Here is a 90,377-nt window from a genome sequence, read left to right as displayed (position 1 = left end):
CAGGCTGTGCAGCACGCCCACCTTGATGGTGTCTGCGGCAAAGGCTTGCGGCACAACGGCAAACGATCCCACCGACAGCGCTGCGGCTGCGGCCAGGGCCTTGAGGTTTCCTCGACGATTCATCATGATCAATTTCCTTTTCAAACAAAAAAGCGTCTACCCGCTAGACGTGGATAGACGCGTTAAAAACCTTGGAGAAAAAACAACGCGGCTTAGAAAGTCACGCGCACACCCATGGCCACAGACTGTTGCGATTGGCCTGCCACCCAACCCGATGACTCGCTAGACAGCGACTGACTGGCGGTGCTGGAGTTTGTGATGCGCGCCACGTTGCCCACAAAGGCCACATCAGGACGCCATGCATAAATGGCCAACAGACGCGTCACCGTGGAGTCGTTGGACAAGGTGGTGTTCTTACGCTTGAGCGAATCCAAAGACACGGTCAACTTGGGGTTCACGGCGTAGTCGATGCCGAGGTTGGTGACGTTGGCTTTGGTCGCAGCAGCGAAGGTACCCACAGACACAAAGGTGCCTGCGGCAATGTCGCTCGATGCATAACCAATGCGCGGCTTGTAGGCACCCATGGTGTAGCTGGCCCCCATGGTGGTCAACTTGTAGGTGGTGTCGGTGGTGCTCTTTTCGTTGAACACGGTGGCCGCTGCATAGATGGGACCGTCGGCATACTTCAAACCGAAGTTGCTCAAAGAGCCCGTGCTGTCAGAGTTCAGGTTCGATGCATACATGGCCGCACCTTGGAAAGCGCCCATGGTGGGTGTGACGTACTTGATGGACTTAGAGTAAATATCGCTGATCGCATCAAACTCCGAGAACTTGAACACCGCACCGGCGTTGTAACCGCCTTTGAACACAGAGCCGACCAACCAGTCGTCGTTCAAGTTCCATTGACGACCCAACGACACGCTGCCAGCCGCACCCTTCAGGCCCACATAGGCGTTGCGAGAGAACAAGGTCGAGGTGTCAGACATCTTGCCATCGGTGGGGTTGAAGCCCGCTTGGAAATTGAAAAATCCAGTGGCACCATCACCAAAATCTTTGTCACCCGAGATGCCCACATTCGAGACACCCAAGATGCTGCTGGCAGCGCCTGAAATGGTTTTGTTCGCTGAGGTACCGGTTTTGTTGGTGGTGACGTAGCCACCATCAATCACGCCGGTGATTTTCATATCGGCCATGGCCGCCGAAGACAAAGAAGCAGCCAAAGCAATGGCGCCGAGTTTGAAAGTGAATTGCATGATTTCCCTTTTTTGGTTTGAAAAAGACTGACACCGCGGCTTTGAAAGCCCAAAGATGTTGTGCACAAAATATGCCAAACCAAAAGCCCAGTGAATGGCTAAAAATCAATAAAACTGAGCATCAAAAATGTGCGAGTGCACTTGTTTAAAGCAAGGTGCGCACTAATCAGGGATGACGCTGTCGGTCTTGAACCAAGACACATCTGGCTTGTGACGTGCCACACCTGCCACGCGCGACATGGCGCGCACAGCTTGCCGCACACCGGCTTGCACACTGTCGATGATGGGCACAGGCAGGGCGTGTTGCAACTCAGCCGCCATGCCCGCCAAACCTGCACCGCCCAAGATCAAACTGTTGACTTGAAATTTTTCAAGGGCTGCCAAACAAGCGTCACGCAAGACAACTTGTGCAGCCACCGGATCAGCTGCCAGTTGCGCACCCGTGGCTTGCACGGTGTAGGTCCCTGCCAAGGTATCGGCATAACCCAAAGCGTGCGCGAGACGCGTCAACATGGCGGGCCAGCGCTCACCACCGGTGACGATGGCAAAAGGCCCTTGCAAAGCAGCCTCCAAGAATGAAGCCGCAGCAAGCCCCGTCACCGGCGCGTCGCTAATTTCTTGCAAGGCACACAAGGCCGGGTCACCAAAGCAGCCAATCAATACCGCGCTCGGTGCTGCGTGGTGGTTGCGGGTGTGTTGCAGGTAGGCATCGAGCGTGGCGTGGCCTGCCACGGCATAGCTGGTTTCATCGGAAATATAGGGCGCACCAAAACGCGCTTGCAGGGTGGTCACGCGCACATCTGCGCCCGCCACCGCCTGCGCATGTTGCGCCAACAAACGCGTCACCGATGGCGTGGTGTTGGGGTTGATGACCAGCAACTCACGCATGGGTCATGCGCGCGAACGCTTGGCGCGTTGGTCAAACCACGCCACCAAACACAGGGTGACGGTCATCACCACCAACGACACCAAGGTGGTCACCGTGGCCAAGGCATAAATGGCTGGGGTGGTGACGGTGGTGGTGAGGCCTTGCAACTCCAAGGGGAGTGTGTTGACGTCGCCAATGGCTTGTGAGGTACGGGCGATTTCGTCCCAACTCAAGGTGAAGCCAAACATGGCAATTCCCACCACAGAAGAAGCAATCATGGGCAGCACCACATGACGAAAGCCTTGCCAGGGGCTGGCACCCAAGTCGCGCGCGGCTTCTTCATACGCCGGGTTGAAACGGTTGAAAACCGCAAACATGATGAGCAGGCCAAAGGGCAGCGTCCAGGTCAGGTGTGCGCCCAAGGCAGAGGTGGACAAGCCCAAAGCACTGCCATAGCCCTCCAACACCTCTTGCATGCCCAGCATGTCAAGACCTCCTTTGATGACGCCATCGATCAATCGAAATTCCAAACCAATGCCCAAGGACACGATGATGGACGGCATGATCAAACTCGCCACCACCACATAAAACAAGGTGTTGGCGAATGGCAGTTTTTTGCGAAAGGCCAAGCCCGCCAACAGCGAGAACACCACCGTCAACACCATCACCGCCGTGCCCAGTCCCAAGGACCGTTTTAGGGCGGCCCCAATGTCCACAACCCCTAAGCCTTCTTGCAGTTTGGCAAACCAATAAGTGGACGTGCCACGCAAAGGAAAGGTCAAGCCGCCTTCAGGGCCTTGAAAACTCAACACCACAATGGTCAACATCGGACCGTACAAAAACAACACAAACGCAGCGAAGAAACATGCGAGCAACCAAAACTCCAAGCTGCGCTTCATGTCACAGCTCCTTGCGGATGTCGACCATGCGCGTCAGCGCCCAAATGATCATCAGCACAATGGCCAACAAGATCACTGCATTGGCCGCAGCCAAAGGAAACTGAAGGTACGAAGTCTGCACCTGGATGATTTTTCCAACCGAGGCGATTTGCTGACCGCCCATCACGCCGATGGTCACAAAGTCGCCCATCACGATGGTGATGATGAAGATCGAGCCAATGATGATGCCGGTCTTGGACAAGGGCACGATCACGTTCCACAAGATTTGCCACGCGCTGGCACCGCTGTCGCTGGCAGCTTCGATCAGGCTGCGGTCGATGCGCATCATGGAGTTGAAGATGGGCACGATCATGAACATGGTGTAGAGATGCACAAAGGCCAACACCACCGAAAAATCTGAAAACAACAACCACTCAATGGGTGAGGCAATCACCCCCGCCTGGACCAAGGCCTGGTTCACCAAGCCATGCCGTCCCAGCAAAGGCACCCACGAAATCATGCGAATGACATTGGAGGTCCAAAAGGGAATGGTGCACAGCACAAACAGCACGGTTTGCACACTCACAGAGGTGACAAAAAAGGCCAAGAAATACGACACGGTGAACCCAATCACCAAGGTCAGCAACCACACCCACGCGCAAAACTTGAAGGTGGACACATAGGTCTTCAAGGTCACGCACCAATCACCTTCTGAGGCACAACCTTCAAAAATCGACAGGTAGTTTTTGAAGGTGAAGTCCGGCAATAACTCGTACTCGTTGAAGTCCCAAAAACTGACCATTACCACCAAGGCCAACGGAATCACAAAGAACACCGCAAACACCAGCGCCAAAGGCGCTGCTTGCCACGCAGCAGCCAACTGCCGCCCCAGCGGGGCAGCAGCGATCGGACCGGTGGATGTCTGGGGGCTGGTCATCGCAGTGGCGGTCCGATCGGTGGGCTAGGCATCAGCCGGTTAGGCCGCTACAAACTCGTTCCATTTCTGGACCATGTAGTTGTTTTCATCCATCACCGCGTTCCAGCACGCAATGCCGCCCATGCGCGCTTCGTAGCTGCCGCCGTCACGCACCGCACCGGCTTTGGCCAACACATCGCCATGCGGGCTCTTGATGTCTTGCGTGGCAGGCTTGCCTTCCATCCAATACGCCCACTCGTAGGCTTCCATTTTGGATTTGGCGGTGTCGAGCACAGCGCTGTAATAGCCTTGGCGGTTCAGGTAGGCACCGGCCCAGCCGTCCAAGAACCAGTTGATGAACTCGTACGCGCCATCGAGCTTTTTGCCGCTCAAGGTGGCAGGCAGACCAAAGCCTGCGGCCCAGGCGCGGTATCCCTCTTTCAAAGGCTGGAAGGTGCAGTCAATGCCCTTGGAGCGCACGGCTGTGACAGCCGGTGACCACATGGACTGAATCACCACCTCGCCCGAGGCCATCAGGTTGACCGACTCGTTGAAGTCTTTCCACAAGCTGCGGAATTGGCCTGCTTTTTTGGCTTCGATCAGGGTTTTGATGGTGAGGTCAATTTCCTTCTTGGTCATGTTGCCCTTGTCGGGGTATTTGTAAATGCCCATGGCTTCCACCACCATGGCCGCGTCCATGATGCCAATGGAGGGAATGTTCAAGATGGCGGCCTTGCCCTTGAACTCGGGGTTGAGCAACTCGGCCCACGAGTTGATGGGGCGCTTGATCAGGTCGGGGCGAATGCCCAGGGTGTCGGCGTTGTAGACCGTGGGGATCAAGGACATGAATTGGGTGGGGCTCTTGGCGAAGACTTTGCTCTTTTCGCCTTCGAGGTAAATCACTTTCTTGGGTGCTGTGCCTTGGTCACCCACCGCTTTGCCCGCGACTTTGCCTGTGGTGAACAAGCTGGTGATCTTGTCGGCGTTTTTGATGCGCTTGGTGTCAATGCCTTTGAGGTTGCCGGTGGGCACGATTTTCTTGAGCGAGAAGTACTCGGTATCGATCAAGTCAAAGGTGTTGGGCGCGGTGACAGCACGCTTGGTCACGTCGTCGGTGGTCACCGCCACGTATTGAATTTCAATGCCAGTGTCTGCTTTGAACTTGTCGCCAATTGCTTTGTCTTGGTTCACCGCCGTGCCCAGGTAACGCAGCACGATTTTTTCTTGCGCATGGATGGCCGGAAACAAGCCCGACGCCAAAATGCCTGCGGTGCCTTTGAGCAAGGCGCGACGCGGCACCGAAGACGACAGGGTTTCAGACGCTGCGTCTTGCAGCGACGATGTGTTTTGAACAACTGGCTCTGACATGGCAAATACTCCTTGAGGATGGTGGGTAAAGAGAAATCAAACCGTTGAAACTGACGCTGACGTGAAGTGATGCGCGGCATCCACAGACCAAGCCACTTGTGCCTGCTGGCCCAACGCGAAAGGCTGCGCCATGAAGCGGTTTTCAGGCACCATCACCGTCAGCTCTGAAAGAGTGGCTTGCGGTGCCGCTGCCTGCGCTTGCAAGCCCACCAAGACATGCGTGCCTTGGTATTCAATGTCTGTGATGCGTGCTGTGAGGCTCTGGCTACCAGGCGCTACGCGGTCTGTCATGGCATGCAACTGCATGTGGTCTGCACGCACCGTGATGAGTGCCCCACACCATGCAAGGACGTTGCGCCCGCCCATGAAGCGCGCCACAAACTCGCTGCGGGGTTGGTTGTAAATCTCGTGCGGTGAGCCCATTTGCTCGATGGTTCCGTGGTTCATCACCACCATGGTGTCGGCCAAGGCCATGGCCTCTTCTTGCGAGTGGGTCACGTGGATGAAGGTCAGCTTGAGCTCTTTTTGCCAACGCCTCAACTCGGCGCGCATTTGAATGCGCAAAAAAGGGTCCAGGGCCGACAGCGGCTCATCCAGCAACAACACCTTGGGTTCGGTGATCAATGCACGCGCCAAGGCCACGCGCTGCTGCTGCCCACCCGACAACTCGCCCGGCTTGCGCTGCGCCAAATGCGACATGGACACGCGCTCTAACAGTTGCCCGGCAGCTTGGTGTCGGGTGGCGGTGTCCACCCCTTTCATCTTCAAGCTGAAGGCCACGTTGTCCAAGGCCGACATGTGCGGAAACAGGGCAAAGCTTTGAAACATCATGGCAGTGCCACGTGCAGCAGCGGGCAGGTCGGTGATGTTGCGGTTTTCCAGCAACACATCGCCGCTGGTGACCGACTCGTGACCCGCGATCATGCGCAAGGTGGTGCTTTTGCCGCAACCCGACGGCCCCAACAAACAGCAATAGCTGCCACTGGCAATGCGCAGGTTGATGGCATCCACAGCGGGCTTGCCATCGCCATAGTTTTTTGTGAGCGACACCAACTCCACGGCGGCTGCGTTGGATGGGGCTTGGCTTAGGTCCATGCAAACACATCGCAAAACGTATGCCAACTTTGTATACGTATTTCTCACAAATCGCATACACACAAGCACGCTCTTGGTGCTGGGCAGCCTTGCTCTTGCCACGTCGTGGTGCAAACAGGCGGATCGATTCAGTGCGTGGGTCGACAATTGGGCAGGCACCAGCCGCCGTGACTTTGGCTCAAAAGTTGCTGGCTTTGTGTCACCCATTCCCACAGGACACCATGTTGACCGACACACACATCCATCTGATTGACCACCCCTTGGTTCAACACAAGCTGACCTTGATGCGCTGCAAAGACGCCAGCACACACTCCTTCCGCCAATTGCTGCATGAGCTGTCCATGCTCATGGCCTATGAGGTGACGCGCGACATGCCGGTGCAGCACATCGAGATCGAAACCCCACTGGAGACCATGCAGTCGCCCGTGATTGATGGCAAAAAGTTGGTGCTGGTAAGCATCTTGCGCGCAGGCAGCGGCATCTTGGACGGCATGCTCACCGTGGTGCCCGGCGCACGCGTGGGACACATTGGCTTGTACCGCGACCCACACACGCTAGAGGCGGTGGAGTACTACTTCAAAATGCCGCCCGACATGCAAGAGCGCGACGTGGTGCTGGTCGACCCCATGTTGGCCACCGGGCATTCAGCCGTGGCAGCCATCACGCGGGTGAAAGCCTTGAACCCGAGGTCGGTCAAGTTTGTGTGTCTGCTCACCTGCCCTGAAGGCCTGGCCGAAGTGCGCAAGTGCCACCCGGACGTGCACATCTACACCGCATCGATTGACCGCGCACTCAACGACCACGGCTACATCTTGCCCGGCTTGGGCGATGCGGGCGACCGCATATTTGGAACGCGTTGAAACGCCAACGAAACAAGGCCACCCGAGGGCGGCCTTGTGCATGAATGGCGCTTGATTAGAAGTGGTATTCAGCGCGGATCATGGGGGTCTTGGCGAAAGCGCCGGGGCCTGCTTGTCCGGTAGATGAGTTGGTTGTGGCAGTCGTTGGATTGCCAAACTTGTTTTTCCAGTATTGGTATTCCAAGCCCACTTTGAAGGTGTTCTTGCTGGCGTTGACGGCGGAACTCATGTCGTACATGACTTGCATGTCGATATTGGTTTCTGCAGCGGTGTCACCACCAAACTCATTTTTCCCTTTGGCGGTAATCAGGTTGGCAAACCCTTCAAAAGACAAGGGCACAGACGCCACGCTGAAAGGAATACCCCAAGACAAACTAATCATGGGATGGGTGTCGTAGTTATAACGCGGCGTCGATGTGCTGCTGTAACCGTTGAAAGGAGAGTTGCTTTCAAACAAGGCAAGCAAGCTCACGTTCAAGAAACCGGGAACGTCCAACATCAAAGTCGGGCCCACCACAAACATTTCCTTTTTGGAGTTGTAGCCGGCATCAGTTTTGGTGTTGAAGTCAAAGCCAGCCGTCACGCCCAAGCCACGCACGCCGCTGGTTTTGAACGACTTGCCGGTGGCCTTTTCAAGGTCCACGGTGTTGCGGTACACCACATACACCTCGCGCGCGCCTTCAGAAGAGGTGGCAGTTGCAGGGTCTTTGCTGTTGGACATCAACATGTCCACGTTGAAGAAGTTGGTGCCGTATTTGTAGCCGCTGACGTGTGTCAAGCCCACGATGTTTTTGGAGATATCTGTGTTGCCGTAAGGCTCAGCAAACTTGCTGCCATGGCGGTACGTCAAAGCCGTGTCGCTCCAATCCGCAGCTTGAGCAGCCACTGATGTCAGCGCAGCGAAAGCAATCAGCGAGAGTTTGTATTTCATGTCAAATTCCTTCAAGGTTAAAAAAGACTGGCTCAGATTGCTAGCAAAACGCGGGCCAAAAAATGACAAAAGCCGCCCGAAGGCGGCTTTTGTCAAACTGAAAACTGTATAGACAGTTTTACTTGGCGCCAGGCACCTTGCCTTCCACGCCTTTGACGAAGAAGTTGATGCCACTCATGAACTTGTCATCGGCCACTTCGTCTTTCTTCAAGACTTCTTTGCCGGTGTTGTCAGCCAAGGGGCCTTTCCAGATGGCAAAGCTGCCGTCTTTCAAACCCTTCTTCACGTCGTCCACTTTGGCTTTGGTTTCAGCAGGCACGTCTTCGGCGATGGACACGATGTCAATCGCGCCTTCTTTCACGCCCCACCAAGTGTGTGCGCCACCGGCCCACTTGCCTTCCAGCGCAGCACGGGTGGCGGCCACGTAGTAAGGCGTCCAGTTGATCACGCTCGATGCCAGGTGCGCTTTGGGGCCGTAAGCGGTCATGTCCGAGTCCCAACCAAAGGCGCGCTTGCCTTTGTCTTGTGCGGTTTTGAGCACGGCGGGCGAGTCGGTGTTTTGGAACAACACGTCAGCGCCACCGTTGATCAGGCTGGTGGCAGCTTCAGTTTCTTTCGGTGGGTTGAACCACTCGTTGACCCACACCACTTTGGTTTTGATTTTGGGGTTGCTCGACTGAGCGCCCAAGGTGAAGCTGTTGATGTTACGGATCACTTCAGGAATTGGGATCGAAGCCACCACACCCAGGGTGTTGCTCTTGGTCATCTTGCCCGCAATCACACCGGCCAAGTACGCACCTTCGTAGGTACGGCTGTCGTAGGTGTTCATGTTGGGGGCCTGCTTGTAGCCGGTGGCGTGTTCAAACTTCACGCCCGCGTTGTCAGCCGCCACTTTGAGCATCGGCTCCATGTAGCCAAAGGTGGTGCCAAACACCAACTTGTTGCCCTGGCCCACCATGTCGCGCAGCACGCGCTCGGCATCAGCCGACTCGGGCACGTTCTCGACAAACGAGGTTTGGATCTTGTCGCCAAATTCTTTTTCGAGGGCTTTGCGCGCGTTGTCGTGCGCAAAGGTCCAGCCACCGTCGCCCACCGGGCCCACGTAGGCAAAGGCAATTTTGAGTGGCTCGGCCTTGGCTTCAGCCTTGGGGGCTTCGGCGGGCTTGGCCTCTTCTTTTTTACCGCAGCCGACCAGGGCGGCGGCAGCCACAGCGGTCAAGGCCGCAGCGTGAATCCAACGACGTGTGTACAAATCTGTCATGCAAGTTCCTTCTTGTGAGAGGTGGGTGGGCTATAAATTATGAGCCAGGAAAAAATGGCTTGCCAATCGAGGCGGGCATGTTGACGCGCAACCAGGTGGGATTGCGTGAAATCAAAGCCAGCACCGCAATGGTGGCGAGGTAAGGCAGCATGCTCAAGAACTGGCTCGGTATGTCAACGCCCGTGGCCTGCAAATGAAACTGCAACATGGTGACGCCACCAAACAGGTAAGCACCAAGCAACACACGTGCCGGACGCCACGTGGCAAAGGTGGTCAAGGCCAGGGCAATCCAACCCTTGCCTGCGATCATGCCTTCCACCCACAGCGGGGTGTAAATGATCGAGATATAGGCCCCTGCCAAACCACACAACGCGCCCCCGGCCACCACGGCCATGAGTCGGATGCGACGCACCGGGTACCCCAAGGCATGTGCCGACTCGGGCGACTCGCCCACCGCACGCAACACCAAGCCAGCGCGGGTGCGGTACAAGAAATAAATCAGCACCAGAGTCAAAGCAATTGCGCCATAAACCAGCGGGTGGTGACGAAACATGGCAGGCCCCACCCATGGCAAGTCACCCAGCAGCGGCACCGAGAACTGCATGCGCTCTGGCAGCTTGGCCTGCACGTAGCTCACGCCCACAAAAGCCGAGAAGCCTCCGCCAAACAAACTCAGCGCCAAACCGGTGGCGTATTGGTTGGTGCCCAGCCATATCACCAACACACCAAAGGCCGCAGCCAACACCGCTCCTGCGCCCATGCCGGCCAAAAAACCCAGCACATCGTTGCCGGTGTGCGACACCGTGGCATAGCCCGCAATGGCGGCGCACAGCATCATGCCTTCGGCCCCGAGGTTGACGATGCCCGCTTTCTCGTTGATCAGCAGCCCCAGCGATGCCAGCGCCAAAACGGTGCCCGCATTCATGGTGGCTGCCCACAACAGTGCATAACTGTCCATCATGAGGCGCCCCCTTTCAGCGCCGGCACCGAGGGCACGGCAGGCACCCAGCGCAGCTTGTATTGCATCAAGGTGTCACAAGCCAACAAGGTGAACAGCAGCAACCCTTGAAACACGCCCGTCAAAGAACGCGGCAGCCCCAAGCGCGACTGCGCCAGCTCGCCGCCGATGTAGAACATGCTCATCAACAAAGCCGACAGCACCATGCCCACCGGGTGCAAGCGCCCCACAAAGGCCACGATGATGGCGGCAAAGCCATAACCCGCAGGCACAAACGGCGTGAGTTGGCGCAAAGGCCCTGCCACCTCCAGCCCGCCCGCCAAACCCGCTGCGGCCCCCGAGCTGAGCAAGGCCAGCCACAAGGCGCGACGTGACGAGAAACCTGCGTAGCGCGCCGCATCGGGCGCCAAGCCGCCCACCTGCTGGGCAAAGCCCGCACGGGTGCGAAACAAAAACACCCACAAGGCCCCCACACCCGCGAGCGCCAGCAACACGCCAATATTCACACGCGTGCCGGGGATGAGCTTGGGGATTTGCGTGACCGCATCAAAGGTTTTGGTTTGCGGAAAGTTGTAGCCCAATGGGTCTTTCCAGGCGCCATAGACCAAATAGTTCAGCACCATCACCGCCACATACACCAGCATCAGGCTGACCAAAATTTCGCTGGCATTGAAGCGGTCGCGCAGCCAGGCTGTCAGGCCCGCCCACACCATGCCGCCCAGCACACCTGCCAGCAGCACCCACACCCAGTAGCCACTCAGGCTGTTGGCATCGGCCAGCAGCGCCACGCCCGAAGCAAACACCGCCCCCATGACAAACTGGCCTTCGGCGCCAATGTTCCAGATGTTGGAGCGAAAGCACACCGCCAGCCCCAGCGCAATCAGCAGCAAGGGCGTGGCCTTGACCAGCAGCTCGGACAAGGCGTACACGCTTTTGATGGGCTCCCAAAAAAACACCGTCAAACCGCGCAACGGGTCTTTGCCCAAGGCCATGAACAACAGCACGCCCAACACCACGGTGATGGCCAGCGCCAACACGGGCGACGCGTAGCGCCACACGACCGAGGCCTGCGCACGAGGTTCAAGCCGCAGCATGGGGCACCTCCTGTTGCGCAACATCGTGTGCAGGGGCATCCCACAAGCCACTCATCCAAGCGCCAATGCGCGACACGCTGGCTTCTTCGCGCGTCAAGGCGGGTGACAAGCGCCCATTGGCGATCACATGCAAACGGTCTGACAGTTCTAACAATTCGTCCAACTCCTCACTCACCACCAACACCGCACAACCGGCGTCACGCAGCGCCAGCAAGGCGGCGCGGATTTGTGCCGAAGCCCCCACGTCCACACCCCAGGTGGGTTGCGAGACGATCAACAATTTGGGGGCAGCCTCGATCTCGCGCCCCACCAGAAATTTTTGCAAATTGCCACCCGACAACGAGCGCGCAGGCGCATCGGGCCCAGCGGCTTTGACTTGGTAACGCGCGATGATGGCCTGCGCTTGTTCGCGCAGCAGCGCCAAATTCAACCAACCCAAACCGCCCCGTTTCGACACCGCCTCATGCCGGGTGAGCAACAGGTTTTGCGCCAAACTCAGGCTGGGCACAGCGCCGCGGCCCAAGCGCTCTTCGGGCACAAAATGCAGCCCCAGATCGCGGCGTCGCTCGGGTCCCCAATGCCCCATGGCTTGGCCCTGGAATTGAATGCTGTCACGCGCTGCGCGTGTGTCTTCACCCGACAAGGCATACAGCAGCTCACGCTGGCCATTGCCCGACACACCGGCAATGCCCACCACCTCACCCGCGCGCACCTGCAAGTCGATGCCACGCAGGTCCACCCCAAAGGGGTCAGAACGTGTCAAACGCAAATCGCGCACGCTGAGCACCTCGGGCCCCGGTTGGTAGCTGCGCAGGCCTAGCTCGGGCGGCAAAGAGCCAATCATCAATTGGCTCAACGAGGCATTGGTTTCTTGGCGCGGGTCGCACACACCGGTCACGCGGCCTGCACGCATCACGGTGCAGGCGGTGCACAGCGCACGGATTTCGTGCAGCTTGTGGCTGATGTACAAAATGCTGCGCCCTTCGCTGGCAAGCTGGCGCAACACCACAAACAACTTCTCCACCGCCTGGGGCGTGAGCACCGAGGTGGGCTCGTCCAAGATCAAGAGCTGGGGGTTGGTGAGCAAAGCACGGATGATCTCCACCCGCTGCATCTCGCCCACGCTCAGGGTGTGCACCGGGCGGGCCGGGTCGATGTCCAAACCATATTGAGAGGCGGTGTCGGTGATGCGTTGCGTCACCTGTGCCAGGCTGAACGACTTGTCCAGCCCCAACCACACGTTCTCGGCCACGCTCAGGGTGTCAAACAGGCTGAAGTGTTGAAACACCATGCTGATGCCTAAACGCCTGGCCTCTTGCGGGTTGCGGATGTGTACCGCCTCACCTTGAAAGCGAATCTCACCCGCATCGGGCTTGACCGCACCGTAGATGATTTTCATCAGGGTGGACTTGCCCGCACCGTTTTCGCCCAGCACGGCATGAATTTCACCGGGTTGCACCACCAAGGACACCCCATCATTGGCCACCACCCCCGGATAGCGTTTGGTGATACCTTGCAAAGATAAAAGAGGATGTGACATCTGAATGCAGCGTGTTTGCACTAATCTTGCTAGAAAAGTTGGAACTATGACGTTGGAACTATGACCAAGCAAAAACCATCCCAAGCCCCCTTGAAGTCAGAGCCACTGATGTTTGTTCGACGTGGAGAGACTCTGGCGTTAAACAATGTACCACCGGACCGCACGCTGCTTGACCTGCTGCGCGAGGACCTGCGCAGCTGCGACACCAAAGAAGGTTGCGCCGCAGGCGACTGCGGTGCCTGCACCGTGGTGGTGGCTGAAGCCAGCGAGGGTCGCTTGAGCTACCGCGCCATCAACAGCTGCATTCGCCCAGCCCATTCGGTGCATGGCCTGGCCGTGTGGACAGCGGGCGACCTGGCCACGACGGCCGGCGACCTGCACCCGGCGCAACAGGCCATGGTGGACCACCACGGCTCGCAATGCGGCTTTTGCACACCCGGCTTTGTGATGAGCCTATTTGGCCTGTACCAAGACAGCGTGTGCCAGGGTCAAACGGTGAACCGTGAACAGGCGCAACACGCGCTGTCTGGCAACCTGTGCCGCTGCACCGGCTACCGGCCCATCGTGCAAGCGGCCTGCCACATGGGCGACTACCCCGTGCAACGCGTGGACGAGCCTGCCGTGTTGCAAGCGCTGGCCAAGATTGAACCGCACAACCCTCACGCCAACTACGTGCTGCCCGAACGCCTGGAAGACTTGCTGCGCGCGCGTAGCCAGTCACCCCAAGCCACCCTGATTGCGGGGGCCACCGACGCTGGCCTCATGCTGACCCAAGGCCGGCAGCGCTGGCAGCAAGTGATTGACCTCAGTCGTGTGGACGAGTTGCGAGAGGTGGAAGACTACCCACGCCACATCGCCATCGGTGCGGCAGTGCCTTTGCAGCACGCGTTCGAAGCGCTGGCACAAGAGCGCCCGCACGTGCAGGCCTTTGCCAACCGCTTTGCGGGCTGGCCCATCCGCCAGTCGGGCACCTTGGGGGGCAACGTGGCCAATGGCTCACCCATTGGCGACAGCATGCCCTTGCTGATTGCGCTGGGTGCACATGTGGTGCTGATGGCGTGGCGGCGTCACCGCATCGTGCACCGCGAACTGCCACTGGAAAACCTCTACACCGGCTACCGACAAAACCTGATGGCCCCCGACGAAGTGCTGTGCTGGATCAAGGTGCCGCGCCCCACACCACACGAATGGCTGGGAGCCTACAAAGTGTCCAAGCGGGTGGAAGACGACATCTCGGCCATCTGCCTGGTGGTGCAGATCCAGCGTCAAGGCCAGCGCATCACCCAAGCCAGCATCGGCGTAGGGGGCGTGGCCGCCACGCCCGTGCGCGCCGTGCGCACCGAGGCCGCGCTACTGGGCCAGCGCTGGACGCCAGACACCGTGCAGAAGGCGCAAGCCGTGCTGCGCCAAGAGTTTGACCCCATCTCCGACATGCGCGCCAGCAGCGCCTACCGCCGCGAGGTGTTGGGCAATTTGTTGCAACGCGCCTGGCTAGAGAGCACGGGCCAGACCGACATTCGCCTGGAGGACTTGGCATGAACACCACCCACACCCTCAATGAAAGCGCTGTTCACGACAGCACCGATCGGAAAAGCGCCATCCACGAAAGCGCTGTGCACCATGTGCAAGGCAGTGCCGCCTACATCGACGACATGGCCCTGACCGAAGGCACGCTGCACGCAGCCCCCGTGCTCAGCACCGTGGCCTGCGGTCAGGTGCGCGCCCTCGACCTGAGCGCCTGCCTGCAAGCCCCCGGCGTGCGCGGCGTGGTCACAGCCGCCGACATCGTGGGCGACCCCGTGCTGGCCGCCTACACCCACGACGAACCGATCTTTGCCAGCACCCGCGTGTCGCACGTGGGCCAGGTCATGGCTCTGGTGTTGGCCGACACCCACCAGCAGGCTTTGCACGCCACACGCTTGGCACGCATCGACGTGGCCGCCGAGCCCCCGGTGCTGGACGCACGCACCGCCTTGCAGCAACAGTCGTTTGTGTTGCCCCCCGTGCACGTGCGCAGCGGCGACACCGAGGCGGCCTGGGCACAGGCGCCACACCAACTCGCGGGCCAGTTGGAAATTGGTGGCCAAGAACACTTTTATTTGGAAGCCCAAATTGCCTACGCCGTGCCGCAAGGCCAGCAGCAATGGCTGGTGCATTCCAGCACCCAGCACCCGGGCGAGGTGCAGCACTGGGTGGCCCATGCCTTGGGGCTGCCGCTGCATGCGGTGCGGGTGGTGTGCCGCCGCATGGGCGGCGGCTTTGGCGGCAAAGAAACACAAGGCGGCCACCTGGCCGTGTGGGCCGCCGTGGCCGCGCACAAAATGAAGGGCCCGGTGAAGATGCGGCTGGACCGCGGGGACGACATGCTGATCACCGGCAAGCGCCATCCATTCAGCCACGACTACCAAGCCGCTTATGACGCGCAAGGCCAACTGCTGGGGCTGCGTTCGGTGCAAATGGCGCACTGCGGCCACAGCGCCGACCTGAGCGGCCCGGTGGCGGACCGGGCCATTTTTCACACCGACAACGCCTACTTTTTGCCAGCGGCAGACATCACCTCGTACCGCTGCAAAACCAACACCCAAAGCCACACCGCTTATCGTGGCTTTGGTGGCCCACAAGGGGTGCTGCTGATCGAAACCGTGATGGGTGACATCGCGCGTGCGCTGCACCTCGACCCACTCGATGTGCGCCTGCGCAACCTCTATGGCGTGGAAGACCGCCACACCACACCCTACGGCATGCGGGTGGAAGACAACATCTTGCACCCCTTGATGACGCGCCTGGCCGACGACTGCCACTACCGCGCCCGCCGCGCCGCACTGGCCGAGTGGAACGCGCAACACACGGTCATTCAACGCGGCATGGCGCTGACGCCCGTGAAATTTGGCATCAGCTTCACGGCCACACACTTCAACCAAGCAGGCGCCTTGGTGTCGGTGTTCACCGATGGCAGCGTGCTGGTCAACCACGGCGGCACCGAAATGGGCCAAGGTCTGCACACCAAGGTGTGTGGCGTGGTGGCGCAGGTGTTTGGCTTAAGCCTGGCGCAGGTACGCATCAGCGCCAGCGACACCGACAAAGTGGCCAACGCCAGCGCCACCGCCGCCTCCAGCGGCACCGACTTGAATGGCCGTGCCGCACAAACCGCCGCACTGTCTGTGCGCAGCAACTTGGCACAGTGCTTGGCCCAACTCGATGGCTGCACGCCAGAAGAGGTGGTGTTTGCCAACGCCCAGGTCAGCACGCCCCACACCACGCGCAGCTTTGTGCAAGCGGTGCAACTGGCCTACAACCAGCGCGTGCAACTGTGGAGCGATGGTTTTTATGCCACCCCAAAAATTCACTACGACCGCAACACCCTCACCGGTCGCCCGTTTTATTACTTTGCCTACGGCGCAGCGTGCAGCGAAGTGGCCATTGACACCCTGACGGGCGAGTACCGGCTGTTGCGCGTGGACATCTTGCACGACGTGGGCCAGTCGCTGAACCCGGCCATTGACGTGGGCCAAATCGAAGGCGGCTTTGTGCAAGGCCTGGGCTGGCTCACCACCGAAGAGTTGGTGTACAACAGCGCCGGTGTGCTGCAAACCAAAGGCGCCAGCACCTACAAAATTCCCACCGCCGCCGATGTGCCCGAACACTTTGCCGTGTCGCTGTGGCCCGAGGCCAACCGCGAAGACACCGTGGGTCGCAGCAAGGCCGTGGGCGAGCCGCCGTTCATGCTGGCCATCAGCGTGTACGAGGCGTTGCGCGAAGCCATTTCCGCCGCACGCGGCGACAACTCAGCGGTGCAACTCGACGCCCCTGCCACCCCCGAACGCGTGCTGCACGCCTTAAAGCGCCCATGAGCCCCACACCCCCCCGTGCCCAGCGCACCGACTGGCGCGGATGGCGCGCTGCCCTGCTGTGGTTTGCCGACAGCCAGCACGCCATGCCCTCGCATGAGACCGATGGTCTGCTGGTCACCGCGCGCGACGCCGACGGCACGGTGCGCGTGCAAGCCGTGGGTAACTACGCCAGCTTGATCGGCCACTACCCCGATCTGGCGATGACGCACTTTGCAGGCCACCTGATTGCGCCGGGCTTTGTGGACCTGCACATCCATTACCCACAAACCGACGTCATTGCCTCACCCGCCGAGGGCTTGCTGCCTTGGTTGGAGCACTACACCTTCCCGCACGAACAGCAGTTTGCCGACCCGGCGCACGCGCGCGGCGTGGCCCGCTTTTTCTTGGATGAGTTGATGCGTCACGGCGTCACCACCGCGTTGACCTTTGCCACCGCACACCCGGCATCGGTGGACGCCTTCATGATGGAGGCACAAGCACGCCACTTGCGCATGATCACCGGCAAGGTGCTGCAAGACCGCCACAGCCCCGAGGGCTTGCGCGACCGCGACACCGCGCAAAGCTTGCAGCAAACCGAAGCGTTGATTCAACGCTGGCACGGTGTGGACCGCTTGGGCTACGCCATCACCCCGCGCTTTGCGCCCACCAGCACGCAGGCACAACTGCACGGCGCGGGCGAGTTGGCACAGCAACACCCCACGGTGTGGATTCAATCGCACGTGGCCGAGAACCTGGACGAAGTGCGTTGGGCGCATGAGCTGTTTCCGCACGCACGCAGCTACCTGGATGTTTACACCCAGGCGGGTTTGCTGCGCGAGCGGGCGGTGTATGCGCACTGCATCCACCTCGACGACACCGACCGCCGCTGCATGGCCGAGCGCGGCGCGGTGGCCGCCATCAGCCCCACCAGCAATTTGTTTTTGGGCAGCGGCTTTTTTGACTACGCCAGCGCCGACCGCTGTGGCCTGCGCTACGGCCTGGCCAGTGATGTGGGCGGCGGCACCAGCTTCAGCCCGTTTCACACCATGCACGCGGCCTACACCGTGGCGCGCCAAGCGGTGGGGCGCGCAGGCCTGAGCCTGAGCCCCGCGCACCTGTGGTGGCAACACACCGCAGGCGCAGCACGTGCCTTGGGGCTAGACGGCGTGGTGGGCAATTTGCAAGTGGGCTGCGAGGCCGACTTTGTGGTGCTCAACCCCAAGGCCACACCGCTGCTGGCACGCCGTAGCGCGCAAGCCGACACCTTGGACGAGTGGCTGTTTGCCCTGGTGGTGCTAGGCGACGACCGGCTGGTGGCGCACACGGTGGTGCAAGGAGAAACCTTCAAGCTTGGGCCAAACCTTGCTGAAGACGCATGTGTCGCATGAAGATACAATGGCAGCGTGATTAAAACGTTCAAACACAAAGGGCTACAGGCTTTCTTTGAGAGGGGCAGCAAATCTGGCATCCAAGCTGCTCACGCTGCAAAGTTGTCGAGGCTTCTGTCACGTTTGAACGAGGCCACACACGCCCAAGATATGAACTTGCCTGGTTGGCGCTTGCACCGACTCAGTGGCGCACATCTTGGGGGCCACTACTCAGTTTGGGTCAATGGCAACTGGCGAATCACGTTCACCTTTGACGGCTTGGATGCTGTCTTGGTGGACTATTTGGATTACCACTGAAGGACCACCATGCATAACCCACCCCACCCCGGCCTGACCTTGCGTGATGACGTGTTGCCCGCCCTGGGCTTGGGCGTGAGTGAAGCTGCGCGCCAACTGGGCGTATCACGCGTTGCGTTGTCGCGCGTCATCAATGGCAGAGCGGCGATATCGCCCGATATGGCACTTCGCCTGCAAGCATGGTTAGGTTTAGAAAACGGAGGCGACGCCAAGCTGTGGCTCGCAGAACAAACAGCCTACGACCTCTGGCAAGCCGGCAAAGGTTTGAAAAAAGAACTCGCAAAACTCAAACCCGCGTTAATGCCTGCATGATCATTCACTTCATGAATAAAACCATCATCTTCACCCAACAGGTCGAGTTTGGCGACTGCGACCCGGCCCGCATTGTCTGGTTCCCCAATTTCTTTCGCTGGATCGATGCGGCCTCACGCCACTTCTTTGTGCAATGCGGTGTGCCGCCTTGGCATGAGACAGAAAAGACGCTGGGCGTCATTGGTACACCCTTGGTGGACACGCATGCACGGTTTGTCAAAACCGCCAGTTATGGCGATGTGCTGCAAATTCACACCCACATCGCTGAGTGGCGCGCCAAAAGTTTTGTGATGCGCTACCGCGTCATGCGCGACGACGACCTGATCATGGAGTGCGACGAGGTGCGCATCTTCGCGGCGCACCGCGAGGGCGACAACGCAACGCAACCCGGCATCCGCGCCATCGCCATTCCGCCAGAGATTCGCAGCCTCTGCGAGTGAACTCACAGCACCAGCAAGGCGCGAAAGTCGTTCACGTTGGTGAAGGTGGGGCCGGTGACCACCAAGTCGCCCAGCGGCTCAAAAAAACCATAGGCGTCGTTGCGGTCTAGGTGGGCCGAGGGCTTCAAGCCCAGCGCTGCGGCACGCGCCAAGGTGTCGGGGGCCACGCGGGCACCGGCGTTGTCTTCGCTGCCGTCAATGCCATCGGTGTCGGCGGCCAAGGCCCACACACCGGGCTGCGCTTGCAGGGCTTCAGCCAGCCCCAAACAAAACTCACCAGCCCGCCCGCCCCGGCCTTTCACAGTCCCAACCGCTTGCGCACGCACCGTCACCGTGGTCTCGCCGCCACTCAAAATCACACATGGCTTTTGAAAAGGCCCCAGACCACGCGCCGACGCGCGGGCCAGCGCCGCATGCACCTTACCCACTTCGCGCGACTCGCCTTCTATTTCGTCACTCAGCACATAGGCGTTCAAGCCCGCTGCACGCGCCACCTGCGCCGCCGCTTCGAGTGACTGTTGGGGCGTGGCAATCAGGTGCACCGGTTGTTCGTGCCAGGCGATGCCAAGCTTGGGCGTTTCCAGCGCGCCAGATAACAAGGCCGCCTCCACCTCAGCCGATACAGCAATGCGGTAGCGCTGCAAAATGGCCAGCGCATCGGCGCAGGTGGTGTGGTCACACACCGTGGGGCCACTGGCAATGACCGAGGGGTCGTCGCCCGGCACGTCGCTGATGGTGAGCGTCACCACTTGGGCTGGCGCACAAGCAGCGGCCAAGCGCCCACCCTTGATGCGCGAGAGGTGTTTGCGCACACAGTTCATCTCGGTGATGTTGGCGCCGCTGTGCAGCAAGTCACGGTTGATGCGCTGCTTGTCTTGCAGGCTCACGCCTTCAGCAGGCAGGGTCAGCAAAGACGAGCCCCCGCCTGAGATCAAGCACAGCACCAAGTCGTCTTTCGTCAACCCCTGGGTCAAGGCCAAGATGCGCTCAGAGGCGGCCAAGCCTGCGGCGTCGGGCACTGGGTGCGCAGCCTCCACCACCTCAATGCGAGCAGGCAAACCCGCTGGGCGCGGCGGCGTGTGGTGGTAGCGCGTGATCACCAGGCCCGAGAGCGGCTGGTCTGCGGGCCACAAGGCTTCGACCGCCTGGGCCATGGCCCCACCGGCTTTGCCCGCGCCCAACACCAGGGTGCGGCCTTTGGGCGGTGGGGGCAACCATGCGGCGGTGTTGTGCAAGGGCAAGGCGCGCTGTACAGCAGCTTGGTAAAGCGTGGCCAAGAAAGCTTGGGGGTCGAGGGTGAAAGCATTCATCACGCTATCGTAGCGCCGCACACCTCACGCCCCGAAGTCACGCGTCGTGAAGGCGCAGCCATCATCTTGTCGGCAGGGTTTGCACCAACATGCACAATTACATTTTTATGCACAATTTGTAAATCATGCAAGAAATGAGCGCCAACACCACCGTGTCTGAACAAGCATTTCAGGCACTTCGACACGATGTGCTGTCGGGTCGGCATGCGCCCGAGTGCAAGCTCAAACTCGATGCACTGCAAAACCTTTATGGCTTTTCCAGCAGCCCCTTGCGCGAGGCGTTGAATCGCTTGGTGCAAGAGGGGCTGGTCAAGGCCGACGAGCGGCGGGGCTTCAGGGTCACGCCCATCTCGCCTGCCGATTTGAGCGACATCACCAAAATGCGCCTGATGCTGGACATCCCCGCCTTGACCGACGCCATCCGTGCGGGCGATGACGCCTGGGAGGCCCATATCGTGGCCGCCTTTCATCGGTTGGAGAAGATCGAGTCACGGCTGCCCCAAGGTCCGGTGGTGCTGGATGTCGAATGGGGTCAGCGCCACCGGGATTTTCACTTTGCACTGATTGCGGCTTGCCCCTCGGAGCGGCAATTGGCATGGAGCATGAGTCTGTTCGATCAGGCCGAACGCTACCGCCACTTTGCAGCGCGCAAGCGCACCGTTTCCAAAAAGAAAGACTCCGAGCACCGCGCGCTGATGAACGCGGTGGTGCGACGCGATGCCAAAACTGCCGCCCTGCTGCTTTCTGAACACATTGCCAGCACGCAAACCAATGTGATGGCCGCGTTCAAACAACAAGCCAAACCACAGGCCTAAAGCTCACCCACACCCCAAGGAGATGCCCATGCTGAATGTCAGCCAACCCACCCCGTCGCACTTCGGCATCTATGTGACCGATGTGGAGAAGATGGTGCACTTTTACAAAACGGTCTTCGGTCTGGTCGAGACCGACCGTGGTGTGGGCAAAACATTCAAGGCACCCTTGGTTTTTCTGAGCGCCAGCCCTCACCAACACCATCAACTGGTGATTGCAGGTGGTCGCCCCGCCGAAGCGACTTTCAGCACCGTCATGCAACTGTCTTTTGCTGTGCCCTCCATCCAGTCGCTGCGAGACCTCAAAGACAAAGCCATTGCCCTGGGTGCCAGCAAGGTGCTGCCGCTGAACCACGGCAACGCCTTGTCGGTGTACTTTGTAGACCCAGAGGGCAACACCGTCGAGATCTACATCGACATGCCCTACTACATCTCGCAGCCCCACGGCGACCCCTTGGACCTGAGCCAAGACGACGACACCATCTTGCGACAGACCGAAGCCATTTGCCGCAGCGACCCGAGCTTCATGCCCATCGAACAATGGCAAGCCCAATTCGCCCACGCCCACTGACTCTTTCATTCATCAAGGAACCTTTATGAAACTGCTTTCGTTCATCCACCAAGGCCGCGAAACCTGGGGTGCGCTGGTGGGCCCAGACGCCATCGTCGATTTGGGCAAGGCCATGCCGCAATACCCCACGCTGACCGACTACATCGCCTCAGGCGCTTACCTTCAAGCCAGCACACATGTGGCCAACAAGACCGCCGACGTGCGGTTGGCAGACATCACCTTCCTGCCGGTCATCCCCAAGCCCGAAAAAATTGTCTGCGCCGTGCGCAACTATATGGACCACCATCAAGAAGTATTGGCCGCAGGCATGCACCGCGAGCTGTCGCAAGAACCGCCCATCTTCTTGCGGGTGTGGCGCTCGCAAGTGGCGCATGGCCAGCCCATCATTTGCCCCAAGGTCTCGGACTCGCTCGACTGGGAGGGCGAACTGGCTGTGATCATTGGCAAGGAAGGCCGCAACATCCCTGAGGCCCAAGCCTTTGACCACGTTGCGGGCTACTCTTGCTACAACGATGGCAGCGTGCGCGAATGGCAATTTCACGCCAAGCAAATTGCTTCAGGCAAAAACTTCGAAGCCACAGGCGGCTTTGGCCCGTGGATGGTCACTGCCGATGAAATTGCGCCGAACCAGCAACTCAAACTGGTCACGCGCCTGAACGGCGAAGTGGTGCAGTCGAGCCACACGGGCCACATGATTTTTTCCATCGCCAAACTCATCAGCTACGCCTCCACCATCTTCACCCTGGTGCCGGGCGATGTGATTGCCACCGGCACACCTGCCGGTGTGGGTTGGAGCCGCAAGCCCGCTTGGTTCATGAAGCCCGGTGATGTGTGCGAAGTGGAAATCGAAGGCATTGGCACACTGGTCAACCCCATCGCGGCGCAAGCCTAAAACATGAAGGCCATACAAGTCCAGGTGCCCGGTGGCCCTGAAAGCCTGATTGAAGTGGACGTGCCTGAGCCGCTTCCTGGCCTTGGACAGGTGCGTGTCAAAGCCCGCGCCATTGGCGTGGGCCGGCCCGATGTGCTGATTCGCCAAGGCACCTACAAATGGATGCCCCCACTGCCCGCCATTCCCGGCGCTGAAATGGCCGGAGAGATTGATGCCATTGGCGAAGGCGTGCAACTGTGGCAGCCTGGTGACCGTGTGCTGGTGAGTGCGCGTGAACTGGCGCAACGTGGCGGTTGCTACGCGCAAGCCATCGTGGTGCCAGAAGATGCCCCTTACCGTTTGCCCGCCACACTGGCGTTTGAAGATGCGGTGAGCTTGCCCAATCTGCAACTGGCTTTGGCGCTGATGCGTGTGGCCGGAGAAGTGCATGGCGCGAACCGGCATGCCTTGATCACCGGCGCTTCAGGCGGCGTAGCGGGCATGCTTTGCCAAGTGGCCAAGCACAAAGGCTTGACCACCATCGGCACCAGCCGTAGCGCCGACAAAAGCCGCTTTGCACTTGAGCAAGGTTTTGACCACGTGATTTGCACCGCACAAGACGATGTGAAAGCGCGCATCCAGCACATCACCCACGGGCATGGCGTGGCCCTGGTGTTTGACCATCTGGGTGGTCAAAGCCTGATTGATGGCCTTCACAGCCTGGCCCCTTGGGGCACGCTGGTGTCTTACAACATTGTTCAGGGCATGCCCAGCGAAGACGTGTTCAAGGTGCTGCGTAATTTGCTGGGCAAGAGCTTGGCTGTGCGCTGTTTTTCGATGCACACCTTGGATGAAGACGTGTCACTCAGGCGCGCATTGATGCACGAAGCCATCACGCTCATGGCCCATGGCCAAGTCAAAGCGCCCGAATGCCAAATTTTCAAACTCAGTCAGGTTCGCACAACCCATGAGTTGCTTGACCGTGGCATGGTCAGCGGAAAGCTCGTCATGCACCCGTGAAATCCAAATCTGAGAGGAGACAACATGCTTCGCAGAAACGTACTCATCGCCCTAGGCGCCGGATCGCTGGGCTTGGCACCTCACGTGGGCGCACAAACCTATCCTGAGCGCCCCATCAAAATTCTTCAGGGCTTTGCACCCGGTGGCAACGCCGATGCCATTGCCCGAGCCGTGGGCCAAGAAATGAGCAAAGGCCTGGGGCAAGCCATGGTGGTGGAGGCACAGGCCGGAGCGGGCGGAACCATTGCGGCGACCACCGTGGCCAAAGCCAAACCCGATGGCTACACCTTGCTGCTGGCCACGGGCGGGCATGCGGTGGCGGGTGCGCTCTACAACAACTTGGCGTATCGCACGGTGCAAGACTTTGAGATGGTCAGCACCATCACCTATTTCCCGTTCCTCATCGTGGTGCCGGCCAACAGCAAGTTTGCAAATTTGTCGGCCTTGTTGGCTGCGGCCAAGGCCAACCCTGAGCAAATCAGCTACGGCACAGCAGGCATTGGGTCAACCCACCACCTGGCTGGTGAACTGCTGGCCAGCATGTCTAAAACGCAGCTGCTGCATGTGCCCTACAAAGGCGATGCGGGCTCACTCACCGCCTTGTTGGCAGGCGACATCCCGATGATCATTGCGCCCCCCACTGCGGTGATGGCCAACATCAAGGCCGGCAAACTGCGTGCGCTGGCGGCAACCGGTGCCCAGCGCTGGCCCGTGCTGCCAGACGTGCCCACTGTGGCGGAGCAAGGCGTAGCCAACTATGACGTTCGCTCGTGGGCTGGCCTCATGGCACCCGCAGGCACGCCAGCGGTCGTCATTGACCGGCTGAATGCAGAAGTGCAAAAAGCACTGCTGGTGCCCGCTGTGAAAGCGCGGCTGGAAGACATGGGCGGTGAAGCGCGTGGCAGCACACCCGAAGAAATGAAAAATATGGTGGCCAGCCAGACGCAAAAATGGATTCAGGTGGTGAGCGAAGCGAAGATACCTAAGCAGTGATTTGCTTACCGCTTGTTCTTGTGGGTTGGGCGTGGTGGACTTGCCAATGACTGCGCGGGGACGTTCAGTGTGTGTGACATCACTGGGTGGGTGGGGGACGGATGATTAGCGGCTGATAGAGGCTGGGAGCTGACTTAGCCATGGAAGAAACGATTGGCAATTGCCGACCCAAAGCGGTCTTCTGCTGACTCGAAATCATGGCCCGTAAACGGGCATTCAACTCAGGCTCAGCGGATACAAAAGACAGCCGGATACATGGCAGATTCAGCAGATATAGGTCATAGATCGTCTGATCTCGGTCAGAGTCGAATTCACGGGTTAGCTTGAAGTTGCCGAAGCATGCATCATTCTCTCTTGTGTAACCCCACTTCGTAATTCCAACATCACTTCCCATGCATCTCTCAAAAGCGGGGACGTGTCCTTATCTCCCCCCCCTCCCTTGGCATATGAGAACTGGGCATCGAAAAGCTGCCGGCCTCGTGGCGTGTCTGCAAGAAGCCGGAGTAACGGCCAATCAGGAAGAATTAGTCGCTCCAATCTAGCCAAGGGGAGCGAGTTCGCAATGCTGAGCCCAGCAGGATCAAAGTCAACGAATGCCCAGATCGGCTCGGATCTCATTCGGAGCAGGTTTGTGGCGTCGCCTGTTGAGAGGCTGGAGTCCCCTCGATAGATAGCAACGACCCCCTTATTGCGATAGTCGATCCACTTGTATCGCTCTAGATTTCTGAACGTCTCGAGATTCTCAACCAACATCCATCTGTCGCAAGTGATGTTTAAACCAAATTCAGGTGTGACTACAAGATAGCTGTAGGGGGGCGTAACAATCGAAACGGAACCCATAAGGCAATTACCAAAGCATCTGATCGCAATTGATCCTGAATGTGGCGCGGCGCTAAGAGCCTTTTCTGAAAGCCCACCAAATTTCGCCGATTCTGCACGCGACACCCTCGTACTCGGAGTGTTCACAGGGAGATCATGAGCCTGAAGCAGCGACAAGGCCATTCCGTGGTGTGCAGAGCGATATTCAATGAAGCGGCCGACGTGTAGGCCCAAACTGAAGTGTTCGCAAAAGTGCTTTGCGATCAGACCAGCGGAGCGCTGTGTCGGGCATTCCTCAACCAATCTTTGAAGAAAGAGGACCTGACGCGCGTCAAAAGACATCAGGCGGCCTCCATAAACGGACGATATACAAGAACATCATGGAAAGATTCGTTGATGGGAAACGGTTCTAACTCCGCATTGCTCAAGAACTCCAGCTTCATTCCTCCGGCTTTGAGCTGCATGCTACAGAATACCAGCCACGCCTCGTTGTCCAGTTCTGTGAGTTCTTGTCGAACATGCTTCCAATCAAGAAGGGAGATGGGCTCACTAGAACTCAGAATTGAATTTGTCAGCGCACGAAGAGCTCGCTGAATTGGATCATCAAGCTCAGCGATCGCTTCATCATCCTCAATCAGAACTTGCGGTGCTTCTTCAGGAGGCAGGGTTGCAGGCTTGGGCTTTTCTGGCAGCCGGCTCACGGCAATGAGCAGGCTGTCCCAAACCACGGGATCGGTGTCGGTGACATCAGGCTGGAGCCTAAGCTCAATGCGTTCCGGCCGGAAAAGTGATGGATTCGCAGACTCATCCACTGCGAGATCCCATCCGTCAGCCGTCCTGTGCCGCGTTAGCCAGAGGGAGAAGCGAGACAAGCGTTTAAGACGAGTCTCCATCAGCTTGGCTTCAAAGAGTCGCTTGCTGATGACGGATTGCGCGTCTTTGATCTGCGACGTCCAGTTGAGACATCGAGCTCCGAGACGCCTAGTCACCAATTGCCTGACGTCGGGCATGCCTGATGCGATCGCCTCCTCGGCGACACGTTCAGCAAAGGCGTCAATGCCTTCAACATCACGCAGAAACTGAACGACCTGGCGGGCGTAATAGCGGTTCTGCCGGAGTTTGGAGTTCAGGTCATCAACGTTGCCATACTGCGTCGAAAGTAACGAGTGCAACATGCTCAGGTTATGTTCGATGGAGTACGCGATCTCAACGATGGAGTCATCCAGTGCCGCGTACAACCGAAGCGCATCCCTGGTCGCACCCGTGGCCTTCAACTGACGTAATTCACGCCATTGCTCCTGCGCCTGCTGCATGGTTCCGAAAACCCGGCGCAGTGCCTGGAAGGCGTGGTAGCTGGAGAAATGGTCAGCTAAAAATTCTCGCAACCGCGGGTTCAGGCGATAGGAGTCTTCGTCATAGGGCTTGAGCACTCCAAGCCCAAACAGGGTCCCAACTGCAGCGTTGCGCTGGCGGTCGCCTCCATGCACCGATCCCTCAAACGCCTCGGCGACGAGGTCCGAGTGCTTGGAAAGCGCAGCAAGCAACTTTTGGACTTGAGCGCCACTCTCTGTCATGAGGCCGCCCCGTCATCGGATTGCGCTGCATCGACGAGATCTGGGGCGTCGTCAGCCTCGCGATCGTCGACTTCTGCATCCGGGATGACCTTGTTCTCATCCAGAAACTGGAGGACGGCATAGAGCTGTTCGATTTTTCCGGTGATCTGATAGGTGCCAGAGTCCTTGTTGACCAAGACTGCGTAGCCATCCTTGACAAGCTGTTCCAACAGACGCCTCAAGTTTTCATGGTTGGAGTTACGCTGTGCGGCATTGCTGATGACACTGAGTAGCCCTTTGAGCTGCGTTTCCAACATTGTTGAATGCGAGACAGCCCCTTCGAGTTCGTACAGTGCGATGTGCTCGCCAGGGCTCATGGTGAATCGCCCAACATCAGTCTGTCGAATGAAATCCAGAAGTAGTACCGCAGGGCCGTATTCATCCCGGAACTTCAACAGTTCATTCTTTACCTGGGAGATGTCTTTCTGCCCGATATAGGAAGGCGCCATAAAGAATGCACCGCTATCACCCAAGCGTGCAAGACGCATATTCAAGGGCGAAAGCCAATTTGTGACCGCCTCTTGCTCTTCGTCATCATCAAGAATTGCGTATTCGTCACGGTAGCGAATGGAGCAAATGTATTCGCCTGCGAGTAGCAGCTTCAATACCGCGGCATTCATGGCAGGACCTCCGCATCAGGCGACGATGAACTTCCGTTAAGAACTGTTTCCAGTGGCCTGTACTCCCGTATGCGACCCCGATCCTCAAACATGTACCGTTTGGCGAACATAGCCTGCTGGGCCGGACCAAGTTCAGGTGACGCTGTGACAACGTCAATGCGGTTGTCCTTGAGTCTTTGCATAAGTGCTTTGAAGTTTGTTGGGTCAAACTTGCCGACCTCGTCGGTGACCCAAGGCACATGTACCGGCTCGGACCCGCGGATCGTGTTCAAAAGCGCGGTCATCAAGGTTATGAGAATCAACGAGGTCAAACCTTCAGAAGAAATCTCCTGGAGCTCATTGGCACGACGAAACTCCTTCAGTCGTCCGTTGTCCACGACGCTACCTTTCAGCGTGATGTGCTGGGAAAGGTTTACTTCTACATTGCCGTCACTTCCCAGGACGCTCATGAAGTCACCCAGAGCGCGTGCAGTTTCGTCTGGTGGCAAATCTCGGGTGTAATCTTTGCCGACTTCATTTGCATGCTGGCGAACAACGTCTTCCATCCGGCTCAGCTTCTTGTAGAAGCCAAGGTCCTCAAATTTCGTCACAATGTCCAAGCGCAAATCCTTGACCCGCTCAAAACATTGAACGCCAGAAAGTCCTGCCTTCAGTCGATCATTGAAGTCTGAAACTTGCTTTTCGAAAGATTTGATGGCCTTATGAAAGGCCCCAATGTTGGCCAGCAGAGTCTTCAACGTGAGATTCACATCGTTGGCCACTTGCGGCCCTATTTGCTTAAAGCAAATGGAGAGCGCTGCCGCGCGTCCAATGACATCGCTGGTGACCGCGTCGTGCACGTCAGTACCAATGCTGGCTTCAACAAAATCTTTGACCGCGCTGTTCTTGGCAGTAAGTGCCTGCCGGAGTGTCGAGGACCTCCTATTGATGGTCTCCTCCAGCATTCTCAATTCCTGCTGAACCGAGTGAACTGCTGATCGCAGCTCCTTGGCGCTTGTATCTGGGCCAACCGTAGCCATGCCGACAGCAAGGTAGTCGCCAAACTCCCCATCAAGGTCAGCAAGAATTTTGAGGTCACGCTCAACGTCGGAATGACGGTCTTCCAATTTCTTGATGTCTGCTTTGTACTGGTTTTCGAGTAGTTCTGCCGCTTGAATGAACGCAGTCAGCTTGCCGGCTGCAATGCCCACATCTGTGGCTGCTTTAGCGCTTGCTGATTTCAAGGTCTCTAGACGTGTCGGTCCACCAGCCTGCAACCAACGATTCCAACTTGCAACCAATGCCTGACGGTCTTCAAGGGTTTGGGCATTCGCCTTGAACGAGCTCAAGCGTTCTCGTAGCTTTTCAAGGCGATCGACATCTATGCCTGCGTTGCTGAGGTGCGCATTCATCTGATCTTTCAGAGACTTCAAGGTGCGCTGCAGGTCGGACTTTATGGATTCGATATGAACATCAATGGCCCGGATGGCGTCGTCGCAAAGTGTCTTGGCAGCATCTCGCTGCAATTGATGTGCTGTGCGGACTTTTTGTCGATCGGCTTTCAGATCTGCTTGAAGCGAATCACGCTGCCTTTTCAGTTCCCCAATAGAGGATCGGATCTTTGATGCCTCAGCGCCGGCCTGCTCTGCAAAAAAGCGTTTTTCGTTTGCGACACGCTGTTTGGCTGCATCGAGCTGATTCGTGACATCCGCAGTCTGCTGGCGCAATACGTTAAGTTGGGCCTCGGCCGAATTAAACGTCGTGCTTGTTTCATCTCTGAGTTGGCCGCATCGCTTGAGCAACTGAACTTGGGTGTTCAGGTGAGCCTGCGCTTTTGCATCTTTCTCCAGCGCTAAATCTAGAGTTTGTCGCGCGGTGGAGTCGTCTGCCCAATCGGGTGCGTTGATCAGGCCAACATTGAATTGCCATCCGTATGCGGTCTCAGAAAAATCTTCAATGAATGCGGGTTCAAGGTCTTCGCGGCTAAGAAGCTCTGGATTGATGAGTTTGGCTAAGTTGCGTTTCCAGCCATCGGACAAATTGGAGCGCAAGGCCGCAAGCACTGTTCCGTCAGGAGGGGATAATCTTTCTTGTGCTTGATCGCGTGCAGATTGTGCGTTTGCTACATCCGATCTGGCTTTACAAATCTCAAGCTCTTGCTGTGCAAATGCGTGTTGAGCGGCCTGTGTCTCTGCTTTTGCCTTTGCGGCAGTCTCTTGCGCCTGTAGGAGGCTGTCACTATGTTTGGCTTGGCGCTCGTTTGCATCCTGTACAGCCTGCAGGACATCGTCGGAGGCGGTGGGGTTCGCTCGTCGGTTGTCCCACGTGCCCTGCGATTCCTGCAAAGGTCCCAATGCCTCATCTATTTCTACACGGCGCGCTTCAATCACGGCATTGCATGCCTCTAGAGCATCTTCCTCTGCTTTTGCAATGTCCGAAAGAGTATTGGAATGGCGGAGTCGATGTGGTTCTTTTCCACCTTCTTGGGTAAGGCATAGATCTGACGCCTTTGTCTTGGCCTCAGAAACTAACCTTTCGTATTCGGCTGTCGCAGCACCCTGAACTTTTTCTGCCGCAGAGATTTGGCCCTTCAGGGCTGTGATTTGAGCGCGAATGGTAGGAAGCTCTTGAATCTTCTGTTCCCAGTGCGGTGCTTTTTCGTCTTCGAAGCGCTTGGCCTCATCACGGGCTTCATTGAACTCCGCACGAGAACTCGCCGCAATTTGCTCTACCGAACGAGCAGCCTCTGTCAACTTTGCCCGCTTTTCTTTCTCTTCTTCCAACACGGTTTCTCTAGAAGCAGCCATGGCTTCAAGCTTGTTCTGAATCGTGGAGGTTTCATGCCTTCGTGCCTGTGTCAGTGAGGCAACATCTGCGCGACATGCCCGAAATCGGGCTTCTGTATTGCGGTGGTCTCGAAGGTCAGACTCAAGCTCCGCAAATGTTGGGGCCAGTTTGAAGGCCACAACGCATGCATCGCGGTTGTTCAACCAACGCTCGATTGGCCCACGTCCCTGCTTGAAAGTCAGTTTTGCGCGCTCTGCGCCTAACCCGAGATCGTGTTGCACCAAGCCGATGGCTACCTGAATGATGTCGGCGAAATTGATGTGCTTCTTGACCATGGCAGCCACAACACGATCCAGATTGTCGAGCTGCTTTGGCCCGAAAGACCATTCCAGTGCGTAGCGTCGAAGCTTGTCTTTGTCCTTTGAGCTTGCTGTTGTTCGCAAGATCACAGATCGATATTCCGCTGTGGTCAGCTTGCTTGTTGTTTGAATTCCGAGTTCTGTGGCTTTGACCTGTGTTTCGTCATCGCTCAGGAACCGTCCATCACTGACAAAAATTTCTTTACGAAATCCACTGCGATAGAGGCGATAGAAAGGAACGTCTGGGTCGTCGGCGCGCCTACGAATCACAGCAAGGCGAAGGTCTTCGTCCGAATCCGAACCGCGTTGATATTCAAAAACGATCGCGCTGGCATCTGTAGGAAGGATGAACCTCACCATCGCCTCATTCCCATGTCCGGCGGCAACGATATGGCTTGGAAGGTGTCCAAAAAACAGGGGGAGAATTCGGAGTGTGGTGGTTTTCCCAACACCGTTGTCACCGATAACAGCGGCACCGCCACGTGGGTCAATCGCTGTGATCCTTGCGCTGGCGACATGCTTGTTTGTCCCGGCGTTGACAAGAATCATTCGGCACAACTGGTACTTTGTAATCTTGTCTCCCATATTCTTCCCTGTCTTTGAATGGCCCGTGACTGGAGTTTGGTATCGGACTTCTAACTTTATGTTACTGTGAAAGACACCTCGAAACAGACGCAACAAACCCTGAATAGCCATCGCTAGTCTTCATCTATCAGGTTCGCAAAAATCCGCGCCATGAATGCACCGCCAACAAGTGCTGGCAGGTCGAGTTGTTCTTCAAGCGAGTCAAGCAACGCGCCCCACACACTTTTGCTGCCAAGCCAAGTACTCAGCGCGGCGCAGGCGGTAGCGGGCGATGTTGCCTTCGTGCAGTTGTTGCAATGCGTCGGTCAGCATTTGCTTGAAGAGCTCGCGGTCAGCAGCATCAGCGGCTTGGCGTGCCAGCTTGGCCAGCACGGCGGGCTGTGGTTTGCGCAGGTTTTTGACCACGGTTTGCACGGCCTGAATCAAAGCCTCGCGGTATTTGATTTTCAGTGGATGAGGTTCAACCATGGTTTGCGTGATGGCCAAGTAACGCTGGCATGAACGCTCGTAGGCCCACACAAACACATCGCGCAGCAAATCGACTTCGTTGAGTTCATAAACACCCAAGGTGCCTTCGATGTAGGCGCGTTCAGGCACATCAACAAACGACAAAGGGCAAAGGTTGTGTTTGATAAGCGGTATGTTGGCCCCAATGCGCGAGACGCGTTTGTTGACGTCTTCAAAGGGTTGCAAATAGGGCAGCTGCACCATCAAAAAAAACGCCTGTTCAAACGGGTCGGCAATGGCTGCCGCTTTGTCAAGCATGAGTGCAAAGCCGTCTTCAATGACTTGCGGCAAAGCAGCGGGGTGGTACACGGTGCCCGCAATGTCCACCACCCGCCAACGCAAGCGACCGCTGGCCAGTGGGTCGCGCATCAAGTCTTGCGACAGCACGGCGTGCAGGTTCTTGAAGGTGAAGGCGTCAAAGCCCACGTCGTGTGCGTCTTCAATCAGCATCTCAATGGCTGATTTGTGGTTCAAGATCATCTGCGTTTCAATCGCGTCTTTGCCTTGGGCCACTTGCCCTAGCTCAATAAGGTTTTGGGTGTCGAGTCGGCTGTAGGTGTTGCCTTCCAGCTTGGACGAAGCCCACGACAAATCCACCAGCAAACGGCTCAAGATGTCGCGGGCGTAGGTGCCTGCGGGTCGCTCACTGGCCGATGTGCGGCCCATCTGGTGCAACTGCTTGCGCAGCGATTCGCTCAGGTAAAAGGTGTTGCCGGGCAGGTACGCCTCCAAAAACTCGCGTCGATAGCCCACCGGGCGGCGGTGCATCAAAGGCAAGCGCACTTGATCACGAATGCGCGCACCAGCGAGCGACACCGAGATGCACGGCTCTGCCTGCGCGCCACCCACAAATGCAGAGGTGGTGGGTTCGCGTGCCATTGTTTTGGCATGCAAATTGGGTTTGTAGAGCATAGAAATGCCAGGGCCTTCGGCACGCAGGCGTTGCATCTCAATCAGCCGTTGCAAGCGCCGCTGCAAGGTGCGGCGGTGGAGCTGCCCCGCTTGGCGCTGTGCCATTTGGGCCTCAATGTCCGAGATGCGTATACCTTGGGGGTGGGCCAACACGATGGACTCGATCCACTGAAGTTCTTCGCTGGGGGTGGTGCGTGGCATGGCTGGGCCTTTCTGTCTGTCGTATTGAGGCACTTATTGAGACACTTATCGCGACACTATTTAACGCCATTTTGTCGTCATAAGTGTCGCATATTGTGTCGCAAGACAAAGCCTTTTTGTCGCAACCCGCATGAGCCCCCAGCTAGAGGCCAGTCACAGCGCTTTACTTTTTGCCCAGTCCCAAACGCGCAGCACCCTCGGTATAAATTTCTGTGCGTTCTTTCATGAAGGCGTCCATTTGGTCGACACCGATGTTGACCAACTCAAAGCCGTTCTTGGCGGCGAGTTCTTTCATCTCGGGGTCGTTGTTCAAATTGGCCCACAGCTCAGACAAACGTTTGCGCTGTTCTGGCGTGGTGGCTTTGGGCACACCAATGCCGCGGTACGCACCGTCCACCCAGTTGACCCCCAGCTCTTTGAACGTGGGCACGTCAGGCATGAGCGCATGGCGCTGCTCCATGGCCACGGCCAGCGGGCGCACACGCGCTTTGTTGGCAATGGCAAATGGGGTGTAGGTCATGGCCCCATCCACTTGGCTGCCCAGCACTGCCGTGGTCATGTCGCCCGTGCCTTTGAAGGGGATGTAAATGGTCTTGATGTTGAAGGCGGCGTTGAGTCGCTCGTGCGCGGCGTGGTTGGCCGAGTTCAAACCGGAACCACCCAGCGAGAGCTTGCCCGGATCTTTTTTGGCAGCCACTAAAAAGTCGGCAAAGGTTTTGATGGGGCTGGCCAGGGGCACCACCAAAATGTCTGGCGTGTAGTGAAACCAATACACGGGTGTGACGTCTGCTGTTTTGTATTGCACTTGCCCCTCAATGGGCTGAAACACGATGTGCGGCAGGTTGATGCCCACCACGTTGACACCGTCTGCGGGCAAGGCGTTCATTTGCGTCCACATCAGCGCGCCACCTGCCCCCGCTTTGTATTGCACGATGGTTTCAATGGCGGCGCACTTCTTCTTCAACACCAGTTGCTGATGGCGGGCCGACAAGTCAGACTCGCCCCCCGGCGGAAAGGCTTGCCAATACTGCACGTTTTTGTCGGGGCAAGGCTGAGCCCATGCCAGCGTTGACAACACAGCAGCCGCCAAGCCAGCGCCCCATACACGCCAAGAAAATTGCAAGCTCATGATGTTGTCTCCTGATGAATCAACGAATCAACGCACACACCGCATCGGTCACTTGCGCGGTGGTGGCGCTGCCGCCTAAGTCACGCGTGTGAAGGGCGGGGTTGGCCGTGACTTGTTCGATGGCGTGCATCAATTTTTTTGCAGCAGCGTGTTCGCCCAAGTGGTCGAGCAGCATGACGCAACTCCAAAACGTGCCCACGGGGTTGGCCAGGCCTTGGCCCATGATGTCAAAGGCCGAGCCATGGATGGGCTCGAACATGCTGGGGTAGCGGCGCTCGGGGTCGATGTTGCCTGTGGGCGCAATGCCCAGGCTGCCTGCCAGCGCAGCCGCCAAGTCGCTCAAGATGTCGGCGTGCAAATTGGTGGCCACCAAAGTGGCCAAGCTGGCGGGACGGTTGACCATGCGGGCGGTGGCGGCATCGACCAACTCTTTGTCCCAGGTGACATCGGGAAATTCGCGGCTGATTTGCACGGCAATTTCGTCCCACATCACCATGGCGTGGCGTTGTGCGTTGGACTTGGTCACCACGGTCAGCAACTTGCGCGGGCGCGACTGCGCGAGCTTGAAGGCGTAGCGCATGATGCGCTCGACACCCGCACGCGTCATCATGGACACGTCAGTGGCCACCTCGATGGGATGCCCTTGGTGGGCGCGACCGCCCACCCCCGAATACTCGCCTTCTGAGTTTTCTCGCACGATCACCCAGTCCAGGTCTTTTGGAGCGCAACGCTTCAGGGGCGCATCGATGCCGGGCAAGATGCGGGTGGGGCGCACGTTGGCGTATTGGTCAAAGCCCTGGCAAATTTTTAGGCGCAAGCCCCACAGCGTAATGTGGTCGGGAATGTGTGGGTCACCTGCCGAGCCAAACAATATGGCGTCCATGTGGCGCAAAGCATCAAGGCCGTCTTTGGGCATCATCTCGCCGTGTGCGCGGTACCAGTTGCCACCCCAGCCAAAGCTGGTGAAGTTGAAGGTGAATGCTTGGCTGCCCGAGGCCAGGGCTGCCAGCACTTGCTGGCCTGCTGGAACTACTTCTTGGCCAATGCCGTCTCCGGGAATGCATGCGATGTTGTAGGTTTTCATCGCTTCAGTTTAGAAACCGATGCCGCACGGGGCAAGCCCTCAACACATGGGACATTCCCGATGCAACCTCGGTCAGAAAACTCGGGACATAGAGCAGTTAAAGTTTGCGCATGACCACCCTGCTGATTCACCGCGCCCGCTGCATCGCGTTACTTGACGATGCCAACACCGAACTCCATCACACCTCGCTGCTGATACGCGATGGGCGCATTGACCGCATCTTCAAGTCCGATGAACCGGTGGATGCCTGGCTGGCCCCTGGTGCCGTGGACGAAGTGATTGACGCCCGCCACCACGTGGTGGTGCCTGGCTTGATCAACACACACCACCACATGTACCAGTCGCTCACGCGGGCGGTGCCACAGGTGCAAAACGCCGAGCTGTTCAGTTGGCTGCAAGGGCTGTACCCCATATGGGCGGGGCTCACGCCAGAGATGGTGAAGGTGTCAACCCAAGTGGCCATGGCCGAGTTGCTGCTGAGTGGCTGCACCACCAGCAGCGATCACCTGTACATCTACCCCAACGGGGTGCGGCTGGACGACAGCATTGAAGCGGCCCACACCATGGGCATGCGCTTTACGGCCACACGCGGCAGCATGAGCGTGGGTCAGTCCCAAGGCGGGCTGCCGCCCGACCGCGTGGTGGAAGAAGAGCCTTTCATTCTGAAAGAAACACAACGCCTGATCGAGACTTGGCACGACGCCAGCTTTGGTGCCATGACGCATGTGGCCGTGGCCCCATGCTCACCCTTCAGTGTGAGCCAAGACCTGATGCGCAGCTCGGCCGAGTTGGCGCGCGCCTACAAGGTGCGGCTGCACACGCACCTAGCCGAGAACGACCACGACATTGCCTACACGCGAGAAAAGTTCAACTGCACGCCCGCCGAGTACGCCCAAGACCTGGGCTGGGTGGGCGACGACGTGTGGCACGCCCACGGGGTGAAGCTCGACGAAGCGGGCACCTACCTGTTTGCCAAAACCCGCACCGGCATTGCCCACTGCCCGTGTAGCAACATGCGTTTGGCCAGCGGCATCTTGCCCTTGCGCAAGATGCTGGACGCGGGCGTGCCCGTGGGCCTGGGTGTAGACGGCTGTGCCAGCAACGACGGGGCGCACCTGCTCAACGAAGCGCGCCAAGCCATGCTGCTGGCCCGCGTGGGCCGTGCCCTGGAGAGTTTTGGGTGCGACCACGGCCCGGCTGAGATGACACCGCGTGACGCCCTACGCTTGGCCACACGCGGGGGTGCCCAGGTGCTGGGCCGCGCACACGAACTGGGGCAACTCAGCCCCGGCTACTGCGCGGACATTGCCATGTTTCGCACCGACACCCTCAGCATGGCCGGCGCTGCGGTGCACGACCCGGTGGGCGCGCTGCTGCTGTGCGCCAGTGGTCAAGCGGACTACACCCTCGTGAATGGCCGTGTGGTGGTGCGGCAAGGACAGATTGCCACAGTCGACATGAGGCCGCTGATTGAACGGCACAACCAGTTGGCCTTGCAGTTGGCGCTGGCAAGTCGTTGACAGACGTGGGCGATTGACAATATCTCAATTGAGATACAAAATGCGATCCATTCTAAATTTCGCAGGAGTCCGCAGTGACGGCACAAACCTCCATGCTCCACATTCGTGTGGATGACGACACCAAAGAGCAAGCCACAGAGGCCCTCTCAGCCATGGGCTTGTCTGTGTCAGATGCTGTGCGTTTGTTTTTACGCCGCGTGGTGATTGACCAAGCCTTTCCTCTCGAACTCAAAGTGCCCAATGCCGAAACACTGGCTGCGATGCAAGAGTCCCGCGCCATGATGGCCAAACGCCGTGCACGCTTTGCAACGGCTGACGAACTGTTCACTGATCTTGAAAAAAACAGCCGCAAGTAAACGCGCTGCACTGCCGCGTGCGTCTGACTACACCAAGACGTTTCTCAAAGACTGGCAACGTTTGTCGCACTCGGGGCGCTATGACATGGTGCGCCTCAAAGAGGTCATGGTGCAGCTCATTGCGAACGACATGCCTCTCGGGCCCGAATGGTTAGACCATGCGCTCAAAGGCAATTGGGCTGACCACCGTGAATGCCATATCGGCGGCGACTTTTTATTGATTTACCAAGTGGGCGACAACACAGTTCATTTTGTGCGTGCGGGCACCCACTCAGAACTGTTTAGCAGTTGATGCCTGTCGCGACCAGTGCCCGCCCAGCGACGGTGTGTGCAACAGCGCGCTAACTTTCGAAGCTCAAGCTTTTGATTGCGGATCGCGCGTCCAGCGCCGCAGCACGTCGAGCAAGCTGTGGCCTGTGAAAGGTTTGGTGAGATAGTCATCCATGCCGGCGGCTTCGCACTTCTCGCGGTCGCCTTGCATGGCGTAGGCCGTGAGTGCCACGATGGGTATGCGCTCAGGGCTGGTTTGCTGGCTCTCCCATAACCGAATCTGGCGCGTGGCCTCGTAGCCATCCACATCGGGCATTTGACAGTCCATCAGTATCAGGTCGTAAGTCTTGGCCGTGGCTGCCTCGACGCCCTCTGCACCGCCGTTCACAACATCAACCACGCAGCCTAAACGCTGCAAGGCTGTGCGGGCCAAGATTTGATTGACGGGATGGTCCTCCACCACCAAGACGCGGCAGCTGTAGCCCAACACGGGATGCCCGATGGGGTTGTTGGGCATGACCTGGTGTGGCTGGGCAGTGCCTGTGGGTGTGACGGCAGATTCCATGTCCAAATCGACTAAGAACCAAAACGTGCTGCCTTGGCCAACTTGGCTCTGGACTTGTATGTTGCCGCCCATGAGCTGCACCAAGCGCTGCGCGATGGCCAAACCCAAACCGGTGCCGCTGTGGCGTCGCGCAGTGCTGATGTCGCCTTGGTTGAACTCGTCAAAGATATGGTCTTGTTGTTGGGGCGAAATTCCAATGCCTGTGTCACTGACTTCAAAGCACAATTGCACACGTGTGTCAGACGCCTGCGCTTGTGACACATGCAGATGCACTTCGCCGGCATTGGTGAACTTGATGGCATTGCCCAACAGATTGGCCAAAATTTGGCGCAAGCGCCCCGCATCGACACGGCACCAATTGACGACCTCGGGGTCGACGGTCAAGCGCAGAGATAGGTTTTTGAGTTGCGCACTGCGCTGAAACAGTTGAATCAGATCTTGCAGCAGACTGCGTATCTCCACGGTCGAAGGACTGAGCACCATCTTGTTGGCTTCGATTTTTGAAAAATCCAAGATGTCATTGATGATGCTCAACAGCGCACGGCCAGAGCTGAGTACGGTTTCTACCTGGCTGCGTTGTTCGGTTTGCAAAGGGCTGTCGAGCAACAACTCGGTCATGCCCAAAATACCGCTCATGGGGGTTCGAATTTCATGGCTCATGTTGGCCAGAAACATGGACTTGACGTAGGCCGCTTGCTCAGCCACGAGGCGAGCCTGTGTGGCCTCTTTGACAGCTTGTTCAAGCTCTTGGTTGCTGTGTGCCAATTGTCGATTGCGGTCATCGAGCGCGACCTCTCGCTCTTGCAAGTGCGTCAACATGTCGTTGAAGCCACGGGTCAGTTGTCCAATCTCATCATCGGATTGGCTGTGCACGCGGATGCCGAAATCTTGCTCTTGCGTGAACTGGCGCATGGACTGAGCCAGCCCGGTGATGGGCTCGACCAAGCGCTGCTGCAAAGCAGCTGCCGCGCGCATGGCCAACCAACCAGAGACGATTGAAATCAGCATGATGAACAGCAAGCTGACCCCCCACTGTTGCAGCAAACGGTTGGGGCTGGCGCTGATCAAGATGTAGCCCACGGTTTCGTCGTGCAGCAACACGGGCGCTGTGTGCTCCATCAAGTTGACGCGAAACACGTAGCCACTGTGTTGGTGGGCATCTTCGCTGGTCAGCTGTTCGGGATGAACTGAGGCTGCTCGTCCTTGCGCGCTGTAGCTCGCAAAGCGTTGGCGCTCGCGGTCATAGACCGTCACGGCCACGATGTCTGGCTCGGCTTGCACCGATTGAAGCAGCAACTGCGCTTGACGTGCATCTTCAAACTCCAGCGCAGCCGTGAGGTTGCTGCCCGCCATTTGCGACACCACCGCGAGCCGATCGAACATGTTTTGCTGGAAGGTCCAACCTTGGTAGAGCAACAAAAGCACAGTCGCCGCGCTCAGCGCAAGGGTGACCGTGCGCAGCATCAAGCTGTTGAGTTTGTTTTTGATGAGATCTGGTTTGCGCATATGAGCCTGCCTGTTCAGTCCACGACGCGTGCCAACTCAAGGAGCGGCGCACCAATTTGCAAGCCATGCTCGCGGGCATAGCGCAGCTGAATTTCAAAACCAATGCGGTTGTCTTTGCGAACCAAGGCAATGATGCCGCCGCGCTTGTTGAAATCAGGCATGTCACTGATCGTTAACAAGGCGTTGCTGCCCGAGCCATAGAGCAGTGCAGGGCTGACATCTCGAACGGTATTGCTGACGTAGAGAACATGGCAGCCACGGGTGTCGAGTGGCAACGTCAGTTTCTTGAAGCGGATGTCTCGTTCACGTATTTTTTGGTTTTGCAGGCTTTGCAGTGCGATCTCAGTGGGTGACTCACCCCAGATACACACTTGCAGACTTTCTGTGCGTGTCATGCTGTCAGCTGGCCACTCCACAAATTTGATCAAGCGCAGGATGAGTACCGCTTGGATGCGTGCTTCTCGCGACAAATCGGTTTGAGCATGACTTGTGCCCAGCGACGCACACAGCACGACAACACTGAACCCAAGCAGTGCCGCGATGCGTTGAAGCATGCAAGTGCGCATGTGTGTCTGAGGTGTAACCGGTCAATACTGAACGCGCACACCAAAAATCACAGAAGGTCCAATCAAAGAGCGCGCTGTGTCAGACAGTTCCGAAGTGAACTCCAAGTGACGTGACATCAAAAGGTTTCGCCCTGTGACGCTCCACTGCACCTCGGGTGAGCTGTGCCAGGCCCAGCGCATATCAGCGGTGGTGTAACTGGGAATGGACTGACCAAAGAGCACATCGTTCAACGCGCCAACGTAGCGCACGATCACATCTGTCTCAGAACGTTTGCTGGGCGTGTAGGACCAACGCAACGATCCCGTCCATTTGGGGCTGCTACCGGTTGATTCCAAGCTGTAGGCGTTGGCCGCCGTGGTGTTGACCTTCATGCTGTAGCGACTCGCACTGGCTTGCAAACGATGCTCGCGCGAGGCTTGCCAGTCCAGCCAGGCTTCGATGCCCTGGCTGTGCCCCGTGTATTCGTTGAGCAGGGTGGCTTGCAACAGCAAGTATTGGTTGAGCGACGCCAGTGCTGGCACAAAACACTCGGCATAGGCGGGGCTCGAGATAATGCCGTAGGCAGGCAGGCACTGCATGTTGTTCGTGCTGAAACTGCCCGAGCGCAACTTCTTGTAATCGTTGTAATACACCGAGGTATCCAGCGTGAGACCCTGCGCCAAGCGATGCTTCCATCCCACTTCGTAGGCCCACAACTCCTCTGAAGTCGTTTTACCTGAGACATCCATGAAGCCGGGACGGGGCAAACTGCTCCCGTTCAAGGTGAACTCTGACGGCAAGAGAGACCGTGTGGTGCCATTGCGGTCTATGCGACTGGGTGTGCGAATGGCTTTGCTGGCCGATGTCCAAAATGTTTGGTTGTCATCGGGCATCCACATCAAGCGCACGTTGGGCAACGGCTTGAGCGATTCTTCCTCGTACTTTTCAAATTTGCTTCCCACCGTGAGGATCAGCTTGTCTGCAATGAGGCTGATGTCGTCTTGCGCCAGCATGCTCCACATGCGTGTGCGCAGGTGGTCGGCGCTGAATGTTTGGTATTGCTCGATGCCTGAGGGCAAGCCTGTGGTTGAGGTGCGAACTTCATCGCTGTTTTGCCGAAAGGAGGCGCCCAATACGATGTCATGCGACTTGATCTCTCGGTGGCGGTATTGCGCGTCCACGTCCCAGGTGTCGAGACGGTAATAGGGGTGGGCCGGCCAATCGCGCCGGGTGTGTTCAAAGTAGCTCTGTACGGTCAGCGAGTTGTTGCTAGGCAAGTCGCGCTGCCAGCGCGCCAACAGATGGCCGCCAGAATCGGATTGGGTGGTGCCTTGCAGCACGTTGCCCGGCGGTGACAAACTGTTGAGCAGTGCCGACTCGCCGTACGAGCCCTGATGGAGTTCACCCTGTACGGTGACCGCATCTTGTCCGCTGGGGTTGAGGTCTGCACGCCAGCCAACGCGTTGCTGGCGCCAGCTGTCCATGCCTTTGCCCAGTCCATTCGCAAGGTCGAGCGCTTTGTTCTCAAATGTTTTGCCGTAAATGCGCCAATGCCCCACGCCTTGCCATTCACCGCCATAACGCATCGACACATTGCCTTGGGTGGTGGTGCCAACGCTGACGTCGATCAAGCTGCCTTGCGTGGCGGCAGCAGATTTGGTGATGATGTTGATCACACCGTTCACGGCATTCGCCCCCCACAGCGAGGCACCAGGACCACGGATGACCTCAATGCGATCAATGTCTGCCAACACGGTGTCTTGTGTGTCCCAAAAAACGCCCGAAAACAAGGGCGAATACACAGAGCGTCCGTCAATCATGACCAAGAGTTTGTTGGCAAAACGGCCATTCGAACCACGCGCGCTGATGGCCCATGCATTCGAGCTGATTTGCGCCACATTGATCCCTGGTGCCAATCGAAGCGCATCTGGAATGTTTTGCGCACCGGCTCGGCGGATGTCGTCGCCCGTGATCACAAAAACAGCCGCAGCGGCTTGCGAGATCGTCTGTGGTTTCTTCGACACTGAGGTGATTTCAAGCTGCAGCACCTCTTGCAGTCCCAGCTCTAAGAAAGGCTCCTGAACTTGTGCGCCGGAACATAAATGAAACAGGCTCAACATCAAAAAGGGGCAAGCGTTGCGCACATAAGTTCTCATGATCTGTTCCTGTTTAAAAATTGGTCGTCTGAATATGAATTTGGATCAATAGATATTTACGTTTATCAAAATTTTTAAGTTTAAATTTATTAGGTATTTTAGTATTGTTTTTATTATTTTTAATGTTTTTTTGTAGAACAAGTTTCTGGTGCGTCTTGTTCACTGAAAATGCCTGCCATGCAGGGCTTCAATAGCTAGCCTCCCCTACACAAGCTTTGCGAGATTGAGTGACATGAATCTGAAAAAAATTGCCTTCACTGCTTGTTGTTTCATGCTGTCGGTGTGCGCACTGGCCAGCGACTTGTCAGAGAAACTTCAGTCGCCTGACTACGTCTTGCTGATACGCCATACCCTGGCCCCTGGTGTCGGAGACCCCACGGGTTACACACTGGAAGACTGCAAAACCCAGCGCAACCTGAGCGCAGAGGGACGCCAACAAGCCGTGGTGGTGGGCCAGTGGCTACGCAAGCAAGGCGTGACAACGGCTGACGTGCACAGCAGCGCGTGGTGCCGCTGCAAGGACACGGCGGAGCTGCTGCACTTCAGCGGCTTCAAGGTGGCGCCTGCCTTGGCCTCTTTTTTTGATGAGATGCACCTAGCCAAGGCTCGCACGCAAGCGCTTGAGCAATTCATTGCTGAGAGGGTCAAAACCAAAGGCAACAAGGCACTCATCTTGGTGACGCACCACGTCAACATCCATGCCTTCATGGGCGAGAACATCGCCTCGGGGGACATGGTGCTGGCCAAAGTCGATGCACAAGGGAAAATGACGTCCTACCAAGTCATTCCCAGACCGAACGCCACCCAGCGCTGACGCAAGTGGTCAACCCCAGCCACACACCGCACACATGAGCTATGAACTGGTTTGGTTCAAGCGTGACTTGCGCTGGCAAGACCATGCAGCACTTGCCGAAGCAGGCAGGCGTGGACCCGTGCGCTGCATTTACGTGGTGGAGCCTGAACTGTGGTTGCAGCCTGACGCCGCTCTGCAACACTTTGAATTTGTCCGTGAATCGCTGCAAGCACTCGATCAGGCATTGCGTGCCCAAGGTGGGTGGTTGGAAATACACGTCGGCGAGTTGCTGGAAGTGCTGTCTCGCATTTGGCAAGACCATCCATTTGAGAGACTGCATTCACACCAGGAAACAGGCAACGGATGGACCTACGCCCGCGACCTGCGGGTAGCGGCTTGGTGCCGATCGCACGGCGTGGCTTGGCAAGAGCAGGCGCAGTTTGGTGTGGTGCGTGGTTTGAAGAACAGAAACCTGTGGCAAGCCGCTTGGGAGAAACACATGGCGGCACCGCTGCAACAGGTGGGTCCACTCAGGTTTTGGTCACGTGTGCCAGCGCCAGCTTTTGTGATGGACGCACCCGCGCACTTGCAACACAACCCTCCGTTGCGCCAGCGGGGCGGACGCCCCTTGGCACTGGCCACCTTGCAGAGCTTTTTGAATGCGCGCAGCTTGGGTTATCGCGGAGGTATTTCCTCTCCCTTGACGGCACCCGATGCGTGTTCGCGCCTGTCGGCGTATCTGGCCTGGGGCTGCATCAGCATGCGCGAGGTGGTGCAACACACCCGGGCACACATCGCGCAATTGCCACCTTCGGCAACACGCCACCGGGCGGGGCTGACTGCGTTCATCAGCCGCTTGTATTGGCACTGTCACTTCATTCAAAAACTCGAGAGTGAGCCCGAGATTGAATGGCGCAATATGCACCGTGGCTACGACGGGTTGCGCGAGGAAGACTTCAATGCGGCGTACTTTGAAGCCTTGAAAGCCGCCCGCACCGGCTGGCCCATGGTGGACGCCTGCGTGGTCATGCTGCGCGAGACAGGATGGCTGAACTTTCGCATGCGCGCCATGTTGGTGTCAGTCGCGGCCTACCCTTTGTGGCTGCACTGGCGTCCGGTGGGCGAGTGGTTAGCGACGCAATTTCTCGATTACGAACCCGGCATTCACTGGAGCCAATTGCAAATGCAATCAGGCACCACAGGCATCAACACCACGCGTGTGTACAACCCCATCAAGCAGGCACAAGACCACGACCCGCACGGTGTGTTTGTCAGACGCTGGCTACCCGCCATGCGCCGCGTGCCAGACAGCTGGCTGTTCGAGCCTTGGTTGATGCCTCAGCCGGTACAAACCCACGCAGGCGTGCAACTGGGGGTGGACGTCGCGCAGCCTGTGGTCGATCTGGCACAAGCCACACGTGAAGGCAAGCAACAACTGCACAGCCGACGTCAAACGCCAGAAGTCAAGGCGGGCAAAAAGTCTGTGGTGGACAAGCATGCCTCCAGAAAAACCTTGTCCGCACGAAAAACCAAACCCACAACAAGTCAAGCCGCCAAGCAACAGCTGGGCTTTGACTTTTGATGCCATGCACTTGTCTACACTGGTTGCATGATTCAAGGCCTGGTTCAACTCTTCATCTTTCAAGCGCTGGGCGAGCTGGTCTCTAAGTTTGCACTGCCGTTTATTCCTGGGCCTGTGCTGGGCTTGGTGTTGTTGCTGGTGTTTCTCAGTGTGCGTGGGAGAGTGCCTGCATCCATCGACTTAGTGGGCAGCGGCATCTTGCAGCACTTGGGCTTGTTGTTTATCCCCGCATCGGTGGGCGTGGTGTTGTACTTGCCCTTGCTGCAAGCCAACGCATGGGCCATCAGCGCGGCCTTGGTGGTGAGTGTGGTGGCCACGGTGGCGGTGACGGCGGGCTTGCTCAAAGTGCTGGCCAAGAAAGACTGACATGACCACCACCCTGCCCCCGATCTCTGACATTTGGGTCTACCTCTCAGGCAGTCCGCTGCTCGCCTTGGTGTTGACGCTCAGCGCTTACTGGCTGGGCCTGACCATTTACGAACGCAGCCAACGCAACCCACTGGCCAACCCGGTGTTGATTGCGGTGGTGTTGGTGACCTTGAGCATCAGCGGGCTGAAGATGCCCTATGCCAAATATTTTGAAGGCGCGCAGTTTGTGCACTTCTTGCTAGGAACTGCCACCGTGGCTTTGGCGATCCCGATTTACAAAGGCTTGGCGTCTTTGAAAGGACGCATGGGTGTGTTGCTGTTGTCGTTGGTGGCGGGCGGCTTGACCTCGGCGTTCACCGCCGTGGGCATGGCCCGTTGGCTGGGCGTGGACGAAGCCCTGGTGCGTGGGCTGGTGGCCAAGTCAGTCACAGCGCCTATCGCCATGGGCATTGCCGAACGGGTGCAAGCATCGCCCACCTTGACCGCCATCTTTGCCGTGAGCACCGGCATCTTGGGGGCCGTGCTCGGTCGCTATGTGTTGGATGCACTGCGCATCACAGCTTGGTGGCAACGCGGCTTTGCGCTGGGTGTGGCCGCCCACGGCATTGGCACCTCACGTGCGTTCAGCGTGAACGCCGAAGCAGGCGCGTATGCCAGCTTAGGCATGGGGCTGCACGGCATCGCGGGCGCGCTGTTGATTCCTTACGCGGTGGCCGCTTGGTTTTGAGAGCCTCACCAGTGCGCAGGCTTTGAAGCTGGTTTCTTTTTGGTTTGAACGTTTTGGGGTAACTGACAAGCGGCCAACTCTTCATCCCGGATGTGATGGCGAACCCAATGTGCGTGTTGTACCAATCGTTGGTTTGGACGATTCAAGTTTTCACCCATCACCTCTCGCAGCGGCATCACCAAGCCGATTTGGACGTGCGGAGCATCTGTACGAATGCATCGGAAAGCTGTCTCAATATCACTGTCGTTTGAGCAAACGACGATTTGATCGCAAGAACCTTGAATTGAATCGCGGTAAACCTCAAGCGCAATATTCACATCTGTTTGCTTTTCCTCAATCATCCACACAGATGAGAGATCATCTTTATTTGGAGAGGCACCCACACGGTATGCTGGCAGGTGCGTCGGCTGAAATACATGAAAGCCCTTGATGACCTCCATGAAGCCCGCAGAACGAGCAAGCAAAGCACGTAAATATTGCGTTTGTGCTTCTTCCGATGCTTTGCCGTGTCTGGCATATGAAGCCATGACTGGAGATGTGAAGTACTTGACCTTCACAACTTCAGAAGCTGGGTTTTGTGGCGTCACAATGCGATCACGAAAAAGTGCGGGGATATCCAGCCACTTGTATGGGGTTCCCTTCAACCGCGAGTAGTAGAGGTTGTAGCCATCTACATAAACAATTGTTCTCAGCAAGTTAACCTCACCCATGAAAAAGCCACCTTGCGGTGGCTTTTTCGCCCTAAGCATGAGCCAACTTAATGACACCGCGAAGGGATTGTATGAATCGAATTTTATCGCAATGTTGAGAACAACTGCACAAAATTTTGCATTCCACAACTTGCAGTCAACGCTCTAGCGCAACCGCTTGGTTTTGAGGCGTTGACTCACACCAAAGCGATGGTGCTGCCGGTTTTGGCAGCTTCGACAATGGCTTCGGTGACGCGCAAATTGGCCAAGCCATCGCGTGCGGTGACCAACGGTGTCGCTTCGCCTCGCACCACGGCACCGAAGTGTTCCATTTGTTGCGCAATCGGATCGGTGCGCACCATCTCGACCGTGCTGACGTCAAACGGTTTCCACCACGAGCGGTCCTCGGGACGGGGGTAGGTTTTCAAGCGCATGGTGGGCACCGACAAACTGCCATTGGTGCCTGTGATCACATAACAGTCTTCGTCGTCGTAGCTGGTGTAGGCCTTGTTTTCTTGCGAGGTTTGTTCCCAACTGCGCGCACACGCTGCGGTGTCAGACAACAAGAAGGTGCCCAGCACGCCGTTGGCAAACCGCAGGTTGATGGAGACCGTGTCTTCCACCGCAAAGCCGCGGATGGCATTCGAGGCAAACGCTTGCACCGCCACGATATCGCCACACAGCATGCGCAGGTTGTGCACCTCGTGAATCATATTGAGCAAGATGGGCCCGCCACCCACCTCACATCGCCACGGGCCATCGGCGTAGTACTGGTCGGGCTTGTAAAAGGTGGCGCTGCCCATCACCGCCACCAACTGGCCCAGTTCTCCGCTTTGCACCACGGCTTTGGCTTTGGCCATGATGGGGCTGTGCGCGCGGTGGTGGCCAATCAGCACTTTGGCACCTGTAGCCTCCACCTGGTCCACCAGGGTTTGCGCTTCGGCCACGGTGGGTGCAATGGGCTTTTCTAGCAAACAAGGAACACCCGCTTGCATGCATTCCAGCGCGTGGGCCACATGCAGGGCGTTGGGCGTGGCCAACACCACGCCATCGGGACGGTCGTTGGCAAATAACTCGGCCAAGGAGGCGTAACAAGGCACTCCGGCTTTGGCCGCAACCTCTTTGGCCACAGGCGATGGGTCAACCACCGCGGTCAACGTGACCGTGGCACTGTGTTGAGCCGCGTGCATGTGGGCTTGACCGATGTAACCGGCACCGGCCACGGCAATGCGTGTGGGAGTCATGGTGTGTTCTAGAAAAAGTAGGGCCGATGAAAAACGGGCCCGAAGGCCCGTGGGTATTTTGCCAGTGCATATGCGCGGTCAAATGCTTAGGCCGCACACGATGTATCAAGCGGCAACAGCCTTAGCGCCAGACACCGAAATGGGCGAAGGTGTTTGTGCCCGCATGGCATCGGCCACCACATCACCCACCATGTCAGCGGTCACGGCAGACAAAGTCCAGCCCAAATGGCCGTGGCCTGTGTTGTAGAACACGTTGGCCGCTTTGCCTCGACCCACACGCGGCATCATGTTGGGCATCATGGGGCGCAGCCCGGCCCATGGCACCACCGAGCGGGTATCGATTTTGGGAAAGCACTGCTCCACCCATGCCACCAAAGGACGGATGCGGTCAGCACGGATGTCACGGTTGAAGCCGTTGAACTCGGCCGTACCTGCCACGCGGAAACGGTCCACGCCTAAACGGCTGGTGACCAGTTTGGTTTCGTCGTCGAGCAGGCTCACCACAGGCGCGCCGGCTTGGCTGGCGGCATCGTTGAGGTTGACCGTGATCGAGTAGCCTTTGACGGGGTAGACGTTGACGCGGTCGCCCAGCTGTGCGGCCAATTCACGGCTGGCCGTACCGGCGCAGATGACCAAGCTGTCGAACGTGTGCACGCAGGGCTGCCCATCTTGTGAGGCCACCTTGACCACGGCCTGGGTGCCATTGCTGCTGACCGAGGTCACGTCTTGGCCGTACAGAATGCGCACGCCCAAACGTTGAGCGGCAGCAGCCAAACCATTGGTGAATTTGTGGATGTCGCCGGTTGAATCGCTTTCGGTGAAATAACCTCCGTAGTAATTGCCAGCCAGCGTGGGTTCAATGGCTTTCATTTCTTGTGGTGTCACGGCACGACGTGGCAAACCGCCTTGGGCCAACAGCTTGGACACCTCGCCCGCGTGCTCAAAGCCTTGTTTGTCGCGGTAGATGTGCAAGATGCCTTCGCGCTTGAGATCGAAATCAATGCCCTCTTCTTGTGCCCAAGCAAACAAGTGCGCACGTGCCGCCACGGCCATGCGTGCGGTCTGCACCGTGTTGCGTTCGTAGTGCGGGATGGCCGCGATGAATTCGGCAAACCACGACAGCTTGTGCCAGCTGGGCTTGGGGTTGACCAGCAGCGGCGCATCGCTTTTGAGCATCCACTTCAAGCCTTTGAGGATGGTGCCGGTGTAGTTCCACACCTCGGCATTGGAGGCAGAGAGTTGGCCGCCATTGGCAAACGAAGTTTCCATGGCCGCGTAGCGGTGGCGTTCGAACAAGGTGACCGAGAAACCGCGTTTGGCCAACGCGTAGGCCGAGGTGACGCCGGTGATACCGCCGCCGATGATGGCAATCGAAGTCATAGGAATGAGCTTTCAAAACGTCGAGGGTTGGGCCCAACGGCAACATGCCATCAGGCGCCCCCTCTGTCTTGAACCTGAGAGATTCACGCAGCACGCGCGGTGCTGGTTTGCTCCTTCGGTGGATTGGCGGACGAATACGCCAAACGCTCTTCAGAGATTTGCATGTCATCGGTCCTTTTGCCTGAGAGTTTCCGGGGCGGTTGCTCCTTCGGCGCTGCCCTGTGAAACAGGGGCAGTCTCTCCCGATGACACGTCGACACAAGGTCGATGGTTAATTCATTCTAGTGGGCAAAAAACTCCTGAACAAGCAATGCCCAATAAGAAGCGCCAATGGCAATGTTGTCGTCGTTGAAGTCATACGCTGGGTTGTGCACCATGCACGCGCCCGCAGAGTCACCGTCGCCATTGCCAATCAGCACATAGCTGCCAGGCACGCGTTGCAGCATGAAGGCAAAGTCTTCGCTGCCGGTCAACGCGGGGCCATTGAGAGTGACACCGGCCTCACCGCGCAGCTTGAGTGCCACACGACGCGCAAACTGGGTTTCTGCTTCGGTGTTGACCAACACGCAGTAGCCGGGCTTCCAGTCCACCTCGGCGTGTACGCCAAAGCTCTCAGCTTGGGCTATCACCAAAGCTTTGATGCGCTGCTCCAGCAATTGGCGCACCTGCGGATCGAGCGCACGCACACTCAACTCCAGCGTGGCTAGAGCGGGTATGACGTTGTTGGCGACTCCTGCGTGAAACGCGCCCACCGTGACCACGGCGGTGTGCTGCGGGTCCACATTGCGCGACACCACGGTTTGCAAAGCCATGACGATGGACGATGCGGCCACCAGCGGGTCTGCGGCGCGGTGCGGCATGGCACCGTGGCCACCTTGTCCGTTGACGCGGATGGTCACGTAGTCGCTCGACGCCATGGCGGGTCCGTCACGCAGCACCAAGTGGCCTGTGGGCACACCCGGCATGTTGTGCATGGCAAACACCGCATCACACGGGTGTTGTTCAAACAAACCGTCTTCGATCATGCGCAAGGCGCCGCCACCGCCTTCTTCTGCGGGTTGAAAAATCAAATGCAAAGTGCCGTCAAAGTTCACATCGTCTGCAATTGTTTTGGCCGCCGCCAGCAAGATGGCCGTGTGACCATCGTGGCCGCAGGCGTGCATCACGCCCGGGTTGGCACTGGCCCAGGCCAGCCCAGTGGCTTCTTCGATGGGCAAGGCATCCATGTCGGCACGCAGACCCAAGCGGCGCGCACTGTGTCCACGCTGCAAGGTGCCCACCACGCCTGTGCCGCCCAAGCCACGATGTACCGCGTAGCCCCAGCTCTTGAGCTTGCTGGCCACCAGGTCAGCGGTTCGGTGCTCGGCGTAGGCCAGTTCGGGGTGGCGGTGGATGTCGCGCCGCATCTGGATGAACTCACCCACGCGGTCCACCAAGGCATCACGCAAATAGCTCATGTCACTGTGGCTGCAAGTTGATGGACTTGGCGATGGCGCGGAACTGTGCCGTGCCATCCACATAGGCCTTGTCTACCGCCACCAGTGACAAAGGCTTAGCCACGAGTTGGCTGTTGGCTTCTAAGCCGCTGCGCACGGCTGGGTCGGTCAATGAATCGGTGATGGCTTTGTGGATGGTTTGGACGATGGGCTCTGGCGTGTCTTTTTTCACAAAGTAACCGGTCCAGATGGTGAAGGTGAAGGTCTTGAGCGCTTTGCTCTCGGTGATGGCGGGATAGTCTTTGACCCCCTCCAAGCGCTCGGTGTTGAGCATGGCCAAAATTTTCAGCTTGCCTTGTTTGGCCAACTCGTCATACGACTTGCCAAAGGGTGCCAAAAAGATATCCACCTGGCCGCCCAACAAATCTTGGTTGGCAGGTGCCGCGCCTTTGTAGGGCACATGGGTCATCTCGATGTGGGTGACCTTGGACAAATGCTCACCCAGCAGGTGATAAAACGAACCCGGCCCCACGCTGGCGTAGGTGATGGGCTTGCCTTCTTTGGCCATTTTTCGGGCGTAGTCCACAAATTCATCCACGTTGTTGACGGGCAAATCTTTGCGCGCCAAAAAGGCAATTTGTGCGGTGGCAATCATTTGCACCAGGCGGAAGTCTTCGCTCTTGAACTTCACCGCCGCATTGGCCAGAGGCGACAAGATCAGTTCGTTGGGCGAGCCCTGAAAAATGATTTGCCCGTCAGACGGTGAGTTCAATACCTTCTGGGCTGCAATGGCACCGCTCACGCCGCCTAAGTTTTCCACGATCACGGGTTGACCAAAGTTTTTCGCCAAGGTGGTGTTGACCGTGCGTGCGATCACGTCTGACAAACCGCCCGCCGGGTACGGCACCATCAAGGTCACGGGCTTGCTGGGGTAGGTCTGCGCCAACACGGCGCCACTCATCAACAAACTGGCCAACAGCGGAAACAAACGGCGAAGTGTGAAAGGCATGTGTCAACTCCTTGGGTGGTGACATGGGTGGTGTGATGGGCTGATCGTAGAAATGCAAAAATATAATGTCCAATGCATTGTTGTATTGATTTCCATAATTTAAATGCATGAATGGATGCAACCATGACCCTGGTTCAACTCAAACACTTGATCGAGCTGGCCCGCCAAGGCTCGTTCAGCAAAACCGCCGACAAGCTGCACCTGACGCAACCTGCGCTGAGTCGCAGCATCAAGTCGCTGGAGGACGAACTGGGGCAAGCTTTGTTCGACCGCATTGGCCGAAAGAACGAGCTGACCGCCTTTGGCCAACACATCGTGCGGCATGCACAACACTTGGTCGATGGCGCGCATGAGCTGCGCCAAACCGGACAACGCTTGCTCAAGGGTGAGATCGGCCAGGTGCGCATTGGCTTGGGGTCTGGCCCGGGCGCGTTGTTGATGACACCACTGCTCATGCACATGGCGCGTGAACACCCCAAAGCGCAGATCGATATTTCACGCGGCAGCACGGAGTTATTGATTCAGTCCTTGCGCGAACGCCGCTTGGATGCACTGGTGATTGACATACGGTCACTCAAACCCGCCACCGACCTGCACGTTGAGCTGGTGCAAGAAATCGACGGCGCCTTCATGTGTCGCAAAGGGCATCCGCTTGCCAAGCGACGCAAGGTGACGCTTGACATGGTGCGCGGTTACCCCGTGGCGTCTACCCCCTTGAGCGATGAAGTGGCCCGCATCTTGATGGAGCGCTACGGTCCGCAGGCGCATCCCGATGCACTGGTGAATTTGCGCTGCGAAGAAATTTCAAGCCTGCTGGACGTGGCCCGTCACAGCGATGCCGTGGTGCTAGCCATTCGCGCAGCAGCCCCCGACTTGGTGGAGTTGCCCATGACGCCAGCGCTCAACGCCAAAGCACGCTTTGGTTGGGTCACCATGAAGTCGCGCACCGAGTCGCCGCTGAGCGCGCAACTCAAACAGATGTTTCAAGAGATCGTGCAGGCACCCCGCGCACGCGCTGCGTCTGGTCGCGCTACTTGACCAAGGCCACCGACTTGACCTGCGCCCACACAGTTTGCCCAGCGGTCAGTCCCAGCTCGTGCACTGCCCGTGCGGTGACCCGCGCCACCAACACCGACGGTCCGCAGGCCACGCGTACCAAGACCTGAGAGGGGTGGAGGTCTGGCGTCAACGACTGCACCACGCCCGGCACATGGTTTTGAATGCTGGTGCCTGTGGCGGCCTGCACGTTGATGCTCACGTCGCGCGCCAACACACGCAGGCGCACCCGTTGTCCCAGCACCAAGCCGGTATCGCGCAACCACATGGCCCCACCGTCAAAGCCGACTTGCGCCAAGTGCCACGTGATATCCAAGGCTTGCACGTGGGCGTCTAACAAAGCGCCCACATCGTCACCCAACATCAGCGCCGCATCACTGCCTGCGAGCACGTCAGACACGGGCCCCACCGCCTGCACACGACCTTGTTGCATCAGCAGCATGGTGTCGGCCAAACGCGCTACTTCGTCCATGGCATGGGTCACATACAACATGGGCAGTTGCAACTCGTCGCGTAACTTTTCCAGCCACGGCAAGATGTCTTGTCGTCTGGCAGCGTCGAGCGCAGCCAAGGGTTCATCCAGCAACAGCAAGGCAGGCTGCGTCGCCAAAGCACGGGCAATGGCCACACGCTGGCGCTCACCGCCTGAGAGTTGTTGCACACGGCGCTGGAGCAAACCGCCAATGCCCAGCAAGGCAATGGCGGCATCCAGGGTGTGTGGTTGACCCGCGCTGCGGCGCAGGCCAAAGCTCAGGTTGCCCTGCACATCCAAGTGGTCAAACAAGCTGGCCTCTTGAAACACATAGCCCACTGGGCGTTGGTGGGTAGGCAAACGAATGCCTTGTGCATCGTCTTGCCACACCTGGCCGGCCAGATCCACGCGACCACGCGCCTGAGGCTCCAGGCCCGCCACCGCGCGCAACAAACTGGTTTTGCCCGATCCCGAGACGCCATACACCGCCGTGATGCCATGCGCGGGCAAGCGAACATCCACATCCAGCGAAAAATCAACACGCGGCAATTGCACGCACAAGTGAAGCTGTGGGCTCATGGTGTCACCCGACTGCCACGTTGGTTGAACCACGCCACGGCCATCAACACCACGAACGAGAACACCAGCATGAGCCCTGCCAGACTGTGCGCTTGGTCGTACTGCATGGCTTCGACGTGACCATAGATTTGCGTGGAGACAACGCGGGTTTTGTCGGGAATGTTGCCGCCAATCATCAACACCACGCCAAATTCACCCACCGTGTGGGCAAAACTCAGAATGGCCGCCGTGACAAAGCCAGGGCGCGCCAGAGGCACGGCGACACTGAAGAACGCATCCCACGGACTGGCGCGCAAGGTGGCCGCCACTTCCATGGGCCTCGTGCCCATGGCCTCAAAAGCATGTTGCAAAGGCTGCACCGCAAACGGCAAAGAATAAATCACCGAGCCCAACAACAAGCCCGTGAAACTAAAGGCCAAGCTGCCCCAACCTGCCCACTGCGTGAACTGCCCCACCGGCCCGTGCGGCCCCAAAGCCACCAGCAAATAAAAACCCAGCACCGTGGGTGGCAAGACCAAGGGCAAGGCCACCACCGCACTGACCGGTGTGCGCCACACCGAACGGCTACGCGCCAACCACCACGCCAGCGGCGTGGCCAACAGCAACAGCAACAGCATGGTGGCTGTGGCGAGCTGCAGCGTGAGCCACACGGCCTTGTAATCGTCGGGGGAGAAATTCATGGCGATGCTTTCAACCTCATGCGCTTCAGACCTCGTACCCGTAAGCGCGAATGATGGCCTTGGCCCGTTCGCCCTTCAAATACGCCATCAAGGCCAGCGCTACGGGGTGGTCTTTGCCCCCTTGCAACAGCACCGCGTCTTGGCGCAGCGGTTCATGCAGTTGCTGTGGCACAACCCACGCTGAGCCTTGGCTCACACGGCCATCGGCCCACACCTGCGACAAGGCCACAAAACCGAGCAGCGCGTTTTCTGTGGCCACAAACTGAAAGGCTTGGGCGATGTTCTCGCCCTGCACCACGTGGCTTTGCCAGCGGGGCCAGGCACCGAGCTGGGTCAAGGTTTGCACAGCGGCTGCACCATAGGGTGCCAACCTCGGATCGGCCAGGGCCAGCTTGACTTGGGGCTGCTGCGACAAGGGCCCATGCAAGACCCGGCCCTGATCGTCGACCACGCCAGCCTGTTTGCTCCACAAGGCCAAGCGCCCGGTGGCATAGGTGAACACAGTGCCTGCTTGGCCTCTACCCTCGGCCACCAGCTTGGCGGGTATTTCGTCGTCAGCCGCCAGCAGCACCTGAAACGGCGCACCGTTTTTGATTTGCGCGTAGAACTTGCCCGTGGCACCAAACGCCAGCAAGGCGGTGTGCCCCGTGTCTTGTGCGAAGGCTTGTGCAATTTTTTGCATCGGGGCGGCGAAGTTGGCCGCCACGGCCACGTTCACTTTGCCTGCATGAACAAGCGCCAGAGACCCATACAGAAAAACTGCCAGGACGGCACGTTGCCACAAGCGCATCACTTCATCTCCGGCATCACCAAGCGAACGCTTGGAAAGTAACTTTGGTAGCGCTGCGCGTCTCGGGTGAGCATGGGCAGTCGGGCCACCGCTGCATGCGCGCCAATGAAAAAATCAGCCAGCACATTGCTTTTTTGTCCACCACTGCGACGGTACTGTACAAACGCTTTGCCCGCCAAAAACAAGGCGGGCTTGGGAACTTCGACCACGGGCAACACCATATCGGCCAGCACGCGGTCCAGGGCTTCGACGCTTGAAAACGTCAACGACAGCTCGGCATAAATGATCGGGTTGATGATCAGGCGATGGATCTGCGACTGTGCGCGCAACTGAGCAATGGACCAGTCCACCCAATCCGGGTCGTTTTGCAACACGTCGACCAAGACGTTGGTATCAACCAGCATTCAGGCGTCGCCGCGCAACAAAGCCATCAGGTCTTGGGTGCGCCAAGCCACATCGGCTTTGCCGCGAGCCGCTTCGAACCGGTCAAGCTTGCGTTTGTTTTTTTGCGGGGCTTTGTGCAACACCACCTCGCCATCGCGGTTGACGGCGAAGTCGACCAAGCTGCCAGGCTGCAAATTCAGCGCATCGCGAATTTGCTTAGGAATAGTGACTTGGCCTTTGACGGTCAGGGTGGTGGACATGGACTTTGCTCCAAAGTGTTACCGAATTCTACAGAGTAATACTTTGGAGCGTTGTATAAAAAGAAGACCCGCGTATGAAACGGTCAAAAGCCAGCCTAGACCAAACTCACTCAGTCTTGGCACCCGCCTCGTACCAACGCTTGATCAAGCCGCGCTCTCCTTCGGTGATGCCGGTGGCGTTGTTCATGGGCATCACCCGCAACACCACGGCTTGTTGGTAAATGTTGAGTGCGTGCTGTTTCACACCGTCGGCGGTGTCAAAGCGTACGTTTTTCATTTGCACCTGGGCTCCGTGGCACATGTAGCAGCGTTGCTCAAACACTTGGCTGACTTGGGCAAATGTCACAGGAGCAGCCGAGGCTGCGCTGGCGTTGGCCGTGGGTGCTGGACGCAACCACACAATCACGCCCAACAGCACCACCACACCAGCGATGGCGAAGGGCAAGGGGTTGCTGGCTCGGCCCAAGTGGTAGCCGTGACGTTGCACAAAGAACTGGCGAATCAAGGCACCTGCCAACATCATCAACACCAACACCACCCAGTGGTATTCGTGGGTGTACAAGAAGCTGTAGTGGTTGCTCAGCATGGCAAAAATCACCGGCAGCGTGAAATAGGTGTTGTGCACGCTGCGTTGCTTGCCGCGCTTGCCATGCATGGCCAACTCTTTGGGGTCCATCGCCACGCCAGAGGTCATGGCGGCCACCACCTTGCGTTGGCCGGGGATGATCCAAAAGAACACGTTGGCGCTCATGGCCGTGGCAATCATGGCCCCCACCAGCAAGAAGGCCGCACGGCCTGCAAACAAGTGGCATGCCGCCCAGGCTGCAAACGCCACCACCCCCATCATGATGGCGCCGACGATGCGTTCACCGTTCTCACGAAAACCAAACACACGACTCACGGTGTCGTAGATCAACCAGAACACCACCAAGAAGCTCAACGCAGCGGTGATGGCTTGGGCAGGTGACCAGTCCATCAAGGACTTGTCGATCAAAAAGGTGCCTGCATTCCAGAGGTACAGCACGGTGAACAGCGAGAAGCCGGTCAACCACGTGGTGTAGGCCTCCCAGTAAAACCAATGCAGTTTGGTATGGATCTTCTTGGGCGCCACCATGTACTTTTGGGGGTTGTAAAACCCCCCGCCGTGCACCGCCCACATGGCACCGTCCACACCTTTTTCCAACAAGTCCGGTGAGTTGGGCTTGATCAGGTTGTTGTCGAGAAAAACAAAATAAAACGAAGAGCCAATCCAAGCGATGGCGGTGATCACATGCACCCAGCGCAGCAGCAGGTTGGCCCAATCGAGTAAGTACGCATCCATGTCACACCCGTCCATTGGCTAGAAGAGATCATTCACCACCGCGGGCACTGTGAATGAAGCAAGGGTCGCGAACAAGGGGCCTGCATGTGCGCTACATGCTGTGCCCTGCTCCGCTGCGACAGGTGGCACGAAGTGTATACAGTTTTTGTCACCAAGCCAAGCGGGTGGCGAGCCCTTTTTGATCACCCCACGCCAGACGGTGTCAGGCCGCAGGGGCCACCGAAGCGCCCTGAATGTTGTGGCGTTTGAGGGCGTCGGCCACAAAGCCGCTTTGCTTCATATCTTCCACATAGGCGCGCAACACGGCCACGGCTTCGGGGCTGCGGCTCTTGGGCAAGCCCATGGCCTGCTGAATCACCATGAAGCGACCGGGCAACAAGCGCATGCCAGGCACACGCAGTGCATCGGCTTCGAGTTGCTGTTTGACGCCTGCCGCCACCTCGCAGCCTTGCGCTAAAAAGGTGTCCACCACGGTGGGCGAGGTGGGCGCACGCACGATGCTGGCGTTCTTCAACTCACGCGTGAGGTACAGGTCATACGCACTGCCCTTGCCCACCACCACGCGCACACCCGCGTTGTCCACTTGGTTGTTGCTGTGAATGGCCGATGCCTCGGGCACCATGTAGCTGCCTTCGATCAACACATAGGGGGCGGTGAAGTGGATACCGGCACCCCGCACCGGATCGACCGCAAAGAAACCAAAGTCGGCTTGCTCGTTCGTCACGGCATCGACCGACTTGCCTGCGGCGTCAAACACCACGAGGTCAAGGGGAAGGCCCAGGTGCTTGGCAAAGCCACGCGCCAAGTCAATGGACACGCCAAAGGGTTGACCGTCTGCGCCAGCATTGGCCAGGATGGGATTGCCCAGATTGATGGAGGCGCGCAAGACGCCGGTGGGTGCAAATTCAGCAAGCAAAGCGGGGCTGTAAGACATGGTAGTGGTGGTGGTGATGGCCGTGAAAGAAGGAAGTCAGGCAGCGCTCAACGCGCCACCAAATCGGTGAACAAACCGGTGCCCGCATTGGCGCACAAGTCGATGGTGGTGGACTGCTCAAGAGTCTCGGAAAACCAAGCAGCAATGGAGGCTTCACGCTGGCCGATGTACTGCGGCTCGCCCGAAGCGTCGAGCACCATGGTGAGGTCGTGACCGGGGATGAGCAGCGTGCCGGGCTTGGCGCGCCAGCAATCCCAAATGAGGTTCAGGGTGCTGATGCTGTCGGCCATGTCGTCGCTGTCGGCGACGCTGCGCGACAACAACTCGGCACGGTTCTTCGCCGCGTCGCCCGTGAACACAATGGGCACCTGGTTGCCATGCAAGACAAAAATCAAATGCCCGGGGGTGTGACCTGGCGCTGCCAAGGCTTCAAAGCCCGGCAAAAAGGCGTCGCCCGCTTGGATGCGTTGGACGCGTGGCGACTGGCACAACTCGCGCACATACAACTCGGGCAAGGGGTTGAAGCCTGCCGGTTCGCTGGCCGCCCAGGTGAGCTCGGCGTCGCCAATCCACACGGTGGCATTGGGAAACAAGGTGAAGTTGACCGCATGGTCGTAGTGGGCGTGGGTCAGCACCACATCGGTCACGTCTTGGGCGCGCACACCGTGCGCTTGCAGTTGTTTGGCCAAGGGCTTGCGCACGCCAAAGGCGCCCACATCCAACAAGATCACACGGCCTTCGCCACGCAACAACGTGATGGTGCTCCAGCCCAAGCCACCGTGGCACACGGCGCGGCCGGGAAAGCCTTGAATCAACACATCGACTTGGTACATCTCGCACTCCTACACATATCTAGGGTCTCACTCGGGCTTGATGCCCGCGTCTTTGATCAGCTTGCCATACAAGGCCAAGTCAGATTTGACCAGACGCGCAAACTCGGCCGGCGAGCTGGCAATGATTTCGTTGCCTCCCTCGTCCACGAGACGACGATTGGCGTCGATGGACTTGCTGGCTTTGACAATTTCTTGGTGCAAGCGCGCAATGATGGCGGGGTCGGTTTTGGCAGGTGCAAACACCCCCTGGAACTGGGTGATGTTGAAGCCCGTGAACCCCAGCTCGTTGAGCGTGGGCAACTGCGGCAGGCTGGCCGCACGTCGGGGGCCGGACACCGCAAAGGCTCGCAGCTTGCCGGCTTTGACCATCGGTCCTGCGGTGACCACAGGCTCGAAGGTGAAGGTGAGTTGCCCACCCAACAAATCGGCCAGGGCCGGTGCTGCGCCTTTGTAGGGAACGTGGATCATTTGCGTGCCCGTGATTTGACTCAGCAGCTCACCCGCCAAGTGACCACCGCCACCAATGCCCGTGGAGCCGTAGCTGACTTCTTTGGGTTTGGCTTTGGCCAGGGCCACCAGATCGCGCATGTTTTGAATCGGTGACGCGGCAGGCACCGCCACCGCATATTGGTAGCTGGTGATTTGGCTCACAGGCGCCAAGTCATTCACGGCGTCATAAGGCACCTTGGCATAGAGCACAGGGTTGACCACGATGGGCCCGCTGGCCGTGAGCAACAAGGTGTAACCATCGGGCGCAGCCTTGGCCACAAAGTCTGTCCCCAGCATGCCGTTGGCACCGGGCTTGTTGTCGATGATCACCGACTGGCCCAAACTTTCGGACATTTTTTGCCCAATTACACGTGCCGTGATGTCTGCCGCACCTCCAGCCACATAAGGCACGACCATGCGAATGGGTTTGTTGGGGTAGTCCGATTGCGCGTGGGCTGCACCGATCAAGGCGAGCAACGATGTCAACACAGGAACGAAGCGTTTCATGTTTGTCTCTTTCTGGGTTGTTGTTTTCGGGCGGATGACTCAAGGGGCCACAGCAGCGTACTTGTAGAGCAAGGCCAACACAGCCGGGTCAAGCACCACACCCTCGCGACGCTGGCGTTCCATTTTGGCCAGTTCAATTTGGCCGGGCACCAGCACGGGCTTGTCGGCTTCGACCGGTGGGCTGTCATGCAAGATGGCGGCAAAGTCGCTCATGCGCTGGGCCAGCCACTCGCTCGAGCCCAAGCGCTGGGTGTCGATCAGGATGAAGAAATGGCCCAGGTTCTGCGGCTCGTCGGGCGCATCGACCCACGACTTCACATGCGTCAAGTAAGCCGCGTTGGAGAGCAGACCTGCAAACAAGTCCACCAACAGCGCCAGACCGTAGCCTTTGTGCCCACCCACGGGCTGCAAGAAACCGTCCAATGCGGCTTTGGGATCGGTGGTGGCACGGCCTTCTTTGTCGGTGGCCCAGGTGTCGGGAATCGACTCGCCACGCTTGAACGCATTGCGAATCTTGGCACGCGCCACCACGCTCATGGCCATGTCGAGCAAGAAGGGTTGGCCACCCGGATGCGGCACGCCAAAACCAATCGGGCTATTGCCCAGGCGTGCATCGCTGCCGCCCCAAGGCGCAATCGTGGTGGTGGCGTTGCTGCCGATGATGCTGGCGAAACCTGCTTCAGCGGCAATCAACGAATACGGTGAAATGGGGCCAAAGTGGTTGCTGCCGCGAGCGAATGCAATGCCCACGCCACATTCGCGGGCCACTTCCATGGCCGCCTTGAGCGAGCGCATGCCCACCACCGGGCCCACGCCGTTGTCGCCATCCACCCGCACCATGGCAGGCGCCACGCGCTCGACCGTGATGTGGGGTTCGGCCTTGATGCCTTTGAGCAGCAAACGCTCGCCATACGACTCCACGCGGCTCAAACCATGGGTAGACAGGCCAAACAAGTCGGCCATCACCAACACGCGGGCTACTTCTTGGGCGTCGGCCAGAGGCAAGCCCAAGCCTTGGAAGGCACGTGTGCCGAGGGTGGTGAGTTCTGCTTCGTGCAATGCAGTGCTTGGTTTTTTCACATCGTTCATGGGAGGCGCCTTTCTTGGTTGGGGCGAATTATGAAAGCGCCCAAGAGTCGAGTAAAGTGCAAATATCTCAATCATTGGTGCGTTACACGCATGAATTTCGACCTCTCCGACCTGCGTGCCTTTGTGGCCGCCAGCGACCACGGCAGCTTTCGAGCCGCTGCCGATGTGTTGTGCATCTCGCAATCGGCCCTGAGCCGACGCATTGACAAGCTAGAAGGTGCGTTGGGCGTGCGCTTGTTTGAGCGCACCACCCGCCAGATGTCGCTCACCACGGCAGGCCGTGGCTTTGTGAACAAGGCGCGTCATGTGCTGAACGAACTCGACAACGCCCTGTTGGGCACACACGACGTGGCCGCGCGTTTGTCGGGCGAGGTCACCATCGCCTGCGTGCCCTCGGCCGTGGCGTACTTTCTGCCGGGTGTGATCAAGGCGTATCACGACAAATACCCCAACATCAAGTTGCGCATTCAAGACGAAACGTCGGCTGAAATTTTGCTGAGCGTGGCGCACAGCGAAGCCGACTTTGGGCTCACCTACATTGGCACGCAAGAACCTGACATCGAGTTTGAGCCCTTGATTGAAGACCCTTTTGTGCTGGCCTGTGCGCGCCAGCATCCGCTGGCCAAAAAACGCCGCGTGCGTTGGGCTGAGTTGGCGCAGTACGACTACGTGTCGGTGGCGCAAGGCAGCGGCAACCGCATGCTGATTGACCTGGCCTTGGCTAAGAGCACGGCCCTGCCACGTTGGTTTTGCGAGGTTCAACACGTCACCGCCTTGGTGAGCTTGGTGGAAGCCGGCGTGGGCGTGGGCGTAGTGCCCAAACTGGCCATGCCGCGCAGCGACCATGCCACGCTGGCCAGCGTGCCATTGACCGATCCGCCCATCACCCGAACGCTGGGGCTGATCAAGCGGCGTGGCCGCGCCTTGTCTGCTGCGGCGCAGCTGTTCTACGACGTGTTGTTGCAGTCAAAGAGCTGAAGGCACTGCGCGCTGCAGCAGCTGTGCAGCCACCGCCACCGCAATCACCTCGGGCTCTTTGCCGGTGATGCCTTCAATGCCGATGGGGCAGGTCACCCGCGCCAGCTCGTCGGCGCTGAATCCGCGTGCTTCCAAGCGGTGACGAAAGGTGGCCCATTTGGTTTTGCTGCCAATCAGGCCAATGAAGCCTATGTCGCCCAAGGCGCGCTGACGCTTCAAGCAGGCCGCCACCACATCCAGGTCTTCAGCGTGGCTGAAACTCATGATGAGCACGGCTGAGTTGGGTGCCAAATCGGCCACCGCAGCGTGCACGGGGTCGGAGTGCTCTGTCACCACATTCAGGGGCACTTGCGCCGGAAAAATTTCGTCTCGGCTGTCGATCCAGCGCACCACAAACGGCAAATTTCCCAACACATGAATCAGGGCACGCCCTACGTGACCCCCACCAAACAAGGCCAGCGGTTGACCATTGGCGAGCAAGCGCTGCTGCAACGCTGGAGCGTCGGCAACGCCAACGGGTTCAAACCGCAGATGCACCACACCGCCACAGCATTGGCCCAGCGCCGGCCCCAGCGCGTAACGCAAGGTGAAGATGTGGTCTTCGTGGCTGGCTGGCGCCTCGGCAGAGGCATTGGCGCGCTTGTGGAGCAAGGCGCGCGCTTCGTCGATGGCCTGAAACTCCAGGTGGCCACCGCCAATGGTGTTGACCAAGGTGTGCGGAAAAACCGCCATCCAAGCCCCCACATCACGTGGACCTGAGCCCTCGACGCTGTGCACCGTCACCAGCACGCCGTCGGCGTGCTGGAGTTGGTTCAACAGTTCAGCGGTGTGTCGCGGCACAAGCTCAGTGTGCAGCGGCTTTGGCGCGTTCGCAGGCCATCAAGATGCGCTCGGGCGTGGCCGGTGCATTCATGTGGACCACGGTTTTGTGGTCGGCACTGGCACTCACCGCATCGCGCAAGGCAAAGTAGGTGGACAGGGCCAACATCAGCGGCGGCTCGCCCACAGCCTTGCTGTTGAACGGCGTCGGCTTGACGTTGCTGCCATCGAACAAGGTGATGTTGAGGTGCTCAGGGATGTCACCAGCCACCGGGATTTTGTAGGTGCTCGGACCATGGGTGAGCAGCTTGCCTTTTTTGTCCCAAATGCACTCTTCCATCGTGAGCCAGCCCATGCCTTGCACGTAGCCGCCTTCGATTTGGCCTTTGTCGATGGCCGGGTTGATGCTCTTGCCCGCGTCGTGCACGATGTCCACCGCTTTGAGCCACCACTCGCCGGTGCGGGTGTCGATTTCAACCTCGGTCACCGCAGCGCCGTAGCAGTAGTAATAAAACGCACGGCCATTCAAGGTGGTGAAGTCGTACGCAATTTCGGGGGTCATGTAAAAGCCCGTCACCGACAAGCCCACACGGTCGAGCCAGGCTTGCTTGGCCAACGCAGACCAAGCCACCGACTTGCCACCCCCATGGGCTTGGCTGTCGGCAAAGGTGACGGCGGAAGCGTCGCAACCCAACATGCGGGCGGCCACGGGTTTCAAGCGCTCACGCATTTGTGCGGTGGCGTTCATGATGGCGGCACCGTTGATGTCGGCACCACTAGAGGCCGAGGTGGCCGATGCATTGGGCACCTTCTGGGTGTCGGTGCCTGTGACGCGCACGTACTGCAAAGACACGCCCAAACCGTCGGCACACACCTGAGCCATCTTGGTGTTGAGGCCTTGGCCCATTTCTGTGCCACCGTGGTTGACACTGATGGAGCCGTCCATGTAGATGTTGAGCAAGGCACCGCCTTGGTTGAGCATGGTGGCGGTGAAGCTGATGCCAAACTTCAAGGGCACCAAAGCCAGGCCGCGCTTGCGCTTGGTGTTGGCCTGGTTGAAGGCGTTCACACTGGCGCGACGCTCGCGGTACTTGGACTCGGCTTCGACTTGGTTGACCACTTGGTCGCCCACCCAGTCTTCGATCAACTGGTTGTACTGCGTGGTCATGGTGGCGGGATTGCCCGAGATGGCGGGGTCTTGGTACATGTTGAGCTTGCGCACATCCAGCGGGTCTTTGCCCAAGGTGTTGGCGATTTGCTCAATCACGGTCTCAATGCCAAACATGCCCTGTGGGCCACCAAAACCACGGAAAGCGGTGGCGCTTTGGGTGTTGGTTTTGCAACGGTGGCTGATGAGTTGCAGGTTGGGGATGTAGTAGCAGTTGTCGATGTGCAAGCAGGCACGGTCGTTCACCGGGCCCGAGTAGTCGGTGCTGTAGCCGCAGCGTGACAGCAAGGCAATGTCGGCACCCAAGATGCGGCCGTCGTTGTCAAAGCCCACGTTGTAATCAATGCGGAAGTCGTGACGCTTGCCGGTGATGGTCATGTCATCGTCGCGGTTGACGCGCAGCTTGACCGGCTTTTGCAGCAAATGGGCCGCCAGCGCAGCGCTCTGGCTGAAGATGCTGGCATTGCCCTCTTTGCCACCAAACGCTCCGCCCATGCGACGGCAAATCACTTCGACGTCGTTGGTGGTGAGGTTCAGTGCCGCAGCGGCTTCGCGCTGATTGCCATCGGGGTGTTGGGTTGACGAGTACAGGGTGAGCTGACCGTCTTCACGGGGCACCGCGTAGGTGATGTGGCCTTCCAGGTAGAACTGTTCTTGCTGGCCGGTCTCGGTGCTGCCTTTGAGCTGGTGCGGGGCCTTGGCAATCGCATCCGCTGCGTTGCCACGGGTGATGCCTTTGGGGGGCATGACAAAGCTTTGTGCGGCCATGGCCTCGTCGATGGTCAAGATGGGCGTGAGTTCTTTCACTTGCACCTTGGCTTTTTTGGCGGCTTCGCGTGCGTACAACATGTCGCGCGCCACCACCACCGCCACGGCTTGTCCGATGAACTCGACCTTACCCACGGCCAAGAACGGATCGTCGTGGTTGATGGGGCCGCAGTTGTTTTCACCCGGAATGTCTTTGGAGGTGTAGACCGCCACCACGCCGTGTTCTTTCAGAATGGCGGCGCGGTCAATGCCGTCGCCGATCAACTCGCCATGCGCCACGGGCGACAAAATGAGGGCGGCGTACAAGGTGCCAGCCAACTCAGGAATGTCGTCGGTGTAGGTGGCTGAGCCGGTGACGTGCAGGTGTGCCGACTCGTGAATCACGTCGGTACCTTGTTGCACACCCGAGGCGGGCAACAAGTTTTTGAGGTTGATAGGAGCATTCATTTACGCCACCTCCGAGGTTTGTTCTTCGATGAAATCCAGCACCAGGTTGCGCGCCACCAGCGAGCGGTAAGCCCAGGTGGCCCGCAAGCCGTCACGCGCCACAAAGCTGGCTGCAATGGCAGCATCCAGCTCAGCCGCGCTGACGCCAGCCGGTGTTTTGCCTTCCAACACCGCTTCGAGCTTGGGTGCACGGCAAGGCGATGGTGCCAAACCGTTGTAGGCCAGCTTGACACCGCTGAGCTTGCCGTCTTTGAGGCTGTAGCTGATGGCGGCGCAGGTGGCCGAAATATCTTGCTCAAAACGCTTGCTCACCTTGTGGGCACGGAACACCGCGCCCGCTGCCGGTTTGGGCAGTTCAATGGCTTCGATGAATTCACCGGCTTGCAACACGTTTTGCTTTTGACCGGTGTAGAACTGGTCCAGCGCCATGGTGCGGGTTTTGTCACCACGGCGCAGCACCAAGCTGGCACCCAGCGCCATCAAGCACGGCATGGTGTCGCCAATGGGTGAGCCGTTGGCAATGTTGCCCGCCAAGGTGGCGGTGGAGCGAATGGGGGGCGAGCCAAAGCGGCGCAGCACCTCGGCAAAGTCGGGGTAGGCATGGGCCACCAGGGTTTCAACCTGTGTCAGCGACACCGCAGCGCCAATGCGCCAGGCCTTGGGGGTGTCGGCCACTTGGCGCAGCTCTTGCACGTTGCCCAGGTACATGATGTGGTCAGGACGGCTGAACTGTTTGTTCACCTGCAAACCCACCTCGGTGCTGCCCGCGAGCAGCGTAGTGGTGGGGTGCTTCACCAGGTAATCGGCCACTTCGGCGAGCGTGGCGGGCGAGACGAACTCGTTGCCCTTTTTGGTACGCACCACGGGCTGGACGATGATGTCGCCGTCCAGGCTCAGGGTGGGTGTGGCAGCGCGCTTGATCTCTTGCAACAGCGGCACATCGGCGCTGTCGTCCACTTTCAAAGCGGTTTTCTTTTCGCAGGCTTTGACCGTGGCGTCGATGATGGGGGTGTAGCCTGTGCAGCGGCACAGGTTGCCGCTCAGGGCATCGGTGATCTCTTGGCGTTTGGGGCTGGTGTTGGTTTGCACCAGGTTGACCAAGCTCATCACGATGCCAGGGGTACAGAACCCGCATTGCGAACCGTGACAGCCCACCATGGCTTCTTGCACCGGGTGCAGGGAGCCATCGGCTTTTTTCAGGCTTTCCACGGTCTTGACTGACTTGCCATCCAAAGCAGGCAACAACTGGATGCAGCTGTTCACGGGCACGTAGTTCACGCCAGTGCCAGCAGCATTGAGCTCACCCACCATCACCACACACGCACCGCAATCGCCTTCGGCGCAGCCCTCTTTGGTGCCCTTGCGGTGCAGTTGCTCACGCAGGTAATCAAGGACAGTGGTGGTGCGGCGCACACCTTGGGCTTCAACGATTTGGCCGTCGAGCACAAATCGCACAGTGTTGGTGACTTGGGTCATGGTGGGGGCTGAAAAGCTAGAGAAAAATATCACAGGATTTTAATGACTTGCTCCCCGAATTCGGGGCAGGTATGCCACTTGGTATACAAATAAATCAGGTCTACAGCGCACTAAATAGCTAAATCGACCGCCCTACACTGAGCCTATGGAACACAAAGACTATTCTCCTTGGCGCGTCAAATCCAACAGCAGCCTCAAGCTGCGCGATATCGAGACTTTGCCCTCGCCCAAAGACTTGCCCACCGATGAGGCATGGCAAAGCAGCATGCACAAACTCGGCGACAAGCTCAACAAGCTACAAGGCACTTTGCATGCAGGCAAAAGCAAGGGCTTGCTGCTGGTCTTGCAAGGCATGGACACTGCGGGCAAAGACGGGGTGATTCGCAGCGTCTTCACCCACATCAGTCCTTTGGGCGTGCGTGCCGAGGCCTTTGGTGCGCCCAGCGACTTAGAAAAAAGTCACGACTTTTTGTGGCGCATCCACCAGAAGACGCCTGTGTTGGGGGAAATGGTGATTTTCAACCGCAGCCATTACGAAGATGTGCTGGTCACGCGTGTGCGCGGCTGGGTGAAAAAAGACACCTGCGAAAAACGGTTTGATGACATCAAGCACTTTGAGAGCCTGTTGTCTGATTCGGGCATCACCGTTCTCAAATGCTATTTACACATCTCCAAAGCCGAACAAAAAAAGCGTTTGCAAGCGCGCCTAGACGACCCCCACAAACACTGGAAGTTGCAGCCCTCAGACTTTGAAGACCGTCAACTGTGGCCCAAGTTTGCCGAGGCCTATGAAGACGCGCTGTCGGCCACCAGCACACCCGACGCACCTTGGTATGTGGTGCCTGCCGACTCCAAACCCTACCGCGACTTGTTTGTGGCAGACCTGTTGGTGCAAACCTTGGAAAGCATGAAGCTGGAGATGCCCAAGCCTTTGTTTGACTTGTCAAAAGTCAAGCTGGACTGAGCGATAAAAACATGGTTAAAGGTTGCCGACACACCCCTGGGCCACGCGCGGTAGCAGCGCTACACCCAAGTTGAAGACTCTCAGCCCTGCAAGTCATCTAAAAACTCAGGTGCTGGTTTTACGCTGGTAACAAGTAAATGGTCTTCACGAGTCGGTCGTTTGAGACCTGATTGCAAAGCATCAATGTGTTCAAACAAATCATCGTTCACCTTTTGCCAAAGAGGATCGAGGATGAACTCCATGCCTTCACGGCGAGCGAGTTTGGCTGCAGGCACAAAGTCGCTATCACCTGCCACCAACACGATGGTGCTGACTTGTTGCTTCAAGGTCAGGCTGGCGATGTCGATGGCAATGCGCATGTCCACGCCTTTTTGACGCAGGCCAAGAGCCACATCACCCGCCCGCAAGCTTTGCCAAAAGTCATGGGCACTCAAGAGCTGTCGCGCTTGCTCAGTACTGAGTTGCAATTGCACAGGCTCAGCGGGGTCCACGACTTGTTGTAGTTGCCCTGTCAGACATTGAAGCGGGGCTAATTGCACCCGAGTTTTCAGTGCCGATTTGGTCAGTCGCGGAGACAGCATCCAATCGTGTTCACGATTGACTTTGCCAAGGCGCAACGCCAGTTTTCGTTCTTTACGCAACTGCTCGAAAAGCTGATGTCTATTTAGCGCAACATCCGACTTACCGAAGTCAATTAATTTGTTATCGACAGGATGGTGGGCTTTACCGTCATAGGGTTGGGCGTCATAAAAGAAAACGCGATAAAGGTGCTGCTGCCATAGCTTGCCACTACCTCCTTTCAGACGCATCACATGAGTAAAACAAAGCTGACGGACACAGCGTGCAATGTTCTCTGGCGTGTCGCATCGATGAGCGGAAACCAATTTTCCTAAACGTTTAAGAAAGAAACCACCGTCAATGAGAATGGCAATTTGCTGGCTACTCATGCCACCACCTTGCATTGGAAGCCTGAAATGAAGAAGCCCCAGGGGTTCGGCACACTCTCAGGATAAATGAGAGGGCGTACTGCCAAGGGGCGAATGTGCTTTGAATTGTACACACGGGGCTTGAGCATCGTCGTCTCCCTGTTAACCCTGACGCAGATGGACTTGCGCAACGCAAGAACACCGCTGACCATTTTCTTGATGCCAGGAAAATCGTTGTCGGTGTCGCACTCTGAAACTTCATAAGCCGTATTCACACGACATCACACTTAAGTGCTTTACCAATACCTATATTTCCCGCCGGTTAAACGTAAGCGGGACTGGATTCAAAAGACCATCATTAAGGTGGACTGACCTCAGCTGTCTGAAAAAGCCACTTGAAATACCAAGACAGCATTTCAAGCTTCAACGCATAGAGCACCTAAAACTCAAGACCCCCGATAGGTCGAATAACTCCAGGGGCTGACCAGCAAAGGCACGTGGTAATGCTGGTCGGTATGGGCCACGCCGAAGTCCAGGATCACTTGGTCTAGGAAGTTAGGTTCTGGCAAAGCCACGCCCTTGGAGGCGAAGTAACCCTTCACGTCAAACACCAGTCGGTAGGTGCCCTTCTTCAGGCTGTCGTTGTCATACAGCAGGCCATCTGGGTTGCGACCATCGTGGTTCAGGGTGAACGATTTGACCAAGCTGGCTTGGCCATTGGCTGTGGTGAACAAAGACACCTGCATGCCTGCGGCGGGGCCACCGTGCATGGTGTCTAAAACGTGTGTGCTCAATCCCATGTGTCGCTCCAAAAAAGAGATGGCAACCAAAACGGTTGACTGAAAGTGTATACAGTTTTTGTATTTGAAGCTATCATTGAACAATAACGACCTTGCCGGAGACTCTCATGGACAGCTCAACCGCCACCCGAAGCATTGTGGATGCGATGACCAAGGCCATCGTGGAACACCGCCTGCACCCAGGCACCAAACTGGCCGAGCAAAAACTAGCCGATCACTTTGGCGTGTCACGCACCTTGGTGCGCCAGGCCTTGTTTCAGTTGGCACAAAAACGCCTGATTCGCATGGAGCCCGCACGCGGCGCCTTTGTGGCCACCCCCTCTTCCGACGAAGCGCGCCAAGTGTTTGCCGTGCGCCGCATGCTCGAAGCCGAAATGACGCGCAACTTTGTGCGTCACGTCACGCCAGCCCAAATCAAAGCCCTCAAAGAACACGTGGCGCAAGAAAAAGCCGCGGTGAGCAGCGGCGATGTGCCAGGCCGCACCGACTTGTTGGGCGACTTTCATGTGCGCATCGCCGAATTGATGAACAACCAGGTGCTGGCCCAAATGCTGGGCGAGTTGATTTCACGCTGCGCGCTGATCACGCTGATGTACCAAAGCACCCATGCCGCGGAACACTCGGCAGAAGAGCACGCCGACATCATCAAAGCCATTGCCGCCAAGGACGAGAAGTTGGCTGTGCGCTTGATGGACGAGCACCTGCGCCATGTGGAAGAAAACCTCACCCTCGACCGCAAAGTGCCCAGCAACGACATTGCCATGGCCTTGGCCTGAACCGGAACACCCCATGTCTAACCCCCACGCCATTTACAACAGCACCGCCCCCTACCCGCGCGACTTGGTGGGCTATGGCCGCACCCCCCCGCATGCTCAATGGCCAGGCCAGGCCCGCGTGGCGGTGCAGTTTGTGTTGAATTACGAAGAAGGCGGCGAGAACGCCACGCTGCACGGCGACGCGGGCAGTGAGATGTTCTTGAGCGAGATGTTCAACCCACCGAGCTTTCCCGACCGCCACTTGAGCATGGAAGGTATTTACGAATACGGTTCGCGCGTGGGCGTGTGGCGCATCTTGCGCGAGTTTGAAAAACGCGGCCTGCCCTTGACCGTGTTTGGTGTCAGCATGGCGTTAGATCGCCACCCCGAACTCACGGCTGCATTGGTCGAGATGGAGCACGAGATTGCCTGCCATGGCTTGCGCTGGATCAACTATCAAACCATCGATGAGGCGACAGAGCGGGCGCATCTGGAACGCGGCATTGAGATCATCGAGCGTTTGACGCACACCACCCACGGCAACTCGATCCACGGCGCGGGTTGGTACACCGGACGCGACAGCCCCAACACACGCCGGCTGGTGCTCGACCATGGCGGCTTTGAGTACGACAGCGACTACTACGGCGAAGACCTGCCCTTTTGGATGCAAGTGCAAAAAAGCAATGGCGACATCGCGCCGCACTTGGTGGTGCCCTACACGCTGGACTGCAACGACATGCGCTTTGCCTTGCCACAAGGCTTTAGCCAGGCAGAAGACTTCTTCATCTACTTGCGCGACACCTTTGATGCGCTCTACGCCGAAGGCGAAGACGCCCCAAAGATGATGAGCGTGGGCATGCACTGCCGCTTGCTGGGCAAGCCCGGACGCATCGTGGCGCTGCAAAAGTTTTTAGACCACATCGCCAAACACGACCGTGTGTGGGTGGCGCGGCGCATTGACATTGCCCGCCACTGGAAGCAAGTGCATCCCTACCCAGCCAACGTCTAACCGCCTCCGCAGGACACCGCCATGAGCACCACGCACATCACGCTGAACCAGATCAACACCCTGCCCCGCGCAGAGGCCGCAGCCTTGCTCACAGGCTTGTACGAACACTCGGATTGGATTGCCGAGCAAGCGCTTGACGCGCGCCCTTTTGCGTCTGCTGCCGCTCTCAAACACGCCATGGTCGAGGTGCTCAACCGTGCGGGCCGTGACGCCCAAGTGGCCCTGGTACGTGCCCACCCTGAATTGGCTGGCAAAGCCATGGTGACAAAAAGCCTCACCGCTGAATCAACGAATGAGCAAAGCAAAGCGGGGTTGACCGACTGCACCCCCCAAGAATTTGCTCACATCCAACAGCTCAACGCCAGCTACAACGCCAAATTTGGGTTTCCCTTCATCCTGGCGGTGCGTGGCCCACGCGGTGCGGGCTTGACGCGCCAACAAATCATTCAAACTTTCGAACGTCGTCTGGACAACCACCCCGACTACGAATTGGCTGAGTGCTTGCGCAACATCCACCGCATTGTGGAGATTCGCCTCAACGACAAACTTGGCTACCAACCCACACTGGGCCACGAGGTGTGGGACTGGCACGAATGGCTGGCCCAATTCAGCGATGCAGACGACGCGCTGACCGTGACCTATCTGACCGATGCCCACCAGAAATGCGCCCGCACGATTGAACTGGGGCTTCAAGCCTGCGGCTTTGACGATGTGCGCATTGACGCGGTGGGCAACGTGGTGGGCATCTACAAAGCAGCCACCGAGAACGCCAAAACCTTGATGACCGGCTCGCACTACGACACGGTGCGCAACGGCGGCAAGTACGACGGACGCCTGGGCATTTTTGTGCCCATGGCCTGCGTGCGTGAACTGGCCCGCGCTAACCAGCGTTTGCCCTTCAACCTGGAAGTGGTGGCCTTTGCAGAAGAAGAAGGCCAGCGTTACAAAGCCACCTTCTTGGGATCGGGCGCTTTGGTGGGCGACTTCAAACACGAATGGCTGGACCAAGCCGATGCCGACGGCGTGACCATGCGCCAAGCCATGCAACAAGCGGGCTTGAAACTGGCCGACATCCCCAAGCTGGCCCGCGATGCATCCAAGTACCTGGGGTTTGTGGAAGTGCACATCGAGCAGGGGCCGGTGCTCAACGAGCGCGATCTGCCGCTGGGCGTGGTGACCTCGATCAACGGCAGCGTGCGCTTTGTGGGTGAAGTCAGGGGCATGGCCAGCCACGCAGGCACCACCCCCATGGACCGCCGCCGCGATGCAGCAGCAACCGTGGCCGAACTGGCCTTGTATGTGGAGCAACGCGCTTTGCGCGACCGCGGTGCTGACGGCCAATGCAACGCCGTGGGCACAGTGGGTTTGCTGACGGTGCCAAATGGTTCGATCAACGTGGTGCCAGGGCGCTGCCAGTTCAGCCTGGATTTACGCGCTCCCACCAACGGACAGCGCGACCTGTTGATGCGCGATGTGCTCAATGCTCTGCAAACCATTTGCACCCGCCGTGGCGTGCACTACACGCTGGAAGAAACCATGCGTGCCAGCGCCGCCCCCAGCGCACCGCAGTGGCAAGCGCGCTGGGAAGCCGCCGTGCAAGCCCTGGGCGTGCCCTTGTTTCACCTGCCCAGCGGCGCCGGGCACGACGCCATGAAGTTGCATGAGGTGATGCCCCAGGCCATGCTGTTTGTGCGTGGCCAAAACGCAGGCATCAGCCACAACCCGTTAGAGAGCACCACCAGCGACGACATGCAGTTGGCCATCGACGCCTTCATGCACTTGCTGCACAACACCCACGCTTGAACCTGCGCACCCCACCACGAGACACCCATGACCGACCACAACCACAACGCCGCCTACGCCCAACTCGATGCTTGGATCGACGCCCACTTTGACGAACAGGTGAAGTTCTTGCAAGCCTTGGTGCAAGTGCCCACCGACACACCACCCGGCAACAACGCGCCCCATGCAGAGCGCACCGCTGAATTGCTGAAAAACTTTGGCTACGTTGCCGAGAAACACGCCGTGCCCAGCGACGAGGTGAAGGCCTATGGCCTGGAGAGCATCACCAACCTCATCGTGCGCCGCAAGTTTGCCGATGGCGGCAAAACCATTGCCCTCAACGCGCATGGGGACGTAGTACCTCCAGGCGAAGGCTGGACCCACAACCCCTACGGCGGCGAAATTGACAACGGCGCCATGTATGGCCGTGCCACCGCCGTGAGCAAAAGCGACTTCTCAACCTTCACCTTTGCCACACGCGCCTTGGAATCTTTGGGCCTGCCTCAAGAACCAGGAGGGCAGCCGCTGGTGCAGCTGCGTGGCGGCGTGGAACTGCACTTCACCTACGACGAAGAATTTGGCGGCGAAAAAGGCCCCGGCTGGTTGCTGGCCCAAGGCCTCACCAAGCCAGACCTCATGATTGCCGCAGGCTTCAGCTACCAGGTGGTGACCGCACACAACGGTTGTCTGCAAATGGAAGTCACCGTGCAAGGCGAAATGGCGCACGCTGCCATTCCCGACAGTGGCACCGACGCGTTGCAAGGTGCCGTGCACATCTTGAACGCGCTGCACGCACTCAACGCGGACTACCTGAAAACCACCTCCAAGGTGGAAGGTATCACCCACCCTTACCTCAACGTGGGCCAAATCAGCGGCGGCACCAACACCAACGTGGTGCCGGGCAAAGTGGTGTTCAAACTTGACCGCCGCATGATTCCCGAAGAGAACCCCGTCGAGGTGGAAGCGTCGATTCGCAACACCATCGAAGACGCAGCCGCTTCATTCAACCCACCGCGTGGCGGCAAGCAACTCAAGGTCGACATCAAACGCCTGTTGCTGGCCAAAGCCATGGTGCCACTCGCGGGTAACCAGCCCTTGGTGGACGCCATTCAAAAACACGGCGAGCAACTGTTTGGCGAACCTATCCCCGCTGTGGGCACCCCGCTCTACACCGATGTGCGTTTGTATGTGGAGCGTGGCATTCCCGGCGTGATTTACGGGGCAGGCCCGCGCACCGTGCTAGAGAGCCACGCCAAGCGCAACGACGAACGCGTGATGCTGGAAGACGTGCGACGCGCCACGAAGGTGGTGGCGCGGACGTTGTTGGATTTACTCAGCTAAAGCAGTCAGCACATAAATGCGGATACGGCCCTCATGGGCCGTATTTTTTTGAGCGCCACATTTGCACGCCATTCTTTTTGAATGCAAAGATGAATTCATAAACATTTTGTAAACCCATGATTTACACTTTATGATCATCAGCTTCAAACATAAAGGCCTCGAAACTTTTTTTCACACCGGCAGCGTTGCTGGCATCCAAGCCATTCATCGCAAACGATTGCGTGAAGCGCTAACTGTGTTGAACGTGGCACAAGGACCAGAAGACTTACAGCGTCCTTCTTGGCGAATACATCAATTGCGCGGTGACCGAAAGGGGTTCTATGCAATTTGGGTTCAAGCCAATTGGCGACTGACTTTTCGATTCATAGACACAGACGTTGAACTGCTCGACTACTTGGACTATCACTGATGGCAACTTTAAAAATGCACAACCCCGCATCCCCTGGTGAACTTTTGTCAGGCTGGTTAAAAGACCTGCATATGAGCGTGACTTTGTTTGCGTCTCACATTGGCACCAGCCGCGTCATGCTCTCGCGGGTGGTCAATGGGCGCTCGGCCATCAGTGCCGATATGGACTTGCGCTTATCCGAGGCCCTCGGTACTACACCTGGCCACTGGCTGGCCTTGCAGCAGCAACGCGATCTTTGGACCGCGCAGCAGCTTGCCAAGAAACGCAAGCGCATCAAACCGCTCACCCCAACGCTCAAAAGTACGAGCTAAAAGAAAACCCGTCTTTTGCACGTCTGCTTTGCAGCAGAACCTTGGCCGAGACCAAGACGTGTGGCGGGTGAACCGCCCCGGGAACCGAGGAGGCTCCAACCTTTGAGAAGGTGGAGCCATGAACAAGATAAACAAGTTTTCCCCCGAAGTCCGGGAGCGTGCGGTGAGGCTGGTGCAGGAGCACCGAGGCGAATATCCCTCGCTGTGGGCGGCTGTTGAATCGATTGCGCCCAAGATCGGCTGTTTGCCCCAGACGCTGCTGGAATGGGTCAAGCGCGAGGAAGTCGACAGTGGGCAACGCGAGGGACTGAGCACCAGCGAGCGTGACCTCTGCAATGGGCGTGAGCTACTCATCGAGTTGAAAGCCACACTTGAGTACTACTTCGTCGCGAACGGCTTGCGCGTCGAGCGTGTTGAACAAGCTGGCCTCTTTGTCGGCAATGAAGGCTTTGAACACGGCGAGTTGTTCGGCTTTGTTGGCGTTGGGATCAGGCGCGAAGTCGGCACGGGGGAAGGCGCTCTTTTGCAGCGTTAACAAGCCAGCGAACAACGATTGCCCGTGGCGTGATGCACTACTTTTAGCTCATTAAATCGTCCAGTAAGGGTTTCCCGTTATGCAGCTTACATACAAAACTGTATACAGTTTGCCCCGTAACGACCTTGTAAGGACCCCCCTATGACCCAATCCACCCATCCCGTCGATGAACGCTTGCCCAACAGCAAACTGGCAGCGTTAGGACTTCAACACGTGCTGGTGATGTACGCCGGCGCTGTGGCTGTGCCTCTGATCGTGGGTCGAGCGTTGAAGCTCAGCCCCGAGCAAGTGGCGATGTTGATCTCGGCCGACTTGTTTGTTTGCGGCTTGGTCACACTCATTCAGTCGTGGGGTGCCACACAGTGGTTCGGTATTCGCCTACCGGTGATGATGGGCGTGACCTTTGCCGCTGTGGCACCGATGGTGTCGATGGCCAATGCCAACCCGGGCGACACGGGCGCGCAACTGATTTTTGGTGCCATCATTGGCGCAGGTGTTATCTCCATCTTGATTGCACCGGTCGTGAGCCGACTGCTGCGGTTTTTCCCGCCAGTGGTGACAGGCACCATCATTGCTGTGATCGGTATCAGTCTGATGCGCATTGGCATCAACTGGATTTTTGGCAACCCCTTTGGCCCCACGGCACCATCGATCGTGAATCCTGAGCATGCCAAGTGGCTGGCAGACGCTGCCGCCGCTGCCTCAGCACCCGGGTCTGTTGTGCCCCCAGTCCCTAAGGGCTTGGCCTTGGTGGCGCAAATACCCAACCCCAAATACGCCGACCTCACGGGCGTGGGCATTGCCGCACTGGTGCTTGGCTCCATTTTGTTGATCGCCAAGTACGCACGTGGCTTCATTGCCAATATTTCGGTGCTGTTGGGCATCATCATTGGCGGTATCGTCGCCACGTCCTTGGGCCTGATGAATTTCGACAAGGTGGGCAAAGCTGCCTGGTTTGACGTGGTGCTGCCCTTCCAGTTCGGCATGCCTGTGTTTGACCCCGTGCTCATCTTGACCATGACGCTGGTGATGATTGTGGTGATGATCGAATCCACGGGCATGTTCCTGGCCTTGGGCGAAATGACCGACCGTCATGTGGACCGCGCCGCCTTGACGCGTGGTTTGCGCACCGATGGCCTGGGCACCTTGATTGGTGGCATCTTCAACACCTTCCCCTACACCAGCTTCTCGCAAAACGTGGGACTGGTAGCGGTCACTGGTGTGAAGAGCCGTTTTGTCTGCGTGGCAGGCGGCATGATCTTGATCATCTTGGGCGTGATTCCCAAAATGGCCGCCTTGGTCGAGTCACTGCCCACCGTGGTGTTGGGTGGTGCAGGCTTGGTGATGTTTGGCATGGTGGCGGCCACCGGCATTCGCATCTTGGGTGGCGTGGACTTCAAGAACAACCGCTACAACAGCTTGGTGGTCGCGATCTCGGTGGGCATCGGCATGATTCCACTCATCGCACCCAACTTCAAGCAATGGATGCCGCACAACCTGCACCCGCTGATTGAGTCAGGCATCTTGCTGGCATCCTTGTCGGCAGTCTTGCTGAATCTGTTTTTCAATGGCGTGAGCGAAGACGACTCAGCAGCCATCGAAGCAGCGCGCCAAGCCGACAGCCACTGACCCCTGCGCAACGGTTGCACAACCGCTACATTCTCAAAGGCCCGCATTGCGGGCCTTTGTTTTTTGGCAAACATCCTGGCAACAACATTGTTTGGCGCGCCCTGCGATGGGTCACCCCTTGCGCAAGATTGGCACCAGACAAGTGCAAGCAACCAAGGGTAGACCCACCCGCGGGGAACCCCAAATCATTCGCGCCCCAAATTCGCGCACAATTTGCCCCTGAATGGTAGGTCTGTGGTTTTGTAACTGGCACCCTTATTGCAAGACCATTGCATACAACTTTGTTCACTCTTTTCGCCCTTCAGGAGCACCCCCATGATCAAACGCGACTTTTTTAAAACCACTCTGAGCTTGGCCTTGATGGCCGGCTTTGGCATGGCTCAAGCCCAAACCACGCCCATCAAGTTCCAACTCGACTGGCGCTTTGAAGGCCCTGCCGCTTTGTTTTTGGTCCCTGCTGCCAAAGGCTATTTCAAAGACGCCAAGCTCGACGTGACCGTGGATGCTGGCAACGGTTCTGGCGGTGCCGTGACCCGTGTGGCTTCGGGCACCTACGACATGGGTTTTGCTGACTTGGCAGCCTTGATGGAATTCAACGCCAACAACCCCGACGCGCCCAACAAGCCAGTGGCCGTCATGATGGTCTACAACAACACGCCCGCTTCGGTGATGGCGCTCAAAAAATCAGGCATCAAAACGCCTGCCGACTTGAGCGGCAAAAAGCTCGGCGCTCCGGTGTTTGACGCAGGCCGTCGCGCCTTCCCGATTTTTGCCAAAGCCAACAGCGTGACCAACGTGGCTTGGACCGCCATGGACCCTCCTTTGCGCGAAACCATGTTGGTTCGTGGTGATGTGGATGCCATCACAGGCTTCACCTTCACCTCCTTGCTCAACATCGAAGCACGTGGCGTGAAAGCCGAAGACGTGGTGGTGTTGCAGTACCCCGACTACGGCGTCAAGCTGTATGGCAACGCCATCATTGCTAGCCCCAAACTGATCAAAGAAAACCCAGCGGCCATCAAAGCTTTCTTGAGCGCCTTCACCAAGGGCATGAAAGACGTGATCGCCGATCCCAAAGCAGCCATCGAAACCGTGCGCGCACGTGACGGCATCATCAACAGCGAACTCGAAACACGCCGTTTGCAACTGGCCATTGACACCGTGATCAACAGCCCAGATGCACGTGCCGAAGGTTTTGGCCAAGTCAAAGGCCCACGCTTGTCACTCATGGCCTCTCAAGTGTCTGATGCGTTCAACACCAAAAACCGCGTCAATGCAGACACCATTTGGAACGGTAGCTTCTTGCCAACAGCCAAAGAACTCGACATCTTGCCCAAGCCCAAGAAATAAGCGACACGGACAAGATGACTACCCCTGCTGACAACTTCGTCGACTTTCAAAACGTCTGGCTGGCCTACAACGACGAGTTGCTGGCGCAAAACCACTTTGCAGTGGAAGACATCAACCTGCAGGTCAAACAAGGCGAGTTCATCGCCATCGTTGGACCTTCAGGCTGTGGCAAGTCCACCTTCATGAAGCTCACCACTGGCTTGCGCAAACCAAGCCGAGGCAGCATTCATGTGGATGGTCAGCCCGTCAACGGGCCCCTCAAGATCAGTGGCATGGCGTTTCAAGCGTCTTCGCTGCTGCCTTGGCGCACGACGCTCGACAACGTGCTGTTGCCGCTGGAAATTGTGGAGCCCTACCGTTCCAACTTCAAAGCCAAAAAGGCCGAGTACGAAGCCCGTGCCATCAAGCTCTTGCAGACCGTGGGTTTGGGTGGCTACGAGCGCAAGTTTCCATGGCAACTCTCAGGTGGTATGCAGCAACGCGCCAGCATTTGCCGTGCGCTGATTCATGAGCCCAAGATGCTGTTGCTCGACGAGCCTTTTGGCGCGCTCGATGCCTTCACGCGTGAAGAGTTGTGGTGCACCTTGCGTGACTTGTGGACGGAGCAAAAGTTCAACGTCATCTTGGTCACACACGATTTGCGCGAGTCGGTGTTCTTGGCCGACACGGTCTACGTGATGAGCAAGAGCCCGGGCCGCTTTGTGGTCAAACGCCACATCGACCTGCCGCGTCCACGCGATCTCGAAGTGACCTACACCCCCGAGTTCACCGACATCGTGCACGAGCTACGCGGCCACATTGGCGCGATCCGCAAAACCGGCGCAGTCATTCAGCAATAAGCACCATGAATCAAAAACAAATCGAACGTTGGTCGCCTTGGGCGCTGCTGGTCCTCACCTTGCTGCTGTGGCAAGGGCTGTGCTCGGCTTTTTCTGTCTCTGAATTTGTCTTTCCAAGTCCGCTGCGGATTTGGGAGCAAATGGTGGAGTTCCGCGACGTCATTGCCGCCCACGCCTGGCGCACGTATTGGGTGACCATGGCCGGGTTTGCTTTGGCCATCGTGGTGGGTGTGTTGCTGGGTTTTGTCATCGGCAGCTCGCGCATCGCCTATGCCGCGGTGTATCCGTTGATGACGGGCTTCAATGCCTTGCCCAAAGCGGCCTTTGTACCGATCTTGGTGGTGTGGTTTGGCATTGGTGTGGGCCCGGCCATCTTGACCGCGTTCTTGATCAGTTTCTTTCCCATCATGGTGAACATTGCCACCGGCCTGGCCACCTTGGAGCCAGAGCTGGAAGACGTGCTGCGCGTGCTTGGTGCCAAGCGCTGGGACGTGTTGGTCAAAGTGGGGTTGCCACGCTCCATGCCCTACTTTTACGGCTCACTCAAAGTCGCCATCACCCTGGCCTTTGTGGGCACCACCGTGTCTGAAATGACAGCCGCCAACGAGGGCATTGGCTACTTGCTGATCTCTGCGGGATCAGCCATGCAAATGGGTCTGGCGTTCGCTGGGTTGGTTGTTGTGGGTGCCATGGCCATGGTGATGTACGAGCTTTTCAGCTACGTAGAAAAGCACACCACGGGGTGGGCACATCGCGGTTCACAAGGCGAGTAAGTCTTCGTATTTACATGCTCAGGGCACCCTTTGTGGTGCCCTTTTCACGAGGGTGCGAACTTTATAAGTCATCAAAAGTTACAAGTTCAATTAACTCGACAAATATTCAAAATAATTAACAAAATTACGAATATCATTCTCGCCCATTGGCCCGAGGCTGTGCCTAGCACAGGCTGTCGGCTTTTTCAACGCAATGGCACAGAAGTATGAAAACGTCGAACGATCACACGCCACAGGTCCCGCATCTGGGCCCCACCACCACAGACTATTTCTTCCTGGCTTTCTTAGCCTTGGTACTCGTCGCAGTCACGTGGCTGGGCATCAAAAACTACGGCGAAGGCCTGAAAACAGAAACCTCCAAATTGAATGGTGAAACATGGGCCGCATGGATGACCGAAGCGGGCACCACACGTTTTGATGAGAACACCAAACACCCGGCCTGCAAAGGTGGCGTCAAGCCCGGCGCAGATGCCAAGCCAGATGCACCAGGTACCTGGGGCGCGTGTTTGAAGTATTTGATGACTGAGACCGAGTTGAAAGACTTGGTCAACCCTTTCTTCAAAGAGCCACCCAAACTGATCGCGCAATGCGTGCCTTCTGACCGCAGCACCCCGGGTGCCATCGTCATTGAAGACTTGATGCCCACACCCGCAGGCTCCGCCTTGCCATTTGTGGCGAGTCAGTTGGTCGAAGCAGACCCGATTGATTACAAGATGCAACTGCGCATCACGGTCTGCGACAAAGGTGGCTACCCCATCAAAATTACTGAACTCGAATTCTGAGGTTTGACATGGACAACAAAAGCCAATTCCTCAAAAACCTGAACATTGAAGCCATCTTGGGTGGCCAAGATGACGAGGCAAAAATTGATCGTCACTTGCCCATGCGCAAATGGCTGTATTCATGGTTGCTGGACCCGCACATCCCTGGCAACTTTCAAAAAGACATCGACAAATGGATCAGCTACCTGATCATTGCCAACCTCTTTAGCTTGATGTTCGAACACGTGCCTGCGGTGTTTGAACCCAACAAGCACTGGTTTGAGTTCTTCGACATTTTTTCTGTGGCCGTCTTCACCATTGAATATGCCTTGCGCTTGTATCTCGCGCCCGAGGATGAAGAGTTCAAAAACAGAAAGAGCGCACGTTTTGGGTTCATCACCAGCCCGTTTGCCATCATCGACTTCTTGGCGGTGGCACCGTTCTATTTGAAAGCCTTCATCCCGATTGACCTGCGCGTGCTACGGTTCTTGCGATTGCTGCGAATTTTGAAACTGTTTCGCGTGGTGGTGCCTGCGATTCAAGAGTTCAAAGAGCTCAACAAAGACCGCACGTTCCGCCAAAAAGTCCACGCACTGGTGTACCCCAGCCCTTACGGCGGCACCATGCAAAACATTTTTGAAGTGTTCATTGCCGTGTGGGTGCTGCTGTCTGTATTGGCCGTGGTGCTGGAGTCTGTACAAAGCATTCAGTACATCCTGAATTTGCAATTTGTCGTGCTGGACGCCTTGGCTGTGGCCATCTTCACCGTGGAATACTGCATGCGCATTTACTCATGCGTGGAAGAACCTGGCTTCAAAGGTGCCATCTCAGGGCGCATCAAACAAGCCAAAACGCCCTCGACCGTGATCGACTTTTTGGCGGTGCTGCCTTTCTTTCTGGAAGTGTTCTTGCATCACCTGTTCGACTTGCGCTTCTTGCGGGTGTTCCGTTTGGCACGACTGCTCAAACTCACTCGCGGCAGTGATGCCACTGCCACCTTGTTCAAAGTCGTGGTGCGCGAATGGCCCGTGATGAGCGCATCGGCCTTCATCATGTTGCTGCTGGTGATCTTGACGGCCAGCTTGGGCTATCTGTTTGAACACGACGCACAGCCCGACAAGTTTGAAAACATTCCCACCTCGATTTACTGGGCCGTCATCACCTTGGCGTCGGTGGGCTATGGCGATATCTCGCCGATCACCCCCATCGGTCGCACGCTGACCATCATCTTGGCCTTGCTAGGCATTGGTATTTTTGCCATCCCTGCAGCCTTGTTAGCTTCCGCCTTCAGCGATGAATTGGTCAAAGAACGTGACGCCCTGAAAGCCAATCTGTTCAGCATCCTCAAAGACGGCAAGATTGACGATGAAGAAGCTGCTTTGATTCGCTCAGAAGCCAAGCGGCTGCACCTGACCAACGAAGAGATCAATGCCCTGATCGACCAAGTGATCAAAGAGCATGAGCTGGAAGAACGAAGCCCTCTGCCCGTGCACAAAATCGCCGAAAGTCCGGCACTTGCGGTGGAGCATTTCAAAACTCTGCTCGGCCAAATTCGACAACTGGGCATTCACACCGACACAGCCAAATTCGAAGCCACGGCCCAAGCCGGCGCGTTGAGCGAGAAAGAAATGGCGCTGTGGCAAAGCATTCAAAACCGAAGCTGAAACACCGCGCTTGACCTGTGACACAGAGCGGGGCTTGGTCTGCCCGCTCTGACCTTGACGACCTTGTATAGAAATTTTTGACGATGATCACCGGCCTACAACGCAGCCTCATGGAGATCCTGGATGGATCGCCCAAGCACACGCTCAGCAGATATGTGGAGTGGCTCATCACCACCGTCGTGCTGGTCAATTGCTCGGCGGTGATCTTGGACTCGGTGCCCGAGGTACATGCCGAATTCAAAGAGTTCTTCCACGAATTGGAGTTTTGGAGCGTGATGTTCTTCACGGCCGAGTACGTGCTACGCGTCTGGTCTTTGGGTGTGCGCTTCTCTGCGGAAGAAGGCGGCGCCTGGAAGGGTCGCCGTGGCTACATCTTCAGCTCGTTTGGCCTGATCGACTTCTTTGCCACCATGCCGCATTACATGCACATGTTCTTTCCGTATCTGGACTTGCGCATCTTGCGGGTCTTGCGACTGCTGCGAATCTTGAAGCTGTCCAAATACAACACCGCGTTGCAAGACTTGTTTCATGCCGTGTACTCCGAACGTCAAGCCTTCGGCTCTGCCGTCTTCTTGCTGACGATTGCCACCATCGTGTCGGCCTCGCTGATGCACTTTGCCGAGGGTCATGAGCAGCCAGAGTTTTTTGGCACCATCCCACACTCGATTTATTGGTCCATCATCACCATCACCTCGGGCTACGGCAACGTCGAACCCATGACCAAAGCCGGCGAAGCCATTGCGCTGATCACCGGCTTCTTGGGCGTGTGTATGGCCGCCATCATGACCGGTATCGTGGCGTCGGCCTTCTCCAACCAAGTGGCCCGCAAGAAAGCTGCGTTTGAAGCACAGCTGCGCGAAATCTTCTCTGACGGCAACATGTCTGACGAAGAACAAGCCAGCCTGAAACGTTTGCAAGCCCACTACCGCCTGACCGACGAGCAGGTGGAGGCCATGCTGCAGCGCGCACAAAACAAAACTTTGAAAAACGGCTGAGCCCTGCCATGACGACCGTCTCCACACCCCCAACCCACACCAGCGCTTTGAAACGCATCAAGCGTCGCACCTACGAAATTCTGGAAGGTGCCGTGCCCGACAAGGCCAGCCATTTCTGTGAAATCTTCATTGCCGTGCTGGTGGTGGCCAACGTGATCGGCATCATCTTGGAGTCGGTGCCTCACATCCACGAAGAGTTCGAACACATCTTCCACGCCTTTGACGTCTTCAGCGTTGCCGTGTTCTCCATCGAATACGTGCTACGCGTCTGGTCGTACAGCGAAAAATACCACGCGGTAGAAGACTCGCCTTGGCGCGGGCGCAAAGAGTACATGTTCAGCTTCTACGGCCTGGTTGACTTCTTCAGCACCGTGCCGTTTTACTTGCAACTGTTATTCCCAGGTGCCGATTTGCGCGTGCTGCGCATGTTCCGCCTGATGCGAATCTTCAAACTCTCGCGCTACAACAGCGCCTTCGAAGACATGGTGGCTGCGGTCAAAGCGGAGCGCGATTCATTTTCGTCGGCTGTGTTTTTGCTGTTCATCAGCTGCTTGTTGTTCTCGTCGCTGATCTACATCATCGAAGGCCACGACCAGCCCGATGTCTTTCCCTCCATCCCTGCGGCCATGCATTGGTTTGTCATCACCATCGTCTCAGGCTGGGGCAACGTCGACCCGGTGACGTTTGTCGGCACCATCCTCGTGATACTCACTCAGGTGCTGTCCATCGCCTTGGCCGCTATCTTGACCGGTGTGGTGGCCACGGCCTACACCGCGCAGGTGGAGCGTCGCGAGGCTTTGTACGAAATGGAAGTGCGCTCGGTCTTGGCTGACGGCGTGATCACCGAAGAAGAAAAGACCAAGCTCAAAACCATGCAGGCCAAATTTGGCATGTCGGATGACCAGGTTGAATCCATCGTCAACCAGATGGACGAAGAGCGCCGACTGGCCGATAGCCACGTCAACAAATAAGCGCGTGTCACAGGCCACGCACACCGGTGTGTGTGCGTGCTTGGGTATCATCCCAGCATGACCGGTTGGCACGCAAAACTCTCTCTCGCTTATGCCACCTCGGGCCCACGCACCGTGGTCCGCTTCGAGCACCAAGGCCCTTTGCGCGTGCTGCAAAGCCTCTATCCCGAAGGCGATCGCGTGTGCCACAACGTGTTGGTACACCCCCCAGGCGGTTTGGTGGGTGGCGACACCTTGGACATCCAGGTGCAACTCGACACCCACAGCCATGGTCTTATCACCACCCCCGGTGCCACGCGCTTTTACCGCAGCGAAAACGGCTTGGCCACCCAGCAAGTTCACGCGCAATTGGGTGAACACACCCGGCTGGAGTGGCTGCCGCTAGAGACCCTGGCCTACAACGGCTGCCATGGGCTCAACCAAGCCACGTTTGACATGGCCCCCAGCGCCGAGCTGATGGCTTGGGACATCACTGCGCTGGGCTTGCCCAACGCCAATTTGCCGTTTGAGCAGGGACAACTGCAACAGCACCTGGAAATCAAAGGCGTGTGGTTAGAGCGTGGGTTGATTGACGCGCAAGACCTGCGCTTGCTCAACGGCCCCTTGGGGCTGGCAGGCCAGCGCTGCATGGCCACCTTGGTGTTTGCCTGCGGTGCTGACTTGAACCGCGAGCGGCGTGAGCTGGCCCTGAGTGTGGCGCGCGAAGCCTTGGGTGAGGCCGTGCCTGGCGTGCAAGCGGGTGTCACCTCACCGCACCCGCGTGTGGTGGTGCTGCGCACCCTCTCGCCCTTGGTGGAGCCCGCGCAACAGCTGCTACGCGCCGTGTGGGCCGCTTGGCGCAAAAGCTTGTGGCAGATGGGTGACACACCGCCACGCATCTGGGCCATGTAACAACTGATCCGACAGCAGGAAGGTGGCTTAAATGGCCACCAACTGGCGCACCCCGTTGGCTTGCATGTCGCGTCCCGCGCCACGGGCAATCACCTCACCGCGCTCCATCACCAAGTAGTCGTCGGCCAGCTCTTCGGCAAAGTCGTAATACTGCTCGCACAACAAGATGGCCATGTCGCCACGGCCTGCCAACATGCGGATCACGCGGCCAATGTCTTTGATGATGCTGGGCTGAATGCCCTCCGTCGGTTCGTCCAACACCAACAGCTTGGGCCCAGACGCCAGGGCACGCGCAATCGCCAGCTGTTGTTGCTGCCCACCCGACAAGTCGCCACCCCGGCGGTGCAACATTTGTTGGAGCACCGGGAACAGTTCAAACAACTCGGCAGGAATGTCGGTGCCTGCGGGCTGCGTGGCCAGCCCCATGCGCAGGTTGTCTTCCACCGTCAAGCGGGCAAAAATTTCGCGCCCTTGGGGCACGTAACCAATGCCCGCACGTGCACGCTCATAGGGTGCGGCGCGTTCAATCGCTTGGCCGTTGAATTGAATGCTGCCATTGCGAATCGGCACGGCACCCATGAGCGATTTGAGCAGCGTGGTCTTACCCACGCCGTTGCGCCCTAGCAGCACGGTGATGCGGCCTAAGTTGGCTTCAAAACTCACATCACGCAAGATGTGTGAGCCGCCGTAGTACTGGTTGACGTTGGCCACTTGGAGCAGTGGCGGGTGTGTGTTGGTCATTGAATTCATCGTCCCTGTTCGTCGACTTTGTTCATCGGCCCAAATAGACCTCAATCACACGCTCATCGGCTTGCACCTGATCGAGCGTGCCCTGCGCCAGCACCGAGCCGTCGCACAACACCGTCACGATGTCCGAGATGGTGTTGATGAAGCTCATGTCGTGCTCCACCACCATCAGCGAATGTTTGCCTTTGAGAGTCAAGAACAACTCCGCAGTACGTTCGGTTTCAAAGTCAGTCATGCCCGCCACCGGCTCGTCGAGCAGCAACAGCTTGGGGTCTTGCATGAGCAGCATGCCAATCTCCAGCCACTGTTTTTGACCGTGGCTCAGGTTGCCCGCTTGGCGCGTGACGCTGTCTTCCAGATGGATGGTGTGCAGCACCTCACTCAAGCGGTCACGTTGAATGCCGTTGAGTTTGAAAAACATGGAGGCCGCCACGCCTTTGTGCGTCTTCAAGGCCAGCTCCAAGTTTTCAAACACGCTCAGATGTTCAAACACCGTGGGCTTTTGAAACTTGCGGCCAATGCCCAGCTGGGCAATTTCGGGCTCGTTGTGACGCAGCAAGTCGATGGTGCTGCCAAAAAACACCTGCCCCGAATCGGGCTTGGTTTTGCCCGTGATGATGTCCATCATCGTGGTCTTGCCCGCACCGTTGGGGCCAATGATGCAGCGCAACTCGCCCGGGGCGATGTCGAGTGACAGATGGTTGATGGCCTTGAAGCCATCGAAGCTCACGTTCACATCTTCCAAATACAAAATGCGGCCGTGCGTCACGTCCAGTGAGCCAGGCTCATGCACACGGCCATAACCTGCGCTGCGGTCGCCCGAATTCACCTCAGGCGTCACACGCGCTTGGTGGGCAGCCAGGCGCTCAGAGCCTTGTTCAAACAGATCGGGGGTCATGCTTTGTCTCCTGCACGCTTGTTGAGCCAGCCCATCACACCTTGCGGCAAATACAGCGTCACCACAATGAACAGCGCACCCAAAAAGTACAACCAAAACTCAGGGGCTGTCACCGTCAACCAGCTCTTGGCACCGTTGACCAAGAAGGCTCCCACGATGGGGCCAATCAAGGTGGCACGTCCACCCACTGCGGCCCATACTGCCATCTCGATGGAGTTGGCGGGGCTCATCTCGCTCGGGTTGATGATGCCCACTTGTGGCACATACAAAGCCCCTGCAATGCCACACATCACAGCCGAGATAACCCAGATGGTCAGCTTGTAGGGCAAGGGCGAATAGCCCGAGAACATGACCCGACTCTCGGCATCGCGAATGGCTTGCAGCACACGGCCAAATTTGCTTTGTACCAACCAGCGGGCAAACAAGAAGCAAGCCAGCAGCAAGACGGAGGTCAGCACAAACAAAGTCATGCGCATGCCGGGGGTGGCAATGGGCAAGTCCAAGATGCGTTTGAAATCGGTGAACCCGTTGTTGCCACCGAATCCAGTTTCGTTGCGAAAGAACAGCAGCATCGCGGCAAACGTCAAGGCCTGCGTGATGATGGAGAAATACACGCCTTTGATGCGCGAGCGAAAGGCAAAGTAACCAAACACCCAGGCCAGCACACCGGGCACGGCCACGATCAAGATCAAAGTGGCGATGAAGCTGTCGCTGAAGGTCCAGTGCCAAGGCAAGGTTTTCCAGTCAAGAAACACCATGAAGTCGGGCAAGTTGCTTTTGTAGTTGCCGTCGGTGCCAATTTGGCGCATCAGGTACATGCCCATCACATAGCCGCCCAAGGCAAAGAACAAGCCGTGCCCCAGCGACAAAATACCGGTGTAGCCCCAGATCAAATCCATCGCCAAGGCGCAGATGGCATAACACATGATCTTGCCGATCAAGCCCACCGCGTAGTCGCTCATGTGGAACACGCTGTCAGCGGGCACCCACAGGTTGAGCACAGGCACCACCGCGCACAGCGCCACCACAGCGGCCAAGAAAAAAGCCCATCCAACGCGCCCCAGCAACGCAGGGGCCCCAGGCAAAGTCACAGGAGTTGCATTCATAGAAGTGGTGTGGTTCATGTCAAGCCTCCGCACTGCGGCCCTTCATGGCAAACAAGCCTTGCGGTCGTTTTTGGATGAAGACGATGATGAACACCAGCACCGCAATTTTGGCCAACACGGCCCCCGCCAGGCCTTCGAGCAATTTGTTCATCAGACCTAGGCCCATCGCGGCGTACACCGTACCCGCCAGCTGGCCCACACCCCCGAGCACCACGACCATGAACGCGTCCACGATGTAGCTCTGTCCCAGGTCTGGGCCCACGTTGCCGATTTGGCTCAGTGCGCAACCCGCCAAACCTGCAATGCCGCAACCCAGCGAAAACGCATAGGTGTCGATGCGTGCCGTGTTCACGCCCAGCGCTGATGCCATGGGTCGGTTTTGCGTGACACCACGCACAAACAAACCCAGGCGTGTTTTGCCAATCAACAAGGTCATGCCCACCAGCACGCACAGCGCAAAGGCAATGATGACCAAGCGGTTGTAGGGCAGCGACAAGTTGGCCAGCAGCTGCACGCCACCACTCATCCACGATGGGTTTTCCACGCCCACGTTTTGCGCGCCAAACACCGTGCGCACCCCTTGCATCAACACCAAGCTGATGCCCCAGGTGGCCAGCAAAGTCTCTAGCGGGCGACCATACAAATGGCGCAGCACGGTACGCTCCAGCACGGCACCCACCACAGCCGCCGCCAAGAACGAGGCTGGCACAGCCACCACCAAATAGGCATCAAACGCGCCTGGCAGGTACTGACGGAACAAGCCTTGCACCACGTAAGTGGCATACGCGCCAATCATCATCAACTCGCCGTGGGCCATGTTGATCACGCCCATCAAACCGTAGGTGATGGCCAGCCCCAAGGCCACCAGCAACAAAATAGAACCCAGGCTGATGCCGGTGAACAAAGCACCCAGCTTCTCGCCCCAATTCAACGCCGATTGGATGGTGCGCAACGACGACTCCAATTGCGCGCGCACTTGCTTGTCGTCTTCTTGGCTCAAGCGCTGGTTGAGCAGCAACTGGGTGTCTGGGGTTTGGCTCTCGGCCAAGGCCTTGGCAGACGCCAAGCGCTCAGCCACCTTCTCGCTGTTGAGCAGCACAGCGGCACGGGCCAACAACATTTGTGTTTTGACCTTGGCATCGGCTTCAGCGCCCAAGGCTTTTTCCAACATGGCCAGCTTGGTCGGGTCTGGCTCTTTGAGCAAAGCATTCACCGCAGCCAAGCGCTTGGCCGCGTCGGGGCTGAGCAACTGCAAGGCCGCCAAGGCGGAGTCCACCTCGCCGCGCATGCGGTTGTTGTTGATCACATCCTCCGCGCCCTCGGGCAAAGCCATGGTGTTGCCGGTCACCGGATCTGTGGCTTGGCCATCGCGCACCACCAACACCTGAGCGCCATGGAGCTTGACCGCATCGTCGGCCATGGCCTGCAAGAAAGCAGCTGTTTTTTCATCGGGCGAGGCCAAGGCCTGCTGCAACGCGGTGATGCGTGCATCCGTCTCGCCCACTGTCAAGGCACGTGCCTGCTCTGCGGTCAACGCATGGGCATGCGCCCCCCACAGCAGTCCACAGGCAATTCCCAAAAAGGCCAATCGATTCATCGACATTCCAGTAAAAAAGGGGAGAGCAGCGCCCTCCCCCAAAGTTCATCCCTAGGAAAACGCTTACTTCTTCACAGGTTCATCAGGCTTCTTGTCGTTGCCTTCAATGAACGGGCTCCATGGCTTGGCCTTGACAGGACCGGGTGTCTTCCACACCACGTTGAATTGGCCATCGGCCTTGATCTCGCCAATGAACACCGACTTGTGCAAGTGATGGTTCTTCTCATCCATCTTGCTGGTGATGCCGCTCGGTGCCGTGAAGGTCTGGCCCGCCATGGCCGCAATCACCTTGTCCACATCGGTGCTCTTGGCCTTCTCGACCGCTTGCTTCCACATGTTGATGCCGATGTAGGTGGCTTCCATCGGGTCGTTGGTCAGTGGCTTGTCCTTGTGACCCGCAATGCCCTTGGCCTTGGCGTAGTCGCTCCACTTCTTGATGAAGGCATCGTTGGTCGGGTTCTTGATGCTCATGAAGTAGTTCCATGCCGCCAAGTGGCCCACCAGAGGCTTGGTGTCCACACCACGCAGCTCTTCTTCACCCACGCTGAATGCCACCACGGGCACGTCTTTGGCCTTCAAGCCTGCGTTGCCCAGTTCTTTGTAGAACGGCACGTTGGAGTCACCGTTGATGGTGGACACCACGGCGGTCTTGCCACCGGCTGAGA

83 protein-coding genes, 1 pseudogene and 1 riboswitch are annotated in these 90,377 nt (G+C 57.9%); of the genes and pseudogenes, 38 read left to right on the top strand and 46 right to left on the bottom strand.

The genetic code is table 11. The features are described 5' to 3' along the window. Positions 1-212: 212 nt before the first annotated feature. From B9Z41_RS14775 to B9Z41_RS14750, 6 genes are all read right to left on the bottom strand, one after another. Entirely contained in the window at positions 213-1,253 is a 1,041-nt protein-coding gene (locus tag B9Z41_RS14775; protein WP_100147840.1) for a porin, read from the bottom strand. 162 nt (positions 1,254-1,415) lie between these two features. Continuing rightward, entirely contained in the window at positions 1,416-2,141 is a 726-nt protein-coding gene (locus B9Z41_RS14770) for an aspartate/glutamate racemase family protein (RefSeq protein ID WP_143474212.1), read from the bottom strand. Between the two features lie 3 nt (positions 2,142-2,144). After that, a complete protein-coding gene (locus B9Z41_RS14765) occupies positions 2,145-3,020 on the bottom strand; it encodes an ABC transporter permease (RefSeq protein WP_100147839.1) in 876 nt (291 codons plus the stop codon). 1 nt (position 3,021) lies between these two features. Continuing rightward, a complete protein-coding gene (locus tag B9Z41_RS14760; protein ID WP_100147838.1) occupies positions 3,022-3,936 on the bottom strand; it encodes an ABC transporter permease in 915 nt (304 codons plus the stop codon). A gap of 39 nt (positions 3,937-3,975) precedes the next feature. Then, the gene (locus B9Z41_RS14755; protein WP_100147837.1) at positions 3,976-5,283 is read right to left on the bottom strand and encodes a PotD/PotF family extracellular solute-binding protein; all 1,308 of its coding nucleotides are present in this window, start codon (positions 5,281-5,283) and stop codon (positions 3,976-3,978) included. 36 nt (positions 5,284-5,319) lie between these two features. After that, positions 5,320-6,378, bottom strand: coding sequence for an ABC transporter ATP-binding protein (locus B9Z41_RS14750; RefSeq protein ID WP_100147836.1), 1,059 nt, complete (start codon positions 6,376-6,378; stop codon positions 5,320-5,322). Positions 6,379-6,599: 221 nt separating this feature from the next. Between B9Z41_RS14750 and upp the strand changes: the two genes are divergently transcribed. Beyond that, entirely contained in the window at positions 6,600-7,238 is a 639-nt protein-coding gene (gene upp / locus B9Z41_RS14745; RefSeq protein ID WP_100147835.1) for a uracil phosphoribosyltransferase, read from the top strand. A 55-nt stretch (positions 7,239-7,293) separates the two neighbouring features. On the opposite strand, the gene B9Z41_RS14740 is transcribed toward upp, so the two are convergent. From B9Z41_RS14740 to B9Z41_RS14720, 5 genes are all read right to left on the bottom strand, one after another. Further along, on the bottom strand, positions 7,294-8,169 hold the full coding sequence (locus B9Z41_RS14740) for an outer envelope protein (protein ID WP_100147851.1): 876 nt from the start codon (positions 8,167-8,169) through the stop codon (positions 7,294-7,296). A 118-nt stretch (positions 8,170-8,287) separates the two neighbouring features. Continuing rightward, positions 8,288-9,430, bottom strand: a complete 1,143-nt coding sequence (locus B9Z41_RS14735; protein WP_100147834.1) for a BMP family ABC transporter substrate-binding protein — start codon at positions 9,428-9,430, stop codon at positions 8,288-8,290. 37 nt (positions 9,431-9,467) lie between these two features. Next, positions 9,468-10,388, bottom strand: coding sequence for an ABC transporter permease (locus B9Z41_RS14730; RefSeq protein WP_100147833.1), 921 nt, complete (start codon positions 10,386-10,388; stop codon positions 9,468-9,470). Further along, positions 10,388-11,482, bottom strand: a complete 1,095-nt coding sequence (locus tag B9Z41_RS14725) for an ABC transporter permease (RefSeq protein ID WP_100147832.1) — start codon at positions 11,480-11,482, stop codon at positions 10,388-10,390. Before B9Z41_RS14725 ends, B9Z41_RS14730 begins: the two co-directional genes overlap by 1 nt. Further along, on the bottom strand, positions 11,469-13,022 hold the full coding sequence (locus B9Z41_RS14720) for an ABC transporter ATP-binding protein (RefSeq protein ID WP_100147831.1): 1,554 nt from the start codon (positions 13,020-13,022) through the stop codon (positions 11,469-11,471). Before B9Z41_RS14720 ends, B9Z41_RS14725 begins: the two co-directional genes overlap by 14 nt. A 108-nt stretch (positions 13,023-13,130) precedes the next feature. On the opposite strand from B9Z41_RS14720, the gene xdhA (B9Z41_RS14715) reads away from it, so the two are divergent. From xdhA (B9Z41_RS14715) to B9Z41_RS14690, 6 genes are read left to right on the top strand one after another with little or no spacing between them, the layout of a single operon-like run. Next, positions 13,131-14,561, top strand: a complete 1,431-nt coding sequence (gene xdhA / locus B9Z41_RS14715; protein ID WP_233202718.1) for a xanthine dehydrogenase small subunit — start codon at positions 13,131-13,133, stop codon at positions 14,559-14,561. Next, positions 14,558-16,873: a xanthine dehydrogenase molybdopterin binding subunit gene (xdhB, locus tag B9Z41_RS14710; protein WP_100147829.1), complete on the top strand. Its 2,316-nt coding sequence runs from the start codon at positions 14,558-14,560 to the stop codon at positions 16,871-16,873. The genes xdhA (B9Z41_RS14715) and xdhB (B9Z41_RS14710) overlap by 4 nt, the downstream gene beginning before the upstream one ends. After that, on the top strand, positions 16,870-18,240 hold the full coding sequence (guaD, locus tag B9Z41_RS14705; RefSeq protein ID WP_100147828.1) for a guanine deaminase: 1,371 nt from the start codon (positions 16,870-16,872) through the stop codon (positions 18,238-18,240). Before xdhB (B9Z41_RS14710) ends, guaD begins: the two co-directional genes overlap by 4 nt. Before the next feature lie 15 nt (positions 18,241-18,255). Further along, positions 18,256-18,537: a type II toxin-antitoxin system RelE/ParE family toxin gene (locus B9Z41_RS14700; RefSeq protein ID WP_100147827.1), complete on the top strand. Its 282-nt coding sequence runs from the start codon at positions 18,256-18,258 to the stop codon at positions 18,535-18,537. Between the two features lie 9 nt (positions 18,538-18,546). Next, positions 18,547-18,849 (top strand): HigA family addiction module antitoxin, encoded by a 303-nt coding sequence (locus tag B9Z41_RS14695; RefSeq protein ID WP_100147826.1) that lies wholly within the window; start codon positions 18,547-18,549, stop codon positions 18,847-18,849. Further along, a complete protein-coding gene (locus B9Z41_RS14690) occupies positions 18,846-19,289 on the top strand; it encodes an acyl-CoA thioesterase (RefSeq protein WP_369823346.1) in 444 nt (147 codons plus the stop codon). Before B9Z41_RS14695 ends, B9Z41_RS14690 begins: the two co-directional genes overlap by 4 nt. A 2-nt stretch (positions 19,290-19,291) precedes the next feature. Here B9Z41_RS14690 and B9Z41_RS14685 read toward each other — a convergent pair whose 3' ends face one another. Then, positions 19,292-20,599, bottom strand: a complete 1,308-nt coding sequence (locus B9Z41_RS14685) for a glycerate kinase (RefSeq protein WP_100147825.1) — start codon at positions 20,597-20,599, stop codon at positions 19,292-19,294. 125 nt (positions 20,600-20,724) lie between these two features. Between B9Z41_RS14685 and B9Z41_RS14680 the strand changes: the two genes are divergently transcribed. Genes B9Z41_RS14680 through B9Z41_RS14660 form a run of 5 tightly spaced genes read left to right on the top strand, consistent with a single transcriptional unit; the run spans position 20,725 to position 24,866 of the window. Then, complete coding sequence (locus B9Z41_RS14680; RefSeq protein ID WP_100147824.1) at positions 20,725-21,414, top strand: FCD domain-containing protein; 690 nt, start codon at positions 20,725-20,727, stop codon at positions 21,412-21,414. Between the two features lie 28 nt (positions 21,415-21,442). Continuing rightward, complete coding sequence (locus tag B9Z41_RS14675; RefSeq protein ID WP_100147849.1) at positions 21,443-21,982, top strand: VOC family protein; 540 nt, start codon at positions 21,443-21,445, stop codon at positions 21,980-21,982. Positions 21,983-22,007: 25 nt separating this feature from the next. Next, entirely contained in the window at positions 22,008-22,874 is an 867-nt protein-coding gene (locus tag B9Z41_RS14670) for a fumarylacetoacetate hydrolase family protein (protein ID WP_100147823.1), read from the top strand. 3 nt (positions 22,875-22,877) lie between these two features. Next, positions 22,878-23,873, top strand: coding sequence for a zinc-dependent alcohol dehydrogenase family protein (locus B9Z41_RS14665; RefSeq protein WP_100147822.1), 996 nt, complete (start codon positions 22,878-22,880; stop codon positions 23,871-23,873). A 24-nt stretch (positions 23,874-23,897) separates the two neighbouring features. Continuing rightward, on the top strand, positions 23,898-24,866 hold the full coding sequence (locus tag B9Z41_RS14660) for a tripartite tricarboxylate transporter substrate binding protein (protein ID WP_100147821.1): 969 nt from the start codon (positions 23,898-23,900) through the stop codon (positions 24,864-24,866). A 1,160-nt stretch (positions 24,867-26,026) separates the two neighbouring features. Here B9Z41_RS14660 and B9Z41_RS14650 read toward each other — a convergent pair. From B9Z41_RS14650 to B9Z41_RS14625, 6 genes are all read right to left on the bottom strand, one after another. Further along, positions 26,027-27,259 (bottom strand): hypothetical protein, encoded by a 1,233-nt coding sequence (locus B9Z41_RS14650; RefSeq protein ID WP_100147819.1) that lies wholly within the window; start codon positions 27,257-27,259, stop codon positions 26,027-26,029. Beyond that, the gene (locus B9Z41_RS14645) at positions 27,256-27,918 is read right to left on the bottom strand and encodes a hypothetical protein (RefSeq protein ID WP_100147818.1); all 663 of its coding nucleotides are present in this window, start codon (positions 27,916-27,918) and stop codon (positions 27,256-27,258) included. The genes B9Z41_RS14650 and B9Z41_RS14645 overlap by 4 nt, the downstream gene beginning before the upstream one ends. Further along, positions 27,915-31,628 carry an ATP-binding protein gene (locus B9Z41_RS14640; protein WP_233202717.1) on the bottom strand — a complete coding sequence of 1,238 codons (3,714 nt, stop codon included), beginning with the start codon at positions 31,626-31,628 and terminating at the stop codon, positions 27,915-27,917. The genes B9Z41_RS14645 and B9Z41_RS14640 overlap by 4 nt, the downstream gene beginning before the upstream one ends. Before the next feature lie 201 nt (positions 31,629-31,829). Further along, on the bottom strand, positions 31,830-33,248 hold the full coding sequence (locus B9Z41_RS14635; RefSeq protein ID WP_100147816.1) for a Fic family protein: 1,419 nt from the start codon (positions 33,246-33,248) through the stop codon (positions 31,830-31,832). Positions 33,249-33,411: 163 nt separating this feature from the next. Next, positions 33,412-34,377 (bottom strand): tripartite tricarboxylate transporter substrate binding protein, encoded by a 966-nt coding sequence (locus B9Z41_RS14630; protein ID WP_100147815.1) that lies wholly within the window; start codon positions 34,375-34,377, stop codon positions 33,412-33,414. A gap of 19 nt (positions 34,378-34,396) precedes the next feature. Beyond that, positions 34,397-35,461, bottom strand: coding sequence for a tartrate dehydrogenase (locus B9Z41_RS14625; protein ID WP_100147814.1), 1,065 nt, complete (start codon positions 35,459-35,461; stop codon positions 34,397-34,399). 110 nt (positions 35,462-35,571) lie between these two features. On the opposite strand from B9Z41_RS14625, the gene B9Z41_RS14620 reads away from it, so the two are divergent. From B9Z41_RS14620 to B9Z41_RS14610, 3 genes are all read left to right on the top strand, one after another. Further along, positions 35,572-36,981, top strand: coding sequence for an 8-oxoguanine deaminase (locus B9Z41_RS14620; RefSeq protein WP_100147813.1), 1,410 nt, complete (start codon positions 35,572-35,574; stop codon positions 36,979-36,981). A gap of 74 nt (positions 36,982-37,055) precedes the next feature. Next, the gene (locus B9Z41_RS14615; RefSeq protein WP_369823344.1) at positions 37,056-37,337 is read left to right on the top strand and encodes a type II toxin-antitoxin system RelB/DinJ family antitoxin; all 282 of its coding nucleotides are present in this window, start codon (positions 37,056-37,058) and stop codon (positions 37,335-37,337) included. Beyond that, the gene (locus B9Z41_RS14610) at positions 37,309-37,629 is read left to right on the top strand and encodes a type II toxin-antitoxin system YafQ family toxin (protein WP_100147847.1); all 321 of its coding nucleotides are present in this window, start codon (positions 37,309-37,311) and stop codon (positions 37,627-37,629) included. Before B9Z41_RS14615 ends, B9Z41_RS14610 begins: the two co-directional genes overlap by 29 nt. A gap of 63 nt (positions 37,630-37,692) precedes the next feature. Here the strand turns inward: B9Z41_RS14610 and B9Z41_RS14605 are convergent, their stop codons facing one another. The 3 genes from B9Z41_RS14605 to B9Z41_RS14595 are packed head-to-tail and all read right to left on the bottom strand — an operon-like array spanning position 37,693 to position 42,380. After that, positions 37,693-39,678 carry an ATP-binding protein gene (locus B9Z41_RS14605; RefSeq protein ID WP_100147812.1) on the bottom strand — a complete coding sequence of 662 codons (1,986 nt, stop codon included), beginning with the start codon at positions 39,676-39,678 and terminating at the stop codon, positions 37,693-37,695. A gap of 14 nt (positions 39,679-39,692) precedes the next feature. Next, the gene (locus B9Z41_RS14600) at positions 39,693-40,232 is read right to left on the bottom strand and encodes a YfiR family protein (protein ID WP_158236195.1); all 540 of its coding nucleotides are present in this window, start codon (positions 40,230-40,232) and stop codon (positions 39,693-39,695) included. Between the two features lie 33 nt (positions 40,233-40,265). Next, a complete protein-coding gene (locus B9Z41_RS14595; RefSeq protein WP_100147810.1) occupies positions 40,266-42,380 on the bottom strand; it encodes a TonB-dependent siderophore receptor in 2,115 nt (704 codons plus the stop codon). A 232-nt stretch (positions 42,381-42,612) separates the two neighbouring features. Here B9Z41_RS14595 and B9Z41_RS14590 point away from each other — a divergent pair, with 232 nt between their 5' ends. The 4 genes from B9Z41_RS14590 to B9Z41_RS14575 are packed head-to-tail and all read left to right on the top strand — an operon-like array spanning position 42,613 to position 45,851. Continuing rightward, entirely contained in the window at positions 42,613-43,194 is a 582-nt protein-coding gene (locus B9Z41_RS14590; protein ID WP_100147809.1) for a histidine phosphatase family protein, read from the top strand. Positions 43,195-43,228: 34 nt separating this feature from the next. Next, positions 43,229-44,755 (top strand): cryptochrome/deoxyribodipyrimidine photo-lyase family protein, encoded by a 1,527-nt coding sequence (locus tag B9Z41_RS14585; protein ID WP_100147808.1) that lies wholly within the window; start codon positions 43,229-43,231, stop codon positions 44,753-44,755. A 27-nt stretch (positions 44,756-44,782) separates the two neighbouring features. Continuing rightward, entirely contained in the window at positions 44,783-45,121 is a 339-nt protein-coding gene (locus tag B9Z41_RS14580) for a CidA/LrgA family protein (RefSeq protein ID WP_100147807.1), read from the top strand. Between the two features lies 1 nt (position 45,122). After that, the gene (locus B9Z41_RS14575; protein ID WP_100147806.1) at positions 45,123-45,851 is read left to right on the top strand and encodes an LrgB family protein; all 729 of its coding nucleotides are present in this window, start codon (positions 45,123-45,125) and stop codon (positions 45,849-45,851) included. Positions 45,852-45,856: 5 nt separating this feature from the next. On the opposite strand, the gene B9Z41_RS14570 is transcribed toward B9Z41_RS14575, so the two are convergent. The 5 genes from B9Z41_RS14570 to B9Z41_RS14550 form a co-directional block, all read right to left on the bottom strand. Then, the gene (locus tag B9Z41_RS14570) at positions 45,857-46,690 is read right to left on the bottom strand and encodes an NYN domain-containing protein (RefSeq protein WP_233202715.1); all 834 of its coding nucleotides are present in this window, start codon (positions 46,688-46,690) and stop codon (positions 45,857-45,859) included. 47 nt (positions 46,691-46,737) lie between these two features. Next, positions 46,738-47,784, bottom strand: a complete 1,047-nt coding sequence (locus tag B9Z41_RS14565; protein WP_100147805.1) for a Gfo/Idh/MocA family protein — start codon at positions 47,782-47,784, stop codon at positions 46,738-46,740. Positions 47,785-47,889: 105 nt separating this feature from the next. Next, the gene (locus B9Z41_RS14560; RefSeq protein WP_100147804.1) at positions 47,890-49,164 is read right to left on the bottom strand and encodes a D-amino acid dehydrogenase; all 1,275 of its coding nucleotides are present in this window, start codon (positions 49,162-49,164) and stop codon (positions 47,890-47,892) included. Between the two features lie 159 nt (positions 49,165-49,323). Continuing rightward, a riboswitch (glycine riboswitch) is annotated at positions 49,324-49,419 on the bottom strand. Positions 49,420-49,445: 26 nt separating this feature from the next. Next, positions 49,446-50,621: a M20 aminoacylase family protein gene (locus B9Z41_RS14555; RefSeq protein ID WP_100147803.1), complete on the bottom strand. Its 1,176-nt coding sequence runs from the start codon at positions 50,619-50,621 to the stop codon at positions 49,446-49,448. Between the two features lies 1 nt (position 50,622). Beyond that, positions 50,623-51,609 (bottom strand): tripartite tricarboxylate transporter substrate binding protein, encoded by a 987-nt coding sequence (locus B9Z41_RS14550; protein ID WP_100147802.1) that lies wholly within the window; start codon positions 51,607-51,609, stop codon positions 50,623-50,625. A gap of 123 nt (positions 51,610-51,732) precedes the next feature. On the opposite strand from B9Z41_RS14550, the gene B9Z41_RS14545 reads away from it, so the two are divergent. Further along, positions 51,733-52,647: a LysR family transcriptional regulator gene (locus B9Z41_RS14545; RefSeq protein ID WP_100147845.1), complete on the top strand. Its 915-nt coding sequence runs from the start codon at positions 51,733-51,735 to the stop codon at positions 52,645-52,647. Here B9Z41_RS14545 and modC read toward each other — a convergent pair. The 10 genes from modC to B9Z41_RS14495 form a co-directional block, all read right to left on the bottom strand. After that, positions 52,640-53,716, bottom strand: coding sequence for a molybdenum ABC transporter ATP-binding protein (gene modC / locus B9Z41_RS14540; RefSeq protein WP_100147801.1), 1,077 nt, complete (start codon positions 53,714-53,716; stop codon positions 52,640-52,642). The genes B9Z41_RS14545 and modC overlap by 8 nt on opposite strands. Then, the gene (modB, locus tag B9Z41_RS14535; protein ID WP_100147800.1) at positions 53,713-54,396 is read right to left on the bottom strand and encodes a molybdate ABC transporter permease subunit; all 684 of its coding nucleotides are present in this window, start codon (positions 54,394-54,396) and stop codon (positions 53,713-53,715) included. The genes modC and modB overlap by 4 nt, the downstream gene beginning before the upstream one ends. A gap of 25 nt (positions 54,397-54,421) precedes the next feature. Then, the gene (gene modA / locus B9Z41_RS14530; RefSeq protein WP_100147799.1) at positions 54,422-55,186 is read right to left on the bottom strand and encodes a molybdate ABC transporter substrate-binding protein; all 765 of its coding nucleotides are present in this window, start codon (positions 55,184-55,186) and stop codon (positions 54,422-54,424) included. Next, entirely contained in the window at positions 55,186-55,590 is a 405-nt protein-coding gene (locus tag B9Z41_RS14525; RefSeq protein ID WP_100147798.1) for a type II toxin-antitoxin system VapC family toxin, read from the bottom strand. The genes modA and B9Z41_RS14525 overlap by 1 nt, the downstream gene beginning before the upstream one ends. After that, positions 55,591-55,830, bottom strand: a complete 240-nt coding sequence (locus B9Z41_RS14520) for an AbrB/MazE/SpoVT family DNA-binding domain-containing protein (RefSeq protein ID WP_100147797.1) — start codon at positions 55,828-55,830, stop codon at positions 55,591-55,593. It abuts the gene before it with no gap. A 106-nt stretch (positions 55,831-55,936) separates the two neighbouring features. Then, the gene (locus B9Z41_RS14515; protein ID WP_100147796.1) at positions 55,937-57,151 is read right to left on the bottom strand and encodes a urate hydroxylase PuuD; all 1,215 of its coding nucleotides are present in this window, start codon (positions 57,149-57,151) and stop codon (positions 55,937-55,939) included. Between the two features lie 202 nt (positions 57,152-57,353). Further along, positions 57,354-58,085 (bottom strand): ABC transporter substrate-binding protein, encoded by a 732-nt coding sequence (locus B9Z41_RS14510; RefSeq protein WP_100147795.1) that lies wholly within the window; start codon positions 58,083-58,085, stop codon positions 57,354-57,356. 47 nt (positions 58,086-58,132) lie between these two features. Then, positions 58,133-58,918 carry an MBL fold metallo-hydrolase gene (locus B9Z41_RS14505; protein WP_100147794.1) on the bottom strand — a complete coding sequence of 262 codons (786 nt, stop codon included), beginning with the start codon at positions 58,916-58,918 and terminating at the stop codon, positions 58,133-58,135. Positions 58,919-58,945: 27 nt separating this feature from the next. Continuing rightward, positions 58,946-59,914, bottom strand: coding sequence for a tripartite tricarboxylate transporter substrate binding protein (locus B9Z41_RS14500; protein ID WP_100147793.1), 969 nt, complete (start codon positions 59,912-59,914; stop codon positions 58,946-58,948). 39 nt (positions 59,915-59,953) lie between these two features. Further along, positions 59,954-61,003: an Ldh family oxidoreductase gene (locus B9Z41_RS14495; RefSeq protein ID WP_100147792.1), complete on the bottom strand. Its 1,050-nt coding sequence runs from the start codon at positions 61,001-61,003 to the stop codon at positions 59,954-59,956. A gap of 90 nt (positions 61,004-61,093) precedes the next feature. On the opposite strand from B9Z41_RS14495, the gene B9Z41_RS14490 reads away from it, so the two are divergent. Continuing rightward, the gene (locus tag B9Z41_RS14490; RefSeq protein WP_100147791.1) at positions 61,094-61,981 is read left to right on the top strand and encodes a LysR family transcriptional regulator; all 888 of its coding nucleotides are present in this window, start codon (positions 61,094-61,096) and stop codon (positions 61,979-61,981) included. Here B9Z41_RS14490 and xdhC read toward each other — a convergent pair. The 3 genes from xdhC to xdhA (B9Z41_RS14475) are packed head-to-tail and all read right to left on the bottom strand — an operon-like array spanning position 61,970 to position 66,659. After that, on the bottom strand, positions 61,970-62,821 hold the full coding sequence (gene xdhC, locus B9Z41_RS14485) for a xanthine dehydrogenase accessory protein XdhC (protein ID WP_100147790.1): 852 nt from the start codon (positions 62,819-62,821) through the stop codon (positions 61,970-61,972). The two genes, B9Z41_RS14490 and xdhC, sit on opposite strands and share 12 nt — an antisense overlap. A 4-nt stretch (positions 62,822-62,825) precedes the next feature. Further along, on the bottom strand, positions 62,826-65,183 hold the full coding sequence (xdhB, locus tag B9Z41_RS14480; RefSeq protein ID WP_100147789.1) for a xanthine dehydrogenase molybdopterin binding subunit: 2,358 nt from the start codon (positions 65,181-65,183) through the stop codon (positions 62,826-62,828). After that, positions 65,184-66,659 carry a xanthine dehydrogenase small subunit gene (xdhA, locus tag B9Z41_RS14475; RefSeq protein ID WP_100147788.1) on the bottom strand — a complete coding sequence of 492 codons (1,476 nt, stop codon included), beginning with the start codon at positions 66,657-66,659 and terminating at the stop codon, positions 65,184-65,186. A 145-nt stretch (positions 66,660-66,804) separates the two neighbouring features. On the opposite strand from xdhA (B9Z41_RS14475), the gene B9Z41_RS14470 reads away from it, so the two are divergent. Then, positions 66,805-67,623, top strand: coding sequence for a PPK2 family polyphosphate kinase (locus B9Z41_RS14470; protein ID WP_100147787.1), 819 nt, complete (start codon positions 66,805-66,807; stop codon positions 67,621-67,623). A gap of 80 nt (positions 67,624-67,703) precedes the next feature. Here the strand turns inward: B9Z41_RS14470 and B9Z41_RS14465 are convergent, their stop codons facing one another. Further along, complete coding sequence (locus B9Z41_RS14465) at positions 67,704-68,570, bottom strand: NYN domain-containing protein (RefSeq protein ID WP_100147844.1); 867 nt, start codon at positions 68,568-68,570, stop codon at positions 67,704-67,706. A gap of 425 nt (positions 68,571-68,995) precedes the next feature. After that, on the bottom strand, positions 68,996-69,349 hold the full coding sequence (gene uraH / locus B9Z41_RS14460; protein ID WP_100147843.1) for a hydroxyisourate hydrolase: 354 nt from the start codon (positions 69,347-69,349) through the stop codon (positions 68,996-68,998). A 107-nt stretch (positions 69,350-69,456) separates the two neighbouring features. Here uraH and B9Z41_RS14455 point away from each other — a divergent pair, with 107 nt between their 5' ends. The 16 genes and pseudogenes from B9Z41_RS14455 (at position 69,457) to B9Z41_RS14380 (ending at position 85,364) form a co-directional block, all read left to right on the top strand. Continuing rightward, positions 69,457-70,125 (top strand): GntR family transcriptional regulator, encoded by a 669-nt coding sequence (locus B9Z41_RS14455; protein WP_100147786.1) that lies wholly within the window; start codon positions 69,457-69,459, stop codon positions 70,123-70,125. A 13-nt stretch (positions 70,126-70,138) separates the two neighbouring features. After that, positions 70,139-71,113 carry an allantoinase PuuE gene (gene puuE / locus B9Z41_RS14450; protein WP_100147785.1) on the top strand — a complete coding sequence of 325 codons (975 nt, stop codon included), beginning with the start codon at positions 70,139-70,141 and terminating at the stop codon, positions 71,111-71,113. A 21-nt stretch (positions 71,114-71,134) separates the two neighbouring features. Then, positions 71,135-72,916 carry a 2-oxo-4-hydroxy-4-carboxy-5-ureidoimidazoline decarboxylase gene (uraD, locus tag B9Z41_RS14445; RefSeq protein WP_100147784.1) on the top strand — a complete coding sequence of 594 codons (1,782 nt, stop codon included), beginning with the start codon at positions 71,135-71,137 and terminating at the stop codon, positions 72,914-72,916. Between the two features lie 27 nt (positions 72,917-72,943). After that, positions 72,944-74,236, top strand: coding sequence for a M20/M25/M40 family metallo-hydrolase (locus B9Z41_RS14440; protein WP_100147783.1), 1,293 nt, complete (start codon positions 72,944-72,946; stop codon positions 74,234-74,236). 130 nt (positions 74,237-74,366) lie between these two features. Beyond that, positions 74,367-74,645: a type II toxin-antitoxin system RelE/ParE family toxin gene (locus B9Z41_RS14435; RefSeq protein WP_100147782.1), complete on the top strand. Its 279-nt coding sequence runs from the start codon at positions 74,367-74,369 to the stop codon at positions 74,643-74,645. Continuing rightward, on the top strand, positions 74,645-74,956 hold the full coding sequence (locus B9Z41_RS14430; protein WP_100147781.1) for a HigA family addiction module antitoxin: 312 nt from the start codon (positions 74,645-74,647) through the stop codon (positions 74,954-74,956). The genes B9Z41_RS14435 and B9Z41_RS14430 overlap by 1 nt, the downstream gene beginning before the upstream one ends. 118 nt (positions 74,957-75,074) lie before the next feature. Continuing rightward, positions 75,075-75,284: pseudogene (locus B9Z41_RS14425) on the top strand (IS3 family transposase); the annotation flags it as partial. A gap of 348 nt (positions 75,285-75,632) precedes the next feature. Then, entirely contained in the window at positions 75,633-77,120 is a 1,488-nt protein-coding gene (locus B9Z41_RS14420) for a nucleobase:cation symporter-2 family protein (protein WP_100147780.1), read from the top strand. 315 nt (positions 77,121-77,435) lie between these two features. Continuing rightward, the gene (locus B9Z41_RS14415) at positions 77,436-78,470 is read left to right on the top strand and encodes an ABC transporter substrate-binding protein (protein WP_100147779.1); all 1,035 of its coding nucleotides are present in this window, start codon (positions 77,436-77,438) and stop codon (positions 78,468-78,470) included. Between the two features lie 14 nt (positions 78,471-78,484). Next, positions 78,485-79,309 carry an ABC transporter ATP-binding protein gene (locus tag B9Z41_RS14410; protein WP_100147778.1) on the top strand — a complete coding sequence of 275 codons (825 nt, stop codon included), beginning with the start codon at positions 78,485-78,487 and terminating at the stop codon, positions 79,307-79,309. A gap of 5 nt (positions 79,310-79,314) precedes the next feature. Then, positions 79,315-80,082, top strand: coding sequence for an ABC transporter permease (locus B9Z41_RS14405; protein ID WP_100147777.1), 768 nt, complete (start codon positions 79,315-79,317; stop codon positions 80,080-80,082). 206 nt (positions 80,083-80,288) lie between these two features. Further along, a complete protein-coding gene (locus tag B9Z41_RS14400; protein ID WP_100147776.1) occupies positions 80,289-80,864 on the top strand; it encodes a hypothetical protein in 576 nt (191 codons plus the stop codon). An 8-nt stretch (positions 80,865-80,872) separates the two neighbouring features. Then, positions 80,873-82,507: an ion transporter gene (locus B9Z41_RS14395; RefSeq protein WP_100147775.1), complete on the top strand. Its 1,635-nt coding sequence runs from the start codon at positions 80,873-80,875 to the stop codon at positions 82,505-82,507. 83 nt (positions 82,508-82,590) lie between these two features. Next, on the top strand, positions 82,591-83,502 hold the full coding sequence (locus tag B9Z41_RS14390) for an ion transporter (RefSeq protein WP_100147774.1): 912 nt from the start codon (positions 82,591-82,593) through the stop codon (positions 83,500-83,502). A gap of 8 nt (positions 83,503-83,510) precedes the next feature. After that, positions 83,511-84,473 carry an ion transporter gene (locus B9Z41_RS14385; RefSeq protein ID WP_100147773.1) on the top strand — a complete coding sequence of 321 codons (963 nt, stop codon included), beginning with the start codon at positions 83,511-83,513 and terminating at the stop codon, positions 84,471-84,473. Between the two features lie 57 nt (positions 84,474-84,530). Next, positions 84,531-85,364: an urease accessory protein UreD gene (locus B9Z41_RS14380; RefSeq protein ID WP_100147772.1), complete on the top strand. Its 834-nt coding sequence runs from the start codon at positions 84,531-84,533 to the stop codon at positions 85,362-85,364. Positions 85,365-85,391: 27 nt separating this feature from the next. On the opposite strand, the gene urtE is transcribed toward B9Z41_RS14380, so the two are convergent. The 5 genes from urtE to B9Z41_RS14355 form a co-directional block, all read right to left on the bottom strand. After that, complete coding sequence (gene urtE, locus B9Z41_RS14375) at positions 85,392-86,084, bottom strand: urea ABC transporter ATP-binding subunit UrtE (protein ID WP_100147842.1); 693 nt, start codon at positions 86,082-86,084, stop codon at positions 85,392-85,394. 52 nt (positions 86,085-86,136) lie between these two features. After that, the gene (urtD, locus tag B9Z41_RS14370; RefSeq protein ID WP_100147771.1) at positions 86,137-87,009 is read right to left on the bottom strand and encodes an urea ABC transporter ATP-binding protein UrtD; all 873 of its coding nucleotides are present in this window, start codon (positions 87,007-87,009) and stop codon (positions 86,137-86,139) included. After that, positions 87,006-88,115 carry an urea ABC transporter permease subunit UrtC gene (gene urtC / locus B9Z41_RS14365; protein WP_100147841.1) on the bottom strand — a complete coding sequence of 370 codons (1,110 nt, stop codon included), beginning with the start codon at positions 88,113-88,115 and terminating at the stop codon, positions 87,006-87,008. Before urtC ends, urtD begins: the two co-directional genes overlap by 4 nt. Positions 88,116-88,134: 19 nt before the next feature. Continuing rightward, positions 88,135-89,712, bottom strand: coding sequence for an urea ABC transporter permease subunit UrtB (gene urtB, locus B9Z41_RS14360; protein WP_100147770.1), 1,578 nt, complete (start codon positions 89,710-89,712; stop codon positions 88,135-88,137). A gap of 63 nt (positions 89,713-89,775) precedes the next feature. Next, on the bottom strand, positions 89,776-90,377 hold a 602-nt coding region (locus tag B9Z41_RS14355), incomplete at its 5' end, for a transporter substrate-binding protein (protein ID WP_158236194.1).

It is taken from the genome of Limnohabitans sp. JirII-31 (genome assembly GCF_002778315.1).
In the GTDB taxonomy this organism is placed as follows: domain Bacteria; phylum Pseudomonadota; class Gammaproteobacteria; order Burkholderiales; family Burkholderiaceae_C; genus Limnohabitans.
Note: the sequence above shows the minus strand (reverse complement) of the source record. Positions and strands in the feature narration are given on the sequence as shown.

What these genes read in the sequence shown, in the direction of transcription:
- B9Z41_RS14740 (WP_100147851.1), bottom strand. Translation starts at nt 8,169, where the DNA reads ATGAAATACAAACTCTCGCTGATTGCTTTCGCTGCGCTGACATCAGTG.
- B9Z41_RS14695 (WP_100147826.1), top strand. Translation starts at nt 18,547, where the DNA reads ATGCATAACCCACCCCACCCCGGCCTGACCTTGCGTGATGACGTGTTG.
- B9Z41_RS14675 (WP_100147849.1), top strand. Translation starts at nt 21,443, where the DNA reads ATGCTGAATGTCAGCCAACCCACCCCGTCGCACTTCGGCATCTATGTG.
- B9Z41_RS14410 (WP_100147778.1), top strand. Translation starts at nt 78,485, where the DNA reads ATGACTACCCCTGCTGACAACTTCGTCGACTTTCAAAACGTCTGGCTG.
- B9Z41_RS14605 (WP_100147812.1), bottom strand. Translation starts at nt 39,678, where the DNA reads ATGCGCAAACCAGATCTCATCAAAAACAAACTCAACAGCTTGATGCTG.
- urtC (WP_100147841.1), bottom strand. Translation starts at nt 88,115, where the DNA reads ATGAATGCAACTCCTGTGACTTTGCCTGGGGCCCCTGCGTTGCTGGGG.
- guaD (WP_100147828.1), top strand. Translation starts at nt 16,870, where the DNA reads ATGAGCCCCACACCCCCCCGTGCCCAGCGCACCGACTGGCGCGGATGG.
- B9Z41_RS14550 (WP_100147802.1), bottom strand. Translation starts at nt 51,609, where the DNA reads ATGCCTTTCACACTTCGCCGTTTGTTTCCGCTGTTGGCCAGTTTGTTG.
- B9Z41_RS14500 (WP_100147793.1), bottom strand. Translation starts at nt 59,914, where the DNA reads ATGAAACGCTTCGTTCCTGTGTTGACATCGTTGCTCGCCTTGATCGGT.
- modB (WP_100147800.1), bottom strand. Translation starts at nt 54,396, where the DNA reads ATGAATTTCTCCCCCGACGATTACAAGGCCGTGTGGCTCACGCTGCAG.
- B9Z41_RS14390 (WP_100147774.1), top strand. Translation starts at nt 82,591, where the DNA reads ATGATCACCGGCCTACAACGCAGCCTCATGGAGATCCTGGATGGATCG.
- xdhB (WP_100147789.1), bottom strand. Translation starts at nt 65,183, where the DNA reads ATGAATGCTCCTATCAACCTCAAAAACTTGTTGCCCGCCTCGGGTGTG.
- uraH (WP_100147843.1), bottom strand. Translation starts at nt 69,349, where the DNA reads ATGGGATTGAGCACACACGTTTTAGACACCATGCACGGTGGCCCCGCC.
- B9Z41_RS14635 (WP_100147816.1), bottom strand. Translation starts at nt 33,248, where the DNA reads ATGCCACGCACCACCCCCAGCGAAGAACTTCAGTGGATCGAGTCCATC.
- B9Z41_RS14625 (WP_100147814.1), bottom strand. Translation starts at nt 35,461, where the DNA reads ATGAAAACCTACAACATCGCATGCATTCCCGGAGACGGCATTGGCCAA.
- B9Z41_RS14770 (WP_143474212.1), bottom strand. Translation starts at nt 2,141, where the DNA reads ATGCGTGAGTTGCTGGTCATCAACCCCAACACCACGCCATCGGTGACG.
- B9Z41_RS14620 (WP_100147813.1), top strand. Translation starts at nt 35,572, where the DNA reads ATGACCACCCTGCTGATTCACCGCGCCCGCTGCATCGCGTTACTTGAC.
- B9Z41_RS14545 (WP_100147845.1), top strand. Translation starts at nt 51,733, where the DNA reads ATGACCCTGGTTCAACTCAAACACTTGATCGAGCTGGCCCGCCAAGGC.
- B9Z41_RS14755 (WP_100147837.1), bottom strand. Translation starts at nt 5,283, where the DNA reads ATGTCAGAGCCAGTTGTTCAAAACACATCGTCGCTGCAAGACGCAGCG.
- B9Z41_RS14670 (WP_100147823.1), top strand. Translation starts at nt 22,008, where the DNA reads ATGAAACTGCTTTCGTTCATCCACCAAGGCCGCGAAACCTGGGGTGCG.
- modC (WP_100147801.1), bottom strand. Translation starts at nt 53,716, where the DNA reads ATGAGCCCACAGCTTCACTTGTGCGTGCAATTGCCGCGTGTTGATTTT.
- uraD (WP_100147784.1), top strand. Translation starts at nt 71,135, where the DNA reads ATGAGCACCACGCACATCACGCTGAACCAGATCAACACCCTGCCCCGC.
- B9Z41_RS14465 (WP_100147844.1), bottom strand. Translation starts at nt 68,570, where the DNA reads ATGAGTAGCCAGCAAATTGCCATTCTCATTGACGGTGGTTTCTTTCTT.
- B9Z41_RS14555 (WP_100147803.1), bottom strand. Translation starts at nt 50,621, where the DNA reads ATGAGCTATTTGCGTGATGCCTTGGTGGACCGCGTGGGTGAGTTCATC.
- B9Z41_RS14690 (WP_369823346.1), top strand. Translation starts at nt 18,846, where the DNA reads ATGATCATTCACTTCATGAATAAAACCATCATCTTCACCCAACAGGTC.
- B9Z41_RS14415 (WP_100147779.1), top strand. Translation starts at nt 77,436, where the DNA reads ATGATCAAACGCGACTTTTTTAAAACCACTCTGAGCTTGGCCTTGATG.
- xdhB (WP_100147829.1), top strand. Translation starts at nt 14,558, where the DNA reads ATGAACACCACCCACACCCTCAATGAAAGCGCTGTTCACGACAGCACC.
- B9Z41_RS14395 (WP_100147775.1), top strand. Translation starts at nt 80,873, where the DNA reads ATGGACAACAAAAGCCAATTCCTCAAAAACCTGAACATTGAAGCCATC.
- B9Z41_RS14455 (WP_100147786.1), top strand. Translation starts at nt 69,457, where the DNA reads ATGGACAGCTCAACCGCCACCCGAAGCATTGTGGATGCGATGACCAAG.
- B9Z41_RS14440 (WP_100147783.1), top strand. Translation starts at nt 72,944, where the DNA reads ATGACCGACCACAACCACAACGCCGCCTACGCCCAACTCGATGCTTGG.
- B9Z41_RS14430 (WP_100147781.1), top strand. Translation starts at nt 74,645, where the DNA reads ATGGCAACTTTAAAAATGCACAACCCCGCATCCCCTGGTGAACTTTTG.
- B9Z41_RS14580 (WP_100147807.1), top strand. Translation starts at nt 44,783, where the DNA reads ATGATTCAAGGCCTGGTTCAACTCTTCATCTTTCAAGCGCTGGGCGAG.
- B9Z41_RS14515 (WP_100147796.1), bottom strand. Translation starts at nt 57,151, where the DNA reads ATGGATGCGTACTTACTCGATTGGGCCAACCTGCTGCTGCGCTGGGTG.
- B9Z41_RS14525 (WP_100147798.1), bottom strand. Translation starts at nt 55,590, where the DNA reads ATGCTGGTTGATACCAACGTCTTGGTCGACGTGTTGCAAAACGACCCG.
- B9Z41_RS14730 (WP_100147833.1), bottom strand. Translation starts at nt 10,388, where the DNA reads ATGGACAGTTATGCACTGTTGTGGGCAGCCACCATGAATGCGGGCACC.
- B9Z41_RS14590 (WP_100147809.1), top strand. Translation starts at nt 42,613, where the DNA reads ATGAATCTGAAAAAAATTGCCTTCACTGCTTGTTGTTTCATGCTGTCG.
- B9Z41_RS14565 (WP_100147805.1), bottom strand. Translation starts at nt 47,784, where the DNA reads ATGACTCCCACACGCATTGCCGTGGCCGGTGCCGGTTACATCGGTCAA.
- B9Z41_RS14595 (WP_100147810.1), bottom strand. Translation starts at nt 42,380, where the DNA reads ATGAGAACTTATGTGCGCAACGCTTGCCCCTTTTTGATGTTGAGCCTG.
- B9Z41_RS14380 (WP_100147772.1), top strand. Translation starts at nt 84,531, where the DNA reads ATGACCGGTTGGCACGCAAAACTCTCTCTCGCTTATGCCACCTCGGGC.
- B9Z41_RS14645 (WP_100147818.1), bottom strand. Translation starts at nt 27,918, where the DNA reads ATGAATGCCGCGGTATTGAAGCTGCTACTCGCAGGCGAATACATTTGC.
- B9Z41_RS14680 (WP_100147824.1), top strand. Translation starts at nt 20,725, where the DNA reads ATGCAAGAAATGAGCGCCAACACCACCGTGTCTGAACAAGCATTTCAG.
- B9Z41_RS14650 (WP_100147819.1), bottom strand. Translation starts at nt 27,259, where the DNA reads ATGACAGAGAGTGGCGCTCAAGTCCAAAAGTTGCTTGCTGCGCTTTCC.
- puuE (WP_100147785.1), top strand. Translation starts at nt 70,139, where the DNA reads ATGTCTAACCCCCACGCCATTTACAACAGCACCGCCCCCTACCCGCGC.
- B9Z41_RS14725 (WP_100147832.1), bottom strand. Translation starts at nt 11,482, where the DNA reads ATGCTGCGGCTTGAACCTCGTGCGCAGGCCTCGGTCGTGTGGCGCTAC.
- B9Z41_RS14640 (WP_233202717.1), bottom strand. Translation starts at nt 31,628, where the DNA reads ATGGGAGACAAGATTACAAAGTACCAGTTGTGCCGAATGATTCTTGTC.
- B9Z41_RS14505 (WP_100147794.1), bottom strand. Translation starts at nt 58,918, where the DNA reads ATGTACCAAGTCGATGTGTTGATTCAAGGCTTTCCCGGCCGCGCCGTG.
- B9Z41_RS14630 (WP_100147815.1), bottom strand. Translation starts at nt 34,377, where the DNA reads ATGAGCTTGCAATTTTCTTGGCGTGTATGGGGCGCTGGCTTGGCGGCT.
- modA (WP_100147799.1), bottom strand. Translation starts at nt 55,186, where the DNA reads ATGCGCTTGTGGCAACGTGCCGTCCTGGCAGTTTTTCTGTATGGGTCT.
- B9Z41_RS14685 (WP_100147825.1), bottom strand. Translation starts at nt 20,599, where the DNA reads ATGAATGCTTTCACCCTCGACCCCCAAGCTTTCTTGGCCACGCTTTAC.
- B9Z41_RS14495 (WP_100147792.1), bottom strand. Translation starts at nt 61,003, where the DNA reads ATGAACGATGTGAAAAAACCAAGCACTGCATTGCACGAAGCAGAACTC.
- B9Z41_RS14765 (WP_100147839.1), bottom strand. Translation starts at nt 3,020, where the DNA reads ATGAAGCGCAGCTTGGAGTTTTGGTTGCTCGCATGTTTCTTCGCTGCG.
- B9Z41_RS14420 (WP_100147780.1), top strand. Translation starts at nt 75,633, where the DNA reads ATGACCCAATCCACCCATCCCGTCGATGAACGCTTGCCCAACAGCAAA.
- B9Z41_RS14760 (WP_100147838.1), bottom strand. Translation starts at nt 3,936, where the DNA reads ATGACCAGCCCCCAGACATCCACCGGTCCGATCGCTGCTGCCCCGCTG.
- B9Z41_RS14405 (WP_100147777.1), top strand. Translation starts at nt 79,315, where the DNA reads ATGAATCAAAAACAAATCGAACGTTGGTCGCCTTGGGCGCTGCTGGTC.
- B9Z41_RS14560 (WP_100147804.1), bottom strand. Translation starts at nt 49,164, where the DNA reads ATGACTTCGATTGCCATCATCGGCGGCGGTATCACCGGCGTCACCTCG.
- B9Z41_RS14470 (WP_100147787.1), top strand. Translation starts at nt 66,805, where the DNA reads ATGGAACACAAAGACTATTCTCCTTGGCGCGTCAAATCCAACAGCAGC.
- xdhA (WP_233202718.1), top strand. Translation starts at nt 13,131, where the DNA reads ATGTTTGTTCGACGTGGAGAGACTCTGGCGTTAAACAATGTACCACCG.
- B9Z41_RS14435 (WP_100147782.1), top strand. Translation starts at nt 74,367, where the DNA reads ATGATCATCAGCTTCAAACATAAAGGCCTCGAAACTTTTTTTCACACC.
- B9Z41_RS14520 (WP_100147797.1), bottom strand. Translation starts at nt 55,830, where the DNA reads ATGTCCACCACCCTGACCGTCAAAGGCCAAGTCACTATTCCTAAGCAA.
- urtD (WP_100147771.1), bottom strand. Translation starts at nt 87,009, where the DNA reads ATGACCCCCGATCTGTTTGAACAAGGCTCTGAGCGCCTGGCTGCCCAC.
- B9Z41_RS14720 (WP_100147831.1), bottom strand. Translation starts at nt 13,022, where the DNA reads ATGTCACATCCTCTTTTATCTTTGCAAGGTATCACCAAACGCTATCCG.
- B9Z41_RS14385 (WP_100147773.1), top strand. Translation starts at nt 83,511, where the DNA reads ATGACGACCGTCTCCACACCCCCAACCCACACCAGCGCTTTGAAACGC.
- B9Z41_RS14585 (WP_100147808.1), top strand. Translation starts at nt 43,229, where the DNA reads ATGAGCTATGAACTGGTTTGGTTCAAGCGTGACTTGCGCTGGCAAGAC.
- upp (WP_100147835.1), top strand. Translation starts at nt 6,600, where the DNA reads ATGTTGACCGACACACACATCCATCTGATTGACCACCCCTTGGTTCAA.
- B9Z41_RS14735 (WP_100147834.1), bottom strand. Translation starts at nt 9,430, where the DNA reads ATGACAGATTTGTACACACGTCGTTGGATTCACGCTGCGGCCTTGACC.
- B9Z41_RS14775 (WP_100147840.1), bottom strand. Translation starts at nt 1,253, where the DNA reads ATGCAATTCACTTTCAAACTCGGCGCCATTGCTTTGGCTGCTTCTTTG.
- B9Z41_RS14575 (WP_100147806.1), top strand. Translation starts at nt 45,123, where the DNA reads ATGACCACCACCCTGCCCCCGATCTCTGACATTTGGGTCTACCTCTCA.
- B9Z41_RS14660 (WP_100147821.1), top strand. Translation starts at nt 23,898, where the DNA reads ATGCTTCGCAGAAACGTACTCATCGCCCTAGGCGCCGGATCGCTGGGC.
- B9Z41_RS14750 (WP_100147836.1), bottom strand. Translation starts at nt 6,378, where the DNA reads ATGGACCTAAGCCAAGCCCCATCCAACGCAGCCGCCGTGGAGTTGGTG.
- B9Z41_RS14665 (WP_100147822.1), top strand. Translation starts at nt 22,878, where the DNA reads ATGAAGGCCATACAAGTCCAGGTGCCCGGTGGCCCTGAAAGCCTGATT.
- B9Z41_RS14600 (WP_158236195.1), bottom strand. Translation starts at nt 40,232, where the DNA reads ATGCTTCAACGCATCGCGGCACTGCTTGGGTTCAGTGTTGTCGTGCTG.
- B9Z41_RS14400 (WP_100147776.1), top strand. Translation starts at nt 80,289, where the DNA reads ATGAAAACGTCGAACGATCACACGCCACAGGTCCCGCATCTGGGCCCC.
- B9Z41_RS14510 (WP_100147795.1), bottom strand. Translation starts at nt 58,085, where the DNA reads ATGTCTTACAGCCCCGCTTTGCTTGCTGAATTTGCACCCACCGGCGTC.
- urtB (WP_100147770.1), bottom strand. Translation starts at nt 89,712, where the DNA reads ATGAATCGATTGGCCTTTTTGGGAATTGCCTGTGGACTGCTGTGGGGG.
- xdhA (WP_100147788.1), bottom strand. Translation starts at nt 66,659, where the DNA reads ATGACCCAAGTCACCAACACTGTGCGATTTGTGCTCGACGGCCAAATC.
- B9Z41_RS14490 (WP_100147791.1), top strand. Translation starts at nt 61,094, where the DNA reads ATGAATTTCGACCTCTCCGACCTGCGTGCCTTTGTGGCCGCCAGCGAC.